This is a genomic window from Streptomyces sp. NPDC028419 (genome assembly GCF_055565515.1).
On record NZ_JBVHUE010000011.1, the window covers coordinates 111088 to 192879 of the forward strand.

The window sequence follows — 81792 nt, forward strand, 5'->3', positions numbered from 1 at the left end:
GCGGCCACCGCCGCGTGCAGGGCGGCGGCGGAGCGGGTGCGGGCGACGACGGCGGCCGGTTCGTCCAGGGCGTGGGCGGCGGCCACGGCGACGGGGCCCGCGACGAGCGCGCCGGTGGCGGTGAGCACGTCGAGCGTGCGGGCGCGCAGCCAGGTGCCGCGGGGGGTGCCGGGGAAGCGCACGACGGCCGCGGGCCATCCCCCGGGCAGCAGGGCGCCGGAGAGGTCGAGCAGCACGGCGGCCTGATCGGGCAGCATCTCGGCGGGACTGAGGACCGCGTCCTGGTGGGGTCGGTGCAGGGTGTCGCGCCAGGTCTCGTCGCTGATCACGAACAGCCCGGCGGACTCGGCCGCCTCGCACGCCTCCCGCAGGACCTCCGGCGGCGGCACGGTCGCGGTGGGGTCGTCGGCCACCGACAGGAGGAGCACCCGGGGGTCACCGCCCTCGGCGCGCACCCGCCGTACGGTCTCCAGCAGGGCGTAGGGGTCGGGCACGCCGCCGCATTCCGCGGGGGTGGGCACGTGATAGGCGCGCCGGCCCAGCAGTCGGACCTGCGGGGTCCACCAGGCGGGACACGGGCGGGGCAGCAGCACGTCCCCGCCGTACGCGCCGAGCAGGGCGAGCAGCAGTGCGGGCCCGCCCGGTCCGGCGGCCACGGCGTCCGGCTCGACCGGCAGGCCGCGCCGCGCCCAGTGGCGACAGGCGGCCTCGCGCACGGGGGCGCCGCCGCCCGGCGGTTCGGGGGCCGAGCGGCCCGCGGCGGCCGCGAGGACGGCGGTGAGTTCCGGCAGCACGGGCAGGCCCGGTTCCGGGGCCGGGGGCCCGTACCGGACCGGACCACGTCCTTCTGCCGCCGTGCGCCGCATCCCCGCCACCGCCTGCACCACCGCTTCCGTCCGACCTCCGGCGGCCGGCCGCCATGACCGACCCGACCTTTATACGGTTATTTGACCCGATCTGCCGCTCATCTGGATGTCCCACCTACCGCGCGCCTCGCGCACCCGCGCGGCGGGCGCGAGCCCGGGCCGGATCAGCCCGCGCGCCCGACCAGGGCCAGCAGCCGCGTCTGGGCGTCCGCGCCCGCCGGCACCTCCAGCGGGGCGGCGTACGCCCCACTGGCCGCCAGCCCGTCGGCGTACGGCATGACCTCCTTGATCGAGAACTCGACGAGGCCGTCCGGGAGCCGGTCGTCGGCCCCGATGCCCCGCGCGAGGTCCCAGGCGTGCACGACGCAGTCGGCGGTCAGCTCCGAGCAGTACGCCGCCGCGCTCGTCGGCCCGTAGGAGACCCGCACGGTCCGCTCCAGCGCGCCGGGGGCGGTGAAGGCGGCGTGGGCGGCGGCCGCGGCCAGCTCCCAGGCGGCGACCGGGTCCGCACCGAGCACGTCACCGGAGAGGGCGTCGCCGACCTCCTCGACGGTGCGCCCCTCGGTCACCAGCGGCGGGATCCAGAGCTGCTCGCCGGTGACGTGGTTGACCAGCTCCCGCACGGTCCAGTCGGTGCAGGGGGTCGGCCCGTCCCACTGGCCGTCGTCGATCCTGCGCACGTACGCGCCGAAGAGCTCCAGCGCCTTCGCGTGCTGGTCCAGCAGCGCGTCCGGCCGATGTCCTCCCACGGGTCCCACCGTCCTCTCACAAGGCGCTCCGCCTCCTGTGGCCCACTGTCCTCGCACCTCGTTTCCCCGGCTACCGGACCGCCCAATCACCTTTCCCCACAGGGATCGTGTCCACATGTCAATACGCATATCTCATACTCCGACATGATCCTCTACGGTGGTGACACGCCTTCGCCACCGCTGCGAGAGCGCTTCGACGACGAGGAGTCACCGCCATGGAGAGCGCGCCCGAGGCCGCCCGCGAGACCGTCCACACCGTCGGCGAGAGCGCCGTCTACACCCATGGGCACCACGAATCGGTGCTGCGCTCGCACCGCTGGCGCACCGCCGCGAACTCGGCCGCCTACCTGACCGGATCACTGCGCCCGGGCATGAGCGTCCTGGACGTCGGCTGCGGGCCGGGCACGATCACCGCCGATCTGGCGGAGCTGGTCGCGCCGGGCCGGGTCACCGCCGTGGACGCCGCCGAGGACGTCGTCGCCCAGGCCCGGGAGTACGCGCGGGAACGCGGGCTGCACGGAATCGAGTTCGCTACGGCCGACGTGCACGCGCTGGACTTCCCCGACGGCTCCTTCGACGTGGTCCACGCCCACCAGGTGCTGCAGCACGTGGGCGATCCGGTCCGGGCCCTGCGCGAGATGCGGCGCGTCTGCCGCCCCGGCGGGATCGTCGCCGCGCGCGACGCCGACTACGCGGCGATGACGTGGTTCCCGGAGGTGGCGGGCCTGGACGACTGGCAGGACCTGTACCAGCGGGTGGCCCGCGGCAACGGCGGCGAACCGGACGCCGGGCGGCGCCTGCTGTCCTGGGCGAGGGCGGCCGGATTCACCGACATCACGGCGACGGCCACCTCGTGGTGCTACGCGACGCCGCAGGAGGTGGCGTGGTGGAGCGGGCTGTGGGCCGACCGTACGACGGCGTCCTCCTACGCCCGCGTCGCCACGGAGGGCGGCCACGCCACGGCCGCCGACCTGGCCGGGATCGCCGCGGCGTGGCGCGCCTGGGGCCGGGAGCCCGACGCCTGGTTCTCGGTCCTGAACGGCGAGATCCTGTGCCGCGTCTGACGGATCCCGCGGCCGGCCCCACCGTCCGACCCCACCGTCCGACCCCGTCGGCCGGCCGCGGCCGGCCCCGCCCGTCAGGTCCGGGGCGGACGCATGCGGAAGTCGTAGCGGCGGGGTAGGGGGCGGTCGGTCAGGGCCGTCCACACCTCGCCCAGTTCCTCGTCCCCCTCGCGCAGGTCCGCCACCTCGAAGCCCTCCTCGAAGACCCGCAGCGCCGCGCCCACATGGCCCTCCGCCGCCAGCATCCGGGCGGCCAGCAGCAGGAACCGGCCCTGTTCGCGCAGGGCGGGGCGCAGCCGCTCCCAGACCGCGCGGGCCTGGGCCGGGCGGCCCGCCGACAGCAGCGCGGTCATCGCCTCCCGGCCCAGGGCGGCCTCGGCGGCCGTCCAGGCCTCACCACCGCGACTCTCCTCCACCAGGTCCGCGAAGGCCTCCGCGTACCGCTCGGCCGCCCGCTCCTTGTCGCCCGCGAGCCGGTCCGCGACCGCCATGCAGCGCAGCAGCGGCCAGCGCGAGGGGGCCAGCGCCAGGCCGCGTTCCCAACTGCGCACCGCCTGGGCCACGTCGCCCGCGTGCCACTGCGCGACCCCGAGGTGGTACTCGGTCAGCGGGTCCGCCGGGGCCGTCTCCAGCATGTCCCGCCAGTGCGCGGCGACCAGGCTCGGCCCGGGCGGGGCGACCCGGCGCGGACTCGGGAACACCCCCGTGCGCCACAGCTCCAGCCAGGGTTCCTGGGCCTCCCCCAGGTCCGCTTCGACGAAGGGCGTGCCGGGCAGCTTGTGCCCGCCGCGCAGCACCTCCAGCGCGCCCCAGCCCGACCCGGCGGCGAGGCGCTCCCCCGGTTCGTGGTCGGCGTACGGCCGCCACCGCGCGTACGCCGCCTCCACCCGCTCCCGGGGCAGCGCCGCCTCCAGCGCCCGCCCGGCCTCGCCCCGGGCCGCCGACCAGTCGTCGCCGTGCACGGCCCCGGCCTCCGCGGCCAGCGGCCCGTACGCCTCCAACCAGCTGAACTCGGCCCCGCCCTCCAGCCGTACGTGCTCCAGCTGGGTCCGCGCGAGCCCGGCCTGGATCTCCGCGTACCCCGGTGTCCCGGGCTCGGTCAGCCACTCCTGCCAGCGCCGGCCGCCCCGCCCCGCGCCCCACACGAAGAGCTTGCGCCCGCGCAGCCGCGCGGTGGAGGTCTGCGCCAGCCCGTACCCCGCCTCGTCGAGCGACGCGATCCAGGGCCGGTCCCCCTCGGCCACCTCGTAGAAGTAGTCGGCGGGGTACTCCCCGCGCAGCGGGTAGGTGCGGTCCGCGCCCTCCCACCGCGGTACGGGGATCCGGCGCAGCGCGCGCTCGTAGCCGAAGTGCCAGGCCTCGTCGGCCGGAGCGAGCACCCGGGTGCCGGAGTCCTCCGGTACGGCGATGTTGGACCACCAGTACACGGGCGCGGGCCGCTCGTGCGGGTTGCGCACCCGGACGCCGACGAAGAGGAACTCCGAGTCCTCGGGCAGCCACAGGTCCACCTGGAACGGCAGGTCGCGCAGCCGCTCCCACTCCCACATGCGGACCATGGTGGTGCCGTCGGGCGCGGGGACGAGCGCCGCGTGCAGCGGGGCGCAGGACAAGGTGGTGTGTCCGGTGGCGCCGATGTTCCACTCGATGCCGCCGGAGAACCAGGCCCCGTTGAGGGCGAAGGCCGCGGGCTGGAACACCGGGTTGCGGTAGAGCAGTTCGCGTCCGGTCGCCAGGTGGACGATCGAATGGACGCGCCCGCCGAGGGAGGGCAGCACGGTGACCCGCAGGTGGGCGTTCTCCAGCACGACGGACGCGAACTCGCCCTGCGCGCGCTCGCGTCGGTAGCCGTCGAGCATCCTGACCGGCAGCAGCGATCTGAGCGGTTCGTAGCCGATCTGCCGGACCATCTCGCGGGGCAGACCGCCCTGGGCGCGCTCGTCGAGCGCGTGGACCTCGGCGGGCCCGCCCAGGGTGGGCAGCGGGTTCTCGGGCCCCAACGGGGCTGCGGGCAGCGTCACTACGGAGCGTCGGACGATCGTGGCCATGAGGGAAATGGAACACGCCACGGCGACCGAAGCACAGCCATACGGCGGATCACACCCGGTCAGGATTACGCAAAGGCCCCGGCCACCAGGTCGGCGAGGAGCGCGCCCGCACTGGCGTCCGGGTCGAGGTCGGGGTCGTAGACGGTGACGTTGAGCCCGACGCAGCGCGGGGACTTCACCAGGACGGCGAGCAGCTCGCCCAGTTCGTCCGGGAGCAGCCCGCCCGGCTCGGGGCTGTCCACGGCGGGCATCACCCCCGGGTCCAGCGCGTCGGCGTCCAGGTGCACCCAGAAGCCGTCGGTGACCGGCGGCCGCAGCCCCTCCAGCGCGACCCGCGCCACCGGCCCGGCCCCGGCCTCCCGGATCTGTCCGACGGTGACGGCCATGATCTTGGCGGCGGCCAGTTCGGGGAGGTCCGCGTCCCCGTCCCGGAGTCCGAAGAGCCGTACGTCCTCGTCCCGCAGGTACGGCGAGCGGCCCTCGATGTCGCTGAGGTCGGCCTGCCCGCGCCCGGTGGCCAGGGCCAGCTCCTCTCCCCCGGCCGCGCCGACCGGGCCGTTCAGCTCCTCGTTCCCGGGATGGCGGAAGTCGGCGGAGCCGTCGATGGCGGCCAGCCCGAAACGGCCGAGCCGGCGCATCGCGAGGGAGGCGCCGAGCTGGATCGAGCAGTCCCCGCCGAGGACGACCGGGAACTCCCCGGCCCGCAGGTGTTTTTCGATCCGGTCGGCGAGGACGACGGTGTAGGCGGCGAGGGAGCGGGCGTGGAAGACGCCGTCTCCCTCCCGCCAGTCACCGAGGTCGTAGCGCGGCGGTACGACGACTCCGCCTTCGCGCGCGCCGAGCCGGGCCAGCAGGCCCTGTTCGCGCAGCGCCCCGGCGAGTTTGTGGACCCCGGGCACGGCGCCGGGGACGGGAGGGCGTAGACCGAGGTTGGACGGGGCGTCGAGGAGCACGATCGTTCGCATCTCCTCATCCTGCGTGATGCGGGACCGTCGGGTCGAGCATCTCCCGGGTGATGGCCCAGCGTTCGTGGTCGCGCCAGGCTCCGTCGACGTGCAGGAAGGCGGGCGAGAGGCCCTCCCGGCGCAGGCCGAGGCGGCGGACGAGCGCGAGCGAGGCGGTGTTGCCGGGCTGCACGTTCGCCTCCAGCCGGTGCAGGCCGAGCCCGTGCGCGGTGGGCGCTGCGGGAGCGCTCAGCGCGTGCCGGAGCAGCAGCCCGAGCCCCTCGGTCAGCAGGCCCCGGCCGGCGGCGTGCGCGAAGGCGCCGTAGCCCAGGGCCCCGCACTGGAACGCCCCGCGCACGATGTTGTTCACGTTGACGAAGCCGGCGATCGCCCCGCCGCCGCGCTCGCACACCAGGAATCCCGCGCCGACGGCGTCCGCGCCGGTCAACCGGGCCGCGTAGGCCGCGTACTCCTCGGGCGTCGCCGGCGGGAACAGCCACGGCCGGTGCAGCGTCCGGCTCTCGCGCACGCGCCGGGTGAACTCGGGCCCGTCGGCCGGGCGCAGGGGGCGCAGGCCCACCCGGGGGCCCTCGGCGAGGTAGGGGGGACGAGGATCGGCGGGATCGGTGACGACGCTCTCGATTTCGGACATCCGCCCAGGCTAAACGGCCCGCGGGGCGCTCAGGCGCGCAGCTCCAGGCGCGGTACGTCCGGGCGCTCGAAGCCGAAGGTCTGGGCGTACAGGGACAGTTCGGCCTCCAGCGCGCGGACGATGGTGTCGGCCCGGCGGAAGCCGTGTCCCTCGCCCTCGAAGGCGAGGTAGGCGTGGGGCACCGAGCGCCCGCGCAGGGCGGCGAGGAAGCGTTCGGCCTGTGCGGGCGGGCACACCGCGTCGTCCAGGCCCTGGAGCAGCACGAAGGGTGCGGTGATCCGGTCGGCGCGGGCCAGCGGCGAGCGGTCGCGGCAGCGGACGGCCAGGGTCTCGGGCGGCCCGGCGAGGCCGTCGGCGTAGCGCGATTCCAGGTCGTGGGTCTCGGCGGCGAAGCCGGTGAGGTCGAGGACCGGGTAGATGACCGTGCCGCAGGCGTAGAGGTCGGTCGCGGCCAGCGAGGCCGCCGCGGTCCAACCGCCCGCGCTGCCGCCGCGGATGGCGAGCCGCCGCGGGTCGGCGGTGCCCTCGGCGGCCAGCGCGCGGGCCACCGCGGCGCAGTCGTCCACGTCGACCACGCCCCACTGCTCGCGCAGCCGCTCGCGGTAGGCCCGCCCGTAGCCGGTGGAGCCGCCGTAGTTGACCTCGGCCACCCCGATGCCACGGGAGGTGAAATAGGCGATGTGCAGGTCGAGCACGGGCGGCACGTGGTCGGTGGGGCCGCCGTGCGCCCACACCACGTACGGCGGGAGCTCGTCGGCGGGGGCCCGCAGGGTGGGGTGGTGGGGCGGGTAGACGTGCGCGTGGATCTCGTGGTCGTCGGGGCCCAGGAAGGTCCGACTCAGCGGCTCCGGGTAGTACGCCGGGTCCACCGGGCCGGGCCGGCGGGCGCCTTCCGCGGTGGCCACGGGCCGGGCGTGGCCGCTCGCGGTGTCCAGCTCGACCACCTCGTACGGGCTGCGCGGGCTGGCCGCGACGCCGTAGACGCGGGTGCCGTGCGCGGCGAGGGTGGGCTGCCAGGCGGTCCAGGGGCCGGCCGCGTCCACCAGGTCGCCGGTCTCCGGGTCGAGGATGCCGAGCACCGAGGAGCCCTGTCCGTGCAGGACGGCGACGGTCCCCTCCGCCAGGGGGGCGAGCCATGCGAGGCCCGGCTTCCAGAGCGGGCCGCCGAACTCCTCCTCGCGCGGGCACAGGTTGACGGGGGCGCCGCCGGTGGGGCTCACCCGGTACGGGTTCCACCAGCCGCCCCGGTCGCTGACCGCCAACAGGCTGCCGTCGGCGGCCCATTCGACCTGGGCGACGGCCTCGTCGGGGCCGCCGAGCACGGTGCGGACACCGGCGAGGCCGCCCTCGGCGGTGACCTCGGCCAGCAGCAGTTCGGTCCCGTCCCAGGGCATCCGCGGATGGTCCCAGACCAGCCAGGCGGCCCGCCGCCCGTCCGGCGAGAGCCGCGCGCCGGTGCTGAACCGGTGGCGGTCGTCGGTGAGTTCGCGCACCGCCGAGCGGTCCTCGGCGGCGGATCCGTCCAGCGGTACGGCCGCCAGGACCCGGCGCACGTCGGTCGGCGCGGGCCCGGTGAACTCCTCCATGACGCACCACACGGCGCCCTCGCGCAGCACCGGGTCCACCCAGCGCAGCCCTGCGCCGACCGTGCCGAGGGGGGTCAGCGGGCGCGGTCGGGCGCCGGGCGCGTCCGGCTCGTACGCGTACATCCGCTGGTCGGCGAAGTGCGTGAAGACGATCAACGGGCCTTCTGCGGCGCCGCGTTCGCGACCCGCCCAGGGCCGGCCGCCGTATTCGGTGAAGCCGCTGCGCACGTTCCACGGCGCGGGCAGCGCGGGGGCGGCGGGGCCGCCGTCGGCCGGCCGGCGGACCAGGGTGCGGCGGCCGCCCTCGTCCGGGCGCGGTTCGGTCCACCACACCTCGTCGCCGACCGTGCCCAGGTACTCGGGCCGGCCGTCGTGCGCGGCGGCGAGGGCGGCGGCGATGGGTGAGGGCCACGTGCCGTAGGGCGCGGTCGGCACGGCGGGCTGCGCGGGGACGGAGGGCACCATCACAAGGTCCGCAGCGCGCGGTCGAGGACCTTGACCCCGAAGTGCAGGGCTTCGACGGGGACCCGTTCGTCCACCCCGTGGAAGAGCGACCAGTAGTCGAAACCGGGGGGCAGCTGGAGCGGGGAGTAGCCGTAGCCGGTGATGCCGAGGCGGGAGAACTGCTTGGCGTCGGTGCCGCCCGCCATGCAGAAGGGGACCACCCGGCCTTCGGGGTCGAAGTGTTCGACGGCCTCCCGCAGGACGGCGAAGGTCCTTCCGTGGACCGGGGCTTCGAGGGCCACCTCGCGGTGGTGGAACTCCCAATCGACGTCGGGACCGGTGAGCGCGTCCAAGGTCGCGTGGAACTCGGCCTCGCCGCCGGGCAGCATCCGGCCGTCGATGTGGGCGATGGCGCGCCCCGGGATGACGTTCACCTTGTAACCGGCTTCGAACATGCTGGGGTTGGCGCTGTTGCGCAGGGTCCCCTCGACCAGCGCCCGGACGGGTCCGAGCCGTTCCAGTAGGCCGTCGAGGTCGAATCCGGGGGCCTTCGGGTCGACGGACATCCCCTGGTGCGCGGCGAGTTCGGTGAGGCAGGCGGCCACGGTGTCGGTGATCCGCACGGGCCATTCGTGCGCGCCGATCCGGGCGACGGCGGCGGCGAGCCGGGTGACGGCATTGGCCCGGTTCGGCTTGGATCCGTGTCCCGCGGTGCCGTGGGCGGTCAACTTCAGCCAGGCGGTGCCGCGTTCGCCGGCGGCGACGGGGTAGAGCGGGCCACCGGGTCCGGCGTGGACGGTGAAGGCCCCCGATTCGCCGAGTCCTTCCGTACAGCCTTCGAAGAGGTCCGCGTGCTGGCGGACGAGGAAGTCGGAGCCGTCGACGGCGCTGTCCTCCTCGTCGGCGGTGAAGGCGATCACGATGTCGCGGCGCGGCCTGACCCCGGCCCGGGCCCAGGCCCGGACCACGGCGAGGACCATCGCGTCCATGTTCTTCATGTCGACGGCCCCGCGGCCCCACACCACCCCGTCGCGGACCTCGCCGGAGAAGGGGTCCACGCTCCAGTCGGCCGCCTCGGCGGGCACGACGTCCAGGTGGCCGTGGACGAGCAGCGCGTCGGCCGCGGGATCGGTGCCCGCGATCCGGGCGACCACGTTGGTGCGGCCCGCGGTGCGTTCCAGGAGTACGGGCTCCAACCCGGCGGCGGCGAGGCGTTCGGCGGCGTACTCGGCGGCCGGGCGTTCCCGGCAGTCGCCACCGCCGCGGTTGGTGGTGTCGATGCGGATGAGGCCGGAGGTGAATTCGACGACCTCGTCGAGCGCCAGCCGGTCGACGGCCGTCCCGTCCCTCACGTCCATCGGGGCCATTGGATCCAGAACCTGTTCCATGTCACCCATACTGCTCCTCCACCGCTGCGGAGACGATCGTCGTGACCGTCTTGAAGGTCCGGATCCCCTCGTACATCGCCCCGCTGGTGTAGGCGATCCTGCGTTCCCCGGCCCGCTCGACCCCCGGCACGACGGTCGCGGCCATCGCCAGGTGCTCGGCGTCGAACTCGACCTCGACGGTGAAGGGGCCGCCGACCACCGGTGCGTGGCGCACGGCGAGGGCGGTGGCGGCCTTGGCGGCGGAGCGGATGTCGGCGGCGGTCCGGGTGGGGGTGCGGCACACCGCGGCGTAGCGCGAGACGTGGTCCTTCACCGCGACGGTCCGGGCGCCCGGGGCGTAGTCGGCCGCGTCCGCGCAGGTCAGGTCGTCGCCGGTGACCAGGACGACGGGGACGCCGTACTCGGCGACCACGAGGGAGTTGAGCCGGCCCTCGCTCGCCCGGACGCCGTTCACCCACACCCCGGTGATCGAGTTGGCGAGGTAGGTGTGGGCGAGGACGCCCTCCTCGCCCGCGCCGGTGTGGTAGCCGACGAAGGCGATCCCGTCGACGTCCCCGTGCTGGACCCCCTCGACCATGGAGAGGGCCTTGTGGCGGCCGGTGAGCATCTGGACGCGCTCGTCGAGCCGCTCCAGCAGCAGGTTGCGCATGGTCCAGTGGGCTTCGTTGACGAGCACCTCGTCGGCGCCGCCGTCGAAGAAGCCGAGGGCGGCGGCGTTCACGTCGGAGGTGAACAGGGCGCGGCAGCGCTCCCACTGGGGGGTGCCGGGCAGGACGTCCGCGGGCCAGGTGACGCCGGTGGCGCCTTCCATGTCGGCGGAGACGAGGATCTTCATCAGGGCCCCCGGGCGGTCGGTCGCGACGCAGGGGCCCCAGCCTATCCACGGCCCCCGCCCGCGCCCAGGGTGCGGCGCGCCGGTCGGCGCCGGTCCGCGAAGTCCACTCGAACCGGTGAGCCGCCCACGGCGTGCCCACCGGTCCGCGGGGGGGGTGCGGGGTACTAGCCCTTCTCGACCTCGGTGGCCAGGTTCGCCAGCACGCTGTCGTAGATGCGGCCCAGGCCCTTGGGCGCGAAGGTCCGCTCGAAGAAGCCGCCGATGCCGCCGGCGCCGTTCCACACGGTGCTGACCACGGCCTTGGACTTGCCCTCGCCCGCCGGGGTGACGGTCCAGGTGGTGACCATGGAGGAGTTGCGGTCCTTCTCCACGAGCTGCCCGTCGGTGGGCTCGGTGACCTCCAGCAGGCAGTCGCGCACGCGCTTGCTGGTGGCCTGGAGCTTCCAGTGGACCAGGGTGCCCTCGCCGTCGCCGCCCTCGCGCACCTCGTACTCGCTGAAGTGCTCGGGGAGCAGCTTGCCCCGGGTACCGCTGTAGTCCGCCAGCGCGTCGAACACGGTTTCCGCGTCAGCCGCGATGATCCGCTCCGTGGTGGCCTCGACCTGCGCCATAGCTGTTCCTCCAGCAGTTGTGTTCACTCGTCCCGCGCAAGCCAATCACCTCCGCCCCGGCCGCCCAAATCCACCTCCGGGCCGGCGCCGGTGCGGCGCGGGCGCCGCGGCCGTACTCCATCTGCGGCCGGGCCCGCCGCTGAAGCGTCATCAGATCGGGCCAATACGTCGCACAATCCCGTCTTCCACCTCCCTGTTCCGGGACGATTCCGCCCAGAACCCTCGGCTGGGAGGCCCCATGATCCGCCCCTTGACGCAGCGCGCCGCGGTGCTGCTGTCCGTCGCCACCGTCGCCACCGCCCTCGCGGGCCCGCCCGCCGCCGCGGCTCCCGCCGCCGCGGCACTGCGCTGGACCGACTGCAAGACGGCGCGCTACCCGACCCTGCAGTGCGCTTCCCTCGCGGTCCCGCTGGACCACGACCGGCCCGCCGGCCGGCAGATCTCGCTGGCCCTCACCCGGGTTCCGCACACCGCCAAGACCTCCCAGGGACCCCTGTTGGTCAATCCCGGCGGCCCCGGCGGCAGCGGGCGCTCCCTCGCCGGGTACGTCGCCTCCGCGCTCCCCAAGGCGGTGGCCGCGCAGTTCGACGTCATCGGCTTCGACCCGCGCGGCGTCGGCAAGAGCGAACCGACCCTGGACTGCGGCGCGGGCCACTTCAAGCCCGTGCGCCCGGACTCCGTCCCCCTCGACCCGGCCGTCGAGCGGGCCAACCTGGAGCGGGTGAAGTCCTTCGCCGAGTCCTGCCGGACCAAGCACGCGGACGTCCTGCCCTACATCGACACGGTGTCCGCCGCGCGCGACATCGAGCTGCTGCGGGTCGCCCTGGGCGCGCCGCGGATCAGCTACTTCGGCTACTCCTACGGGACCTACCTGGGCGCCGTGTACGCGCGGCAGCACCCGGAGCGCGTGCACCGGCTGGTGTTGGACTCCATCGTCGACCCGGGCGGGGTCTGGTACGGCGACAACCTCGCGCAGGACCGGGCCTTCGACGCCCGCCACAAGGCCTTCCTGGCCTGGGTGGCCCGGCACGACGCCACCTACCACCTGGGCACCGATCCGGCGCGGGTCGAGCGGCGCTGGTACGCCATGCGCGAGGACCTGCGCACCACCCCGGCGGGCGGCACGGTGGGTGCGGCCGAGCTGGAGGACACCTTCATGCCGGGCGGCTACTACAACGGCTACTGGCCGAACCTCGCGGAGGCCTTCGCCGCCTACGCGCAGCGCGGCGACACCCAGCCCCTGGTGGCCGCCTACGCGCGGTTCGGCGCGGTCGAGCCGTCCGCCGGCAACAGCTACAGCGTCTACACGGCGGTCCAGTGCCGGGACTCGGCCTGGCCGAAGGACTGGAACCGCTGGCGCGCCGACATGTGGCGCACGCACGCCGAGGCGCCCTTCATGACCTGGAACAACGCCTGGTACAACGCCCCGTGCGCCTTCTGGCCGACCGAGCAGCTGGCCGCGCCGGACGTCACCAACGCCGAGCTGCCGCCCGCGCTGCTCTTCCAGGCCACCTTGGACGCGGCGACCCCCTTCGAGGGCGGGAAGAGCATGCACGAGAAGCTCAAGAACTCGGCCCTGGTCGTCGAGGAGGGCGGCGGCAACCACGGCATCGCGCTGAGCGGCAACACCTGCCTGGACGAGAAGCTGGCCACCTACCTGACGACGGGCCGGGCGGCCGACGCGACCTGCGCCGCCCGCCCCGACCCCCAGCCGACCGCGGCCACCCGCGCCGTCGCACCCACGGCCGGCGGCGCGACCCTGCACGGGATGCTGGGCTTCCGCGGCTGACCGGGCGGCGGAGACGGCCTAGGCCCTGTCGTCAAAGTGCCGTCTGCCTCGCGACGCCTGGCACGCACTCTCGCCGCACCGGGCGAAAGCCAAGTACGTCCAGTACGCGGGCTTCCGCCCGGCACGGCGAGAGCACGGACCAGACGCCGCGGGGCCGCCCTTCGGGCGACGACGGCCCTTTGACGACAGGACCTAGGCGGGGGCGTCCAGCTCCCGCAGGGCCCGTGTCGCGGCCACCGCGAGGCGCGGATGGGACTGGGCCCGGGTCAGCACGTCCCGGGCCCGCGGGTCGGCGAGGGCGCCCAGCCCCTCCACGCAGGCGAGCGCCACCCGCCAGTACGGATCGTGCGGCCCCAGCAGCCGGGACAGCGTGGCGATCAGTGCGGGGGCGGATTCGGGAGCCCGCAGCGCCACCAGGAGCCGCACCGGGTGCAGCGCGTAGGCCGTGCGCAGTTCGTTGGTGGCCAGGGCCGCCGCCGCGCGGGCGGTCCGGGGGTCGTTCAGCACCGCCAGGGCCTGCGCGGCGGCCTCGCAGCGCGGCGGGTCCCGGTGGTTGAGCAGCAGCACCAGGGACTCGAAGGCCCGCCGGTCACCGGCCAGCCCCAGCCGGTACGCCGCCAGCTCGCGGGCCCACAGCGGGCGGCCCGCCGCCGTCAGGGACGCGGCCAGGGCATCCGGCCGCGCCGTCAACAGCGCCTCGTACTCCGGCGCTTGGTCCGCCTCTTCCCGCAGCCGCTCCAGCACGTTCACCCGACCCACCCTAGGGCGGTCCGGGCGCCCAGGAGCGGCGTACGTCACATCTCCCGTGCTCTGGCCAACTGGTTACCGACGAGTTACTGTCCTTCTCAACACGTACGAGGGCGGCCTGGTGACGCAGCCGCCCCCGTGTCCGTCGGTCCGGTGCTCCGATCTCCTCGGGTACCGATGTTCTTACGGCGCGGCCCCGGGACAGGGTCCGCCGCTCTCCGCCCCGCACGGCACCGCCCTGCACGGCATCCGCCCGCCCGGGCCCAGGCCCGTACCGGCGCCCCGCCCCGCACGGCATCCGGCGCGCCCCAGCCGCGCGCCCTCCCTCAGTCGTCACTCTTCACTGGAGTCCCGCGATGGACCGTCAGTCCAGTCAGCCCACCCCGCCCCCTTCCGGCCCCACCGCCCTGCAGACGATCGCCGTCGTCGGTCTCGGCACCATGGGCGCCGGCATCGCCGAGGTCCTCGCCCGGGCCGGCCGCGAGGTCATCGGCATCGACACCGACGAGAGCGCCGCCCGGCGGGCGACCGCCACCCTGGCCTCCGCCACCGCCCGCTCGGTCGCCCGCGAGCAGCTCACCGAGCAGGAGCGGGACGCCGTCCTCTCCCGCTTCCGCACCTTCGGCGAGCTGTCGGCCGCCGCCGACGCCGATCTCGTCATCGAGGTCGTCCCGGAGTCCTACGAGCTGAAGCAGCAGGTCTTCGCCGCGCTGGACACGATCGTGCGCCCCGACACCATCTTGGCCACCGGCACGAACGCGCTGTCCGTGACCCGGCTCGCGGCCGAGTCGCTGCGCCCCGAGCGCGTGCTGGGCCTGCACTTCTTCAACCCGGCCCCCGCCATGAAGCTCGTCGAGGTCGTTTCCTGCGTGCTCACCGCGCCGACCGCCGTCGAGGCCGTCACGGCGCTCGCCCGCGAGCTGGGCAAGGAGCCCGTGGCGGTCGGCGACCGGCCCGGTTTCGTCGCGGACGGGCTGCTCTTCGGCTACCTGAACCAGGCCGCCGCCATGTACGAGGCCAAGTACGCCTCCCGCGAGGACATCGACGCGGCCATGAAGCTGGGATGCGGCCTGCCGATGGGCCCGCTGGCCCTGCTCGACCTGATCGGCGTCGACACCGCCCGTACCGTCCTGGAGGCCATGTACGCCTCCTCCGGCGACCGCCTGCACGCCCCGGCCCCCATCCTCGGCCACCTCGCGGAGGCCGGTCTGACCGGCCGCAAGTCCGGGCGCGGCTTCTACACCTACGAGGCGCAGGGCAGCCCGGTCATCGTGCGCGACCTGCAGACCCCGCTGGACGGGTCCGTGATCGCCTCCAGCCGTCCCGTGTCCACGGTCGGCGTGGCCGGTTCCGGCACGATGGCCAGCGGTATCGCCCAGGTCTTCGCGCAGGCGGGTTACTCCGTGGTGCTGGCGGCCCGCAGCCAGGACAAGGCGGACGCGGCGAAGGCCGCGATCGGCAAGTCCCTGGCCCGCGCGGTGGACAAGGGCCGGCTGACGGCCGAGGCCGCCGAGCGGACCCTGGAGCGGATCTCCCCGGCCGGTTCGCTGGACGCCTTCGCCGAGGTGGACATGGCCGTCGAGGCGGTCGCCGAGGACCTGGCGGTCAAGCAGGAGCTCTTCGCGACCCTGGACAAGGTGTGCCGGCCGGGAGCGGTGCTCGCGACGACCACCTCGTCCCTGCCCGTGATCGCGATCGCCCGCGCGACCTCGCGCCCGCAGGACGTGATCGGCATGCACTTCTTCAACCCGGCCCCGGCCATGAAGCTCGTCGAGGTGGTCCGTACGGTCCTGACGGCCGACGACGTGCACGCCACGGTCCGCGGGATCTGCCTGAAGGTGCGCAAGCACCCGGTGGACTGCGGGGACCGCGCCGGCTTCATCGTGAACGCGCTCCTGTTCCCGTACCTGAACAACGCGATCAAGATGGTCGAGCAGCACTACGCGAGCCTGGACGAGATCGACGCCGCGATGAAGCTGGGCGGCGGGTACCCGATGGGTCCCTTCGAACTGCTCGACGTGGTCGGTCTGGACGTCTCCCTCGCCATCGAGAAGGTCCTCCACAAGGAGTTCCGGGACCCGGGGCTGGCCCCCTCCCCGCTCCTGGAGCACCTCGTCGCCGCGGGCTGCCTCGGCCGGAAGACCGGCCGCGGTTTCCGTGAGTACGCCCGCCGGTAGGCCACGGCCCGACCGGCGGGCATCCGAGCCGGATGCGTGGGGAGGGCTGCTCGGGACTGCCGGACCCTCACGGCGGGACATACCCACCGAGCCCAGTGCGGGCCCTCCCCCGCATCCACCCCCGTCCCCGGCCCCACAGGCGCGCCCCGCCGCGCGCATGAAGTACTTTCGGTCTATGTCCCAGCCCGCCAAGACCTCGCCCCGCGCCGCCTCGGCCTCCGACTCCGCGGAGAGCCCCGCGGGTACCCGGGCGGCCGCCCAGCGCCTCAAGATGCGTCGCGAGCTGGCCGCCGCGGCCATGGAGCTGTTCGCGACGAAGGGGTACGAGGCCACCACGGTCGACGAGATCGCCGCGACGGCGGGGGTCGCGCGACGGACCTTCTTCCGCCACTTCCGGTCCAAGGAAGAGGCGATCTTCCCGGACCACGACGACACCCTGACCCGGGCCGAGGCGGTCCTGGACGTGGCCCCGGCGCACGAGCACCCGCTCGACACGGTGTGCCGCGGGATCAAGGAAGTCATGAAGATGTACGCCGCCTCCCCGGCGGTGTCGGTGGAGCGCTACCGGCTGACCCGCGAGGTCCCGGCGCTGCGGGAGCGCGAGATCGCTTCGGTGGCCCGCTACGAGCGACTGTTCACGCGCTACCTGCTGGCCCACTTCGACGAGCAGGACCACCACGCCGGCAACGACGATCCGCTGCTCGCCGAGGTGGCCGCCTCCGCGGTGGTCACCGCCCACAACCACGTGCTGCGGCGTTGGCTGCGGGCGGGCGGCGAGGGGGACGTGGAGGGCCAGCTGGACCACGCCTTCTCGATCGTGCGCAAGACCTTCGGTTCCGGGATCGGCGCGGGGCGCTCCCAGGTCGGGGCGCCGGCCCCGGCCGCCGCCGTCCGCACCGAGGGCGAGGTACTGGTCGCGGTGGCCCGTACGGACGCACCGCTCGACGAGGTCATGCGCACGATCGAAGAGGCGTTGCGCAACAGATAGGGACTCATGTCACAAGGGCCGCTCCCGTTCGGGGGCGGCCCTTTCCGCATCCCGCTCATTGTGTCCACCTTGCCCCTACTCGTGGGTAACTCTGATCGATCATCGCTCATCCGTGCAGGTCAATCGGCAAATGAGAGAAGTTTTTGGCACGCAGTGCCTTGCCGAGTGACACGGGGTGCCATACGTTGAATCTCGTCCGGATGTCCCCGCGATCCACGCCCACCACGGCACGGAGCGCGCCCCGGACGCCTGCGTCACAGGCACCCTCCGCGCCACCCGCGCGTCGCCACGCACCACCCCCGCCGGACCGACGGCACACGCTCAGCACCCTCAGCACCACCACCCTCGCTCTTGCTCCACCTTCGTTGACCCCTCAGCGTTCCCTCAGCGCTCAGCCGGAGGCACCACCGTGAAGGACATCCTGGACGCGATCCAGTCGCAGGCCGCGACGGCCGCCGACTTCGCGGCCCTGCCGCTCCCCGAGTCCTACCGCGCGATCACCGTGCACAAGGACGAGACCGAGATGTTCGCGGGCCTCACCACCCGCGAGAAGGACCCGCGCAAGTCGCTGCACCTGGACCAGGTCCCGGTGCCCGAACTCGGCCCGGGCGAAGCCCTGGTGGCCGTCATGGCCTCCTCGGTCAACTACAACTCCGTGTGGACCTCGATCTTCGAGCCCGTGTCCACCTTCAGCTTCCTGGAGCGCTACGGGCGCCTGTCGGAGCTGACCAAGCGGCACGACCTTCCGTACCACGTGATCGGCTCCGACCTCGCGGGCGTCGTCCTGCGCACCGGCCCCGGCGTCAACGCCTGGAAGCCCGGCGACGAGGTCGTCGCGCACTGCCTCTCGGTCGAGCTGGAGTCCTCGGACGGCCACAACGACACGATGCTCGACCCCGAGCAGCGGATCTGGGGCTTCGAGACCAACTTCGGCGGCCTGGCCGAGATCGCGCTCGTCAAGTCCAACCAGCTGATGCCCAAGCCGGACCACCTCAGCTGGGAGGAGGCCGCCTCCCCGGGCCTGGTCAACTCCACCGCCTACCGCCAGCTGGTCTCCCGCAACGGCGCCGGCATGAAGCAGGGCGACAACGTCCTGATCTGGGGCGCCAGCGGTGGACTCGGCTCCTACGCCACGCAGTTCGCCCTGGCCGGCGGCGCGAACCCGATCTGCGTCGTCTCCAGCGAGCAGAAGGCGGACATCTGCCGTGCCATGGGTGCGACGTCGATCATCGACCGCAACGCCGAGGGCTACAAGTTCTGGAGCGACGAGCACACCCAGGACCCGCGCGAGTGGAAGCGCTTCGGCAAGCGCATCCGCGAGCTGACCGGCGGCGAGGACATCGACATCGTCTTCGAGCACCCGGGCCGCGAGACCTTCGGCGCCAGCGTCTACGTCACCCGCAAGGGCGGCACGATCACCACCTGCGCCTCCACCTCGGGCTACATGCACGAGTACGACAACCGCTACCTGTGGATGTCGCTCAAGCGCATCATCGGCTCGCACTTCGCGAACTACCGCGAGGCGTGGGAGGCCAACCGCCTGGTCGCCAAGGGCAAGATCCACCCCACCCTGTCGAAGGTGTACTCCCTGGAGGACACCGGCCAGGCCGCCTACGACGTCCACCGCAACCTGCACCAGGGCAAGGTCGGCGTCCTCGCGCTGGCCCCCAGCGAGGGGCTCGGCGTGCGCGACCACGAGATGCGCGAGACGCACCTCGACGCCATCAACCGTTTCCGCGACGTCTGAGACGCCAAAGGGCTTAAGGATCGCTTGAGATGACAGAGCGCCAGAAGGACCGGCCGTGGCTCATGCGGACGTACGCCGGTCACTCCACGGCCGAGGCGTCCAACGAGTTGTACCGCCGCAACCTCGCCAAGGGCCAGACGGGTCTGTCGGTCGCCTTCGACCTGCCGACCCAGACCGGATACGACCCCGACCACATCCTCGCCCGCGGCGAGGTCGGCCGGGTCGGCGTTCCCGTCTCCCATCTCGGCGACATGCGGCGGCTGTTCCAGGACATTCCGCTGGAGCAGATGAACACCTCGATGACCATCAACGCCACCGCCATGTGGCTACTGGCGCTCTACCAAGTGGCCGCCGAGGAGCAGGGCGCGGACATCGCCCAGCTCCAGGGCACCACGCAGAACGACATCGTCAAGGAGTACCTCTCGCGCGGGACGCACGTCTTCCCGCCCGGGCCCTCGCTCCGACTGACGACGGACATGATCGCGTACACGGTCAACCACATCCCGAAGTGGAACCCGATCAACATCTGCAGCTATCACCTGCAGGAGGCGGGGGCCACTCCGGTCCAGGAGATCTCGTACGCGATGTCCACGGCCATCGCCGTGCTGGACTCGGTCCGCGATTCGGGCCAGGTCCCGGCGGAGCGCTTCGGCGAGGTGGTCGCCCGCATCTCCTTCTTCGTGAACGCGGGCGTCCGCTTCATCGAGGAGATGTGCAAGATGCGCGCCTTCGGCCGGATCTGGGACCGGGTCACCCGCGAGCGCTACGGCATCGAGAACGACAAGCAGCGCCGCTTCCGGTACGGCGTCCAGGTCAACTCCCTCGGACTGACCGAGGCGCAGCCGGAGAACAACGTCCAGCGGATCGTGCTGGAGATGCTGGCGGTGACCCTCTCCAAGGACGCCCGCGCCCGCGCCGTGCAGCTGCCCGCCTGGAACGAGGCCCTGGGCCTGCCCCGGCCGTGGGACCAGCAGTGGTCGCTGCGCATCCAGCAGGTGCTCGCGCTGGAGAGCGACCTGCTGGAGTACGAGGACATCTTCGCGGGCTCGCACGTCATCGAGGCCAAGGTGGACTCCCTGGTCGCCGAGTGCATGGCGGAGATCGAGCGGATCCAGGAGATGGGCGGGGCCATGGCCGCCGTCGAGTCCGGCTACCTGAAGTCCCAGCTGGTCTCCTCGCACGCCGAGCGACGCGCCCGGATCGAGGACGGCGAGGACAAGATCGTCGGCGTCAACTGCTTCCAGCAGACCGAGCCGAACCCGCTGACCGCCGACCTGGACGGCGCGATCATGACGGTGGACGGCGCGGTGGAAGCGCTGACCGTCGAGCGCATCGAGCGCTGGCGCGCGGAGCGGCAGGAGTCCTCGGAGCGCCAGGGCGGCGGCGACCCCTTCGTCTTCCCGACCGTCGGGCAGTCCCTGGACCGGCTCAAGGAGGCCGCGGCCGGGACCGAGAACCTGATGGAGGCCACCTTGGAGTGCGCCCGCGCCGGTGTCACCACCGGCGAGTGGGCCAGCGCCCTGCGCGAGGTCTTCGGCGAGTTCCGGGCGCCGACCGGGGTCTCCTCGGCGCCGGTCGCGGTCACCGCCGAGCCGGGCACGCCGATGGCCGAGGTCCGCGCCAAGGTGACCCGTACCGCCCAGGACCTGGGCGCCGGGCGGCTGCGCCTGCTGGTCGGCAAGCCGGGCCTGGACGGGCACTCCAACGGGGCCGAGCAGATCGCCGTACGGGCCCGCGACGCCGGGTTCGAGGTGGTCTACCAGGGCATCCGGCTCACCCCCGAGGAGATCTCCACGGCCGCGCTGGCCGAGGACGTGCACTGCGTGGGGCTGTCGATCCTGTCCGGCTCGCACTGCGCGCTGGTCCCCGACGTCCTGGAACGCCTCCGGGCGGCGGGGGCGGGTGACATCCCCGTCATCGTCGGGGGCATCATTCCGAACGCCGATGCCATCACCCTGAAGGCGGCCGGCGTCGCCGCCGTCTTCACCCCGAAGGACTTCGGCATCACGGAGATCATCGGCCGTATCGTCGACGAGATCCGCAAGGCGAACAAGCTCCACCCACTAGAGAACGTCGCAAGCACGGAGGTCCCCGCATGACCACGCCCTCTTCCCCGGTCAACCGGCTGCGGCCGCGCCGCTCCTGTCTCGCGGTGCCGGGTTCCAACCCGCGCTTCCTGGAGAAGGCCCAGGGCCTGCCGGCCGACCAGGTCTTCCTCGACCTGGAGGACGCCTGCGCCCCGCTCGCCAAGGAGGGCGCCCGCCACACGATCGTGGACGCGCTGAACCAGGGCGACTGGACGGGCAAGACCCGCGTGGTGCGCGTCAACGACTGGACCACGCACTGGACCTACCGCGATGTGATCACGGTCGTCGAGGGCGCCGGCCAGAACCTCGACTGCATCATGCTGCCCAAGGTCCAGGACGCCCAGCAGGTGGTGGCCCTCGACCTGCTGCTGACGCAGATCGAGAAGACCATGGGCTTCGAGGTCGGCAAGATCGGCATCGAGGCGCAGATCGAGAACGCCAAGGGCCTGGTGAACGTCGACGCGATCGCCGCCGCCTCGCCGCGCCTGGAGACCATCATCTTCGGCCCGGCCGACTTCATGGCCTCGATCAACATGAAGTCGCTGGTCGTGGGCATGCAGCCGCCCGGCTACGGCGCGGACGCCTACCACTACATCCTGATGCGGATCCTGATGGCGGCCCGCATGCACGACCTCCAGGCGATCGACGGCCCCTTCCTCCAGATCAAGAACGTGGACGGCTACCGCGAGGTCGCCGGTCGCGCCGCCGCCCTCGGCTTCGACGGCAAGTGGGTGCTGCACCCCGGTCAGGTGGACGCGGCGAACGAGGTCTTCTCGCCCTCGCAGGAGGACTACGACCACGCCGAGCTGATCCTCGACGCCTACGACTGGTGCACCTCGGAGGCCGGCGGCAAGAAGGGCTCCGCGATGCTCGGCGACGAGATGATCGACGAGGCCAGCCGCAAGATGGCCCTGGTCGTCTCCGGCAAGGGACGCGCCGCGGGCATGCAGCGGACCAGCAAGTTCGAGATCCCGGAGGCCTGATCCCGATGCAGTTCGGACGCACCTACGAAGAGTTCGAGATCGGCGCGGTCTACAAGCACTGGCCCGGAAAGACGGTCACCGAGTACGACGACCACCTCTTCTGCCTGCTGACCATGAACCACCACCCGCTGCACATGGACAGCAACTACGCCGAGAACACGACCGACTTCGGCAAGAACGTGGTCGTGGGCAACTACATCTACTCACTGCTGCTCGGCATGTCCGTGCCGGACGTCTCCGGGAAGGCCATCGCCAACCTGGAGATCGAGTCCCTGCGGCACGTGGCGCCGACCTTCCACGGCGACACGCTCTACGGCGAGACCACGGTCCTCGACAAGACCCCGTCGAAGTCGAAGGACGACCGCGGCATCGTCTACGTCGAGACCAAGGGATACAAGCAGGACGGCACCCTCGTCTGCGTCTTCCGGCGCAAGGTGATGGTTCCGACCGAGACGTACATCACTGAGCGCGGCGGCGAGCAGCCCGGCCGGCCCACGCTGAAGGAACAGGGGAAGTAGCACCATGACCCGACTTGCCCAGACCGCCGGCCTCAACGACGTCCAGCGGGAGATCCTCAAGACCGTCCGCGAGTTCGTCGACAAGGAGATCATCCCGGTCGCGACCCAGCTGGAGCACCGCGACGAGTACCCGCAGCAGATCGTCGACGGCCTCAAGGAACTCGGCCTCTTCGGCCTGATGATCCCGGAGGAGTACGGCGGTCTCGGTGAGTCGCTCCTCACCTACGCGCTGTGCGTGGAGGAGATCGCGCGGGGCTGGATGTCCGTCTCGGGCATCATCAACACCCACTTCATCGTGGCGTACATGATCAAGCAGCACGGCACCCAGGAGCAGAAGGACCACTTCCTGCCGCGGATGGCGGCCGGCGAGATCCGCGGCGCGTTCTCGATGTCCGAGCCGGGTCTGGGCTCGGACGTGTCGGCCATCACGTCCAAGGCGGTGAAGGACGGCGACGAGTACGTCCTGAACGGCCAGAAGATGTGGCTGACGAACGGCGGCACCTCCACGCTCGTCGCCGTCCTCGTGCGCAGTGACGAAGGCCACCCGGAGGGCACGGCCCCCCACAAGTCGATGACGACCTTCCTGATCGAGAAGGAGGCCGGCTTCGGCGAGGTGCGTCCCGGCCTGACCATCCCGGGCAAGATCGACAAGATGGGCTACAAGGGCGTCGACACGACCGAGCTGATCATGGACGGCCTGCGCATTCCGGCCAATCGGGTCCTTGGTGGGACAACCGGCCGAGGGTTTTACCAAATGATGGACGGGGTCGAGGTCGGCCGTGTCAACGTGGCGGCACGTGGCTGTGGCGTCGCTCAGCGTGCGTTCGAGTTGGGTGTCTCATATGCCCAGCAACGTCACACTTTCGGCAAGGCCATCGCCGAGCACCAGGCCATCCAGTTCAAGCTGGCCGAGATGGCTACCAAGGTCGAGGCCGCCCATGCGATGATGGTCAATGCAGCACGCAAAAAGGACTCCGGGGAACGAAACGACCTCGAAGCAGGGATGGCGAAGTACCTCGCCTCCGAGTACTGCAAGGAGGTGGTCGAGGACGCCTTTCGCATCCACGGCGGCTACGGCTTCTCGAAGGAGTACGAGATCGAGCGCCTCTACCGGGAGGCGCCGATGTTGCTGATCGGTGAAGGTACCGCCGAGATCCAAAAAATGATCATTGGGCGACGCCTGCTCGAGGAGTACCGACTCCAGGGCTGAAAGTCCGCCTTAGCCCCGAAATGTCCGAATCATTTCGGGGAAAAGGTCACATCCAGTCACTGGCCGACGGACATCGACTCGGCTTCTGGCTTGCCCAGTTGTTGCGTGCAACCGATAGCATTCCAGTAAAGCCGCCGTCCCGTCCCCCAGTTTGCGGCGCGGCAATCACCCGCTACGAAGGTCATCCATGCCCCACAGCCAAACCTCTGCACCTCGCGTCGGCCTCCTCGGTGGACGCCTCGCGCGCGGAGCATCGCCGTGGCTTCTGCCGACCGTCGCCACCGCTGCGCTCAGCCTCACCCGGGCCCGCAAGTCCGGCCGCTGGGCCGCCGTGGCCGTGCCCACCACTGCGCTGGCGGCGGGCATGCTGTGGTTCTTCCGCGACCCCGAGCGAGAGATCGCCCAGGGCCGCGTCATCTCGCCCGCCGACGGAGTGGTGCAGAGCATCATGCCGTGGAAGGACGGGCGTACCCGGGTCGCGATCTTCATGAGCCCGTTGAACGTCCACGTCAACCGTGCGCCGCTGGCGGGCACGGTGACGTCCGTGGAGCACATCCCCGGCGGATTCGTTCCGGCGTTCAACAAGGAGAGCGAGAACAACGAGCGCGTCGTCTGGCACTTCGACACCGAGCTCGGCGACATCGAGATGGTGCAGATCGCGGGAGCGGTCGCCCGTCGCATCGTTCCCTACCTGCCGGCCGGCACGAAGGTCGAGCAGGGCGAGCGCATCGGTCTGATCCGCTTCGGATCGCGCGTCGACATTTACCTTCCCGAGGGTGTCGAGGTCGCGGTCGAGGTCGGGCAGGCCACCACCGCGGGGGTGACTCGAATTGACCGTGACTGATCCCGAATCACCGGCGAGCCGGGCGGACCAGAAGACCGGCCCCGGCCGGTCCGACTGGGTTCCCGTCGCCGAGGAGGAGACCGACGGCGAGGAGATGCCCCTCTCGCTGCGGCTGTCGATAGCGGACACCCTCACCCTCGGCAACGCGACCTGCGGATTCATGGCGGTGTACTTCACCACCACCGGAATCCTCATTCCGCACCTCACCGGCAGTGACGAATCGGGCATGGCGCGGCACAGCGCCGCGACCGCCGTGATACTGATGCTGCTCGCCGCGGTCTTCGACCTGTGCGACGGCCTGGTGGCACGGAAGCTGCGCAGCTCGCCCATGGGCGCCGAGCTGGACAACCTGTCCGACCTGATCAGCTTCGGGCTGGCCCCCGCGTACTTCGTGCTCGTCTACGGCATGGTCGCCGACGACGCGCACCAGCGGGTGTCGGCACTGGCCGCGATCGTGGTGCTGCTCGCCGTCGTGCTCAGACTCGCCAGATTCAGCTGCGTGACGATGAAGGACGGCATGTTCCAGGGCATGCCGAGCCCCTTCGGCGCGCTGACGGTCGTCTCGATCGTGCTGCTGGAGCTGCCCTTCGTCCCGACCACGATGGCGATCATCGGCGTGGCCTGGTTGATGGTGAGCCGGGTCGAGTACCCCAAGCCGCGGGGCGTCCTCGCGGTGGCGATGCTCAGCTGGATCGTCGGTGCGATGGGGCTGCTGGCGGCCTGGGCGTTCGACGCCCCGGGCGGTCAGCTGCTGCTCCAGACGGGCTGTGCGCTCCAGATCGCCCTCGCGGCGACCATCCCGCTCTTCGCGACCACGCGGCGGGCCAACACCTTCCGCCACAACCGGCGCGAGGCACGGGCGGGCCAGCTGCCCTAGCGGGCGGCACACAGGCACGGGGCCCCGGACACCGACACGGTGACCGGGGCCCTTCGCGTTGCCCGGTGCCGGATCGGGCCCCGCGGGCGGCTGCCGGCGCGCCCGGACGGCCGGGGACTCGCGGCCGGATGCGGATCCGGCGGCGGCCGGGGTGCCTCCGGCGGCGCCTCAAACGCCGGCGGGGCTTGGTTGGGGCCCTGCACCTTGCCCGGCGCCTGTCGGCGGGACTGGGCTCCGGGCCCTTCCCGCCGCGCGGTGCCCCACCAAGCCCCGCCGGCGTTTGAGGCGCCCCGGAAGGCCGGGGACTCGCGGCCGAGTACGGATCCGGCAACGGCCAGGGTGCCCCCGAAGGGGCCGGGGCTCGCGGCCCCTCGCGCCGCGCGGTGCCCCACCAAGCCCCGCCGGCGTTTGAGGCGCCCCCGGAGGGCCCGGGACTCGCAGCCGAGTACGGATCCGGCAACGGCCAGGGTGCCCCCGAAAGGGCCGGGGCTCGCGGCCCCTTCGCGCCGCGCGGTGCCCGACCAAGCCCCGCCGGCGTTTGAGGCGCCCCCGGAGGAGTCGGGGCTCGCGGCCGGGTGCGGGGACAGGGGGGCTTGGTTCGGGCAGAACCAGGCGTGCCGGGCCCGGGGCGCGGCGAAGTCCATGTCGGAAAACCGCCAGCCCGGGCCTCCGGAATGTCCGATCCTTGAGGCATGCACACCGACACCGAGCGCTGCGTGCGGGCCGTCCGATCGAAGGACGCCCGCTTCGACGGATGGTTCTTCACCGCCGTCAGGACGACCGGGATCTACTGCCGACCGAGCTGCCCCGCGGTGCCGCCGAAGGTGGCGAACATGACCTTCCTGCCCAGTGCCGCCGCCTGCCAGCAGGCCGGCTACCGGGCCTGCAAGCGCTGCCGCCCCGACACCAGCCCGGGCTCCCCCGAGTGGAACGCCCGCGCCGACGCCGTCGCCCGGGCCATGCGGCTCATCCAGGACGGGGTGGTCGACCGCGAGGGCGTCCCCGGGCTCGCCGCCCGCCTCGGCTATTCGACGCGGCAGGTGGAGCGCCAGCTCAACGCCGAGTTGGGGGCCGGTCCGCTGGCCCTGGCCCGGGCCCAGCGCGCGCAGACCGCGCGGTTGCTGGTGGAGACCTCCGAGCTGCCGATGGGCGACGTCGCCTTCGCCGCCGGCTTCTCCTCCATCCGGACCTTCAACGACACCGTGCGCGAGGTCTTCGCCCTCGCCCCGGGCGAACTGCGCCAGAAGGCGCGCGCGGCCCACCGCGGCGCCGCCGAGCCCCGCGTCCCCGGCTCGCTGTCGCTGCGGCTGCCCTTCCGCGCCCCGCTCACCCCCGACAACCTCTTCGGGCACCTGGTGGCGACCGCCGTCCCCGGGGTCGAGGAGTGGCGCGACGGGGCCTTCCGACGCACCCTGCGGCTGCCCCACGGCACCGGGGTGGTGGCCCTGAGCCCGCGGCCCGACCACATCGCCTGCCAGCTGTCCCTGACCGACCTGCGGGACCTGACGATCGCGATCAGCCGCTGCCGCTGGATGCTCGACCTGGACGCCGATCCGGAGGCCGTGGACGAGCAGCTGCGCCAGGACCCGCTGCTCGCGCCGCTGGTGGACAAGGCCCCCGGGCGCCGGGTGCCCCGTACCGTCGACGCGGCGGAGTTCGCCGTACGGGCGGTGCTCGGACAGCAGGTGTCGACGGCGGCCGCGCGCACCCACGCGGCCCGCCTGGTGACGGCGTACGGGGAGCCGGTCACCGACCCCGACCCGGCGGGCGGGCTGACCCACCTCTTCCCGTCCCCCGAGGCGCTGGCCGCGCTGGACCCCGAGACCCTCGCCCTGCCGCGCAGCAGGCGCACCACCCTGACCACCTTGGTCGGCGCCCTGGCCGACGGGTCGCTGCCGCTCGGCCTGGGCAGCGACTGGGAGGCGGCGCGGGCGCAGCTCGGCGCACTGCCCGGTTTCGGGCCCTGGACCACCGAGGTGATCGCGATGCGGGCGCTGGGCGACCCGGACGCCTTCCTGCCCTCCGACCTGGGGGTGCGGCGGGCCGCGCGGGGGCTCGGCCTGCCGTCCACCCCGGCCGCGCTGACCGCCCGGGCGGCGGGCTGGCGGCCCTGGCGGGCGTACGCCGTCCAGTACCTGTGGGCGACGGACGACCACCCCATCAACCACCTGCCGGGCTGACCCGGCGGACCCCGACGGCGCACCGCACGACACGACACCGCACGACACGAGGAGACCCCGGCTCATGGACAGCACCCAGAGGCAGCACACCGTCGTCGACAGCCCCTACGGGCCGCTCACCCTGGTCGCCACCGGCGGCACGCTCAGCGGCCTCTACATGACCGGCCAGCGGCACCGGCCGCCGGAGGAGTCCTTCGGGGAGCGGGTGGCGGCCACCGAGGAGCCCTTCCCCGCCGTCACGGCGCAGCTGACCGCCTACTTCGCCGGGGAGCTCACCGCTTTCGACCTCCCCCTGCGGCTGGAGGGCACGGACTTCCAGCGCGGCGTCTGGGACCAGTTGACGCGCATCCCCTACGGCGAGACCTGGTCCTACGGGGAGCTGGCGGCCAAGCTGGGCAAGCCGAACGCCTCGCGCGCGGTGGGCCTGGCCAACGGCAAGAACCCGATCGGCATCATCGTCCCCTGCCACCGGGTGATCGGAGCCTCGGGGAGCATGACCGGCTACGGCGGCGGGGTCGAGCGCAAGGTGCGGCTGCTGGAGTTCGAGTCCGGCCGCGCGGGCACGGCGACGCCGACCGACGGCCTGTTCTGACCGACGATCGTGCGGTCGTGCGTGGTGCGACCTAGAGCACCATCAGGGGGACCAGGAGGGCGAAGGCCGCGCCGGCCTCGACCGCGTACCCGTACAGCGAGGGGTGCGGCACGGGGGCGGCGAGCAGCACCAGGCTCTGCTGGGACGCGGCGGCCTCCACCCACTCGGCGGGGGCGCCGAGGTTGCCCTGGTACCAGCCCTCGCAGGCGCCGGGCCCGCTGACGAAGAGGACGTCGTCCTCCCGGCGGTAGGCCGCGGTCCAGCCCTCGGCGGGGGCCGCCCAGCCGTCGTAGTCGGTGAAGTGGGCCCAGCCGCCGTCGCGTATCGCGGTGTCGAACAGCCAGACGGGCACGCCGTCGGGCGTGACGTCGGCCCCGGCCTGCTCCTCGGTGGTGAAGTGGACCATGGGCAGGGCGTCAGGCCCATCGGCGGTGCTGGGCCAGGCGTACATCGTGATCATCGGGCAATTGTGACCCGTCCCGTGTAGGCACCGTGTGATGGGTCACCCTCCGGGCCCCGCGGGCCCCGCTACAGGGGTCGGCGGCCGTTCTCCAGCTCCGCCGCGCCCTCGCCCGATCGCAGCACCCGGTAGGCCTCCGCGGTGCGCAGCCCCAGCGCGCCGGGCAGGTAGTCGGTGAGTTCGGCGGGCTCGACCAGCCGCCAGGAGATCAGCTCCTCCTCCTGGAGCCTGACGGCGGCCAGCTGGTCCGCGTCCAACACGCCGCCGTCGAAGAGGTAGGCCACGAGCGGCGGGCGGCCCGGCCCGAGCGTCCAGTCCACGGCGAGCAGCCGGCCGAGCGGGAGGTCGAGGCCGATCTCCTCGGCGCTCTCGCGGCGGGCCGCGCCGCGCGGGGACTCGCCCCGGTCCGACTCGACGGTCCCGCCGGGCAGCGCCCAGCCCTCGCGGTAGTTGGGCTCGACGAGCAGGACCCGGCCCGCGGCGTCCCGGTAGAGCGCGGCCGCACCGGCCAGCACGCGGGGCAGGCTCGCGATGTAGGTGGCGTAGTCATCCGTGGTGGTCACGGCGCCAGCCTACCGAGCCGCGCGGGGCCGGTCGCCGCTCCCGCTCAGGCGGTGCCGTCGCCGTCCTCGCGGTCCCGGGAGCGGGCTTCCGCCACGCGCTTGAGTCGGGGGTGGCGGGCCGGGCCCTGCTCGGTGAGGGCGTCGCCGACCATGGCCCGTACGGCGTCGCGCACCCCGTGCAGCGGGTGGTGGCGGGCGGGACCGGCGCCCGGGTCCTCCCGTAGCTCCTTCACCAGCGCCCAGCACACCAGGAGCATCACCAGGACGAAGGGCAGGGCGACGAGGATCGTGGCGGTCTGGAGGGACTTCAGCCCGCCGGCGACGAGCAGCACCGCGGCGACGGCCGCCATCAGCACGCCCCAGGTCACCACGAGCCAGGTGGGCGGGTGCAGCGAGCCGCGGCTGGTGAGCGAGCCCATGACGAGGGAGGCGGAGTCGGCGCTGGTGACGAAGTAGGTCATCACCAGGGCCATGGCGACGTAGGAGGTGAGCGTGCCCAGCGGCAGGGCGTCGAGCATCGCGAAGAGGGAGGCCTCGGTGCCGTCCTTGATCTTGGCGGCGAAGTCGACGGCGCCGGTGGACTCCAACCGGATCGCGGTGCCGCCCATCACGCAGAACCAGATGACGGTCGCCCCGCTGGGCACCAGCAGCACCCCGACCAGGAACTCGCGGATGGTGCGGCCGCGCGAGATCCGCGCGATGAAGGTGCCCACGAAGGGCGCCCAGGAGAGCCACCAGGCCCAGTAGAAGATCGTCCACGCGCCGAGCCAGGCGCTGTCGGTGAAGGCGCCGGTGCGGCTGGCCATCGGGAGGAGCTGGTGCAGGTAGCTGCCGACGCTGGCGGGGATCACGTCGAGGATGTAGACGGTCGGGCCGAGCAGGAAGACGAAGAGCATCAGGACGGCGGCCAGCACGATGTTGATGGTGCTGAGCCACTTCACCCCCTTGTGCAGGCCGGAGAAGGCCGAGAGCACGAAGGCGGCGGACAGCGAGCCGATGATGATCAGTTCGAGGGTGGTCGAGTCCTCGACGCCGGTGGTGATGTTGAGGCCCTTGGCGACCTGGAGCGCGCCGAGGCCGAGGCTGGTCGCGGTGCCGAAGACGGTCGCGAAGACGGCGAGCAGGTCGATGGCGCGGCCCGTCCAGCCGTCGGCGCGCTCGCGGCCGATGAGCGGGACGAAGGCGGAGCTGAGGCGGTTGCCGCGGCCCTTGCGGAAGGTCGCGTAGGCGAGGGCGAGGCCGGCGATGCCGTAGATGGCCCAGGGGGTCAGGGTCCAGTGGAAGAAGGAGTACTCGAGGGCCGCGCGGGCGGCGTTGCCGGTGCCGGGGGCCGCGCCGCTGGCGGGGGGCGGGGTCAGGAAGTGGGTCAGCGGTTCGCCGACCCCGAAGAACATCAGGCCGATGCCCATGCCCGCGCTGAACATCATCGCGATCCACGCGAGGTTGGTGAACTCGGGTTCGGAGTCGTCGGCGCCGAGGCGGATCCGGCCGAAGCGGCTGATCGCGAGGACGACGCACATGACCAGGAAGACGTCGGCGGCGATCACGAACAGCCAGGCGAAGTTGTTCAGCACCCAGGCCAGCGCGGTGCTCGACGCCGTGTCGAAGGAGTGCTTGCCGAGCGCCGCCCAGGCGACCACGGCCAGCACGGCGATCACCCCGATGATGACGACCGCGTGGTCGGGCGAGTCGTCCCCGGGGGGTACGGGGGCCCCCTCCGGGGTGTCCGGGCGTGGCTGTTCCAGTGAATCCGCACTCATGTGGCCCCACTATGCGGGGGAATGTCGGTATTAATGACCATGGCGCGCCGGGTGTGTCCCAGGCCACCCATGGGCATTGGAGAATCCTCCGGATAGGCTCAGGGTGGCGCGACTGCACTGTTCGATAGCAAGGGATTAGCAAGGTGACGGACGGAGCAGTAACTGAGACCGCGCGCGTGCTCATCGCCGCGGACAAATTCAAGGGTTCGCTCACGGCCGTGCAGGTCGCCGAGCGGGTGACGGCGGGCCTCCGCGAGGCCGTACCGGGCGTGGAGATCGAGACCCTCCCCGTCGCGGACGGCGGCGACGGCACGGTCGCGGCCGCGGTGGCGGCCGGGTTCGAGCGCCGGGAGGTACGGGTCACCGGACCGCTCGGTGACCAGGTCACGGCCGCTTTCGCGCTGCGCGACGGCACCGCCGTGGTCGAGATGGCGGAGGCCTCCGGCCTCCAGCTGCTGCCGGCGGGCGTCTTCGCCCCGCTGACCTCGACCACCTACGGCTCGGGCGAGGTACTGAGGGCGGCCCTCGACGCGGGCGCGCGCTCGATCGTCTTCGGCGTGGGCGGCAGTGCCACCACCGACGGCGGCGCGGGCATGCTGTCCGCACTGGGCGCCGTGTTCCTGGATGCGAACGGTGAACCGGTCGGTCCGGGCGGTGGCGCCCTGGCCTCCCTGGCCTCGGCCGACCTGTCCGGGATCGACCCGCGCTTCGCCGAGGTGGAGTTCGTCCTCGCCAGCGACGTGGACAACCCGCTGACCGGTCCGAAGGGCGCTCCGGCGGTCTACGGTCCGCAGAAGGGCGCGAGCCCCGAGGACGTGGCGACGCTGGACGCGGCGCTGGCGCACTTCGCGCTGGTGCTGGAGAAGGCGATCGGGCCGAAGGCGGCCGAGTGCGCGCTGGCTCCGGGTGCGGGGGGTGCGGGCGGCATCGGTTACGGCGCGCTGCTGCTGGGCGCCACCTTCCGGCCCGGCATCGAGCTGATGCTGGAGGTGCTGGGCTTCGCCCCGGCCCTGGAGCGGGCCACGCTGGTGATCACCGGTGAGGGCTCCCTCGACGAGCAGACGCTGCACGGCAAGGCTCCGGCGGGCGTGGCGGCAGCCGCGCGCGCGGCGGGCAAGGACGTCGTCGCGGTGTGCGGGCGGCTCGCCCTGACCGAGGAGGCCCTGCGGGCCGCCGGGATCCGGCGCGCGTATCCCCTGACGGAGATCGAGCCGGACACGGCGAAGTGCATCGCCAACGCCGGCCCCCTCCTGGAGCAAGTCGCGGCCAACATCGCCGCCGACACCCTCTAACCCCCGGGCCCCCGCTCCCCCAAGGGAACCGGGGGCCCACCCCAGGCACGCCCTCAAACGCCGGGCGGGCTGGAAGGACACACCCCGGACCCCCGTCCAAGACCCGGGGCCCGGGGCCGCCGAGCCCTCTAAGCCCCCCGGCCCAGACACGGACCGCCGCGCCCCTCTAAGCCCCGCCGGCGATTGAGGCGCCGCCGGAGGCACACCAGGACCCAGCAGCCCCCACAGGCACGCCCTCAAACGCCGGGCAGGCTGGAAGGCACACCCCGAAGCCCGACGGCTGGATCGGTCCCGCCAAAGCCCCAGGTCCAGGCACGGACCGCCGCGCCCCTCTAAGCCCCGCCGGCGATTGAGGCGCCGCCGGAGGCACACCAGGACCCACCCCAGGCACGCCCTCAAACGCCGGGCAGGATTGAAGGGCACACCCCGGACCCCCGTCCGAGACCCGGGGCCCGGGGCCGCCGCGCCCCTCAAGCCCCGCCGGCGATTGAGGCGCGGGGTTACGCCGCCGACGCGGCCTCGAAGGCGGCGTACGCCTGCGCGTCGAAGAGGACGAAGCGGACCTCCTCCACCGAGCCCCCCGCCGCGGAGCGGACCGTCGAGAGCGCGATCCGCGCACCGTCGTCCATCGGCCACCCGTAGACACCGGTGGAGATCGCCGGGAAGGCGACCGTACGGGCCCCCAGCTCGCCCGCCACCCGCAGGGACTCCCGGTAGCAGGAGGCCAGCAGCGCGGACCGGTCCTCCTCCCGGGAGTAGACCGGCCCGACCGTATGGATCACGTGCCCGGCCGGCAGCAGCCCGGCCGTGGTCGCGACCGCGAGGCCCGTCGCGAGGCCCTTGCCGTAGTGGGAGGCGCGCAGGGCCCGACAGGCCTCCAGGATCTGCGGCCCGCCGCGCCGATGGATGGCCCCGTCCACCCCTCCCCCGCCGAGCAGGGAGGAGTTCGCCGCGTTGACCACGGCGTCCACGCGCTCCGCCGTGATGTCGCCCTGGACCAGGATGATGCGGACCATCAGGAGGAGCCCTTTCGCAGGTGCCGCCAGACCGCCTTCGCCGCGTTGTGGCCCGACATGCCGTGCACGCCCGGGCCGGGCGGAGTCGCGGAGGAGCACAGGAAGACGGCCGGGTGGGCCGTGGTGTACGGGGACAGGGTGAGCTTGGGGCGCAGCAGCAGTTGGAGGCCGGAGGCGGCGCCGCAGGCGATGTCCCCGCCGACGTAGTTCGGATTGCGGGCGGCGAGCTGCGCCGGGCCGGCGGTCGCCCGGGCGAGCACCAGGTCGCGGAAGCCCGGGGCGAACCGCTCCAGTTGGCGCTCGACGGCGTCGGTGAGGTCACCGTCCCAGCCCGCGGGCACGTGCCCGTAGGCCCAGAAGACGTGCTTGCCCTCGGGCGCCCGGCTCGGATCGACGAGGCTGGGCTGCGCGGTGATGAGGAACGGCGTGCGGGGGGCCCGGCCGCTGGCGGTCAGTTGCAGGGCGGCGTCGATGTCGCGGGTGCGCGGGCCGACCTGGACGGTGCCGGCCCGGCGCGCCGCCGGCGCGGTCCACGGGACGGGCCCGTCCAGCGCGTAGTCGAGCTTGAACACCCCGGCGCCGTAGCGGTAACCGTCGTAGGCCCGGCCCAGTCGGGCGATCCGGGCCAGCGCGGTCGGCGAGGTGTCGAAGACGTAGGCCCGGGCCGGCGGGAGGTCGTCCAGCCGCTTGACCTCGAAGCCGGTGTGGACGGCTGCGCCCAGGTCGCGCAGGTAGGCGGTGAGCGCGTCCGCGATGGACTGGGAGCCCCCGCGCGGCATCGGCCAGCCGCCCGCGTGCGCGGCGAGGGCGAAAACCAGCCCGACGGCGCCGGTCGCGATCCCGCCGAGCGGCGCGATGACGTGTGCGACGAGTCCGGCGAACAGGGCGCGCGCCCGGTCGTCCCGGAAGCGCCGCATCAGCCAGGTGGACGGGGGCAGCCCCGCGAGCCCGAAGCGGGCGAGGGTGAACGGGTCGACGGGCAGCGCGGTGGACGGCAGGGACATGAAGTCCCGGGCCAGGGTGTCCCATCGGCCGAGGAACGGCGCGACCAGGCGGCGGTAGGCGCCCGCGTCCCGGGGGCCGAAGGACGCGGCGGTCTCGGCGACCGACCGCGAGAGCACGGCGGCGCTGCCGTCGTCGAAGGGATGCGCCATCGGCAACGGGGCGTGCAGCCACTCCAGCCCGTACCGCGCGAGCGGCATGGTCGCGAAGACGGGCGAGCCCGCGCCCAGCGGGTGGACCGCGGAGCAGGGGTCGTGCCGGAAGCCGGGGAGGGTCAGCTCCTCGGTCCTGGCCCCGCCGCCGACCGTGTCGGCGGCCTCGAACACGGCCACGGAGAAGCCGCGCCGGGCCAGTTCGACGGCGGCCGTGAGCCCGTTGGGACCGGCTCCCACGACGACCGCATCGAGAATCGACGACACCATGCGACTCCTTCGTCCGGTGGCGGCACCGCCCCAGGTGCCCCAGGATATTCCGCGGGCGTGGTGCTACGCGCCGCGCAGGAGGTCGCGGATCCGCAGCGCCGTCGCCTCGTCCCGACCGACCGCGAAGGGCAGTGCGTTGTCCCGGTCCACCCGGTACGGCTCGCCCGCGACGGTGCTCTGCGCGCCGCCCGCCTCGGCGACCAGCAGCAGTCCGGCCGCGTGGTCCCAGGCCGAGGGCCAGGTGAAGGCAAGGCCGTCCATCTCGCCGCGGGCCACCTTCAGGTACTCCAGGCCCGCCGAGCCGCAGGGGCGCGCCGCCACCCCCGGTACGTCGAGGCGGCCGAGGGTGCGCTTGTCCTCCTCGCTCGTGTAGAGCGGGTGGGCCATCGCGACCCGCAGCTCGGCGCCGGGCTCGGGGGAACCGCTGCGTATGGCCCGGCCGTTGACGAAGGACCCGCCGCCGCGCACCGCGGTGGCGATCTCCTCCAGGGCGGGCGCGAAGGTCCAGGACGCGAGGATCTCACCGCGTACGGCCAGGGCCACCAGCGTGCAGAAGCCGGGGTCCCCGGCCACGAACTGCCGGGTCCCGTCGACCGGGTCCACGATCCACACGGGGGCCTCGCCGCGCAGCGCACCGTAGACGGTGGGGTCCGCGTGCACGGCCTCCTCGCCGACCACCACCGAGCCCGGGAGCAGCCGGGTCAGGGAGTCGGTCAGGTGCTCCTCGGCGCGCCGGTCGGCGACGGTCACCAGATCGTGCGGGCCGCTCTTCTGGTCGACCTCGTGGTCGGCGAGCTGGCGGAACCTCGGCATGATCTCGACCGCGGCGGCCTTGCGGACGGCTTCCTCGACATCGGACAGGTCACGGGCCAGAAACTCTTCGATCATGCCTCCATCAGACCATGCCGGACCGACAATCCCCACCGACAAAGGCGGGCCCGCGGATGGACCGCGGGTAAACGGGGCCCGGTGGACGGGGCGGGCCGGTGGGCCCGGGGGGAGCGGAGGGTCGCGTACCGCCTGGTGGGGTGGGTGGGCCCGTGCTATACCGGCGCCGGGCGTCGCAGCAGCGGCACGTACCACCGACCAGGGGGATCTCCATGCGCGGATCGCGCGGATCGGCCGGCCCGTCGTCACCACGCCGTACCCGCCGGGGAGCGGCGCTGCTCGCCTGCGCCGCGGCCCTGGCGCTGGCGTTCGTGGCGGCGCCCGCGCCCGCGCCGGCCGCGGCCGTCGCTCCGCTCCCCTCGCTGCCCGCGCCCAACGCCTCGGGGTTGACCTTGCGGAGCTGGTCCGTCGCCACCGGTCAGAGCGAGCGGATGGGCGACGCGTCCTTCACCACGCCCGCCCTCTTCGCCGCGCACGGCGGCCCCCCGACGACGGGCCAGGTGCCGGTACGGGTACGGATCCTGCTGCCCGAGGACTACCGGCGGGACCCGGCGCACCCGTACCCCGTGCTGTACCTCCTGCACGGCGGCACCGGGGACGTCGAGCAGTGGTCGAAGAGCGACCAGGGCAACATCACGGCAGCGGTGCGGGGTTCGGCGTTCAAGGGCATCGTGGTGATGCCGGAGGCGGGCCAGGCGGGCTGGTACAGCGACTGGCCCGGGCACACGGACGGCTTCTTCGCCCCGCAGTGGGAGACCTTCCACGTCAAGCAGTTGCTGCCGTGGATCGACGCGAACTTCAACACGGTCAGGTCGGCGTCGGGCCGCGCCGTGGCGGGCGTGTCGATGGGCGGCTACGGAGCCCTGCGCTACGCCGGCCGCTATCCGGAACTCTTCTCCGCCGTCGGCGCGTTCTCGGGCGGTACGGACATCTACCCCGCGTCCGCGCAGGAGTTGATCGCCCAGTCCACCTGGACGGTGGGGGCCTCGATCCAGTGGACCGGGCTGCTCGACGGGAAGTACCGGGTCACCGGTGACACCCCGTACCGGATGGCGACGGTCTTCGGCGCGCCGGACACCTGGCCCGGCCAGAACCCGGCCAACCTGGCGCTGGACGGCAGGTACGGCACGTACAGCGGCAGGATGGCCCTGTACGCGGGCGGCGCCGACGGCCGCGGCGAGGTCGAGATCGGCGCCTGGAACGCGGCCCTGCACCAGGACCTCGCCGACCGCTCGGTGACCCACCGCTACTGCCGCGGCGCGGGCGATCACACCTGGCCCTTCTGGGTCCCGGAACTCCAGGACTTCCTGTCGTACACCTACGGCCCCACCACCCCGCCCACCTGCCCGAACGGCTGGGGGCCCCCGACCCCGTGACCGACGGGCGCCCGGCACCCAGGCATTCTTGACCGAGCGTTCCAGAGATGCCTATGATCTTGTGCATGGCCAGGACCAAGGAATTCGATCCGGACGCCGCGCTGCAGTCAGCTCTGGAGCTGTTCTGGCGCCGTGGTTACGAAGCCACGTCGGTGGCCGATCTGGTCGAGCACCTCGGGATCGGCCGGGCCAGTCTCTACGCGACCTTCGGCACCAAGCACGACCTGTACCTCAAGGCGCTGGAGCGCTACTCCGAGTCGACGCTCCCCGGGCTCCTGGCCGAGCTCTCCCGCCCGGGCCCCGCCCTGCCGGCGGTGCGAGGCGTCGTACGCCGCTTCGCGGCCGAGGCGGGCTCCCCGGAATTCCGGCTGACCGGCTGTTTCCTCACCAACACCGCCACCGAACTGGCCCCGCACGACCCGAAGGCCGCCCGTCGGGTCGAGAGCGACTGGGACCGCCTCGAAACACTGCTCCACGCGGCCCTCTCCCGGGCCCGGGAACAGGGCGAACTCCTGCCGGACCGCGACCCCCGCGCCCTGGCCAGGCTCCTCCTGGTCCTGATGCAGGGGATCCGGGTCGTCGGCAAGGCGACCGAGGACCCGGCGCGCGTCCGGGACGCGGCCGAGCAGGCCCTCGCCCTCCTGGACCCGCACGCCTGATCCACACGGGCACTCAGCCCCTCTTTTTTGCTGCCCTCATATTGAACCGTTCGTTCCAATAAGGAGATTTTCGTGAGCCGCTTCACCGACAAGAGCGTCCTGGTCACCGGTGCGGGCACCGGCCTCGGCCGCGCCATCGCCCTCGCCTTCGCGGCCGAAGGGGCCCGCGTGATCGCCGCCGGACGCACCGCGGCCACCCTGGAGGAGACCGTCGCCCTGGTCCGGGCCGCGGGCGGCACCGCGGAGGCCGTCACCGCCGACGTCACCGACTCCGACCAGGTCCGCGCCCTCGTCGAGCGCGGCGTCGCCCTCTTCGGCGGCCTCGACATCGCCGTCAACAACGCGGGGATACTCCGCGGGACCGCCCCGACCGCCGACATCACCGAGGAGGACTGGGCGGCCGTCCTGCACACCAACGTCACCGGCGTCTGGCTGTCGATGAAGCACCAGATCGCCCACATGCGCACCAGCGGCGGCGGCGCGATCGTGAACGTCTCGTCCAACCTCGGCACCCACCAGCGCATCCCGAACGCCGCCGCCTACCTCACCTCCAAGGCGGCCGTCACCACCCTCACCCGCGCCGCGGCCCTCGACCACATCGGCGAGGGGATCCGCATCAACGCCGTCAGTCCCGGCGCCTCGGCCGGCCCGATGTCCCTGCTCCCCGGCGAGAGCGAAGCCGACCGCGCCGAGCGGGTCAAGACGCAGAACCCGCTCGGCCGGGTCGCCGAGGCCGAGGAGATCGCCGCCGCCGTGCTCTACCTGGCCTCGCCCGCGGCCGGCGCCGTCGTCGGCGCCGACCTGGTCGTGGACAGCGGCTCGTCCGCCTGACGCGCGCGCGGGGTCAGCGCGCGGCCGGGGCGCCGAGGCGCTGGAGGTAGTACTCGCGACCGCCGAAGATGGTGTCGAAGCCGCTGTACCCGGCCAGGTAGAGCGCGCCGTCGGGCGTGGTGGCCAGCGATGACACCCCGTCGAGGCCCGCCTGGACGCCGCTCACGGCCTCCCACGCGGCGCCGGTCCAGCGGACCAGCTTCGGACCCTTCCCTCCGGAGACGCCGAGGTGGACGCGCCCGTCGTACACGGCGAAGGATCGGGCGAAGTCGGCTCCCGGGACGTCACGGCGGGTCCAGGCGGCGCCGTCCCAGTGCAGGACGTACGCCCCGGCGCTCGGCGTGCCCAGGCCCTTCTCGTCGAGGATGTGCCCCGCCACCCAGACGTCGTTGGGCCCGCTGCTCCTGACCGAGTCCAGCAGGGTGCTGACCTTGGCCGTCGCCGGCACCGGTACCTCGGTCCACCGGGTGCCGTCGTAGTGGAGGGCGAGGCCCTGGAAGCGGTCGTTGGCCAGGCCGCCCGCGGAGCGGTGGCCGACGGCCCAGATGTCGTTCTCCGCCCGTACGTCGAGGCCGTCGAGGCCGCCGTGGATCTGGTCGAAGGCGGTGGTGTTCCAGGACGTCCCGTTCCAGTGCGTCACCGCCGGGGACCCGTTCGCGCGGGAGTTGCCGACGGCCCACAGGCTGTTGCGGCTGACGGCCTTGGCCGCGATGAGTTCGAGCTTCTGGGTGTCCGGGCTGAGGTTCCCCGACCACGAGGTCCCGTCGTAGTGGTTCACCCGGAAGACACCGGTGCTCGTGTCCTTGCGACCGATGGCCCAGACGTCGTCGTTGGCCGTGCCGGCCAGCGTGGCGATGCCCGCGTCGGCCGGTGGCGTCAGCTCCTTCCAGCTGTTCCCGGTCTTCTGGTACAGCTTTTCCGAGACCCTGCAGCTGCCGCAAAGGGGCCGCAGGGTCTTCCCGACGGCGCTCTCGGCGTCGAACGGGAGGATGTACGAGCCACCCTGCCCGGCGACGGGCTGGGGCAACGTCTCCCAGACCGGCGCCGCGGCGTTCGCCGGCGCGGCGGCCAGCGCGACGCCGGCGACGGCCGTCACCGCGGCCGCACGCAGGGTGCGGCCGATGTTCGTGATCATTTCCTTCTCCATCACCGTCGTACGGACGGCCGGGGCGACGGGCGACGACCGTGCCCCCGCACCCTCGGCACACTGGTGCGAAGTCTGATGTCGCCACGTATCCGCCGGCTATGCCCCACTTATTCCGGTGACTTCATGCCCCTATCTGTGACCATGCGTCAAGAAAGGCTCACAACAGCGGACTTGGTCGCCCTTGGCGAGGGCGAACGGGTCGCGGGCGTGGGCCAGGTCCTCGCCCACGTAGGCGGGCGCCGCCACGCACCTGCACGACGTCGTCCGCCCGCGGCCCCGGCGGCAAGGGCCAGCCCGGGCGTGTCACGGGGCCACCGGGTCCGGTGGGACGGTGCGACCGCGTCTCGGAAAAAGATGTTTGAAACGGCAACCTTTCCGCTCCGGGCGGCCACTTAGGGGGGTACCGACGAGGGCGAGCCGTGATCAGCGGCCCCACGCCCTCCGCGTCAACACCCGATCGGAGCCCCACATGTCACCAGGCAACCCGAGATCCCCCGGACAGCCGATGCCTCGGGATCGCACGCCCCGCCGTAGCCGGATGGTCCGGCACGTGGTCGTGGGGGCGGTGGCGGTGCTCGCCGCCTCGACCGGTGTCGGCGCCCTGGCGCCCAGCGCGGGCGCCGCGCCGACCGTCCGCATCAGTGTGGATGCCGGCACCTCCTTGGGCACCGTGCCCACAAGTGGTGTCGGCCTCAACACGGGCTTCGGCGACGAGCACATGGGGGACCCGAAGGTGACATCGTTGATGAAGGCCGCGGGAGTCCGGCAACTGCGCTATCCCGGCGGCTCCGGCGCGGACGACTACCACTGGAAGACCCACACCTCCGGCGACGGCAGCGGCTGGATCCCCTCCAACACCGACTTCGACCACTTCATGGCCACCGCGCGGAAGGTCGGCGCCCAGCCGATCCTGACCGCGAACTACGGTTCCGGCACCCCCCAGGAGGCCGCCGACTGGGTCAAGTACGCCAACGTCGACAAGGGTTACGGCGTGAAGTACTGGGAGATCGGCAACGAGGTCTACGGCAACGGGCACTACGGCAACGGCAAGGGCTGGGAAACCGACACCCACGCCGACAAGAGCCCGAAGGAGTACGGAAAGAACCTCGTCGCCTACTCGAAGGCGATGAAGGCCGTGGACCCGAAGGTGAAGATCGGAGCGGTGCTCACCACCCCCGGCGGCTGGCCGGACAAGGAGAAGGCTCCCGGTGACACCGCCGACTGGAACCACACGGTGCTCTCCATCGCGGCAAGCTCGATCGACTTCGTCATCGTCCACTGGTATCCGGGTGGCACCACCACGGCCGACCTGCTGAACACCCCCTCCAAGATCGCCGCCACCACGTCCGAGCTGCGCTCGCTGATCGCCAAGTACACGGGCTCGCGCGCCGCTTCGGTGGAGATCGCGGTCACCGAGACCGACGGCGTCGGCTCGCCCGCCCTGACCAGCCAGGCCGCGGCCCTGTTCGCGCCGGACACCTACATGACCTGGTTCGAGCAGGGTGCCACCCACGTGGACTGGTGGAACCTGCACAACGGCACGGACCAAGCACCCACCACCGTCCACGGCCAGACCGACTACCAGGACGGGGGCATTCTCTCCGCCGAAACCTGCGCCGGGGGGAAGTGCCAACCGCCGCGCGACACGCCCTTCCCCACCTACTGGGGCATCCGCTCACTGACCGCACTGGCGCAGCCCGGCGACACCATGGTCAAGTCGTCCTCGGGCGACTCGTCGGTTGCCGTGCACGCGGTGCGGAGCGGCGACGGCGGTCTGAACGTCATGCTGGTCAACAAGAGCCCGCAGAACGCGGCGCCGGTGTCGCTCTCGTACGCCGGATTCACCCCGGCGGCCGGGGCGGTCACGACCGTCTCGTATGCCAAGGGAGACACTGCCCTGACGGCGGCGCAGCGGGGCACGGCGGACGCACAGACGCTGCCGCCGTACTCGATCACGACCCTTCAGCTGAAGCCCGCGTCGGGGACCGCCGGCGCTGCCAAGCCGACGCCCGCCCACACGCCGACCGCCGCCACGCCGGTCGTCACCGCCTCCGGAACGACCGGCACCCGTGCGCAGGCGGAGCGCGGCGTACCCGTCGGCCGGCCGACCCCGGGCAGCACGTCCGGCGGCCTGGCCTCCACCGGGGTGAGCAACACCATCGCCTACAGCGCCCTCGGTGGCCTGCTGGTCATCGCGGCCGGCATCGTGCTGGTGCTTCGCGGACGTCGCCGCGGGGCTTCGCACGGGAAGTGAGACCGCGTGAGGGCCGACGGCCCGGCAGCGACGCCACCCACCCGTGGCGCGCGCCGGGCCGTCGGCCTCCGCGTCGGTGTCGCCGTCGGCGTCGGTGGTCAGGTGACGAACAAGGCCGGCGTCAGTAGCCGACGTGGAAGGTGGCGTCGGCCTTCTCCGTGGCGGTGGCGATCGGGTCGATGCGCAGGACGTAGCCGGTGTGCCGGATGTAACGCGTCGGGAAGTTGTGCGAACGGAAGGACGACCAGGAGGAGTCGGCCAGGCCGGCGGTCCTGTGGAACGTGGCGTCCGCGGCGAAGATCGCGGTGCCGTCGTTCTCTTCCAGCCGCAGGTCGTAGTTGGAGTGCCGCAGATAGCGGGTCGGGAAGTCGACCGACTGGAAGGACACGCCCGCGCTGTCGGCCAGGCCGCGTACGAGCTTCCACTGCGACTCGGTGTACGGGTCGAACGGGTAGACATCGATCCGGGCGACGGAGTTGGCGTGACGGACGTAACGGTCGGGGTAGTTGTAGGACTTCAGCCGGTTCCAGGCGGGGCTGCCCCACTTCGCCACGAGGTTGTCGTACTCGGTCATGGTGATCGTCGCGATCGTGCAGTGCTTGGAGTTGAGCGGCTGGGTGTAGAGGCGCTGGTCGAGCGGGGTCCAGGTGCCGGCGGCGAGGTCGTTGCTCTGCCAGGCGTAGAAGACGCCGTTCGGCGAGTAGGTGTCGCCCCACAGGTACCAGGATCCGGAGGTCAGGGACTTCACCAGGGTCGGCGCCTCGGTGGCGCCGTGAGCGGTCGCCGTGCTGAAGGGCGTGAAGCTGCCCGGATCGAGGGTGGTCGACCGCGCGCCGACCAGGGTCTCGTCCCTCTTGTGGTAGAGGTAGTTGACCCCGTTGACGCCCGCGGCCAGAGTGCCATCGATGATGTCGTAGCCGGGATCGAAGAAGACCTGCGGGGACGACGCCGTCTGGAAGTCGGTGGTGTAGTTCACCATGATCACGCCGTGGCCGCTGGCGTTGACGGACGAGTAGATGATCCCGTACGCGCCCCGGCCGGCGTCCCAGAACGACTCGGGCGCCCAGCTGTGGGTGACCATGTCGTGCAGCTTCAGGCGTCGGTAGCCCGTGAAGCCGCGCAGGTCCGCGGAGTCCCAGACGTGGATGTACTGACTGTTGTAGCCCCAGTCGAAGCCCTTGAGGTCGGTGGCGAGTACGACGAAGGTGCCGTCCCGCTTGCGCATGATGAACGGATCGCGCAGGCCGCCCGCACCCGCGGTCGGGGTCACCACGGGGTTGTTCTGGTTGAGCGGCATCCAGCGCAGGCCGTCGGTGCTGACGGCCACGTGCAGGCCGTAGTTGGCGTCCAACAAGGCCGCGGACTCGGTGAAGTAGCCCATGACGTAGGCCGCGTCCGCGGCGTAGGCGGGCCGCGCGCCCAGGGCCAGCGTTCCGGACAGGGACAGCGGGACGGTGGCGGCCATACCGAGGAACAGGCGGCGCGACGGGTGGGGGCCGGGGCCGGTCGTTGCGGTCATTCGCGCTCCAGGGTGCGTGGGGGCGGGCGGCCGTTCTCGGCGGTCGCGGCACGCACCGTCGCAGTGCTGGGCGGGGGCGCCCGGACCGCGGGATGCAGCGGGTCCCGCGGGTGGTCGATTGTTAGCGCTAACAATCCATTCAGCCGGATCGCGCGGCAGATGAGAGCGGCTCGGTGGCCATCACTATGGGTCAGCCCGAATAGCGCGTCAAGGTCACGCGCAAGGTCGTCCCGCTGGCCGGCCAGCACTCCGTCTGCGCTATTGGGGGATGGTGACCAGGATGCGGCCGTGGCCACCGCCGGCGTCGACGTGGTCGTGGGCCTTGGCGATGTCGTCCAGCGGATAGCGCTCGCGGACGTCGACGGTGAGGGCGCCGACGGCGGCCGCGGAGGTGAGGTCGCGGGCGGCCTGACGCTTGGCCTCGGCGGGGAAGTCGTCGCTGCCGAGCAGCCGCAGGGTGACGTTGTTGAACAGCAGCGGCCAGAAGGGGATCTCGGTGCGGTCCGTGCGGGTGGCGTAGGCGGCGATGACGGCGCTGTCGGCGGCGACGGCGTTGTCGAGGTCGGCGTTGTCCGACAGCGCGACCTCGATGATCCGGTCGACGCCCCGCGGCGCGTACGAGCGGATGGCCGCGGCGGCCTCGCCGGTGTCCAGGGCGACGGCGTGGGCGACGACGGCCGGGTCGACGCGGTCGAGGTCCGCGGTGCGGCGGACGGTCGCGATCACGGTCGCGCCGGCCCAGTGGGCGAGCTGGGCGGCCAGCGAGCCGACGCCGCCGAGGACTCCGTGGACCAGGACCAGTCGGCCGTCGACCGGGCCGTCGACGAAGACGGTGCGGTGGGCGGTGATACCGGGGATGCCGAGGCTCGCCCCCAGCTCGTCGCCGAGGTGGTCTGGCAGGGGTACGGCCAGATCCGCGGGGACGACGGTGTACTGGGCAGCCGTGCCGAAGGGGCGGTAGGACTGGGCGCCGTACACCCAGACCCGCTGTCCGACGCGACGGGCGTCGCCGTGGGCGCCCACGGCGTCGATGACCCCGGCGGCGTCGCTGTGCGGGATCACCCGCGGGAAGGGCATGGACGAGCCGAGCCAGCCGCGCCGCTTCTTGGTGTCGCCGGGGTTGACACCCGAGACGGTGACGCGGACGCGGACCTCGCCGGGACCGGGGACCGGATCGGGGAGTTCACCGACGTGCAGGACATCGGCGGCCGGGCCTTGGTCGTCGTACCAGGATGCAAGCATGGGGGTATCTCCGTGGACGGTCAGCTCGCGGGAGCGGCGGGTGTGTGCGGATCGCTGTCGGCGCGTCCGGTGCCGAATACGGGCGGTTCCTCCCCGAGGGTCTCGCGCAGCCAGGTCCGCTCCGCGCGGCTGGTGGCGCGGGCGGTGAGCAGCATGCCCCGCCGGTAGGGGTCGGCGACTTCCTCGGCACGCAGGGGCCGCTCGTCGGCGTAGAAGAAGCTCGCCGGTTCTTCCAGGAACTCCAGCCGTCTGCGCAGCACCGCGTGCTGTTCGGCCACGTCGGGCAGGTGGGAGAGGAAGGCCAGGACGATGTAGAACCGGGTGAAGTCGGTGATCTCGTGGTCGGCGGGCTTGCGCAGGCGTTGAAGCATGTCGGCGCGCCCGGCCGCGGTCAGGCTGAGCACGTATCGGGCCGCCCCCGCGGCCGGGTCGGCGCGCCGCTCGATCAAGCCCGCCTTGGTCAGGCGGTTGATCGCCGGATACAGGCTGCCGTCACTGACCGGCCGCGTGTAGCCGGTCAGCTGTGAGACACGGCGGCGCAGCTCGTGTCCGGGCAGGAGGGCCTCGGCGAGGAAGCCGAGTATCGCGAGTTCCAGCATGACCCCATCTTCGCACGCCTACATCGAATCGATGTGAACATCGATTCGATGTTACGCTCGCAGGTATCCGACCGAACGTCTCAGGAGAGGCACAGCAAGATGCCGTCGCAGTCCACCGGGTCAGTGATGATCCGCTTCGTCGAGTTCATCAACACGGGCAACGAGGACCTCGCCCGCGAGGTCATTTCTCCGGACGCGGTGTTCCACGCGCCGAGCCACCCGGAACCGCTGAGGGGGCCCGATGGGTACATGGAAGTCCTCGGGATGATGCGCAGCGCCTTCCCGGACGTCCAGTGGACGCTGGAGGAGACGGTCACGGAAGGAGACACCGTGGCCGCGCGGTTCACCATGCGGGGAACCCACGACGGTGAATTCTTCGGGATCCCGGCAAGCGGCAACACGATCTCGGTGCAGGCCATGAACTTCTACTACCTGGCAGACGGCCGGATCGTCGGCGAACGGGGCCAGCCCGACCTCCTCGGGGTGATGCGGCAGATCGGTGCCGTACCGGCGCAGTGAGGCAGACGGTCGCCTCCTCCACCATGCGCGAATCCCCCGCGTCCTGGCCTGCGTGGCAGGCGGCATCAGCGCGGTCGCGGCCTCCGCTGCGGTGGCGCTAACCGTTGACGGCCGGAATCACCTGCTGCCCGTACGCATCGATGGTGGCCTCACGGGCATCGTGCATGGCGTAGAGGGCGAACTGGTCGACGCCCAGGGCGCGCAGGGCTCGGAGTTTGGCGAGGTGCGCCTCGGCCGGGCCCAGGAGGCAGAAGCGGTCGACGATCTCGTCGGGGACGAAGTCGGTGGACGGGTTCCCGGCCCGGCCGTGGTGGCTGTAGTCGTACCCCTGGCGGGACTTGACGTACTCGGTCAGCTCCTCGGGAACCATCGAGGAGTGCTCCCCGTAGCGGGAAACCAAGTCGGCCACGTGATTGCCGACCATCCCCCCGAACCAGCGGCACTGGTCGCGGGCGTGGTCCAGTGCCTGTGCCGAGTCGTCAGCCGTGACGTACGCCGGGGCCGCCACGCAGATGGTGATCGCGGAGGGGTCCCGGCCGGCCTCGGCCGCGGCCTGGCGGACCGCCTTGATCATCCACTCGGTGAGGTAGAGGTCGGCGAGTTGCAGGATGAACCCGTCGGCCTTCTGTCCGGCGAGTGCGAGGGCCTTGGGCCCGTACGCCGCCATCCACACGGGCAGCTTCCCGTCCCGGATCCACGGAATCCGTAGCGGCTTCCCGTCGACCTCGGCCTCACGCCCCTCCGCCAGGTCACGGATGACGTCGATGGCCTCGCCGAGGCGGGCCAGGGTATTGGGCGCGCGCCCGGCGACCCGCATCGCCGAGTCCCCGCGCCCGATACCGCAGACCGTGCGGTTGCCGTACATGTCGTTCAGCGTCGCGAAGGTGGAGGCCGTCACCTCCCACGTGCGGGTGCCGGGGTTGGTGACCATCGGACCCACGTGCATGCGCTGAGTGTGGGCCAGGATCTGGCTGTAGATGACGAACGGCTCCTGCCACAGCACGGCCGAGTCGAACGTCCAGCCGTAGCGGAAGCCATTGCGCTCGCCGCGCTTCATGAGGCTGACGACCTCGGAGGCCGGCGGGTCGGTTTGCAGGACGAGGCCGAAGTCCATGCATGGCTCCTTGCTACTGCGTTCGGGTGTGGGTGCGGCTTACAGGTACTGGCAGGTGGAGCGGTGGACGAAGGCCCCGTGACCGGCCCGCCCGGTGTACTCCCGGCGGTCGATGACCACCTCGCCGCGCGAGAGCACGGTGTCGACGCGTCCGGTGATCCGCCTGCCCTCGTACGCCGAGTAGTCCACGTTCATGTGGTGCGTCTCGGCGGAGATGACCTGCTCGGCGTGCGGATCGTAGAGGACGATGTCGGCGTCGGAGCCCGGCGCGATGGTGCCCTTCTGCGGATAGAGGCCGAACATCCGGGCCGGGGTCGCGCACGCGATCTCGATCCAGCGACGCCGGCTGATGTGCCCGTCCAGGACCGCCTGGTGCAGGAGGTCCATGCGGTTCTCCACGCCCGGCAGCCCGTTCGGGATCTTGGAGAAGTCCCCGCGGCCCAGCTCCTTCTGACCGCGGAAGCAGAAGGGGCAGTGGTCGGTGGAGACCACTTGGAGGTCGTTGGTCCGCAGCCCCCGCCACAACGCCGCCTGGTGCTCGCGGGGGCGCAGCGGGGTGGAGCAGACGTACTTGGCGCCCTGGAAGTCGGGCTCCTCCAGGTTGTCGGTGGACAGGAAGAGGTACTGCGGACAGGTCTCGCCGAAGACGGGCAGACCCTTGTCCCGGGCCGCCGCCAGCTCTGCCACCGCCTCCTCCGCCGAGACGTGCACGACGTACAGGGGAGAGCCGGCCACCCGCGCGAGCTGGATCGCGCGGTGGGTGGCCTCCGCCTCCAGGAGGACCTTGCGGACCTCGCCGTGGTGGCGCGGGTCCGTCTCCCCGCGCGCCAGGGCCTGTTCGACGAGGACGTCGATCGCGATGCCGTTCTCGGCGTGCATCATGATCAGCCCGCCGTTGCCCGACGCCCGCTGCATCGCCCGCAGGATCTGCCCGTCGTCCGAATAGAACACGCCCGGGTACGCCATGAACAATTTGAACGAACTTACGCCTTCTTCGACGAGTCCATCCATTTCCTTGAGGGAATGTTCATTGACGTCGGACACGATCATGTGGAACGCGTAGTCGATCGCACATTTACCGTCGGCCTTCGCGTACCAGGTGTCCAAGCCTTCCCGCAGCGAGTGTCCTGGTGTCTGCACCGCGAAGTCGACGATCGTCGTCGTCCCGCCCCAGGCCGCGGCTCGGGTCCCGGTCTCGAACGTGTCCGACGCGAAGGTGCCACCGAACGGCAGCTCCATGTGCGTGTGCGCGTCGACCCCGCCCGGGATCACATACTTCTGCGAGGCGTCGATCACCCGGTCGGCGGTCCACTGCTGGCTGCCCGGCGTCGCCATCGCCGCGACACGGCCGTCCTCGATGAGAACATCCGCATGCAACTCGTCGGAAGCCGTCACGACAAGGCCACCGGTAATGAGGGTTCTGGTCATGCCCGAGAATTCCCTTCGCCTTGCGATTGCGAACCAAGAGGGGCAGCGCTAGTCCAGGGTGCGCAGGGCCTGGGCGAGGATCTCCGCGCCCTCTTCCGCCTCGGCGACCGTGAGGGACAGCGGTGGTGCGATGCGCAGCACGCTGGTGTTGTAGCCGCCGCCCTTGCCCAGGAGCAGTCCTCCGGTGCGGGCGGCCTCCAGGACGGCCGCGGCCGCCTCCGGGTCGGCCTGGTCACTGCCGGGCCGGGTCAGTTCGATGCCCGCCATCAGGCCCCGGCCGCGCACCTCCCGTACGGCGGGCACGCCGGCGGTGACGGCGCGAAGCCGCTCCAGCAGCAGGCCGCCGACCCGGCGGGCGTTGCCCTGGAGGTCGTGTTCGAGGAGGTAGCCGAGGTTGGCCAGGCCCGCGGCCATGGTGACCGGGGATCCGCCGAAGGTGGAGATGGAGTTGGAGTCCAGGCAGTTCATGATCTCGCCGCGGGCGACGACGCCGCCGATGGACATGCCGTTGCCGATGCCCTTGGCGAAGGTCAGGATGTCCGGCGGGCCGTTCTGGGCGTGGGCCTGCCAGCCCCAGAAGTGCTCGCCGGTACGGCCCCAGCCGGTCTGCACCTCGTCGCTGATCCAGAGGATGCCGTGCCGGTCGAGGACCTCGCGGAAGGCGCCGTAGAGCCCGTCGGGCGGGGAGGTGAACCCGCCGACGCCCTGCACCGGTTCGGCGATCAGGGCGGCCACCTGGCCGCGCGCCTGGCCGAGCACGTCCTCCAGGTCCGCGAGGGCGGCGGCGGTGAAATCGGCGTCGGACAGCGCCGCGAAGGGCCCGCGGTGGCGCACCGCGCCCTGGACGTAGTACGTCTGGAGCGGCGAGAGGCTGGTCGGGGACCAGCCGCGGTTGCCGGTGATGGAGACGGTCGCGAAGGACCGGCCGTGGTAGCTGTTGCGCATCGCCAGGACCTGGTTGGAGCGGCGGTACGTCGTCGCCAGCAGCAGGGCGGTGTCGTTGGCCTCGGTGCCGGAGGTGGTGAAGAAGACCCGGGCGTCGGGGATGCCGGACAGGGCGGCGACCCGCTCGGCGAGTTCGACCATCGGCCGGTTCAGGTACAGGGTGGAGGAGTGGATGATCCGCCCCGCCTGGTCGGCGACGGCCTTGGTGACCTCGGGGAGGGCGTGGGCGGTCATCGTGGTGAGGATGCCACCGAAGAAGTCCAGGTAGCGGTTGCCGTCGGCGTCCCAGACGTGGCGGCCCTCGCCGTGGGTGAGCTCGATGGGGCGGTCGTAGTACAGCGCCAGCCAGTCGGGCATGACGGCCTGGTGACGGGTGTGGAGCGGGATCGGGTCGGTCACGGCTGTACGAGCCCTCCGTAGGCGTCGGGGCGGCGGTCGCGGTAGAAGGCCCACTGGTCGCGGACCTCCTTGATCAGGTCGAAGTCGAGGTCGCGGACCAGGAGTTCCTCCTCCTTGTCGCTGGCGACGTCGCCGACGAACTGACCGCGCGGGTCGACGAAGTAGCTGGTGCCGTAGAAGTCGTTGTCGCCGTACTCCTCCTGGCCGACGCGGTTGATGGCGGCGACGAAGTACTCGTTGGCGACGGCGGACGCGGGCTGTTCCAGCTGCCAGAGGTAGCCGGACAGGCCCCGGGAGGTGGCCGAGGGGTTGTAGACGAGCTGGGCACCGGCCAGGCCGAGGGCGCGCCAACCCTCCGGGAAGTGGCGGTCGTAGCAGATGTAGACGCCGACCTTGCCGACGGCCGTGTCGAACACGGGCCAGCCGAGGTTTCCCGGACGGAAGTAGTACTTCTCCCAGAATCCCTTGACCTGCGGGATGTGGTGCTTGCGGTACTTGCCGAGGTAGCTGCCGTCGGCGTCGATGACGGCCGCGGTGTTGTAGTAGAAGCCTTCGCTCTCCAGCTCGAAGACCGGCACGACGATGACCATGCCGGTCTCGCGGGCGAGCTCCTGCATCCGGCGGACGGTCGGGCCGTCGGGTACGGCTTCCGCCCAGCGGTAGTGCTCGGGCTCCTGCACCTGGCAGAAGTACGGGGCGTTGAAGACTTCCTGGAACCCGATGATCCGCGCGCCCTGGGCGGCGGCCCTGCGCGCGTGCTCCTCGTGTTTGGCGATCATCGACTCGGTGTCGCCGGTCCAGGTGGCCTGGACCAGCGCGGCGCGGACGAGGTGGGCCATGAGCTGCTCCTTGCGACGGGACGCCGGCCTCTACGCACGTAGACGGTGTGCGTAGGGAGTCGAAAGTAAGCCTCGTCACACTCCGGGGCAAGACCACCGCGCACGGATGGCCGAGACGATCAACATAGGTCGCACCGTGGTCGATTGTGTTCAGCCAGGGCCGCAAGTCGGACAGGGGGGCGGGAGGGCCGGGAGGGACGGCCCCGGGGGGCTCAGCCGGTGGGGGCGATTTTGGCCACGCGGAAGGCGTGGACGAGATCCCGGTGGGCGGATCCGGCCAACCCGCGGGCCGCCGCCAGCAACCGCGGCGCGAACCAGCGCGGGTCCCGGCGCGCGAGGGCGGCCGCCTCCTCCGCGGTGCGCACCCGGACGAACGCCGTCAGCAGGGCGTCGGCCTCGCGGGACCGGCCGGCCGCGCCGAGCGCGAGGGCCGCTTCGGCGATCTCCGGGGCGGGGCGGGCGGCGCCCTGGCGCAGCAGCCGCTCGCAGTCGGCGGTGCGGCCGGCGTCGCTCAGGGCGGCAGCGAGGGCGGCCAGCCGGTCGGGGGGCAGCGAGGCCGCCTCCCACAGCAGGGTGGCCCAGTCGGCGCCGAGCCCGGCCCGCTCCAGCTCCCGGGCCAGCCCGGCCAGCAACGCCGCGTCCCACCGGGCGGCCTCGCACAGCAGTGCGTGCGCCTCCCCGGTCCGCCCCCGCCCCCTCAGCTCGATCAACTCGGCCACCAGTACGGGCGTCCCCGCCCCGGGCTCCGGCGCCCCCGCGCCCCCGGGCGCGCCGGCCTCCGTACCCGGCCGGCCCGCCCCCTCCGTACCCGGCAGCCCCCCGGCAGCCGGGTAGCCGAAGCGGGCCCCGCTCGGGGCCGCGGGGTGGAGGGCGTCCGGGGCGTCCGCCAGCCCGGGCGGGGCCACGACCGCCGCGTCGCCTTGCGGCGCGGCTCCGGCGAACCGCGCCCCGCCGCTCCTGCGGGGGCTGCGGGGCTTGCGAGTGCCGCCGCGCCCGCCCGGGGCCGGCGCGGCGACCTCGAACCCGGCCGCGGGGGCCGCCTCCGGCCCGCCCACCGGCGGCCGTTGGCGCGGGACGGCCGGGAGCGGGTGCGCCAGGGCGGTCAGCCGGTCGGCGAGGTCCGCGCAGCGGGAGGCGGCGCGGGCGAGGTCGTCCCGGGTCCAGGACAGCTCCCGGGCCAGCCCGGCGGCGGCCGCCGGGTCGAGCGCGCCGGACAGCCGCGCGGTCAGGTCGTGTACGGCGGCCTCGGAGGCCCCGCGCTGCGCACCGGCGGCCGCGAGCAGCACGTGCAGCTCCGCCTCGCCGCCGGGCTGCCGGTCGTGGGCGAGGACCGCCGCGGCCCGCAACCGGGCCGCGTGGGAGGCCCGTTCGGCCGCGTACGGCGCGCCCCGCAGCTCCGCCAGGTCCTGGAGCAGGGATTCCACGACGTCCCACGGCGGTATCGCGTCCCCGTCGAGACAGGCCCGCATCCCGTCCGGGTCCCGCCGCAGGAATTCCCCGTACCAACCCGCTCCGGGATCCAGGGATCCCGTCAACACCCGGAGATCTGCGGCCAGTTGTGTGATCGCGGTCGAACTCACCGTATCCATCCCCGCATTGGACCCCACCCGTGTTACGGGCGGGCTACGGGAATCTCAAACCCTGACGGCGATCCCGGTGTGCGGACGCTTCCCGCCCCGGGCGAGCAGCGCGGGAAGGTCCACCGCCCAGTACTGCCAGGTGTACTTCTTGGCCAGCAGCTTGCGCACCCGGTTCAGGGTCGCGTCGTCGAGCAGCCGGGCCTCCCCCGCCAGCGCGGTCGCGCCCTGCGGGGAGCGCCCGCGCACGTCGCAGGCGATGACGGAGACCCGCGCGTCGTTGCGGATCCGCTTCACCTTCCAGGTGTCGCTCTTCGTCCAGATGTACACCTCGCCGCCGTCGACCACGAACCACACCGGCGTCGCCACCGGCGTCCCGTCCTTGCGGTAGGTGGTGAGACTGACGTACCGGGACCGGGCCAGCTCCTCAAGAGTCATGGACCGAGACTAGGCGGTCCCCTCTGGAGCCCTGCTCGTAGCCCCGCTCGACGTCCTCGCCGCGCGCGTCCACGACCGGCCCCCGGCCCGTCGCGGGCGCCTCGCCGTGGGTCAGGGTCTCCCAGGCGACGAAGAGGTCGTCGGTCCCGGCCGGTCGCATCGTCTCGACCAGGCGGCGGGTGTACGGGAGGTCCGCGCCGGTCCGCGTCGCGTAGTGGTGCAGGGCCACCTCCAGGTCCGGACCCATGGTCCGCTCGACCTTGCCGCCGCAGAGCCACTGCGGGGGCTCCTCGCCCAGCTGGTACTTCGCGTGGAACTCCAGCGCGGCCTTGATCCGGTCTCCCTCCTCCCCGTAGAGGTCGACGCCCTGGTACCAGGCGGTCTCGGCGATGTGCGCGGAGGCGGCCAGGGAGTAGCCGACGTGCATGAGGTTGCGGCAGGTCTCCTGCGCGACGCCGTCGACGTAGGTGCCCTGGTTGAACCAGTACGCCTTCACCTTGTCCGGGGTGTCGATGGCGGTGTGCGCGGGACCGATCGGGTGCGGACCGTCCTTGCGGAGGTAGAAGTACGCCGGCACCCGCGTGCGGAATCGATCCAGCGACTCCTTGAAGACGGCCTGGTCCTCCAGGAAGACGGCGATGGACAAGGATGCGTCCGTCATCGCCAGTTCCCAGTTGCCGTTGTACGTCGGCACCTGGGCCCGCACCGCGGGCAGATAGGCCGTGCGCAGCATCTCCTTGAAGCGGTCGACCTGCGACTTCTCCCAGTTCGGGTAGTCCGCGTGGACGATCTCGGCGGCCCGCGCCCAGGTGGAGCCGGACCAGGCGGCCTGCAGCCCGCCGTTGTCCTTCTCGTGCCGCTTCATCCGCGCGGACCAACCGTCCATGATCTCGACGGCCTTGCGGACGTGGGCGGTCCGCCCCGTCACCGACCACAGCAGCGCGTGGGTGTAGGCGGCGATGGCGTCCTGGCGTTCGTCCAGGCAGGACTGCGGGCCCGAGTTGAAGGGGCAGGGCACCACGTCGGCCGGGTGGGCGGTGTAGGAGAGCGAGGCGTACTTGCTCCGCAGCAGGTCCTGGTAGGCCGTGCGCCAGGGCTCCTTCCCCTCCGCGACCATCTTCTTCGCGTGTTGGAGCTGGGTGTGGCTGACGACGACGCCGGGGTGACGGAAGACCACGTCGCCCGGCTTCTTGGCATGGGCCCGGCCGTCGGGTGCGGCGCAGGCGGCGAGCAGCAGTCCGCTCGCCAGCAGGGCTCCGACGAGACCGAGACCGAGTCGCTTGGATGCGTTCATGGCTGACACGCCTTCACGCTTGCCCCGCGCCCGGCTCCTCCCACCGCCGATTGGGCCGTTCGGCGGACGAAGACGTCCCGTCAGACGGGTACGAAGGCGCAGCGCCGCATCAGGTCGTCCATCGAGAGGTCGAGGGCGGCGGCGAGGGCGGCGACGGTGAAGAAGGCGGGCGTGGGGGCCCGGCCGGTCTCGATCTTGCGCAGGGTCTCGGCGGAGAGCCCGGCGGCCGCGGCGACCTCGACCATGCTGCGGCTGCCGCGCGACTCGCGCAACAGGGCGCCCAGGCGCTCGCCGCGCTCGCGCTCTTCCGGGGTGAGGGGGGTGCGGACCATGCGTCCATGCTACCCCGCCACCCCAATTTCTATACCGTTACGAGTATCCCGGTATAGAAATACCGGTATAGTAATCGGCATGGTGGAACTCAAGACGGAAGAATCGATCGATGCGATGCGCGCGGCCGGCCGCGTGGTCGGCCGCGCCCTGGGCGCCGTGCGCGCGGCCGCCGACGTCGGCGTGTCCCTGCGGGAGCTGGACACGGTGGCCCGGGAGGTGTTGCGCGAGGCGGGCGCGGGCTCGCCCTTCCTCGGGTACCGGCCGCGGTTCGCGCCGGTCCCCTTCCCCGCGGTCGTGTGCGCCTCGGTCAACGACGCGATCGTGCACGGCATCCCCGACGACTACCGGCTGCGCGACGGCGACCTGGTCAGCATCGACTGCGGGGCGACCCTGAACGGCTGGGCCGGTGACGCGGCGGTCAGCTTCACCGTCGGCCTGGCGCGTCCCGCCGACCTCGCCCTGATCGCGACGGCGGAGCGGGCCCTGGCCGCGGGGATCGCGGCGGCCGTCCCCGGCAACCGCATAGGCGACATCGCCCACGCGATCGGCAGCGTCGGCCGCGCGGCGGGGTACGGCATACCCGACGGCTTCGGCGGCCACGGCATCGGCCGCGCGATGCACGAGGATCCGGGCGTGCCCAACGAGGGCCCGCCGGGGCGCGGCATGAAGCTGCGCCCCGGCATGGTCCTCGCGATCGAGCCGATGCTGGTCGCCGGCGGTACGGACGACTACCTCACCGACGGGGACGGGTGGACCCTGCGGACCGTCGACGGCAGCCGGGCGGCGCACGCGGAGCACACCGTGGCGATCACCACCGCCGGCCCGCGGATCCTCACGGTCCCGTAGGACGCCCGTACCCCTACGGACGCCCGTGCGGGCTGACGACCATCGCGGCGCCGCCGCCGCGCCGGGTGGTCTCGGCGGCCGCGAGCCAGCGGCCGTCCGGGAGCCGCTGGACGCCGGTGGCGGCGCCGATCTCCGGATTCTGCCGGAAGCCCTGCCCCAGGGCCTCCAACTGGCCGCGGACCGGGCTGTTCCACAGCCCGGGTTCCAGCTCGGTGGTGGTCTGGTTGCGCTGGCTGGCGCGCGGCGCGGCGATCGCGTCGACCAGCGGGAGCCCGCGGTCCAGGGTCCCGACGAGGGTCTGGAGCACGGTGGTGATGATGGTGGCGCCGCCCGGGGAACCCACGGCCAGGACCGGCCGCCCGTCCTTCAGGACGATCGTCGGGGACATCGAGGAGCGCGGCCGCTTGCCCGGGCCGGGCAGGTTCGGGTCCGGGACGCCGGCGGCGGCCGGGGCGAAGGAGAAGTCGGTCAGCTCGTTGTTCAGCAGGAAGCCGCGGCCGGGAACGGTGATGCCGCTGCCGCCGGTGGATTCGATGGTGAGGGTGTAGGAGACCACGTTGCCCCAGCGGTCGGCGACCGTCAGGTGGGTGGTGTTCTCCCCCTCGTAGGTGGTCGGGGCGGCCTTCCCGGTGGTGGCGCAGGGGGTGGGGTGGCGCGGGTCCCCCGGCGCGAGCGGACTGGTCAGCGCTTTGTCGGGCGAGATGAGGCAGGCCCGCGAGTCGGCGAACTCCTGGGAGAGCAGCGCTCGGGTCGGGACGTCCTGGGCGGCGGGGTCGCCCACCCATCGCCCCCGGTCGGCGAAGGAGACCCGGGAGGCCTCGATGAACCGGTGCAGGTACTGGGCCTCGGAGAGCTTCCCGAGGTCGCTGCGCTCCAGGATGTTCAGGGCCTCGCCGACGGTGGTGCCGCCGGAGGACGAGGGCGCCATGCTGTAGACGTCCAGGCCCCGGTAGCCCACCCGGGTGGGGGCCTGCCGCTTGGTGTCGTAGGCGCGCAGGTCCTGGGCGGTGAGGTCGCCGGAGCGGACGATCCGGGTGGCGGCCGGGTCGACCGGGGGCTTGCGCACGGCGGCGACGATGTCGTCGGCGATCGGGCCGCGGTAGAGGACGCCGGTGCCCTTGCGCGCGATCTCGGCGTAGGTGGCCGCCAGGTCCGGGTTCTTGAAGGTGGAGCCGACCACGGGGAGCGCTCCCCCGGGCAGGAAGAGCTTCTTCGTGTCCGGGAAGTCCTTGAACCGGTCCTGGTTCAGCTCGGTCTGGGCCCGGAAGGTGGCGTCCACCGTGAAGCCGTCGCGGGCCAGCTTCTCGGCGGGGCGCAGGAGTTGGCCGAGCGGGCGGCTGCCCCACGCGGCGAGGGCGGTGTCCCAGGTGTCGGGGGTGCCGGGGACGCCGACGCCGCGGCCGCTGGTCTGGCCCTGGTCGAAGGGGATCGGGACGCCGTTCTCCTGGAAGAGGGTGGCGGTGGCCGAGGCGGGAGCGGTCTCGCGACCGTCGATGGTGTGCACCCGGCGGGACTTCGCGTCGTAGTAGACGAAGTACCCGCCGCCGCCGACGCCCGCCGAGTACGGCTCGGTGACCCCGAGGGCCGCGGCGGTCGCGACGGCGGCGTCCACCGCGTTCCCGCCCGCGCGCAGGACGGCGATCCCGGCCGCCGAGGCGTCGGCGTCGACACTGGCCACGGCTCCGCCGTAGCCGACGGCGACCGGGGTCTTGGGCGGCGCGGCCGCGTCGGCGGCGGCGGGCGGGGCGGCGGCGGTCGCCGCGAGGGCCGCGGTGAGGGCGAACAGGGGTAACGCGCGTGCGGTGGGACGGCGCATCGAACCTCCACTTAAGGCAATGTGCCCGCGAGCCTAACGGCCGGCCGGCGCCGCGTCAGGAAGGCTCGGATTCCCGCCCCGGCGCCCGCGCCTGGCACGACGGCGAGGTCACCCCCTACGATCCGCCGCATGAACGACGACGTACGCAACATCGTGCTCGGGGTGGTGGCGACCGCCGTCAGCGGCGGTTTCGGCTGGTTCTCCCGTACGTACCTGTGGCGCCGTGCGCTGCGCCGCAAGCAGGCCTTCTTCGGCTTGCCGCCGGGCTCGGACTGCCTGTTCGTGGTGAACCGTCAGATGGGCGGGAGCGAGGGCTCGGTGCACCGCAACGACGCCTTCGCGCTGCTGGAGATATCGGCACTGATCAAGGACTGCGGGGCGAACGTGCAGATCGTCTCGCACGACGGGGTCCGCCAGGGCTTCGGCGAACGGGCCGAGTTCTGCGTCGGCGGGCCGATCTCCAACGTACGGACCACCGCCCACCTCGCCTCGATGCTGCCGGGGGTACGGGTGGACCTCAGCAGCGAGCCCGGGCCGGACCGCGGCGCCATCCACGTCGGCGGCGAGGTCTACCGCTGGGAGAAGGGCGCGGTGGAGCACGTCCTGCTGGCCCGGCTGACGAACGGGCGGGGCGCCCGCCCGGTCTTCCTCATCTCCGGGCAGACCGCCATGAGCAACCAGGCGGGGGCCCGCTACCTGGCCCGCCACCACCAGCGCCTCGCGCGGACCTACGGTGAGGACTCCTTCTGCGTCGTGGTGAAGGTGATCAACTCCGACGCCTACGGGCCGGACGTGGCCGAACTGATGGCGGACGTCACCCGCAGCGCCCGGACACCCGCAGCGGCAGCCGGGTGATCCCGTTGATGAAGTTCGACACCAACCGCTTGGGCTCGCCGGTGAGTTCGGGCGGTGGCAGCACCGCGCGCCATTCCTCGTGGAGCACCCGGAGCTGAAGCCGGGCGAAGTGCGCGCCCAGGCAGACGTGCGGCCCGTCGCCGAAGGAGACGTGCGGGTTGGGCGAGCGGCCGAGGTCGGTGCGGCCCGGGTCGACGAAGACCCGTTCGTCGTGGTTGGCCGCGGCGTGGAAGACGACCACCTTGTCCCCGGCCCGGATCCGGCGGCCGGCCAGCACGGTGTCCCGGGTGGCGGTGCGCCGGAAGCTGAGCACCGGCGGGTGGACGCGCAGGAGTTCGTCCACGGCCCGGTCCACCGGGACCAGGCCGGCGGCGAGTCGCCGGCCGGCTTCGGGGGCGCGGGCCAGGGCGAGCAGTCCGCCGGGGGCGGCCGACCGTACGGTGTCGTTTCCGGCGACGGTGAGCAGGAAGAAGAACATCTCCAGCTCCCCTTCGGCCAGTTCGGCGCGGGCCAGCACGCTCATGAGGTCGTCCGCGGGACGGGCCCGCTTGACCGCGGCCAGCTCGCGCGCGTAGTCGAACATCTCGCCGAGCAGCGCGGGCGAGCGGGGGTCCAGCGGCACCCCGTCCGGGCCGAGCCGCGGCGGGGGCGCGTCGTCGGGATCCTGGTAGCCGATGATCCGTACGGTCCACTCCAGCAGCAGCCCCCGGTCGGCGGCCGGGACGCCCATCAGGTCGGCGAGGCCCAGCAGCGCGTACTCGTCGGTGACCGCGCCCACCACCTCGACCGAGCCGTCCACGGCCGCGTCGCGGGCGGCGGCCAGCAGGCCGCGGGCGCGCTCGCGGACCCGGCCCTCGAAGGCGTCGACCCGGGCCGGGGTGAAGGCTCGGGCGAGCAGCCGGCGCAGCCGGCCGTGGTCCGGGGGGTCCTGGTTGAGCATGGTGCGCCGGATGAAGGGCAGGTCGGCGGGGGCGGGGTCGCGGATCTGGGTGGCCCCGAGGTGGGAGGAGTACCCGGCGTGGTCGCGCAGCACGCGCACCACGTCGGCGTGCCGGGTGACGGCCCAGAAGCCGGGTCCGGCGGGCCAGCCCAGGACCTCCGGCTCGGCCTGCCAGGCCACGGGGTGGTGGTCGCGCAGGATCCGGTAGCGCGCGTGCGGGATGCCCGCGGCGTACGTGCGGGGGTCGAAGACGTCGGGGACGGCGGGGGCACCGCCGGCACGGGGGACGTGGTCCATGGGGCCACGGTGACGGGCGGGCGCGGCGCACCGCAAGGGGGCGGGCCCGCTCCGGGGCGGGACGTCGGCGCGCCGCCGGGTCAGCGCGCGAGCGGACAGCGGCGCGGGCTCATGGGCCCGTCCTCGGTCACCAGCACCACCTCGGCCTTGGCCGAGGCGTCCACCGAGACGGCGGCCGTGCACACCAGCTGGTCCTTGGCGGTGTCGGACAGCTCCGCGTCGAGGACGTAGGGGAGCCGGACGGTCACCTGCTTCGCGGTGCGGTACTCGACGCGCACCGGTCCGACCGCCTTGTCGGTCCGCGCCGGCAGCTCGGTGCTGAGCCCGGAGTCGCGCTCCTGGGTACCGGGGCCCGACAGGAGGCGGCCGAGCAGCGCGCCGGTGGACACGCGCGGGTCGCGCAGGACGCTCGGCGCGAGCCGCCCGTCGGGGGCCACGAAGTAGAGGACGTCCGCGCTCCGGGGCGCGGCGACCGGGACGTTCGCGGCCCGGCCGCTCTCGACCACCCCCGTCGGCTCGATCCCGCAACCGGCCAGCGCGACCGCGCCCACCAGGGCGAGGGCGACCGGCGGCGCGCTGCGCACGCGGTTCCAGCGGCTCATGCGCCGGCCTCCAGCGGCATGTCCACGGTGAAGACGGCGCCGCCGGACGGGCCGTTGGCGGCCCTGACCGTGCCGCCGTGCAAGCGGACGTTCTCCAGGGTGATGGCGAGGCCGAGCCCGCTGCCGGCCGACCGGGTACGGGCCGCGTCCGCCTTGTAGAACCGGTCGAAGATGTGGGGCAGTGCCTCCGGGGCGATCCCGGGGCCGCTGTCGGCGACCTCGACGGTGAGCCGCTCGCCCTCGGGGTGCGGGCCGGTGCGGGCGGTGATCCGTACCGGGGCGCCGCCGTGCCGCAGGGCGTTGCCGACCAGGTTGGCGAGGACCACGTCGAAGCGGCGGGGGTCGAGTCGGGCCCTGATGCCCTCCGGAAGGTCGGTGACCACCTCGTCCGCGCCCCAGTGCCGCCGTTCCAGGGTCTTGCCGACCGCCTCGGTGAGGTCGACGTCGTCGAGGTTGAGTCCGGCGGCGCGGGCGTCGAAGCGGGAGATCTCCATCAGGTCCTCGACGAGCACGGCGAGCTTGCCGGTCTCGGCGCTGATCAGCCGCAGCGCCTTCGCGGTGTCGGGGTCGAGGCGTTCGGCGTCCTCGTCGAGGACCTCGGTGACGGCGAGCATCCCGGCGAGCGGGGTGCGCAGCTCGTGCGAGACGTCGGCGGCGAACCTGCGGGCGCGGGCCTCGGCCTGCTGGAGTTCCTCGACGGACCGTTCGAGGGCGCCGGCGGTCTCGTTGAAGGTCTGGGCGAGCCCGGCCAGCTCGTCGGCCCCCCTGACCTCGATCCGGGTGTCGAGGCGGCCGCGGCCCATGCGCTGGGCGGCGGTGCGCAGGTTGCGGACCGGCCGCAGCACGCTGCGGGCGGCGAGGAGCGCGGGGACGAGGGCGACGGCGAGGCCGGGCAGGGCGCCGGTGCGTGCCGCGTCGACCATCAGGGCGACGGTCTGCTCCTCGCTCAGCAGCGGCATGACGGCGTAGAAGACGGCGCCGGTGGGTTGGGTGAGGCCCCCGCGGCTGAAGACGGAGGGCACGCCGATGACCAGGTGGGCGCGGCCGTCGGTCTCGACCCGCTGGAAGGCGGCGTGCGGGTTGACCTTGATCTGGTTGCGCAGCTTCGCGCTGACCAGGGACGAGGTGACCGGTCCCGCGAGGTCGGAGGAGACCCGCAGGGACCCGTACTCGCCGTAGACCGTCCAGGCGTGCGGCTTGCCGCGCTTGCCCAGCTCGGTGACCTGGCTCTGGAGGCCGGTCCGGTCGATCGGCAGCGCCGTCCCCGCGGCCTCCAGCTGTTCGCGGAGCGTGGCCACGGCGGTGTCCTGGCTCTGGGTGAGGATCGCGGTGCGCGCCTGCCGGTAGGTGAGGGCCGCGGTGGAGACGGCGCTGATCGCCGCGACGAGGAGGAAGGCGGCGATCAAGCGGCTGCGCAGGCCCAGGGGGGCGATCCGTCGCACGGGGGCCTACAGGGGGCCGAAGCGGTAGCCGAAGCCGCGCACGGTCTGGACGTAGCGGGGGCTGCCGGGGACGTCCTCGATCTTGTTGCGCAGGCGCCGGACGCAGGCGTCCACGAGGCGGGCGTCCGCGTGGTAGCTGTGCTCCCACACGTATTCGAGGAGCTGCTGGCGGCTGAAGACCTGCTCGGGCGAGGCCGACAGGTGCAGCAGCAGCTTGATCTCGCTCGGGGCGAGGGCGACGTGGCCGCCCTTCTTCGCGACGGTCAGGCCCGCCCGGTCGATGGTCAGCTCGCCGTGGTGCTCGGTGCTCTGGGGGCCGGCCGGGGCGGTGAGGCGGCGCAGCACGGCCTTGATCCGGGCCTCGATGACCTCGGTGCGGGCGGGCTTGACGATGTAGTCGTCGGCGCCCGCCTCCAGTCCGACGACGACGTCGAAGTCGTCGCCGCGCGCGGTCAGCATGATGACCGGGACCTGGCTGGTCTCGCGGATGCGGGTGCAGACCTGGACGCCGTTGATGCCGGGCAGCATCAGGTCGAGCAGGACGAGCTCGGGCCGGAATCCGGCGAGTTGGGCGAGGCCCGCCTCACCGGTCTCGGCGGCATGGACCTCGTGGCCGCGTCTGCGCAGGCCGAGTGCGACCCCTTCCCTGATGGAGGGGTCGTCCTCTATGAGCAGTACGCGTGGCATGCGGTCATTGTCCCAGGTGCTTGGAGCCGGTTATTCACCCTATCGGCCCAGTTTGCGCCACAAGGAGTCCAGCAGGTCGGTGATCTCGGTCAGCCGCAGGGGGCGGGCGAGGAGTACGACGGTCAGGGCGAGGGCCACGGTTCCCGCGGCCAGCGCGGCGAAGGTGCCGAGCCCGTCGGCGGCCCGGGCGGCGGCGTGGCCGGCGGCCCCGGCCGGCAGGCAGGCGACCACCAGCCGCAGGTGGGTGCGCAGGGCGGTGGCGCGCCGCCGCGCGTCGATGCCGGCGGTGGTGCCGGCGGCGGTCCGCGGTCCCAGCCGGCGGGCGAGGGCGTACGCCGTCACGCCGGCGCCCGCGAACAGGGCGACGGTGTAGGCGCCGGCCATGCCCGTGACGGCCCAGCGCGGCGGCAGCAGGAAGTAGGCGGCGGCCGCCAGGGAGCCGTTGAGGACCGCGATCACCAGGTTCAGGAAGAACGGGGTGCGGGTGTCGGACAGGGCGTAGAAGCCGCGCGAGAGGACGTACTGCCCGGAGAAGGCGATCAGGCCGGGGGCGAAGGCGATGAGCATGCCCGCCATGACCTCGATGTCGGCGGCGCCGGTGCGCCCGTACTCGAAGACGCTGCCCATGACCCAGGGGGCGAGGGCGGCGAAGAGTGCGGCCGCCGGGACGACGAGGGCGGCGCTGGTGCGCAGCGCGTAGGACACGTCACGGCGCACCCGGCCGAGGTCGCCGTCCGCGGCGGCCGCACTCATCCGCGGCATCAGGGCGGTGACCAGGGAGACGGTGATGATGCCCTGGGGGACGATCCACAGCTGGTAGGCGTTGCTGTAGGCGGTGTAGCCCGCGCCGCCCGACAGCCCTTCCAGGGCGGCCCGCTGCCCGGTGGTGGTGGACAGCCTGGTGATCACCCAGTAGGCGATCTGGTTGGTCAGGACGAGCATGACCAACCAGCCCGCGTTGCGCAGCGGCCGGCCGAGACCGCCGCCGCGCCAGTCGAAGCGGGGGCGCCAGCGGAAGCGGGCCGCGCGCAGCGAGGGGACGAGGGCGAGGGCCTGGACGACGATGCCGGCGGTGGTGCCCCAGCCCAGGAGGCGGGTCTGGGCCGCCGTGAGGCCGTCCGCCGCGTCGTGGGAGAGGAAGAGGAAGAGCCCGAAGACGGCGATGATCACCACGTTGTTGAGGACCGGGGTCCACATCATCGCGCCGAAGCGACCGCGGGCGTTGAGCACCTGCCCGAGCAGGGTGAACAGGCCGTAGAAGAGGATCTGCGGAAGGCAGTAGCGGGCCAGGGCGACGGTGGTGGACGCCTGGGCCCCGTCGTAGCCGGTGTACGCCGAGACGATCAGCGGGGCGCACAGGACCGCGACGGCGGTGAGGACGACGAGCGCCGCGGTGCAGGCGGTCAGCAGCCGGTCCGTGTAGGCGGCGCCGCCGTCCTCGTGCTCCCGCGCGGCGCGGACCAGCTCGGGGACGAAGACCGCGTTGAGCGCGCCGCCGATGAGCAGCATGTAGAGGATGTTGGGCACGGTGTTGGCGACCGCGTAACCGTCGCCGAGCAGGCCGGTGCCGAGGGCCGCGACGACGACGGCGGAGCGGACGAAGCCGGTGGCGCGCGAGACGATCGAGCCGGCGGCCATGAGGGCGCCGCTGCGCAGCACCGACCGCTTCGCCGGCGCGGCGGACCGCGCGGTGGGCGCGGCGCCCGCGGGGCCGGGCGCCCTGGTGTCGGTGGCCGTCACGGAATCTCCCATGTGCCTGGTCGGGGTCGAGGGTGGAGGGTACCCCGCGCCCGCCCTTCGGGGCACGGCGCGCAGGGGCCCCGTCGGGCAAGGGACTTGCGGCCCCTTTTCCGGCGCCGGAAGTCCTTTGCCCGGCTCCGCGAGGGGGTGCGGAAGGAAACGACCGCCCCGATACCGGAATTCGAAGTCCCGCCACGACCGCCGGGGCGAGGCATCCGTCCTTCGTGACCGGATGATGACCGTTCTGCTGCGGTACAGGTCACAACCGAATTACCGATATTTTTCCTGGAATCCGCAACCTAATGTCGTGGCGTTCGCTCTTTGTTTGTGAACGATCATCACTTCGGAGGGGTTTCGTTGAGCCGCACACGCCGTACCGCATCGTCGCGTCGCCAGGTCCCGGGAGCGCGGGGCCGCCGGGCCGCCCTCGCCGCCACCGCACTGCTGGCCGCCGCTGCCCTCACCGCCTGCTCGGGCGGAGCGGGCGGAGCCGACGGCGGTAAGGCCGAGATGAAGAAGAAGGAGATGTCCCTCTCCGTGAACCTGACGGGCGACCAGGTCAAGGCGGGCGAGCCGGTCAAGGTGACCCTCGCCGAAGGCAAGTTCGCCCAGGTCAAGGTCACGGACGGCAAGGGCGGGGAACTGGCGGGGAAGATATCCGAGGACGGCAGGACCTGGACCTCGGAGCGCAACGCCTCGCCGGGCCAGGACTACAAGGTCGAGGCGCAGAACACCGAGAGCCAGAGCGCGACCACGCAGTTCAAGACGACGGCCGCCGACAAGGTGAACAAGGTCACGATCAACCCGGGCAAGGCCAACGGGGTGGTGGGCATCGCCCAGCCGATATCGATCGTCTTCGACAACCCGGTCAAGAACAAGGCCGAGGTCGAGAAGCAGCTGAAGGTCACCACCTCGAACAACACCGAGGGTTCCTGGGGCTGGTTCAAGGACTACTCGGGCAACGACCGGGTGGATTGGCGCCCCAAGGAGTACTGGAAGTCCGGGACCGACGTGAAGGTCGACATGAAGTTGAACGGTGTCGATTCGGGCAGCGGTTACTTCGTGAAGGATTACAACACCGAGTTCAAGATAGGCAAGGACCGCCGGATGAAGGTGGACCTCGACAGCAAGACGATGTCGGTGACGGAGGACGGCCAGGTCGTCAAGACGATTCCGATCTCGGCCGGCACTCCGGGCGGCCAGAAGGCCTCCTGGTCCGGGAAGATGGTGCTGATGGCCAAGGAGGGCACCATCCGGATGGACTCCCAGACCGTCGGTCTCGGCGACTCCTACGACAAGATGGTCGACAACTCGATGCGGCTGACCTGGTCGGGCATGTACGTGCACGCCGCGCCGTGGAACAGCGCCAACTTCGGCAGCGCCAACACCAGTTCCGGCTGCGTGGGGATGAGCGACGCCAACGCCACCGCCTTCTACAAGGAGGCTCAGGTCGGCGACCTGTTCGAGGTCGTGGGCGCGGGCTCCAAGGGCCAGGCCGACATCGGCAACGGCTACGGCGAGTGGAACCTGGACTGGGCCGCCTGGCAGAAGAAGAGCGCACTGAACGGCTCGAGCGCCGGGGCCCAGAACGGCTGACCCACCGGCGCGCCGACCCGCCACCGCGCAGGTCGAACTGACTACCGGTCAATCGTTACCAGTGCGTAACTTACCGACGGGTTACCTTCGGTAAGCCCCTCCCGCTAGCGTCGGGTCACTTTGACTCCGGCGCACGCGAGGAGCGATCGATGGCCCGCACCCCCACCGCCGTGACCGCGGCCGCACTGCTCGCGGCAGCCGCCCTGGGCCTGGCCCCCCACCCGGCCCGGGCGGCCCCGGCGGCCGCCGTGACCAGCTCCTCGGCTCCCTCGGCCGGCGCCTCCGCGCAGCTGCGCTTCTTCGACATCCCGGGCTCCGGCGGCATCACCCTCAAGGGCAACGTCTTCTCCCCCGCGGGCGCCCGCCCCGGCCAGAAGTTCCCGCTGATCGTGCTGCCCACCAGCTGGGGCGTGCCGCAGATCGAATACCTCGCCCAGGCCGAGCGGCTCGCCGACTCCGGCTACGTCGTGGTGAGTTACACCAGCCGCGGCTTCTGGCTCTCGGGCGGCCGGGTCGAGGTGGCGGGCCCTCCCGACACCGCCGACGTCTCGGCCGTCATCGACTGGGCGCTGGCCACCACCGCCGCCGATCCCGCCCGCATCGGCCTCGGCGGCGTCTCGTACGGCGCGGGCATCAGCCTGCTGGCGGCCGCCCGCGACCCGCGGATCAAGGCCGTGGTCGCGCTCAGCGGCTGGGCCGACATCATCGATTCCATCTACTCGGGCCGCACCCCACACCTCCAGGCCGCCGGCCTGCTCGGCGCCGCCGGACACCTCACCGGGCGGCCGGGCCCCGAACTGGACGGGATACTCACCGACTTCCTCGGCTCGAACCTGGAGCGCGAGCCCCAGATGATCGAGTGGGGCAAGCGGCGCTCGGCGTCCGAGGAGGTCGACGCGATCAACAACAACGGCGCCGCGGTCATGTTGGGCAACGCGTGGGGCGACACCATCTTCCCGCCGAACCAGTACGCGAGGTTCTTCGAGCGCCTCACCGGTCCCAAGCGCCTGGAGTTCCGCCCCGGCGACCACGCCACCGCCGAGGGCACCGGCCTGTTGGGGCTGCCCAACGACACCTGGACCAACGCCCACCGCTGGTTCGACCGCTACCTCAAGGGCGAGCGCAACGGCATCGACACCGAGGCGCCGGTGCAGCTGAAGTCCCGTAGCGACGAAGGCTACGAGGGCTACCCCGACTGGAAGTCGGTCGGCGCGGGCGGCGCCGAGAAGCTCGCGCTCGCCGACAGCGAGCACGTCTTCGCGAACGTCGACTCCGGCGCGAACGGCGGCGTCGTGCTGCTCTCCAGCGTGCTGGACCAGTTCGTCAAGGCGCCCCCGGTCGCTTCGATCCCGCTGCTCCCCCGCGCCTTCGCCGCCGTCTGGCAGTCCGGGCGCTACGACGAGGAGCGCCGGATCCGGGGCACCGCCCGGCTGCACACCACCGTGACCCCCACCGAGGAGAGCGGCACCTTCGTCGCGTACCTCTACGACGTCGGCCCGCTCGGCCTCGGCAAACTGGTCAGCAACGCCCCGTACACCTTCCACGGCAGGACACCGGGGCGGTCCTTCGGCGTGGACCTGGACCTCTTCTCCACGGCCTACGACGTCCCCGCCGGCCACCGGCTCGCCCTGGTCGTGGACACCGTGGACCCGCTCTACATCGAGCACAACCCCACCGGGGCGCAGCTGACCTTCTCCTCGCCGCGCACCGATCCGTCCTACGTCTCGGTGCCGCTGCGCGAGCAGTGATCCACGGCTGCTGCCGGGCGGGGGTGGCTCCCTCGGGGGTCGCTCCGCGGGTCGGACCCGGGGCTACCGCCCGCCCTGCAGCAGCATCCCCGGCTCGGCCGGGCCCACGTGCGCGGCCTCGGTCTTGGGGTTGCGCCGCTGGCGCCGGGCCATCCAGGTGGCGAACCAGGACAGCAGCATGCACATCCCGATGTAGATCGGGGAGATGATCATCACGACCGGGATGAAGGGCAGGTCGTAGTCGAGGTTGGAGGCGATCAGCTTGCCCGCGTGCAGGAACTCCTCGTAGGTGATCAGGTATCCGAGCGAGGTGTCCTTCAGGGCCACCACGAGCTGGCTGATGATGGTCGGCAGCATCGCCCGGACCGCCTGCGGCGCCAGGACGAAGGTCATCACCTGCGTCTTGCGCATGCCCAGGGCGTACGCCGCCTCCCGCTGTCCGCGCTCCACCGCGTTGATGCCCGTACGGAAGACCTCGGCCAGCACCGAGCCGTTGTACAGGGTCAGCCCCGCCACCAGCGCGGGCAGCGGCTGGACCTTCAGCGCCACGAAGATGAAGAAGATCATCACCAGCACCGGCATGGCCCGGAAGAACTCCACGCACAGCGTGGCGGCCCAGCGCACCGGCCGGTGCAGGGAGAGCCGCCCGGTGGCGAGGAGCGCGCCGAGGGCCAGCGAGAGCACCGACGCGTAGGCGAAGGCCTTGAGGGTGTTCCCGAGCCCCTCGAGCAGCAGCCGCTGGATGCCCTGGTACTCGAAGGGGGTCCACTTGGCGGCGGTGAACTGGTCGGTGTCGAAGAGCAGGTAGACGATCCAGCCGAACAGGGCCAGGATCACCGCCGTCGAGGCCATCCCGTAGAGGAAGTGGCGGCGCTGGGCGCGCGGGCCGGGGATGTCGTAGAGGGCCGTGGACTCCAGGTCCCCGTGCAGCGCGTGTGCGGTCATCGGGCGACTCCCCAGCGCTTCTCCAGCACGTTGAAGAGCGCGCTGATGGACAGGGTGATGATCAGGTAGCCGACGGCGATCCAGACGAAGGTCCAGATGATGCTGTAGCCCAGCTCGTTGAGCGTCTTGTACGTGCCCAGCAGCTCGGTGACGCTGAAGGCGCCCGCGATCGCCGAGTTCTTGGCCAGGGCGATCAGCGTGGAGCCGACGGGCGGGATGACCGAGCGGAAGGCCTGCGGGAGCACCACCGAGCCCAGCGTCTGGCCGAAGGACATGCCCAGGCTCCGGGCGGCCTCGCCCTGGCCCTTGGGCACGGTGTTGATGCCCGAGCGCAGCACCTCGCAGATGAACGCGGAGGTGTAGCAGCCGAGCGCCAGGACCGCGAAGAGCTGGAAGGGCAGGACCAGCCCGAAGCGCGGCAGGCCCAGCAGGACGGCGAAGAAGAGCAGGGTCAGGGGGGTGTTGCGCAGCACGGTCACCCAGACCGTGCCGAGCACCCGGAAGGAGCCGATCGGCGCGACCCGGAAGGAGGCCATGACGAAGCCGAGGACCAGGGCGAGCAGGGAGGCGTAGAAGGTCAGCTCGACCGTGCCGAGGAATCCCTTGCCGTAGAGCGAGAAGTTGTCGGTCAGTACGTCCATGTCTTCGCGGACTCCTCTCAGCTCGCGGGGTAGCGGTCGATGGCGGGCGGCGTGGGGGCGGGCACTCCGGACAGGCCGAGGGTGGCGTCGTAGGCCTTGGTCCAGTCGCCGTTCTTCTCCTGCGCGGCGAGGGCGTCGTCGAGGGCGAAGCGCAGCGCGTTGTCGGAGCGCGGTACGCCGATGCCGTAGGGCTCCTTCGAGAAGGGCTTGCCGACGACCTTGAGCTCGTCCGGCACCTTGGCCGCGTAGCCCAGCAGGATCGAGTCGTCGGTGGAGACGGCGTCGACCTGGTAGGTCAGCAGGTTGTCCACGCAGACGGAGTAGGTGTCGTAGGCGACGAGGACCGCCTGGGGAAAGTCCTTCTGGAGCCGCTGGTAGGGGGTGGAGCCCGCCGCCGAGCAGACCTTCTTGCCCGCGAGGTCCGCCGGTCCGTCGATGTCCTTCTCGCCGCGCCGCACCAGCAGGGACTGGCCGGCCAGGTAGTAGGGCCCGGCGAAGCCGACCTGCTTCTTGCGGTTGTCGTTGATCGTGTAGGTGCCGACGTAGTAGTCGATCTGGCCGTTCTGCAAGGCCGTCTCGCGGTTGGCCGAGGCGATCGTCTTGAACTCGATCGTCTTGGGGTCGAAGCCGAGGGAGGCGGACATCATCTTGGCGATCTCGATGTCGAAGCCGGAGTAGCGGCCGCTCGCGGGGTCCTTCTCCCCCATGTACGGCTGGTCCTCCTTGGCGCCGACCACCAGGTGACCGCGGCGCTTGGCCTTCTCCCAGGTCCGCGAGTCGGGGAGGTCGAAGCCGGTGTCCACCCGGTAGACGGGCAGGTCCTCGGGCTGCGGGCCCTTGACCGGGGGGCTGCCGGACCTGCCGCAGCCGGCCACCGCGCCCAGCAGCGCCAGGGTCAGGGCGAGCGCGCGGGCGTACGCGGGCAGCCCTCGGGTGCGTGTCGCGTTCATCGGGACCGCCCCTCAGTGCTTGAGGATCTTGGAGAGGAAGTCCTTGGCCCGCTCGCTCTCGGGGGCGGTGAAGAACGCCTCCGGGGTGCGGTCCTCGATGATCTTCCCGTCGGCCATGAAGACGACCCGGTTCGCGGCGGAGCGGGCGAAGCCCATCTCGTGGGTGACCACGACCATGGTCATCCCCTCGCTGGCGAGCTGCTGCATGACCTCCAGCACCTCGTTGATCATCTCCGGGTCGAGCGCGGAGGTCGGCTCGTCGAAGAGCAGCGCCTTGGGGTTCATGGCCAGGGCGCGGGCGATGGCCACGCGCTGCTGCTGACCGCCGGAGAGCTGGGCCGGGTACTTGTCCGCCTGGTCGGCCAGGCCGACCCGCTCCAGCAGCTCCCGGGAGCGCTTGTCGGCCTCCTCGCGGCCGCGCTTCCTGACCTTCGTCTGCGCGAGCGAGACGTTGGCGAGCACCGTCTTGTGCGCGAAGAGGTTGAAGGACTGGAAGACCATGCCCACGTCGGCGCGCAGCGCCGCCAGGTCCTTGCCCTCGGCCGGCAGCGGCTTGCCGTCGAGGGTGATGGTGCCCGACTCGATGGTCTCCAGTCGGTTGATCGCGCGACACAGGGTCGACTTCCCGGAGCCGGAGGGGCCGATGACCACCACCACCTCCCCGCGGCCGACGGTGAGGTTGATGTCCTGGAGGACGTGCAGTTGCCCGAAGTGCTTGTTGACGTCCCGCAGCTCGATCAACGGATCGACGGCCATACGCTGCCCTGCCCATGTGTCGGTGTGTCGAGGTCAGCGCAAACTATCCAGCGGTGAAGGCGACTTCACCGCGACACGCTCGACATACCTAAAAGCGACATAAACATCACCGGCAGGTGCGGGCGCCGACGGTCGCCCGCGGTCGCTCCCGCTCAGCCTTCGGAGGCCTCGGCGTAGATCTGGGACAGCTCGGGCGATCCGGTCATCGCCCAGGAGACCCCGGACTCCACCACGTTCAGCTCGCGCCCCGAGGCCAGCCGGATCACCGGCTGGCCGTTCGGCCACACCTGCCAACCGCAGCCGGGCAGGGTCTTGATGATCACCGTGCCGAGGTAGAAGCCCGCGTCGTTGCCGAGCCAGGGCGTGGCCTCGGGGTCCCGCCGCCAGCGCGGCATCAGCTGGTCCAGGGCCTCCAACGAGTCCGGGGTGCCGTCGAGTTCGAGGCCGGCGGCCCGGGCCTGGACGCGCAGCATCTCGCACTCCGCGAACATCTCGCCCACGCCCTCGGGATCCTCCGCGAGGGCGGCGGCCAGGGCCGCTCCGTGCTCGGTCTCGTGCCGGTTCAGCCAGTGGTCCAGGAACGGGATGTTCATACCGCCCAGCCTGGCACCCGTACCCGCCGGGGGCCACAGGGCGCGCCTGGATCGGCGCGATCCGGGCCCGGTGGGCTAAACCCCCTGGACGTCGAGGTCCACGACGACCGGCGCGTGGTCGGAGGCGCCCTTGCCCTTGCGCTCCTCGCGGTCGACGTAGGCGTCCTTGACGGCGGCGACGAAGGGGGCGTTCCCGTACACGAGGTCGATGCGCATGCCCTTGTTCTTCGGGAACGCGAGCATCCGGTAGTCCCAGAACGTGTAGGGGCGGTCGTACTTGAGCGGGCGCGGCATCACGTCGGCAAGCCCGGTCGCGCGCAGCGTCTCCAGCGCGGCCCGCTCGGCGGGGGTGACGTGGGTCATCCCCTCGAAGACGGCCGGGTCCCAGACGTCCTCGTCGGTCGGCGCCACGTTGAAGTCGCCGAGCACCGCGAACGGGCGGGGGCCCGCCGCGTCTTCGGCGACGGCCGCGCCCAGCGCGCGGAACCAGTCCAGCTTGTAGCCGTAGTGGTCGTGCTCCACCTCGCGGCCGTTGGGCACGTAGACCGACCAGACGCGCACTCCCCCGCAGGTCGCGGAGATCGCGCGCGGCTCCGCCACGCCCTCGTAGTCCGGGCCGCCGGGCAGCCCGGTGACGACGTCCTCCAGGCCGACCCGGGAGAGCAGGGCGACGCCGTTCCAGCGCCCGGTGGCGTTGACGGCCGACTCGTAGCCCAGCTCGCGCAGCTCGGCGTGCGGGAACTGCTCGGCGGAGCACTTGGTCTCCTGGATGCACAGCACGTCGGTGCCGCTGGACTCCAGCCAGGCCAGCAGCCGGGGCAGCCGGGCGGTGATCGAGTTGACGTTGAACGTGGCGATACGCATGTCCGTAACCTACCGCCAGGCACCGACACCCACCCGGCTGGCGCCCGGGGGCCGGCGCTCAGAGGTCGGCGCTGTCCCCCGCGGCGAGCCGGCTGTGCGGGGCGCCGCCGAGGGTGTCGAGGGCGAAGTCGTAGATCGGCCGGGCGATGTCGGCGAGGTAGGCGTCGTGGATGTCGATGGCCGTGCGCGGCTTGACCTCGCGGACGTAGTCGATGACCTCGGCGACCTTGTTCCAGGGCGCGTGCACCGGCAGCAGCAGGGTGTCGACGGGGACGCCGGGTACGGTCAGCGCGTCGCCGGGGTGGAAGAGCGCGCCCTCGACGAGGTAGCCGACGTTGGTGACCCGGGGCATGTCCGGGTGGATCTCGGCGTGCAGCTCGCCGTGCACCTGTACGTCGAAGCCCGCCGCCGTGAAGGCGTCGCCGTGGCCGACCGTGTGGACGCGGCCCGGGTAGGCGGGGGCCAGCCGCCCGGCGACGCTGGCGAGGGTCCACAGCCGCGCCGCGGGGTTCGCGTCGAGGGCGGCCCGCAGCCGGCCCTCCTCGAAGTGGTCGGGGTGCTCGTGGGTGACCAGGAGCACGTCCGCCCCGAGCCCGGCGTCCGGTTCGCTGAAGGCGCCCGGATCGATGACGAGCGTGCGCCCGTCCTTCTCGACCTGGACGCAGGAGTGCAGCCGCTTGGTGAGCTTCATGATCCAAGGCTAGCCGGGGCCCGCGACGGGGACCAGGGACGGGCTACGGGGTGGCGGTGGAGACGATGTAGACCTTGGGTTTGGTCGGGACGGTCAGGTCGACGGTGATGTCCTGGGTGGGGCGCGGGTCGTTCTGCTCGTGCGTGGCGCCGTACCAGGCGTTCTTCGGGTTCCAGTTCCAGCCCGCGGCCTCGGTGTCGCGCTCGCTGATCGAGACGCCCCGGGTCAGGCCCTCGCGGCTGGTGCCCATCGAGGTCAGGAACCTGTCGAGCTCGTCGGGGGTGATCGCGAACTGCACGTAGAGCCGGCTGGTGCGCCAGTTGTTGGTCTCCAGGAAGCCGACCCGCCACGCCTTGTCCGGGATCGGCACCTCGTAGATGCTGCGCTGCACCTTGGAGGGCCAGCCCGCGCGCACCTTGGTGGCGCCGACCTTGGCCGCCTTCTCCTTGCCGCTCTGGCGGCTCTGCTGGGCGGCGATCGCGAGGTAGCCGGCGGGTACGCCGATCAGCAGCACGATGATGATCGCGGTGATCCAGCGGCGCCGCACGACGCGGCGCCGGGACTCGGCGGGCGCGGGAGCGCCCCCCTCGTCGGGGGCGGGGGCCTGGCGCGGCAGGGTCGGGGGCGTCACGGCTTTTCTGGTCCTTGTTCCTCGGACCCGGCGGCGGCCCGTCGGCCCGCCTGGGCATAGCGTTCGTAGCGTTCGACCCGGCGGCGGTTGGCGCGGCGGAAGCGCCGGGCGACGAGCCGGGAGAGGTCGGCCGCACCGACCATACCCGCCTCGGGGCCGAGCTGGGCCTTCGCGATGCGGGCCTCGGGACGGTAGCCGCGGCCCGTCAGGTGGCGCCGGAAGGCGTCCCGGGCCGGTCCGATCAGCAGGTCGTCGGCCGCGCTGACCCCGCCGCCGATGACGAAGCACGAGGGGTCGAGGGCGGCGGCCAGGTTGGCGATGCCGACGCCGAGCCACTGGCCGATGTCCTGGAGCAGCTCGACGCACATGGCGTCGCCCTCGCGGGCCAGCTCGGTGATGAGCGGCCCGGTGATCTCCGTGACGTTCCCGCCGACCCGGGCGATCAGGCCGTGGGCGACCGGGGAGTCCGCCGCGGCCAGCTCGCGGGCCTCGCGGACGAGGGCGTTGCCGGAGCTGTACTGCTCCCAGCAGCCGCGGTTGCCGCACGGGCAGCGGTGCCCGCCGGGGACCACCTGCATGTGGCCGAACTCACCGGCCACGCCGAACTTGCCGCGCTTGACCCTGCCGTCCTCCAGGATCGCGCCGCCGATGCCGGTCCCGAGCGTGATCATGACGAGGTGGTCCTCGCCGCGCCCGGCGCCGAAGCGCCACTCCGCCCAGGCGGCGGTGTTGGCATCGTTGTCCACCATGACCGGCACCGCGAGCCGTGACTGGAGCGCGTCGCGCAGCGGCTCGTCGCGCCAGGCCAGGTGCGGGGCGAAGAGCACCCGCGAGCGGTCCGCGTCGACCCAGCCGGCCGCGCCGATGCCCACGGCGTGGACGTCGTGGCGGTCGGAGAGGTCCAGGACCAGTTCGACGATGGTGTCCTCGACGACCTTGGGGCTCTTGGACTTGTCGGGGGTCTCGGTGCGGATCTTCTCCAGGATGACGCCGTCGGCGTCGACGACGCCCGCCATCACCTTGGTGCCGCCGATGTCGATGCCGACGGTGGGGACTCGCGGGGCGGTCAGGTGCGACCGGCGCTCACGGGTTCCGACGGTCCGCAGGACGGTGCCTCGCGCCGAGCCCCGGTGGGCGAGCGTGAAGTCCCGGTACGTGCTCATCGAGTCGTGTCGTCCCTATGGTGCGGTGGTGCCGGAAGGGTCAGTGTGGGGCGGTGTTGCCCCCGATTCTGCCACCCGCTCCAGCTCGTGGCTCAGCTCGTCCAGTTCCGAGCCTCCCGCCATCTGCCGGGTGAGCTCGTCGAGGGTGATCGAATCGCGGGTGTGGCTGCCCGCCATCGCGCCCCGCTTGAGGAGCACGAAACGGTCTCCCACCAGGTACGCGTGGTGCGGGTTGTGCGTGATCAGGACCACGCCGAGGCCCGCGTCCCGGGCGGCGGCCACGTACTTGAGCACGACGCCGGACTGCTTGACGCCGAGCGCCGCCGTGGGCTCGTCCAGGACGAGCACCTTCGCGCCGAAGTGGACCGCCCTGGCGATGGCCACGCACTGGCGCTCGCCGCCGGACAGGGTGCCGATCGGCTGGTCGACGTCGCGCAGGTCGATGCCCATGCGCAGCAGCTCGGCGCGGGTGGTCTCGCGCATCAGGTCCACGTCGAGGCGGCGGAAGGGACCGCGGCCCTTGGTGGGCTCGGAGCCCAGGAAGAAGTTGCGCCAGACGGGCATCAGGGGGACCACCGCGAGGTCCTGGTAGACCGTGGCGATGCCGTGGTCGAGGGCCGCGCGGGGATTGGCCAGAACCGTCTCCTCGCCCTCGATCTCGAAGCTGCCCGCGTCGTGCCGGTGCAGCCCCGCGATGATCTTGATGAGGGTGGACTTGCCCGCGCCGTTGTCGCCGAGGACACAGGTGATCTCGCCCGCCGAGACCTCCAGGGAGACGCCTTCGAGCGCGCGGATGTTGCCGTAGTACTTGCTGACGCCGGTCAGCTCCACCAGTGCGGTCACTTGCTGGCCTCCGCCCTCTTGCGCACCCAGGCATTGAGCAGCGTGGCCAGCAGGAGCATCGCGCCGAGGAAGAACTTGAACCAGTCCGGGTTCCACTGCGCGTACACGATGCCGTTGCTGGTCATGCCGAAGATGAAGGCGCCGACGGCCGAGCCGATGGCGGAGCCGTAGCCGCCGGTCATCAGACAGCCGCCGATGACGGCCGCGATGATGTACAGGAACTCGTTGCCGACGCCCTCGCCCGACTGGACCACGTCGAACGAGAACAGGATGTGCTGGCCCGAGATCCAGGCGCACAGCGCGACGCCCATGTACAGCCCGATCCGGGTCTTGACCACCGGTACGCCGACCGCGCGCGCCGCGTCGGCGCCGCCGCCGACCGCGAAGATCCAGTTTCCGGCGCGGGTGCGCAGCAGGATCCAGGTGGCCACCGCGACCAGCACCAGCCACCACAGGATGGTGACCCGCAGGGTGACCGGGCCGAGGGTGAGCTGCGAGGCGAACAGCGAGCGGGCGGAGGAGAAGCCCTCCATGTCGGCGATGGTCTTGGTGGAGACCGAGCCGCTGATCAGCTTGGTGAAGCCGAGGTTCAGGCCGGTCAGCATGAGGAAGGTGCCGAGGGTGATGATGAAGCTCGGCAGTTTCGTCCGGGTCAGCATGAACCCGTTGAAGAACCCGATGGCGAGGGTCACCAGCAGCGAGACGAGGACGCCGACCCAGACGTTCGCGGTCATCTGGTAGCTGAACATCGAGCTGAACAGGGCCGAGGTGGTGACCATGACGCCGGCCGACAGGTCGAACTCGCCACCGATCATGAGCAGGGCGACCGGGACCGCCATGATCCCGATGGTGGAGGCCGAGTACAGGATCGTGCTGAGGCTGGAGGCCCGCAGGAAGCTGTCGGCCGCGAAGGAGAAGAAGACGAAGACGGCGGCCGCGCCGACGACCGCGCCCAGCTCGGGCCGGCCGAGCAGCTTGCGCACGACGGAGGTGGGGGCGAGCCGCTCGTCGGCGGCGGTGGCCGCGCTCATCGGCTGCCCCGCTTGATGAACTCCTCCAGCTTGGCCGCTTCGGCGCCGGTCACGATCTGCGGGCCGGTGAGCACCGGACGGCCGCCGCCGAGGGTGTCGGCGTTGTAGCGGTAGAGCCAGAGCAGGTCGACGGCCTCGTAGCCCTGGAGGTAGGGCTGCTGGTCGACGGCGAAGCCGAGGGCCCCGGACTTCAGGTCCCGGGCGACGGCCTCGTTGAGGTCGAAGGTGTCGACCTCCGCCTTGCTGCCCGCGGCGTCCTTGGCCTTGATCGCGGTGGGTGCGAAGGGCGCGCCGAGGGTGAGCACCGCGTCGATCGCGGGGTCGGCCTGGAGCTTCGCCTGGATGGCCGCCTGCACGGAGGGCATGTTGGTGCCTTCGACGTACAGGTTCTCCAGGTCGCCGCCGAAGGTCTTCTTCGCGCCGGCGCAGCGCTGCTCGTGGCCGACGTTGCCCTGCTCGTGCAGGACGCAGACGGCTTTCTTCTTGCCGCGCTTGGTCAGCTCGCCGCCGACGGCCTCGCCCGCGATCTCCTCGTCCTGGCCGATGTGGGTGAGGGCGCCGTACTCCTTGGACTGGGCGGAGCCGGAGTTCACCGTGATCACCGGGATGCCGGCCTTGGTGGCCTTGCCGAGGACGTCCTTGAGGGCCTCGGGCTTGGCCAGGCTGACGATGATGCCCTGGACCTTCTGGTCGATGGCGTTCTGCACGAACTGGGCCTGCTGCTGCGCCTGGTCGTCGTGCGCGTAGACGAAGTTGATGTTGTCCTTCGCCGCGGCTTCCTTGGCGCCCTTCTGGACGATGTCCCAGAAGGTGTCGCCATCGCCCGCGTGGGTGATCATCGCGAAGGTCCAGCGCGGGGTGGAGACGGCCGGACGGCCCTGTTCGGCGGCCTTCGCCCGCTCCTCGGCCCGCTTGCCGCCCGTACTGCTGCACCCCGCGAGGGAGGCCCCCAGTACCGCCGCGAGCACGGCGCCCACGACGCGTACCCCTGTCCGAACCCTAGCCACGTCTGTCGTGCCCTTCCCTCGTCCTGAACGTCCTGGAATCCTGCGGTCGCCGCGCCGGTCGTGCGGGGCGGTCGTCAATGCGGTCATTCCGGTTCCAGCCGCCCAGTATCCGCCACAGTGGACCATGGGGTCGTCATCGGGGCAGGCCGGGCGGATTGACAGGTGACCCGGACGGGGTCACGTTGAGTGCATGCGCATCGGGCTCATCGGTACGGGCCGGATCGGTTCCTTCCATGCCGCGTCGCTGGCCCACCAGCCGCAGGCGGGATCGTTGGTGCTCGCCGACGCCGACCCGGGGCGGGCGGCGCTGCTCGCCGCCCGGCTGGGGGCGACCGCCGCGCCCAGTGTCGACCAGATCTTCAGCTGGGGCGTGGACGCGGTGGTGGTGGCGTGCGCGACGCCGGGCCACGCGGAGCTGGTGGTGCGGGCGGCGCGGTCCGGTCTGCCGGTGTTCTGCGAGAAGCCCGTGGCGGCCGACCTGGGCCGCAGCCTGGCGGTGCTGCGCGAGGTGGCGGCCGTGGGCGGGACGCTCCAGGTGGGCTTCATGCGGCGCTTCGACGCGGGGTACGTGACGGCGCGCGAGCTGGTGCGCTCCGGCGCGCTGGGGCGGCTGCACACCGTCCGCACGATGACCGCGGATCCGGCGCCGCCGGCCGCCGCCTATCTGGCCGGCTCCGGCGGCCTGTACCGGGACTGCCTCGTGCACGACTTCGACGTGGTGCGCTGGGTGACCGGGCAGGAGGTGACCGAGGTGTACGCGACCGGCTCGGACGCCGGGCCCCCGCAGTTCCGCGCGACGGGCGACGTGGACACGGCGGCGGCGCTGCTGACCCTGGCCGACGGGACGCTGGTGACCTGCACCGGCAGCCGCTGCAACGGCGCGGGGTACGACGTGCGGATGGAGCTCGCCGGGGAGCTGGACCAGGTCTCGGCCGGGCTGGACGACCGTACGCCGATCGCCTCGACCGAACCCCAGGGCCCGCCCCCGGCGACCAAGCCGTGGACGGGGTTCCTGGAGCGGTTCGGGCCCGCCTACGAGGCGGAGCTGGCCGCCTTCGTGAGCCTGGTCCGGGGCGAGGGCCCCAATCCGTGCGACGGCCGGGAGGCGCTGGCCGCGCTGCGGATCGCCGAGGCCTGCGAGCTGTCCCGGCGCGAGCGCCGCCGGGTCGCCCTCGCCGAGCTGCCGGACCTCTGAACGGGCACTCACCCCCGGCTACCAGCTCACCGGGAGCCGCGTGACCCCCCTCATCAGGCTGCCGCCGAGCCACACCGGCGGGCCGCCGGCCGGGTCCTCGGCCAGGTCGGGGAATCGTTCCAGCAGCGACCGGACGGCGATCTTGCCCTCCATCCGGGCGAGCGGGGCGCCGATGCAGAAGTGCAGGCCGTGCCCGAAGGCGAGGTGGCCGTGCGGGGCGCGCCGGACGTCGAAGGTGTCCGCGTCGGCGAAGCGGCCCGGATCGCGGTCGGCGGAGGCCAGCGAGACCACCACGGTCGCCCCGGCCGCAATGAGCGTGCCGCCGATCTCCAGGTCCTCGCGGGCGTAGCGGTAGGTGGAGTTCTGCACGGGGCCGTCGTAGCGGAGCATCTCCTCCACGGCGCCGTCGATGAGCCCGTCGTAGTCGGCGCGCAGGGCGGCCAACTGGTCGGGGTGGGCGAGCAGCGCCCGTACGCCGTTGGAGATGAGGTTGACGGTGGTCTCGTGGCCCGCGACCAGCAGCAGGAAGGCCATCCCGATCAGCTCGTCGGGCGAGAGCGAGTCGCCGTCCTCGTCCCGGGTCCGGATCAGCTCGCTGAGCAGGTCCTCGCCCGGGGCCTTGGACTTGGCCTCGACCAGTTCGGCGAGGAAGGCGCTGAGCGCCCGGTGCGCGCTGCCGTCCCCGCTCGCGGCGGTGGGCGCTACGATCTCGTTGGACCAGAAGCGGAACCGCTCGCGGTCCATGTCGGGGACACCGAGCAGCTCACAGATCACGGTCATCGGCAGCGGGAAGGCCAGGGCCGCGATGAGGTCGGCGGTGCGCTCGGGCCGGGCGGCCATCGCGTCGAGGAGTTCGTCGGTGACCTGCTGGACGCGGGGGCGCAGTGCCTCGATGCGGCGGCCGGTGAACGCCCGGACGACCAGTCGGCGCAGTCGGGTGTGGTGCGGGGGGTCGGATTCCAGCATGTTCGCGTTGGCCGCGGTGACGAGGGCGTCGGAGAACTGGCCGGAAGTGCGCCAGTCCTTCGACAGGGCGGGGTGGTTGAGGGCTTGGCGGGCCTCGTCGTGGCCGACGATCAGCCAGCTGGGTTCGAACTCGTCGGCGTAGACGGTGGCCCGATGGACCGGTCCCGCCGCGCGGAGTCTGGCGTAGAAGGAATAGGGGTCGGCGGCGAAGTCCGCATCGCTCCCGCTGATGTCCACTACTGGCATCGGTCCACCGTACGACCGCGGTTCACCCGCTGGATGCGGCGTTTTCGGCCACTCGCCGACGGTGTGCCGCGTCGGTTCGGACATCCGGTGGGGCGCCGCCCCGCGGCTCAGACGTCCGCCGGGGTGGCGGCGCGGCGGCCCCACGCGGTGCCCACCAGGACCAGGGCGGCGCCCGCGAGGCCGGCCGCGCCCAGGTGTTCGCCGCCGATGGCGATGCCCGCGGCGGCCGCCCACAGCGGTTCGGTGCCGAGCAGCAGGCTGACCCGGGACGGGGAGGTGCGGCGCACGGCCCATATCTGCACGAAGAACGCGAACAGCGTGCACAGGACGGCGAGGAAGGCCAGTCCCGCCCACTGACCGGGGCCGAGGTCCGCCGCCGCGGCCCACGGCGTGGCGCCGGTGCCGGGCAGGGCCGCGAGCAGGGCGAAGACCAGGACGGCGGAGCCGAGCTGAACGGTGGTCAGCGAGAGCGAGTCGGCGTCCTGGAGGGCCTTCATCCGGGCCATCAGCAGGACGTGCAGGGTCCGGGCGCAGGCGGCGCCGAGGATGAGCAGGTCGCCGGTGGAGGGTGCGGTGAAGCCCGCGCCCTGCGTGAGCAGGACGACCCCGGTGACGGAGACGGCCGCGGCGCCCAGGAAGGCGGCCGGGGGCCGCACCCGGCGCACGGCGGCCTCGGCGAGCGGGGTGAGGATCATGGTCAGGCTGATGATCAGCCCGGCGTTGGTGGCGGAGGTGTGCACCACCCCGTAGGTCTCCAGCAGGAAGATCCCGCCGACGACCAGGCCCAACAGGGCCGCCCCGCGGACCTGGGCGGACCGCAGGGCGCGCAGCCGCCGGGCGCCGGCGATCACGAGGACGGGCAGCACGAGGAGGAAGCGCAGCACCAGGACCGCGATCACGGTGTGGCTGGTGGTGACGCCCTTGGCGGCGAGGTAGCTGCCGCCCCACACCACGGCGACGAGCAGGACCGGCAGGTCGGCGAGCCAGGCGCGGCGGGGTGCGAGGGCGGGCGCCGGTACGGCGGCGAGCGTGGACACGGGTCTCCAACGGTCAGCGGGGGGTGGAGACTTCGGTGGCTCGCACGGATGCGGTCACCGTACCGGAGCACTGCCTGTGGGGTACACCCTGTTTCACCTGGTGAGCGGGTGGCCCGGCCGGCGCCTCAGAAGGAGCCGAAGGAGGCCCGGCCGGCAGGACGGTAGGTGAGCACGGCGACCCCGCCGTCGGTGATCCGGGAGGCGGTGAGTTCGCAGGTGGTGGGCGCTCCCCCGACCGGGAAGAGGTGCCGCCCGGCCCCCAGGAAGACGGGGTAGACCAGCAGGTTGAGCTCGTCGATGAGGTCGCGGGCGAGCAGGTCCCCGACCAGTTCCGCGCTGCCCCAGATGTGCACCTCGCCGTCGGTGGCCGCCTTGATCCGGGCGATCTCCGCCTCCAGGTCCGGGCCGAGGACGGTGGCGCCCTCCCAGGCCGGGTCTTCGAGGGTGCGGGAGGCCACGTACTTGGGCGCGGAGTTCAGCTTGGCCGCGATGGCGTTGGCGGGGTCGGTCTGCAGGGGCCAGTACCCGGCGAAGATCTCGTACGTGCGGCGCCCGAGCAGGAAGGCGCCGGCCCGGTCGAAGGCCTCGGTGATGAACTCGCCCACGCCCTCGTCCTCGAAGGGCACCTGCCAGCCGCCGTAGGAGAACCCGCCGCTCGGGTCCTCCTCGGGGCCGCCGGGGGCCTGCATCACGCCGTCGAGGGTGAGGAAGGTGATGAGGGTCAGCTTGCTCATGGCGGTTCGTCTCCTCGCGAGGGGGCTCGTACGTCTCTTCAGACTCCCGGCCGCCGCGGAACTCATCGGTGCGGCGCGCGTGAACGCGAGGTCCGATTCCTGCCAGCGCGGGTACCGCCCCGCCGGTTTCATTGAACCCGCAACCACTTACGACTTTCCCGCGGAGGAACACGATGGACGCGACCGTGCACACGAACGGCACCACCGGCGACAGCGGCAACGGGGGGACGGGCCGGGTCGCCCTGGTCACGGGCGGCAGCCGGGGCATCGGCGCGGCGACCGCGCTGCGCCTGGCCGCCGACGGCGCGGACGTGGCGATCACCTACGTCAGCGACGCGGAGGCGGCGGCGGAGGTCGTCCACAAGATCGAGGCGTACGGACGCCGCGGCCTGGCCGTACGGTCGGACGCGGGCGACCCGGGCGCCGCCGCCGGCGCGGTGGAGCGCACCGTCCGGGAGCTGGGGCGCCTCGACGTCCTGGTCAACAACGCGGGCGTGGGGGTGCTGGGACCGCTGGAGACCCTCACGGTCGCCGATGTGGACCGGGTGCTCGCGGTCAACGTCCGCGGGGCGTTCCTCGCGGCCCAGGCGGCCGCGGCCCGGCTGGACCGGGGCGGCAGGATCATCACCATCGGCAGCTGCATGACCCAGCGCGTCCCGGGGCCGGGCGGCTCCCTCTACGCGACGAGCAAGGCCGCGCTCACCGGGCTGACCAAGGCCCTGGCCCGGGAGCTGGGCGAGCGCGGCATCACGGCGAACCTGGTGCACCCGGGTCCGGTGGACACCGACATGAACCCGGCCGACGGGCCGTACGCCGCCGGGCAGAGCGCGATGACGGCCCTCGGGCGCTTCGGCACCCCGGACGAGGTGGCGGCGACCGTGTCCTTCCTCGCCGGACCGGACGCGGCCTACGTCACGGGCGCCGAGTTCTCGGTGGACGGCGGCCACGCCGCGTAGTCCTTCCGGGCTCGCCGCCCGCACGCGCCGGTGGGGGGGGGGGGGGGGGGGGGGGGGGGGGGGGGGGGCGGGAAGAAGGGGGGGGGGGGGGGGGGAGGAGGCGGGGGGGGAGGGAGGGAGACACGCGGGGCGGAG

The 81792-nt window shown here is 72.4% G+C and carries 74 protein-coding genes (1 of these 74 only partly in view); 25 read left to right on the forward strand and 49 right to left on the reverse strand.

Annotated elements, in window-relative coordinates:
- A protein-coding gene (locus tag ACZ4UB_RS15430) for an aminotransferase class I/II-fold pyridoxal phosphate-dependent enzyme (protein WP_354383185.1) crosses the window boundary here: on the reverse strand, positions 1-866 show its 5' portion. Its footprint begins 352 nt before the window's first position; the window shows 866 of its 1218 coding nt (coding positions 1-866); the start codon lies at positions 864-866; its stop codon lies off the left edge, out of view.
- Between the two features lie 164 nt (positions 867-1030).
- Entirely contained in the window at positions 1031-1615 is a 585-nt protein-coding gene (locus ACZ4UB_RS15435; RefSeq protein ID WP_468070526.1) for a TIGR03086 family metal-binding protein, read from the reverse strand.
- 215 nt (positions 1616-1830) lie between these two features.
- Between ACZ4UB_RS15435 and ACZ4UB_RS15440 the strand changes: the two genes are divergently transcribed.
- Positions 1831-2679, forward strand: a complete 849-nt coding sequence (locus tag ACZ4UB_RS15440; protein ID WP_468070527.1) for a class I SAM-dependent methyltransferase — start codon at positions 1831-1833, stop codon at positions 2677-2679.
- Between the two features lie 74 nt (positions 2680-2753).
- Here ACZ4UB_RS15440 and ACZ4UB_RS15445 read toward each other — a convergent pair whose 3' ends face one another.
- The 7 genes from ACZ4UB_RS15445 to ACZ4UB_RS15475 form a co-directional block, all read right to left on the reverse strand.
- Positions 2754-4724 carry a DUF5107 domain-containing protein gene (locus ACZ4UB_RS15445; RefSeq protein WP_468070528.1) on the reverse strand — a complete coding sequence of 657 codons (1971 nt, stop codon included), beginning with the start codon at positions 4722-4724 and terminating at the stop codon, positions 2754-2756.
- A gap of 65 nt (positions 4725-4789) precedes the next feature.
- The gene (locus ACZ4UB_RS15450) at positions 4790-5689 is read right to left on the reverse strand and encodes an arginase family protein (RefSeq protein WP_468070529.1); all 900 of its coding nucleotides are present in this window, start codon (positions 5687-5689) and stop codon (positions 4790-4792) included.
- Between the two features lie 4 nt (positions 5690-5693).
- Positions 5694-6320, reverse strand: a complete 627-nt coding sequence (locus ACZ4UB_RS15455; protein ID WP_468070530.1) for a GNAT family N-acetyltransferase — start codon at positions 6318-6320, stop codon at positions 5694-5696.
- Positions 6321-6349: 29 nt separating this feature from the next.
- Positions 6350-8371: a prolyl oligopeptidase family serine peptidase gene (locus ACZ4UB_RS15460; protein ID WP_468070531.1), complete on the reverse strand. Its 2022-nt coding sequence runs from the start codon at positions 8369-8371 to the stop codon at positions 6350-6352.
- Complete coding sequence (locus tag ACZ4UB_RS15465) at positions 8371-9708, reverse strand: M20/M25/M40 family metallo-hydrolase (RefSeq protein ID WP_468070532.1); 1338 nt, start codon at positions 9706-9708, stop codon at positions 8371-8373. Before ACZ4UB_RS15465 ends, ACZ4UB_RS15460 begins: the two co-directional genes overlap by 1 nt.
- Positions 9709-9739: 31 nt before the next feature.
- Positions 9740-10573 carry a M55 family metallopeptidase gene (locus ACZ4UB_RS15470; RefSeq protein WP_468070533.1) on the reverse strand — a complete coding sequence of 278 codons (834 nt, stop codon included), beginning with the start codon at positions 10571-10573 and terminating at the stop codon, positions 9740-9742.
- Between the two features lie 164 nt (positions 10574-10737).
- Positions 10738-11184: an SRPBCC family protein gene (locus tag ACZ4UB_RS15475; RefSeq protein ID WP_354383147.1), complete on the reverse strand. Its 447-nt coding sequence runs from the start codon at positions 11182-11184 to the stop codon at positions 10738-10740.
- Between the two features lie 238 nt (positions 11185-11422).
- On the opposite strand from ACZ4UB_RS15475, the gene ACZ4UB_RS15480 reads away from it, so the two are divergent.
- Positions 11423-12973 (forward strand): alpha/beta hydrolase, encoded by a 1551-nt coding sequence (locus ACZ4UB_RS15480; RefSeq protein ID WP_468070534.1) that lies wholly within the window; start codon positions 11423-11425, stop codon positions 12971-12973.
- A gap of 192 nt (positions 12974-13165) precedes the next feature.
- On the opposite strand, the gene ACZ4UB_RS15485 is transcribed toward ACZ4UB_RS15480, so the two are convergent.
- On the reverse strand, positions 13166-13723 hold the full coding sequence (locus tag ACZ4UB_RS15485) for a HEAT repeat domain-containing protein (protein WP_467955856.1): 558 nt from the start codon (positions 13721-13723) through the stop codon (positions 13166-13168).
- Between the two features lie 353 nt (positions 13724-14076).
- On the opposite strand from ACZ4UB_RS15485, the gene ACZ4UB_RS15490 reads away from it, so the two are divergent.
- The 11 genes from ACZ4UB_RS15490 to ACZ4UB_RS15540 all read left to right on the forward strand — a co-directional run bounded on the left by ACZ4UB_RS15490 (position 14077) and on the right by ACZ4UB_RS15540 (position 27923).
- Complete coding sequence (locus ACZ4UB_RS15490) at positions 14077-15897, forward strand: 3-hydroxyacyl-CoA dehydrogenase family protein (RefSeq protein WP_468070535.1); 1821 nt, start codon at positions 14077-14079, stop codon at positions 15895-15897.
- Between the two features lie 175 nt (positions 15898-16072).
- Positions 16073-16885 carry a TetR family transcriptional regulator gene (locus ACZ4UB_RS15495; protein ID WP_468070536.1) on the forward strand — a complete coding sequence of 271 codons (813 nt, stop codon included), beginning with the start codon at positions 16073-16075 and terminating at the stop codon, positions 16883-16885.
- A gap of 409 nt (positions 16886-17294) precedes the next feature.
- Entirely contained in the window at positions 17295-18632 is a 1338-nt protein-coding gene (gene ccrA, locus ACZ4UB_RS15500; protein ID WP_354383142.1) for a crotonyl-CoA carboxylase/reductase, read from the forward strand.
- Positions 18633-18661: 29 nt separating this feature from the next.
- On the forward strand, positions 18662-20731 hold the full coding sequence (locus ACZ4UB_RS15505) for a protein meaA (protein WP_468070537.1): 2070 nt from the start codon (positions 18662-18664) through the stop codon (positions 20729-20731).
- The gene (locus ACZ4UB_RS15510; RefSeq protein WP_468070538.1) at positions 20728-21702 is read left to right on the forward strand and encodes an HpcH/HpaI aldolase/citrate lyase family protein; all 975 of its coding nucleotides are present in this window, start codon (positions 20728-20730) and stop codon (positions 21700-21702) included. The genes ACZ4UB_RS15505 and ACZ4UB_RS15510 overlap by 4 nt, the downstream gene beginning before the upstream one ends.
- A gap of 5 nt (positions 21703-21707) precedes the next feature.
- The gene (locus ACZ4UB_RS15515) at positions 21708-22220 is read left to right on the forward strand and encodes a MaoC family dehydratase (protein WP_354383139.1); all 513 of its coding nucleotides are present in this window, start codon (positions 21708-21710) and stop codon (positions 22218-22220) included.
- Positions 22221-22224: 4 nt separating this feature from the next.
- Positions 22225-23430 carry an acyl-CoA dehydrogenase family protein gene (locus ACZ4UB_RS15520; protein WP_354383138.1) on the forward strand — a complete coding sequence of 402 codons (1206 nt, stop codon included), beginning with the start codon at positions 22225-22227 and terminating at the stop codon, positions 23428-23430.
- A 187-nt stretch (positions 23431-23617) separates the two neighbouring features.
- Positions 23618-24274, forward strand: coding sequence for a phosphatidylserine decarboxylase (locus tag ACZ4UB_RS15525; RefSeq protein WP_330333490.1), 657 nt, complete (start codon positions 23618-23620; stop codon positions 24272-24274).
- Complete coding sequence (pssA, locus tag ACZ4UB_RS15530) at positions 24261-25151, forward strand: CDP-diacylglycerol--serine O-phosphatidyltransferase (RefSeq protein WP_468070539.1); 891 nt, start codon at positions 24261-24263, stop codon at positions 25149-25151. The genes ACZ4UB_RS15525 and pssA overlap by 14 nt, the downstream gene beginning before the upstream one ends.
- 692 nt (positions 25152-25843) lie before the next feature.
- Positions 25844-27331, forward strand: a complete 1488-nt coding sequence (locus ACZ4UB_RS15535; RefSeq protein ID WP_468070540.1) for an AlkA N-terminal domain-containing protein — start codon at positions 25844-25846, stop codon at positions 27329-27331.
- A 64-nt stretch (positions 27332-27395) separates the two neighbouring features.
- Complete coding sequence (locus tag ACZ4UB_RS15540; protein ID WP_467955848.1) at positions 27396-27923, forward strand: methylated-DNA--[protein]-cysteine S-methyltransferase; 528 nt, start codon at positions 27396-27398, stop codon at positions 27921-27923.
- Positions 27924-27954: 31 nt separating this feature from the next.
- Here the strand turns inward: ACZ4UB_RS15540 and ACZ4UB_RS15545 are convergent, their stop codons facing one another.
- The 3 genes from ACZ4UB_RS15545 to ACZ4UB_RS15555 all read right to left on the reverse strand — a co-directional run bounded on the left by ACZ4UB_RS15545 (position 27955) and on the right by ACZ4UB_RS15555 (position 30706).
- Positions 27955-28383, reverse strand: coding sequence for a hypothetical protein (locus ACZ4UB_RS15545; protein WP_354383135.1), 429 nt, complete (start codon positions 28381-28383; stop codon positions 27955-27957).
- A gap of 68 nt (positions 28384-28451) precedes the next feature.
- Positions 28452-28946 carry an NUDIX domain-containing protein gene (locus ACZ4UB_RS15550; RefSeq protein WP_468070541.1) on the reverse strand — a complete coding sequence of 165 codons (495 nt, stop codon included), beginning with the start codon at positions 28944-28946 and terminating at the stop codon, positions 28452-28454.
- Positions 28947-28990: 44 nt separating this feature from the next.
- Positions 28991-30706 (reverse strand): BCCT family transporter, encoded by a 1716-nt coding sequence (locus ACZ4UB_RS15555; RefSeq protein WP_468070542.1) that lies wholly within the window; start codon positions 30704-30706, stop codon positions 28991-28993.
- 143 nt (positions 30707-30849) lie between these two features.
- On the opposite strand from ACZ4UB_RS15555, the gene ACZ4UB_RS15560 reads away from it, so the two are divergent.
- The gene (locus tag ACZ4UB_RS15560; RefSeq protein ID WP_468070543.1) at positions 30850-31998 is read left to right on the forward strand and encodes a glycerate kinase; all 1149 of its coding nucleotides are present in this window, start codon (positions 30850-30852) and stop codon (positions 31996-31998) included.
- Positions 31999-32498: 500 nt separating this feature from the next.
- Here the strand turns inward: ACZ4UB_RS15560 and ACZ4UB_RS15565 are convergent, their stop codons facing one another.
- From ACZ4UB_RS15565 to ACZ4UB_RS15575, 3 genes are all read right to left on the reverse strand, one after another.
- Positions 32499-33014, reverse strand: coding sequence for an O-acetyl-ADP-ribose deacetylase (locus tag ACZ4UB_RS15565; protein ID WP_354383131.1), 516 nt, complete (start codon positions 33012-33014; stop codon positions 32499-32501).
- A complete protein-coding gene (locus ACZ4UB_RS15570; protein ID WP_468070620.1) occupies positions 33014-34435 on the reverse strand; it encodes a phytoene desaturase family protein in 1422 nt (473 codons plus the stop codon). Before ACZ4UB_RS15570 ends, ACZ4UB_RS15565 begins: the two co-directional genes overlap by 1 nt.
- A 66-nt stretch (positions 34436-34501) precedes the next feature.
- Positions 34502-35326, reverse strand: a complete 825-nt coding sequence (locus tag ACZ4UB_RS15575; RefSeq protein WP_468070544.1) for an inositol monophosphatase family protein — start codon at positions 35324-35326, stop codon at positions 34502-34504.
- A 212-nt stretch (positions 35327-35538) separates the two neighbouring features.
- On the opposite strand from ACZ4UB_RS15575, the gene ACZ4UB_RS15580 reads away from it, so the two are divergent.
- The 3 genes from ACZ4UB_RS15580 to ACZ4UB_RS15590 all read left to right on the forward strand — a co-directional run bounded on the left by ACZ4UB_RS15580 (position 35539) and on the right by ACZ4UB_RS15590 (position 38192).
- The gene (locus ACZ4UB_RS15580) at positions 35539-36702 is read left to right on the forward strand and encodes an alpha/beta hydrolase (protein ID WP_468070545.1); all 1164 of its coding nucleotides are present in this window, start codon (positions 35539-35541) and stop codon (positions 36700-36702) included.
- Between the two features lie 65 nt (positions 36703-36767).
- Positions 36768-37361, forward strand: a complete 594-nt coding sequence (locus ACZ4UB_RS15585) for a TetR/AcrR family transcriptional regulator (RefSeq protein ID WP_468070546.1) — start codon at positions 36768-36770, stop codon at positions 37359-37361.
- Between the two features lie 72 nt (positions 37362-37433).
- Positions 37434-38192, forward strand: coding sequence for an SDR family NAD(P)-dependent oxidoreductase (locus ACZ4UB_RS15590; RefSeq protein WP_468070547.1), 759 nt, complete (start codon positions 37434-37436; stop codon positions 38190-38192).
- 13 nt (positions 38193-38205) lie between these two features.
- Here ACZ4UB_RS15590 and ACZ4UB_RS15595 read toward each other — a convergent pair whose 3' ends face one another.
- On the reverse strand, positions 38206-39327 hold the full coding sequence (locus ACZ4UB_RS15595) for a hypothetical protein (RefSeq protein WP_468070548.1): 1122 nt from the start codon (positions 39325-39327) through the stop codon (positions 38206-38208).
- Positions 39328-39877: 550 nt separating this feature from the next.
- Between ACZ4UB_RS15595 and ACZ4UB_RS15600 the strand changes: the two genes are divergently transcribed.
- On the forward strand, positions 39878-41593 hold the full coding sequence (locus ACZ4UB_RS15600; protein ID WP_468070549.1) for an LPXTG cell wall anchor domain-containing protein: 1716 nt from the start codon (positions 39878-39880) through the stop codon (positions 41591-41593).
- Between the two features lie 121 nt (positions 41594-41714).
- Here ACZ4UB_RS15600 and ACZ4UB_RS15605 read toward each other — a convergent pair whose 3' ends face one another.
- The 3 genes from ACZ4UB_RS15605 to ACZ4UB_RS15615 form a co-directional block, all read right to left on the reverse strand.
- The gene (locus tag ACZ4UB_RS15605; RefSeq protein ID WP_468070550.1) at positions 41715-43112 is read right to left on the reverse strand and encodes a glycoside hydrolase family 43 protein; all 1398 of its coding nucleotides are present in this window, start codon (positions 43110-43112) and stop codon (positions 41715-41717) included.
- Positions 43113-43370: 258 nt separating this feature from the next.
- Complete coding sequence (locus ACZ4UB_RS15610; RefSeq protein ID WP_468070551.1) at positions 43371-44354, reverse strand: NADPH:quinone reductase; 984 nt, start codon at positions 44352-44354, stop codon at positions 43371-43373.
- Between the two features lie 20 nt (positions 44355-44374).
- Entirely contained in the window at positions 44375-44953 is a 579-nt protein-coding gene (locus tag ACZ4UB_RS15615; RefSeq protein WP_468070552.1) for a PadR family transcriptional regulator, read from the reverse strand.
- Between the two features lie 99 nt (positions 44954-45052).
- Here ACZ4UB_RS15615 and ACZ4UB_RS15620 point away from each other — a divergent pair, with 99 nt between their 5' ends.
- Positions 45053-45472, forward strand: coding sequence for an ester cyclase (locus tag ACZ4UB_RS15620; protein WP_468070553.1), 420 nt, complete (start codon positions 45053-45055; stop codon positions 45470-45472).
- A gap of 97 nt (positions 45473-45569) precedes the next feature.
- On the opposite strand, the gene ACZ4UB_RS15625 is transcribed toward ACZ4UB_RS15620, so the two are convergent.
- The 8 genes from ACZ4UB_RS15625 to ACZ4UB_RS15660 form a co-directional block, all read right to left on the reverse strand.
- Entirely contained in the window at positions 45570-46586 is a 1017-nt protein-coding gene (locus ACZ4UB_RS15625; protein WP_468070554.1) for a TIGR03842 family LLM class F420-dependent oxidoreductase, read from the reverse strand.
- A gap of 39 nt (positions 46587-46625) precedes the next feature.
- Entirely contained in the window at positions 46626-48014 is a 1389-nt protein-coding gene (gene hydA / locus ACZ4UB_RS15630; protein ID WP_468070555.1) for a dihydropyrimidinase, read from the reverse strand.
- A gap of 48 nt (positions 48015-48062) precedes the next feature.
- Entirely contained in the window at positions 48063-49316 is a 1254-nt protein-coding gene (locus ACZ4UB_RS15635) for an aspartate aminotransferase family protein (protein ID WP_354383182.1), read from the reverse strand.
- A gap of 38 nt (positions 49317-49354) precedes the next feature.
- Positions 49355-50197: a nitrilase-related carbon-nitrogen hydrolase gene (locus tag ACZ4UB_RS15640; protein ID WP_354383121.1), complete on the reverse strand. Its 843-nt coding sequence runs from the start codon at positions 50195-50197 to the stop codon at positions 49355-49357.
- Positions 50198-50409: 212 nt separating this feature from the next.
- Positions 50410-51786 carry a hypothetical protein gene (locus ACZ4UB_RS15645; RefSeq protein WP_468070556.1) on the reverse strand — a complete coding sequence of 459 codons (1377 nt, stop codon included), beginning with the start codon at positions 51784-51786 and terminating at the stop codon, positions 50410-50412.
- Positions 51787-51831: 45 nt separating this feature from the next.
- Positions 51832-52212 carry a PPOX class F420-dependent oxidoreductase gene (locus ACZ4UB_RS15650; protein WP_468070557.1) on the reverse strand — a complete coding sequence of 127 codons (381 nt, stop codon included), beginning with the start codon at positions 52210-52212 and terminating at the stop codon, positions 51832-51834.
- The gene (locus ACZ4UB_RS15655) at positions 52202-53506 is read right to left on the reverse strand and encodes an alginate lyase family protein (protein WP_468070558.1); all 1305 of its coding nucleotides are present in this window, start codon (positions 53504-53506) and stop codon (positions 52202-52204) included. The genes ACZ4UB_RS15650 and ACZ4UB_RS15655 overlap by 11 nt, the downstream gene beginning before the upstream one ends.
- Positions 53507-53586: 80 nt before the next feature.
- Entirely contained in the window at positions 53587-53838 is a 252-nt protein-coding gene (locus ACZ4UB_RS15660; protein WP_354383117.1) for a helix-turn-helix transcriptional regulator, read from the reverse strand.
- A gap of 79 nt (positions 53839-53917) precedes the next feature.
- Here ACZ4UB_RS15660 and map point away from each other — a divergent pair, with 79 nt between their 5' ends.
- Positions 53918-54685, forward strand: a complete 768-nt coding sequence (gene map / locus ACZ4UB_RS15665) for a type I methionyl aminopeptidase (protein ID WP_468070559.1) — start codon at positions 53918-53920, stop codon at positions 54683-54685.
- Between the two features lie 13 nt (positions 54686-54698).
- On the opposite strand, the gene ggt is transcribed toward map, so the two are convergent.
- Positions 54699-56501, reverse strand: coding sequence for a gamma-glutamyltransferase (ggt, locus tag ACZ4UB_RS15670; protein WP_468070560.1), 1803 nt, complete (start codon positions 56499-56501; stop codon positions 54699-54701).
- Positions 56502-56630: 129 nt separating this feature from the next.
- Between ggt and ACZ4UB_RS15675 the strand changes: the two genes are divergently transcribed.
- Complete coding sequence (locus ACZ4UB_RS15675) at positions 56631-57356, forward strand: hypothetical protein (protein ID WP_354383114.1); 726 nt, start codon at positions 56631-56633, stop codon at positions 57354-57356.
- Here the strand turns inward: ACZ4UB_RS15675 and ACZ4UB_RS15680 are convergent.
- The 5 genes from ACZ4UB_RS15680 to murJ all read right to left on the reverse strand — a co-directional run bounded on the left by ACZ4UB_RS15680 (position 57316) and on the right by murJ (position 63064).
- Positions 57316-58593 carry a cytochrome P450 gene (locus ACZ4UB_RS15680; RefSeq protein WP_468070561.1) on the reverse strand — a complete coding sequence of 426 codons (1278 nt, stop codon included), beginning with the start codon at positions 58591-58593 and terminating at the stop codon, positions 57316-57318. The two genes, ACZ4UB_RS15675 and ACZ4UB_RS15680, sit on opposite strands and share 41 nt — an antisense overlap.
- A gap of 80 nt (positions 58594-58673) precedes the next feature.
- Positions 58674-59195 (reverse strand): hypothetical protein, encoded by a 522-nt coding sequence (locus ACZ4UB_RS15685; protein ID WP_468070562.1) that lies wholly within the window; start codon positions 59193-59195, stop codon positions 58674-58676.
- Positions 59192-60637, reverse strand: a complete 1446-nt coding sequence (locus ACZ4UB_RS15690; RefSeq protein WP_468070563.1) for an ATP-binding protein — start codon at positions 60635-60637, stop codon at positions 59192-59194. Before ACZ4UB_RS15690 ends, ACZ4UB_RS15685 begins: the two co-directional genes overlap by 4 nt.
- A 6-nt stretch (positions 60638-60643) precedes the next feature.
- On the reverse strand, positions 60644-61324 hold the full coding sequence (locus ACZ4UB_RS15695; RefSeq protein WP_468070564.1) for a response regulator: 681 nt from the start codon (positions 61322-61324) through the stop codon (positions 60644-60646).
- 39 nt (positions 61325-61363) lie between these two features.
- Positions 61364-63064, reverse strand: coding sequence for a murein biosynthesis integral membrane protein MurJ (gene murJ / locus ACZ4UB_RS15700; RefSeq protein ID WP_468070565.1), 1701 nt, complete (start codon positions 63062-63064; stop codon positions 61364-61366).
- Positions 63065-63421: 357 nt separating this feature from the next.
- Between murJ and ACZ4UB_RS15705 the strand changes: the two genes are divergently transcribed.
- Positions 63422-64660 carry a L,D-transpeptidase gene (locus ACZ4UB_RS15705; RefSeq protein ID WP_468070566.1) on the forward strand — a complete coding sequence of 413 codons (1239 nt, stop codon included), beginning with the start codon at positions 63422-63424 and terminating at the stop codon, positions 64658-64660.
- Positions 64661-64809: 149 nt separating this feature from the next.
- Positions 64810-66408 carry a CocE/NonD family hydrolase gene (locus tag ACZ4UB_RS15710; RefSeq protein WP_468070567.1) on the forward strand — a complete coding sequence of 533 codons (1599 nt, stop codon included), beginning with the start codon at positions 64810-64812 and terminating at the stop codon, positions 66406-66408.
- Between the two features lie 63 nt (positions 66409-66471).
- Here ACZ4UB_RS15710 and ACZ4UB_RS15715 read toward each other — a convergent pair whose 3' ends face one another.
- The 12 genes from ACZ4UB_RS15715 to ACZ4UB_RS15770 form a co-directional block, all read right to left on the reverse strand.
- On the reverse strand, positions 66472-67353 hold the full coding sequence (locus ACZ4UB_RS15715) for an amino acid ABC transporter permease (protein ID WP_468070568.1): 882 nt from the start codon (positions 67351-67353) through the stop codon (positions 66472-66474).
- Positions 67350-67994, reverse strand: a complete 645-nt coding sequence (locus ACZ4UB_RS15720) for an amino acid ABC transporter permease (RefSeq protein WP_468070569.1) — start codon at positions 67992-67994, stop codon at positions 67350-67352. The genes ACZ4UB_RS15715 and ACZ4UB_RS15720 overlap by 4 nt, the downstream gene beginning before the upstream one ends.
- A gap of 17 nt (positions 67995-68011) precedes the next feature.
- Positions 68012-68944 carry a glutamate ABC transporter substrate-binding protein gene (locus ACZ4UB_RS15725; protein WP_468070570.1) on the reverse strand — a complete coding sequence of 311 codons (933 nt, stop codon included), beginning with the start codon at positions 68942-68944 and terminating at the stop codon, positions 68012-68014.
- Positions 68945-68956: 12 nt separating this feature from the next.
- A complete protein-coding gene (locus tag ACZ4UB_RS15730; RefSeq protein WP_468070571.1) occupies positions 68957-69700 on the reverse strand; it encodes an amino acid ABC transporter ATP-binding protein in 744 nt (247 codons plus the stop codon).
- Positions 69701-69852: 152 nt separating this feature from the next.
- Complete coding sequence (locus ACZ4UB_RS15735) at positions 69853-70293, reverse strand: DUF6278 family protein (RefSeq protein WP_468070572.1); 441 nt, start codon at positions 70291-70293, stop codon at positions 69853-69855.
- 75 nt (positions 70294-70368) lie between these two features.
- Positions 70369-71157 (reverse strand): exodeoxyribonuclease III, encoded by a 789-nt coding sequence (locus tag ACZ4UB_RS15740; RefSeq protein ID WP_354383102.1) that lies wholly within the window; start codon positions 71155-71157, stop codon positions 70369-70371.
- Positions 71158-71215: 58 nt separating this feature from the next.
- Positions 71216-71848, reverse strand: a complete 633-nt coding sequence (locus ACZ4UB_RS15745; protein WP_468070573.1) for an MBL fold metallo-hydrolase — start codon at positions 71846-71848, stop codon at positions 71216-71218.
- A 43-nt stretch (positions 71849-71891) separates the two neighbouring features.
- Positions 71892-72479, reverse strand: a complete 588-nt coding sequence (locus tag ACZ4UB_RS15750; protein ID WP_468070574.1) for a hypothetical protein — start codon at positions 72477-72479, stop codon at positions 71892-71894.
- Complete coding sequence (locus tag ACZ4UB_RS15755) at positions 72476-73642, reverse strand: ROK family glucokinase (protein WP_468070575.1); 1167 nt, start codon at positions 73640-73642, stop codon at positions 72476-72478. Before ACZ4UB_RS15755 ends, ACZ4UB_RS15750 begins: the two co-directional genes overlap by 4 nt.
- Positions 73643-73657: 15 nt before the next feature.
- The gene (locus tag ACZ4UB_RS15760; RefSeq protein ID WP_354383097.1) at positions 73658-74485 is read right to left on the reverse strand and encodes an ATP-binding cassette domain-containing protein; all 828 of its coding nucleotides are present in this window, start codon (positions 74483-74485) and stop codon (positions 73658-73660) included.
- Positions 74482-75516 carry an ABC transporter permease gene (locus ACZ4UB_RS15765; RefSeq protein WP_468070576.1) on the reverse strand — a complete coding sequence of 345 codons (1035 nt, stop codon included), beginning with the start codon at positions 75514-75516 and terminating at the stop codon, positions 74482-74484. Before ACZ4UB_RS15765 ends, ACZ4UB_RS15760 begins: the two co-directional genes overlap by 4 nt.
- Complete coding sequence (locus ACZ4UB_RS15770; RefSeq protein WP_467955812.1) at positions 75513-76523, reverse strand: sugar ABC transporter substrate-binding protein; 1011 nt, start codon at positions 76521-76523, stop codon at positions 75513-75515. Before ACZ4UB_RS15770 ends, ACZ4UB_RS15765 begins: the two co-directional genes overlap by 4 nt.
- Positions 76524-76713: 190 nt before the next feature.
- Here ACZ4UB_RS15770 and ACZ4UB_RS15775 point away from each other — a divergent pair, with 190 nt between their 5' ends.
- The gene (locus ACZ4UB_RS15775) at positions 76714-77718 is read left to right on the forward strand and encodes a Gfo/Idh/MocA family protein (protein ID WP_399260334.1); all 1005 of its coding nucleotides are present in this window, start codon (positions 76714-76716) and stop codon (positions 77716-77718) included.
- 18 nt (positions 77719-77736) lie between these two features.
- Here ACZ4UB_RS15775 and ACZ4UB_RS15780 read toward each other — a convergent pair whose 3' ends face one another.
- From ACZ4UB_RS15780 to ACZ4UB_RS15790, 3 genes are all read right to left on the reverse strand, one after another.
- Positions 77737-78930, reverse strand: a complete 1194-nt coding sequence (locus ACZ4UB_RS15780; RefSeq protein ID WP_468070577.1) for a cytochrome P450 family protein — start codon at positions 78928-78930, stop codon at positions 77737-77739.
- 107 nt (positions 78931-79037) lie between these two features.
- Positions 79038-79967 (reverse strand): DMT family transporter, encoded by a 930-nt coding sequence (locus ACZ4UB_RS15785; RefSeq protein WP_468070578.1) that lies wholly within the window; start codon positions 79965-79967, stop codon positions 79038-79040.
- 125 nt (positions 79968-80092) lie between these two features.
- Positions 80093-80701: a dihydrofolate reductase family protein gene (locus ACZ4UB_RS15790; RefSeq protein ID WP_468070579.1), complete on the reverse strand. Its 609-nt coding sequence runs from the start codon at positions 80699-80701 to the stop codon at positions 80093-80095.
- Between the two features lie 173 nt (positions 80702-80874).
- Between ACZ4UB_RS15790 and ACZ4UB_RS15795 the strand changes: the two genes are divergently transcribed.
- On the forward strand, positions 80875-81657 hold the full coding sequence (locus ACZ4UB_RS15795; protein WP_468070580.1) for an SDR family oxidoreductase: 783 nt from the start codon (positions 80875-80877) through the stop codon (positions 81655-81657).
- The last annotated feature ends 135 nt before the right edge of the window (positions 81658-81792 follow it).

What these genes read in the sequence shown, in the direction of transcription:
- ACZ4UB_RS15730 (WP_468070571.1), bottom strand. Translation starts at nt 69,700, where the DNA reads ATGGCCGTCGATCCGTTGATCGAGCTGCGGGACGTCAACAAGCACTTC.
- ACZ4UB_RS15610 (WP_468070551.1), bottom strand. Translation starts at nt 44,354, where the DNA reads ATGCTTGCATCCTGGTACGACGACCAAGGCCCGGCCGCCGATGTCCTG.
- ACZ4UB_RS15775 (WP_399260334.1), top strand. Translation starts at nt 76,714, where the DNA reads ATGCGCATCGGGCTCATCGGTACGGGCCGGATCGGTTCCTTCCATGCC.
- map (WP_468070559.1), top strand. Translation starts at nt 53,918, where the DNA reads ATGGTGGAACTCAAGACGGAAGAATCGATCGATGCGATGCGCGCGGCC.
- ACZ4UB_RS15445 (WP_468070528.1), bottom strand. Translation starts at nt 4,724, where the DNA reads ATGGCCACGATCGTCCGACGCTCCGTAGTGACGCTGCCCGCAGCCCCG.
- ACZ4UB_RS15545 (WP_354383135.1), bottom strand. Translation starts at nt 28,383, where the DNA reads ATGATCACGATGTACGCCTGGCCCAGCACCGCCGATGGGCCTGACGCC.
- ACZ4UB_RS15555 (WP_468070542.1), bottom strand. Translation starts at nt 30,706, where the DNA reads ATGAGTGCGGATTCACTGGAACAGCCACGCCCGGACACCCCGGAGGGG.
- ACZ4UB_RS15605 (WP_468070550.1), bottom strand. Translation starts at nt 43,112, where the DNA reads ATGACCGCAACGACCGGCCCCGGCCCCCACCCGTCGCGCCGCCTGTTC.
- ACZ4UB_RS15720 (WP_468070569.1), bottom strand. Translation starts at nt 67,994, where the DNA reads ATGGACGTACTGACCGACAACTTCTCGCTCTACGGCAAGGGATTCCTC.
- ACZ4UB_RS15755 (WP_468070575.1), bottom strand. Translation starts at nt 73,642, where the DNA reads ATGAGCACGTACCGGGACTTCACGCTCGCCCACCGGGGCTCGGCGCGA.
- ACZ4UB_RS15465 (WP_468070532.1), bottom strand. Translation starts at nt 9,708, where the DNA reads ATGGACGTGAGGGACGGGACGGCCGTCGACCGGCTGGCGCTCGACGAG.
- ACZ4UB_RS15470 (WP_468070533.1), bottom strand. Translation starts at nt 10,573, where the DNA reads ATGAAGATCCTCGTCTCCGCCGACATGGAAGGCGCCACCGGCGTCACC.
- ACZ4UB_RS15615 (WP_468070552.1), bottom strand. Translation starts at nt 44,953, where the DNA reads ATGCTGGAACTCGCGATACTCGGCTTCCTCGCCGAGGCCCTCCTGCCC.
- ACZ4UB_RS15635 (WP_354383182.1), bottom strand. Translation starts at nt 49,316, where the DNA reads ATGCCCGACTGGCTGGCGCTGTACTACGACCGCCCCATCGAGCTCACC.
- ACZ4UB_RS15510 (WP_468070538.1), top strand. Translation starts at nt 20,728, where the DNA reads ATGACCACGCCCTCTTCCCCGGTCAACCGGCTGCGGCCGCGCCGCTCC.
- ACZ4UB_RS15475 (WP_354383147.1), bottom strand. Translation starts at nt 11,184, where the DNA reads ATGGCGCAGGTCGAGGCCACCACGGAGCGGATCATCGCGGCTGACGCG.
- ACZ4UB_RS15620 (WP_468070553.1), top strand. Translation starts at nt 45,053, where the DNA reads ATGCCGTCGCAGTCCACCGGGTCAGTGATGATCCGCTTCGTCGAGTTC.
- ACZ4UB_RS15740 (WP_354383102.1), bottom strand. Translation starts at nt 71,157, where the DNA reads ATGCGTATCGCCACGTTCAACGTCAACTCGATCACCGCCCGGCTGCCC.
- ACZ4UB_RS15600 (WP_468070549.1), top strand. Translation starts at nt 39,878, where the DNA reads ATGGTCCGGCACGTGGTCGTGGGGGCGGTGGCGGTGCTCGCCGCCTCG.
- ACZ4UB_RS15455 (WP_468070530.1), bottom strand. Translation starts at nt 6,320, where the DNA reads ATGTCCGAAATCGAGAGCGTCGTCACCGATCCCGCCGATCCTCGTCCC.
- ACZ4UB_RS15565 (WP_354383131.1), bottom strand. Translation starts at nt 33,014, where the DNA reads ATGGTCCGCATCATCCTGGTCCAGGGCGACATCACGGCGGAGCGCGTG.
- ACZ4UB_RS15765 (WP_468070576.1), bottom strand. Translation starts at nt 75,516, where the DNA reads ATGAGCGCGGCCACCGCCGCCGACGAGCGGCTCGCCCCCACCTCCGTC.
- ACZ4UB_RS15680 (WP_468070561.1), bottom strand. Translation starts at nt 58,593, where the DNA reads ATGGACCACGTCCCCCGTGCCGGCGGTGCCCCCGCCGTCCCCGACGTC.
- ACZ4UB_RS15505 (WP_468070537.1), top strand. Translation starts at nt 18,662, where the DNA reads ATGACAGAGCGCCAGAAGGACCGGCCGTGGCTCATGCGGACGTACGCC.
- ACZ4UB_RS15650 (WP_468070557.1), bottom strand. Translation starts at nt 52,212, where the DNA reads ATGACTCTTGAGGAGCTGGCCCGGTCCCGGTACGTCAGTCTCACCACC.
- ACZ4UB_RS15795 (WP_468070580.1), top strand. Translation starts at nt 80,875, where the DNA reads ATGGACGCGACCGTGCACACGAACGGCACCACCGGCGACAGCGGCAAC.
- ACZ4UB_RS15745 (WP_468070573.1), bottom strand. Translation starts at nt 71,848, where the DNA reads ATGAAGCTCACCAAGCGGCTGCACTCCTGCGTCCAGGTCGAGAAGGAC.
- ACZ4UB_RS15675 (WP_354383114.1), top strand. Translation starts at nt 56,631, where the DNA reads ATGAACGACGACGTACGCAACATCGTGCTCGGGGTGGTGGCGACCGCC.
- ACZ4UB_RS15540 (WP_467955848.1), top strand. Translation starts at nt 27,396, where the DNA reads ATGGACAGCACCCAGAGGCAGCACACCGTCGTCGACAGCCCCTACGGG.
- ACZ4UB_RS15660 (WP_354383117.1), bottom strand. Translation starts at nt 53,838, where the DNA reads ATGGTCCGCACCCCCCTCACCCCGGAAGAGCGCGAGCGCGGCGAGCGC.
- ACZ4UB_RS15525 (WP_330333490.1), top strand. Translation starts at nt 23,618, where the DNA reads ATGCCCCACAGCCAAACCTCTGCACCTCGCGTCGGCCTCCTCGGTGGA.
- ACZ4UB_RS15575 (WP_468070544.1), bottom strand. Translation starts at nt 35,326, where the DNA reads ATGATCGAAGAGTTTCTGGCCCGTGACCTGTCCGATGTCGAGGAAGCC.
- ACZ4UB_RS15595 (WP_468070548.1), bottom strand. Translation starts at nt 39,327, where the DNA reads ATGATCACGAACATCGGCCGCACCCTGCGTGCGGCCGCGGTGACGGCC.
- ACZ4UB_RS15715 (WP_468070568.1), bottom strand. Translation starts at nt 67,353, where the DNA reads ATGACCGCACACGCGCTGCACGGGGACCTGGAGTCCACGGCCCTCTAC.
- ACZ4UB_RS15440 (WP_468070527.1), top strand. Translation starts at nt 1,831, where the DNA reads ATGGAGAGCGCGCCCGAGGCCGCCCGCGAGACCGTCCACACCGTCGGC.
- ACZ4UB_RS15655 (WP_468070558.1), bottom strand. Translation starts at nt 53,506, where the DNA reads ATGAACGCATCCAAGCGACTCGGTCTCGGTCTCGTCGGAGCCCTGCTG.
- ACZ4UB_RS15790 (WP_468070579.1), bottom strand. Translation starts at nt 80,701, where the DNA reads ATGAGCAAGCTGACCCTCATCACCTTCCTCACCCTCGACGGCGTGATG.
- ggt (WP_468070560.1), bottom strand. Translation starts at nt 56,501, where the DNA reads ATGCGCCGTCCCACCGCACGCGCGTTACCCCTGTTCGCCCTCACCGCG.
- ACZ4UB_RS15450 (WP_468070529.1), bottom strand. Translation starts at nt 5,689, where the DNA reads ATGCGAACGATCGTGCTCCTCGACGCCCCGTCCAACCTCGGTCTACGC.
- ACZ4UB_RS15735 (WP_468070572.1), bottom strand. Translation starts at nt 70,293, where the DNA reads ATGAACATCCCGTTCCTGGACCACTGGCTGAACCGGCACGAGACCGAG.
- ACZ4UB_RS15580 (WP_468070545.1), top strand. Translation starts at nt 35,539, where the DNA reads ATGCGCGGATCGCGCGGATCGGCCGGCCCGTCGTCACCACGCCGTACC.
- ACZ4UB_RS15480 (WP_468070534.1), top strand. Translation starts at nt 11,423, where the DNA reads ATGATCCGCCCCTTGACGCAGCGCGCCGCGGTGCTGCTGTCCGTCGCC.
- ACZ4UB_RS15585 (WP_468070546.1), top strand. Translation starts at nt 36,768, where the DNA reads ATGGCCAGGACCAAGGAATTCGATCCGGACGCCGCGCTGCAGTCAGCT.
- ACZ4UB_RS15695 (WP_468070564.1), bottom strand. Translation starts at nt 61,324, where the DNA reads ATGCCACGCGTACTGCTCATAGAGGACGACCCCTCCATCAGGGAAGGG.
- ACZ4UB_RS15640 (WP_354383121.1), bottom strand. Translation starts at nt 50,197, where the DNA reads ATGGCCCACCTCGTCCGCGCCGCGCTGGTCCAGGCCACCTGGACCGGC.
- ACZ4UB_RS15625 (WP_468070554.1), bottom strand. Translation starts at nt 46,586, where the DNA reads ATGGACTTCGGCCTCGTCCTGCAAACCGACCCGCCGGCCTCCGAGGTC.
- ACZ4UB_RS15710 (WP_468070567.1), top strand. Translation starts at nt 64,810, where the DNA reads ATGGCCCGCACCCCCACCGCCGTGACCGCGGCCGCACTGCTCGCGGCA.
- ACZ4UB_RS15725 (WP_468070570.1), bottom strand. Translation starts at nt 68,944, where the DNA reads ATGAACGCGACACGCACCCGAGGGCTGCCCGCGTACGCCCGCGCGCTC.
- ACZ4UB_RS15520 (WP_354383138.1), top strand. Translation starts at nt 22,225, where the DNA reads ATGACCCGACTTGCCCAGACCGCCGGCCTCAACGACGTCCAGCGGGAG.
- ACZ4UB_RS15780 (WP_468070577.1), bottom strand. Translation starts at nt 78,930, where the DNA reads ATGCCAGTAGTGGACATCAGCGGGAGCGATGCGGACTTCGCCGCCGAC.
- ACZ4UB_RS15495 (WP_468070536.1), top strand. Translation starts at nt 16,073, where the DNA reads ATGTCCCAGCCCGCCAAGACCTCGCCCCGCGCCGCCTCGGCCTCCGAC.
- ACZ4UB_RS15535 (WP_468070540.1), top strand. Translation starts at nt 25,844, where the DNA reads ATGCACACCGACACCGAGCGCTGCGTGCGGGCCGTCCGATCGAAGGAC.
- hydA (WP_468070555.1), bottom strand. Translation starts at nt 48,014, where the DNA reads ATGACCAGAACCCTCATTACCGGTGGCCTTGTCGTGACGGCTTCCGAC.
- ACZ4UB_RS15515 (WP_354383139.1), top strand. Translation starts at nt 21,708, where the DNA reads ATGCAGTTCGGACGCACCTACGAAGAGTTCGAGATCGGCGCGGTCTAC.
- ACZ4UB_RS15460 (WP_468070531.1), bottom strand. Translation starts at nt 8,371, where the DNA reads ATGGTGCCCTCCGTCCCCGCGCAGCCCGCCGTGCCGACCGCGCCCTAC.
- ACZ4UB_RS15685 (WP_468070562.1), bottom strand. Translation starts at nt 59,195, where the DNA reads ATGAGCCGCTGGAACCGCGTGCGCAGCGCGCCGCCGGTCGCCCTCGCC.
- ACZ4UB_RS15490 (WP_468070535.1), top strand. Translation starts at nt 14,077, where the DNA reads ATGGACCGTCAGTCCAGTCAGCCCACCCCGCCCCCTTCCGGCCCCACC.
- ACZ4UB_RS15645 (WP_468070556.1), bottom strand. Translation starts at nt 51,786, where the DNA reads ATGGATACGGTGAGTTCGACCGCGATCACACAACTGGCCGCAGATCTC.